This window comes from Rhodoferax sp. LS1P39 (assembly GCF_056521425.1).
Genome location: NZ_JBWMAV010000001.1, coordinates 287,461 through 402,803 on the forward strand (window position 1 = coordinate 287,461; position 115,343 = coordinate 402,803).

The window sequence follows — 115,343 nt, forward strand, 5'->3', positions numbered from 1 at the left end:
ACATTCTTGCGGCACGCAGTCCAGAAAGCCAATGCCCACGCTGACTGTGATATGGCTGGCAATAGTTGAGTCGGCGTGCGGCAGCGCCAACGCATCTATGGCATCCAAGACACGCTGCGCCACATGCTGGGCACCAGCCAGCGTGACATCCGGTAGCAAAATCGCAAACTCCTCCCCTCCGTAGCGGGCGGCCAGGTCAGGCGGGCGCTGACAGCTTTGCTCCAGAGTCCGAGCCACCGCGTGCAAGCAAGCATCGCCAGCCGGGTGGCCATAGTGGTCGTTGAACCGCTTGAAGTAATCCACATCCATCAGCAGCACGGCAATGCCATCCTTCTCGCGTGCACAGCGCAGCCATTCACGGGACAACACGTCATCAAAGCGGCGCCGATTGGCAATTTGTGTAAGCGCATCCACCGTGGACGTGTGGCGCAACTCGTCGGTGAGGCGCTTGATACGCAGCTGGCTTTTGACACGGGCCAACAGCAAAGGCTCGCTAATGGGTTTGGCAATAAAGTCCACCGCCCCCAGCTCCAACCCAGCGATATGCATCGCAGTATCGCTATGGCTCGTCACAAAGATAATGGACACATCGGCAAACTCGGGGTCCGCTTTGAGGGTTTCGCATACCTGAAATCCCCCCATACCCGGCATTTCAGCATCCAGCAAGATCAAATCGGGTGGCGATTCACGGGCCAAACGCAAGGCTGTTTGACCGTCTAAGGCAAAACGCAGCTCGGCCACGTTAGACAAAATGCGACTCATACTGCGAATGATTATCAGATCATCGTCTACCAATAGAATGCGGCTATTCTTCATTGCTCGACCTACTTAGTGGTTCTATAGCGGCTAGTATGTCGCTTCATTTTGGAGGTTTTTCAAAATTTGATCATGATTCGAATCATGAATAATCCACCGGTAGCCCTGTGAGAAAAGTCCAGCAACCAGGCCTGCGCCGACTGCGCCGGCAGCTCAGGACTACAGAAACTACGCTCACTTACGATTGAACGTTGAGGGCTCCTGGCTTTTGACAATGCAGCGCATTGCACTGCCAAAATTCATGCAGGGAATGGGAAGGGGCATGGACGACCACCTCGGGCGGCCTCCCCAAGACTGTAGATCGGTCGCGAGACACTCGTTGGCCATCCTGCCCGCGCATGGGCCCATCTGAACCCTCCCATGAAAGCGCGCCCCATAGCGCGTCTTTCTGTAGCTAATGCAATGCTGATTAAGGTCCACGGTCACCGAGGCTGAAGCGTTACATGACGATGAAACAACAGACCCTTGCGATGGCAGTCGACCAAGAAGCGGGATTCGCTCAGCACCGCAAACCGACCCGGCGCGATACGTTCCTGCAAACGATGGAGTCCATCGTGCCTTGGGCGGCTCTATGCGAAGTCATCGAACCGCACTACCCCAAGGCGGGTAATGGCCGCCCGCCCATCGGACTGGAGCGCATGCTGCGCATCCACTTCCTGCAGCACTGGTTTAACCTGGCCGACCTGTCGTGCGAAGAAGCCCTGTACGACAGCGCCAGTCTGCGCCACTTCGTCGGCATCGACCTGGGGCGCGAGCCCGTGCCCGATGCCACCACCTTGCTCAAGTTCCGCCGCCTCTTGAACGAGCACAAACTGGGCGAGGCCTTGTTTGCCAAGGTCGGACAAGAACTGCAAGCCCGGGGTTTCAAAGTGAACACCGGCACCATCGTGGATGCCACCCTCATCAGTGCGCCCAGCTCCACCAAGAATGCAGACAAGGCACGTGACCCCGAGATGCACCAGACCCGTAAGGGCCAGCAATGGTACTTTGGCATGAAGCTGCACATCGGCGTGGACAGCCAAAGCGGGCTGGCACACAGCGCGGTAGTCACCGCTGCCAACACCCATGACAAACACCCCTTACCCGATCTGCTGCACGGCCAAGAGCGGCGCGTGTATGGCGACTCGGCTTACGCCAGCCAGAAGACCTTAATCCGAGGCCGAGCCCCCAAGGCCCAGGACTTCACCAACCAACGCAGCCGCCGTGGCGGCGTGGTCGATGAGGGGATTCGCAGCAAGAACCGCAATAAATCCAAGATACGTGCGCGGGTAGAGCATGTCTTTGGCGTGGTCAAGAAGCTATGGGGCTTCACCAAAGTGCGCTATCGGGATCTACAGAAGAATGCGACGCGGGCATTCACCGCCCTGGCGCTGGCCAACATCTACCTGGGGCGACGACGGCTGATGGCGCAGGTGCGCCTGTAAGGGCCCAAAGTGGGCCGAATGGCCCGAAACCCGAGCCCCAAGGGGCTGGGAAACAGCGTGGTTTGACTGGATTCCATGGATTCTCTGAACCCGAATACCAAAGTCGCGCTTTAACTTGCCTTATTCAGCATCGCCTTAGGTTGAAAGATGGGCAGATTTTCCGAAGTCTTGTCGTGAGGCGCGGTCGAATTTGCTAAGGTCAGGCCAACAGCCCGAGTTTCTTGGCAGACTCTGGCCTCACTGGCTGGGTGCATGGTGGGGCGGCCCCTGTTGAACGAAAAGGCTGCCAGGGTTAGCCGTTGCGTTCAAGCCCGGCTGGTGCGAATGGCGAAGAATCCGTGTGTATCGGAACCCACTCGGAGCACACCATGACCCATTTCGCCATTCGCATCCCACCCAAGGTACAAGCAGAGCTTGACGCCGCCGCATTGATGGAAGCGCAGGGGCACTTCTACACCGCCTTCCAGCATCTCCAGCGGGCGCATGTCCTGGGCCAGCCCGCCACGGGCGAACACGTCCGCGTCCATTGGCGCATGTTCCGGTTCGCGGTCCGCAATCGTTTGGTCGGCGAAGCCTTCGGCCAGGCTTGGCGTCTGGTCGCTGCCAGTATCTTCACCCCCCTCGGTCTGGTACCGCGAGGCAATACGGGCGGGGCCGATGTCAACGGCTTCAGGCGGATGCCGGTGCCCCAGGACCTGCAAGAGTTCATCCAGTCTGCGCGAGCCGGTACGCGCCAAGTGAACGGCTTCCGGCGAGCCTCTGCCACCCTCGCCATCGCCGGGCTGGCGGTTCTGGTCACACTGGGCCTGGGTGGCTGCAGCAGCCCGCCCAAAGACCTGGACCTCGCGCTGCAAAAGCAGTCTGCCGCTGGCATCTACCGGGTAGCCCTGACTCCACCCGCGCAAGCACCGGCCATCAACCAGATGCACAGCTGGAAGGTGAAGCTCGCGACGCTGGACGGTACCCCCGTGCGCGGCGCGAAGTTCGGCGTGGATGGTGGCATGCCGCAGCACGGACATGGCCTTCCGACGCAGCCGCGGGTCACCCGGGAACTGGAGGAGGGAACCTACCAGCTGGATGGCATGAAGTTCAGCATGACCGGCTGGTGGGAGGTAAAGCTGGACATCCAGGGCCCGCAGGGTTCGGACAAGGTGACTTTCAACACGGTCGTTGAGACACCGAAGGGCCAACCATGAGACGCGTCGCCTGCAGAGCCAGGACTTCTTGGCGCTTCAAGGTCGCGACGGCGCTGGCGGCGAGTCTTTTGACTGCGCTTGCTGCGCAGGCGCTGGACAAGGCGCCGCTACGCGATACGTGGTCAGCCCAGGACGTTGCAACCCTTGCCTCCATGCGGCTGAAGGAGGCAGGCCCGCGGCCCTCGGAACCCTCCAACGCCTACGAGCAGCGAACAGATGCTGCGACGCTAGGCCGGGCTCTGTTTAACGACACCCGCTTGAGCAAGAACGGCCAAGTCGCGTGCGCCAGCTGCCATTCTGCCGACAAGCAGTTCCAGGACGGCAAGCCGTTCGGGCAGGGAATTGGCACGGGTCAGCGCCGCACGATGCCGGTGATGGGCGCTGCGCACGCACCGTTCCTGTTCTGGGATGGGCGCAAAGACAGTCTCTGGTCGCAGGCGCTGGGGCCGATGGAGGACGCTGCGGAGCACGGCGGCAACCGCGTGCGCTTTGTGAAGCTGGTGCAAGCCCTCTACAAGGAGCAGTACCAATCCGTCTTTGGCCCCATGCCGGCCCTGGGCAAGCTCCCGGAAGATGCCTCGCCAGGCGGGACGCAAGCCGAGCGCGCAGCCTGGGCCGCCATGCTGGAGAGCAGCCAAGAGGCGGTCAACCGCGTGTTCGCGAACATGGGCAAAGCCATCGCGGCCTTCGAACGCAACATCGCATACGGTGCGTCGCGCTTCGACCAGTACGCGCAGGCCACGGTGGTCGGCGAAGGCCGCGGGCAGGAAGTCCTTTCACAGCAGGAAGTCCGTGGCTTGCGTCTGTTTCTAACCAAGGGCCAGTGCATCACCTGCCACAACGGGCCGCTGCTGACGGACCACGCATTCCACAACACCGGCGTGCCGCCCATCGACCGCGCCAAGCCGGACCGTGGGCGTGCGGAGGGCCTGAAGAAGCTGCTGCAGGACGAGTTCAACTGCCTCGGGCGCTACAGCGATGCGAAGCCCGAGCAATGCGGAGAGCTCCAGTTCCTGGCCACCAACGACCCCGGGCAGCTCGCGGCATTCCGGACGCCCAGCTTGCGCAACGTGGCGGAAAGGGCACCTTACATGCATGCGGGCCAGTTCTCGGGCCTGGAGCAGGTCCTGCAGCACTACGCAACCTCACCCAAGGCAGTGCTCGGCCAGAGCGAGCTGGCGCAGCCCGGTGAAAAACGCGCTGACCGACAGACTATCCGCCTGTCCACGGCCGAAATCCAGGACGTGTCTGCGTTCCTCGGCACCCTCACGGGCCCCATTATTCAGGCGAAGTGATGCTGCAGTTCCCGTGCACGCGCGCTGAGCGGGCCACTCATCTGCAAGACAGAGGGTGGCAGCCCGAACATCGTCCTGGCCGTCCTGGAGAGGTGCGCGGCATCGGCGAAGCCCGCTGCGTGCGCTGCGCCCGAGAGCGTTTCGCCTTTCATCAGGAGCGTCCACACGTGCAGAAGCCTGCGCCACAGCACGTACGTTCGCAGCGGCATGCCGGTCTCCTCCACAAACAGATGCCGGAACCGCTCGGGCGAGAGGTTCACTGTCTTAGCCACCTCAGGGAGAGACACCGGCTGGTCGACTCTCTGGCGCAGGTACTCGATGGCCGCGAGCACCCGCGGGTCCGAAGGCTCTCGGGTGGCGGTTTGCGAAATCTGGTGCAGGAGCTGCATGCACACCGCTTGCACCGCGTCGTAGCTCCTCTCGACCTGCCAAGCGCGGTCCAGGTTCTTGGCGGCCACTCCGACGGTGTTTGCATCGAGCAGTTCGAGTCGGCCCTGCAGTCGGGCGGACAGTGCCTTACCCATCGCCGTTTCGGGCTCGATGAAAAGCACGACGCTCATAGCGCAGTCGGTCACGTCAATGGTGTGGGTCGCTCTGGAGGGGACCAGCGCTGCGGCACAGGGCTGCCATGCACCGTGGCGGCCAAACTGAACGCGCAGCCCGTCGGGAGCGCCGAGGGCCAGCTGTATCGCGTAGTGCGAATGCGCAGCGATGCGGGCGCCGCTGCCACCCTCGCCGATAAAGCCGCAAACGCCCGTCCACGCGACAAAGTCACCTCGATAGCGGTTAGCGGCGGCCTTATCCATGCGCAGGGTCTATTAATACTTCCACCAGTTTACGCGCGCCACTGACAAGCCGACAACGGTCGTGCCCGTAGTGGTGCTTGGCGTGGGGGCACGAGCCCTTGAGATTGGCAGAACGCTCGCCTGGCCTCCCCAATGCCAAAAATGCGACTAAGACCAAAATCGCAATCGCTACCGCAGCGCCGATTTTGTTGCTAGGCTCGTCCCGGACCTTTCGCATCACCTGACCAACGTCCCCTAAGCCGCGGTGTTCAGTCACTCTTGACCCCAAAACCATTGGCCGCTTACGAGAAGGTCAAATTTCTGGAGCGGGCCGAGGCGGTGTGAGAACACTCAAACAGTCACGGCACCATTTTGGTCAGACATCGTAAGCCCGCTTTTCATTCTCGGGATCTCACAAAGCGAGCCAAGTGGGCCCAGTTTGGCTTGCAGGGGGACCAAGAATCACGTTTCTGATGGCATGTAAAAGCCCGTAAGGGCTACTGCCCAAGCTAGCGTCATCGCCGTCCTCATCTGCTCCATGCCCAGGACGCTGATCACCCGCTTGAAGTTATAAGGGAGAACATGCAGGCTCATTTCCGTGCCCACATGCTCAATGGTCCTCGTCAGTAAATGCGTCCAGCCCATCCAGTGCTTAAGCGCACCGAAAACATGCTCCACCGTGCTCCGGCGTAGTGTCATCGCATCCGGCTTGCGGTTCAGTCGCTGCTGTACGCGATCAAGGACATCTTCATGTTCCCATCTCTCGATGCGCCGGTAGTTCGATGTCGTGCACTGCGCCTTGAGCGGGCAGGTGGGGCAAGTACTGGTACAGACGGCGCGTAAGGTCAGACCGTTCTCCACCGTGCTGAACCGGCAAATGGCATGCTGCCCGGCCAGGCATTGGTAGGTATCGCCTTTGGCCCGATAGATGAAGTCTTTCATGCCGAAGCGTCTCTCCGCTTTGGCGTTGGATGTCATGGGCTTGGGCACAAATGCGGTGATGCCGTGGTCTTCGCTGGCCTCAAGTTCCGTGCAGCGGAAGTAGCCTCGGTCGGCAAAGGCCTTGAACTGTTTCTTTCCCATGGCTTCACGGGCGGCCAGCGCATCTTGTGCAGTTGCGCCCGGTCGTTGCCAACGTTGGTGACTTCATGCGCCACGATCAGGTGGTGCTGGGCATCCAGGGCGGTCTGTACGTTGCAGCCCACCAAGCCGGAACCTTTGGCTTGCGACACCATGGAGCGGGCGTCGGGATTGGTGAGGGAGATTTGCTCGTCAGGCACATCCTTCTGCTTACGCCTCACGTCATCGAGCTACTGCATCTGCTCGCGCAAGACTTTGATCTTCTCTTGTAACCGTTCCGTCTTGGCCTCGACCTCGGCGGGCCGGGTGTCCTCATGCAGCTTCCTTGCGATTTCACGGGAGCTAAACACACCCGTGGCGTAGGCGTAGACCAGGACTTTGACCCTCATGGCCGGATGCAGGAGCTGGTTGCGTGAACCACCGGCGGCGTAACGTTCGTGGAAGGCACTTAGACCCAAGATGTCTACGGTGTCGCGGATGAAGTTGGCTAGGTGGCCCTGCGGGAGACAGTCTTGCAGGACTGGCAGTAGCCGTTGCTGTTGCTAGGGGTGGTGGGGAACTTAGCTGGTGCTCAGCAGGCTTCGTGCCAGGGTTCATCCTTGAGGCGGGTTTATGCCGCCAAGGCTCCTACACCTATTTACTTGACCCTGTCCTGCCGCTTGAGCTCAGTGGTGGCTTCGGATGACCCGTCCACCGGTGCACTGTTGCGCATCTCGCTGGCCTGCATAGCAGCAACCATGATCTTGGATTCACTGATATCAGCCAGTACTAGGTGCTGCCCTGGCGCACCGGTGACATCGTTCGCAGCGCTGGCGATAAGCTGAATCCAGCATAGGTAGCCCTCCATGTTTTCAACTTGTAGCTCGCACGTTTGCGGCGTGCCACTGTCCAGCAACTGCTTTCGCAGGCGATAGTACGTATCCTGGTGCTCTTTGGCGACAAAGCGGCTGATGCGCTTTCCCACCAGAGCAGCGCGTGTTAGGCCCAGCAGCGCCGCTACGGCCAGGTTGGCTTCTACCACTAGCCCGCTTTCGCACACCGTGCAGTAGCCCACCGGGGCTGCATCGTACAGCTCAAAGTAGCGAGACCGCGCGGCTTCTAATAACCGCTTGCTGCGCAGTAGCTCGTCGCATTGCAATTCCAGCTCGATCTGATGCACCCGCAACTCCTGTGTGGTGCGCCACATGTCCGCTGATATCATGTTTTTGGCTGATAGGGTGTGAAGCACAGCTTTGTCGCGAGCAATGGCCTCAGCTTGAAGACGCAGGGTTTGGTCAGATTTCTTCTTTTCCATGACGAGCCTCATTGGTAGCATTGGGTTAAACATCAAATAGGCAGCGGCTCTTAGTATGCCTGGCTCCACACCTGCACTTGGTTTTTCCCCGCCCGCTTGGCGCTGTACATGGCCACATCGGCGTACTGGGTCAGGGTCTCGACGGTGTGGGCGTGCAGGGGGAACAGGGCCACGCCGATGCTGCCGGAGATGTACACGGGCCCCTGCGGCAAGTCAAACACCTCGCCCAGGCTGGCGACCAGCGCCTGGGCGACACGCACAGCGGCTTCGGGATCGGTGATCTCGGGCATTACCACTGCGAACTCGTCCCCCCCCATGCGGGCCACGGTATCGCTGTCACGGACACGCGCCTTCAGCCGCAGCGCCACCTGTTGCAGCAGGGCATCGCCCGCCGCGTGGCCCAGGCGGTCGTTCACCGATTTGAAGCCGTCCAGGTCCAGCCAGAGCATGGCGACACTACTTTCGCGCCGCCGAGCCAAGCTTATAGCCTGCGCGCAACGGTCCCAGAACAGGTTGCGGTTGGGCAGGCTGGCAGGGTATCGTGGTGGGCCAGGGTCCATAGGCGCTCGTCCTGCTGGTGGCGTGCAGTGGAATCGGCCAGCACCATGATGGCACCAGCTGGGCTGCTGTCGGCATAGCGCAGGTGGATCCAATAGGCGGCACACCACAGGTTGCTGGCGTCCAGGCGGAACTCCAGCCACTGCACCTGGTGGCTGTGGCGGTGGCAGGCCCAGGCCTGCTCTACCCGGCTGCGGTCCTCAGGGTGCACGAAGACGAGAAAGTGGCGGCCCTGTGCCTGCTCCGGCGTGCACGCGGTGAGGGCACCGCCATTCACGTTGAAGTAGCAGCAGCAGTCGGCGCTGTCCAGCTCCAGTACACCCACCGGGGCCGCCGCCAGCAGCACTCGCAACCGCTGCTCCTTGAGGGCCAGTTCGCTGTTGGTGTGGCGCAAATCCACGATATTCCGGGCCACATCGGCCAACAGCTCCTGGTTGTAATTTTTCAGCAGGGCCTTGGCCCGGTAGGCGTGGGTGATGTCGGTGGCCGTACCGCGGTAGCCAGTTTGTTCTTGCCCAATATTCGTCCGCGGCCGCAACAGAGGATAAGTTCACGATATCTCAGTCATCTCCAGCACAGGAAGACGAGTCGCTAAGGAAAATTTTAGCGACCCGATATGGCCAGCCCGTTAAAACTAAAGATTCAGGCTTCGGGAGCTCCTTTACTGACCAGTACGTAAGTGATGTCGAATTCCAATGGTCTTTCGACGCAAGAATGAAGCTCAAATACAAACACCCATTTATGCCCAGTGAACCGGTTACTGTTACCTACTATTCTTCCAGTATGGTGACCAAGGTGCAGACGGACGGCGATAGGGCCAATCAGGATGATGTGAAGAAGGACGCTGCAAAAGTTGGAGCTAAGCTTTGATTCGGTTTGCAGGTCCAGCACATGAGCAATGCCTACTTATTCATCTATGAACGTTGAGTATGGTCTGAACAACCCCAGTTCAAGCGTCGTAGCGGGCAACGATATTTCACACGGCCTCTAAACTTCCAAACGGCGCCCAATTGACGGCCATGCGCTGGTTCCCAGCTTTGAGCTCATACCGCATGAAAAGCCATGGACGCTCCCCATACCGCTCGGCCTTCTGGCGCGCTTTCACGATGTCGTCTACTCCGTAGCCCGAAGGACGCTGCTGGGCAGCGGCAAGCGCATCTCGGCATTTTTGGAGTTGCGTCCCATCGGGTGCAAACCATGTGACGGCCACTTCTTTCCCTGCAGCCAAGATAACCGGCACGCCCTCCCGCTCGAAGTTTTCGGCATTCTCAGCGTGGGCCGCCATCAACTCAGGCAGTTCAAGCCACAGTGCCATGGGAAGATGGCCGGCACGGACTGGGGTGGAATACGACAAGTACGCGGTCTGGCTTTGCAAGCCGATATCAGGGTGAACGCATACCTGGGGCACAGTCTCTGCCATGGTCGCCAATTGCGGCTCGTACTCGTCCGGCAGGTACACCACGATGGCATCTCGCCCCTCCGCTTTGGGAATGCAGGGAATGTCCAAAGGATTCGCATAGACCCGCACCGCCTGGGCTGGCGGATTGAGTGCCAGGTGACGCGTGGGATATACACGGCATAGATTCTCGCGCAGCGCGATTTGGATGTAGTGCAGCGCGTGCAATGTGTTGCGTTCGTAAAAGACAGGGGAAGAAGGATTGGACATAAAAAGCTCCGTTGGTTTAGAAATTCGTAGGCGGAGATGCCTACCCAACGAATAACAACCTTGTTTATTCCTTTTGCCCTTTTCTGCCACTTTTCCCTTTTTTTTCTGTTCTGCCACTTTCTGCCGCATCTTTATATTTGTGCTCGCTGGCTCAGCAGCGATCTGATACGCGGCAGATTGCTAGATGACGCTATTGGCACCGGCGGTGGAGCCATGTGGCATCCTTTCTTTCGGGACCCGCCCATCTGTTCGCTTACCGGTGAACGCCAGACACAGGACACGACCCTGGCTGCGGGATGTTCGACGGGAGACCGACAGTGCGCTGCCGCCCTCCGCAGCCATTCAATCGAAGCCTCAGGCCATCGCCAGACGGCCACAGTCGGCCGACGGATAGGTAAACGGCTCCAGCATGTGCAAGCCAAGGCAGCGGTGGGCCAGTCCGTAATATTTGCGTCGCTTGTCCAGCCGCAGTACCTTCCCAGTGGCCGGGTCGGTCACGGTGAAATCGATACCGTCCAGCCACCAATGGAATACGTGGGTGTTAAATGCGCCCAAAACACAGTTCGCTATCGCGTTTTCTGGCAAGTCGGCAGGAACGGTAATGGCCCACACCCCCAGCACGGAACTATTCTCATGCTCCATGTATTCCAACTGCGTTAGTCCAGGAGTTCCGACCTGAAGATGCACCGTGCGGACCGTGGGGTCGAACTGGCCCGGGTGCTCTCTCACCCCCTCCCCTCCCGTCATATCCGCCGGGTCTTCCATCACGAATCCCGGCGCGCAGCCCCGGAAGCGCTTCACCATGGTGACGTCTTTACAGCGACCGGCCAGCGCGTCCCAATCTGTTCGGCGGTCCCGCTCCAGAACTTGACCGGTTTTCAGGTCCACTGCGCAGATGCGGAATCGGCAAAGCTTGCGGGGGTCGAATCGCATATGAAAACCGTCGATGGCACAGTTGACTGCGCGCTTGCCGCGGAGGTCTCCCGGTACGGTGACCGCATAGATACCAGCCAGGTCACAGTACGGCGGTTCCAGCCGCTCCGGTCCCGGCTCATAGATGCGCGTTACGTACAGATGCACGATACGGTTGGGAGGGTCGATGGGGCCGGATACCCGGGTATTTGGGAGGGTGGAGGATGTAGAGGTCATGAAGTAAGTCCTGTAAGTGTGAAACGATGGGTTGGCATGTCTGCCCCCACTACAGGTAGCCATCGTTTTTATTCCCTTTGTCTTTCTTTTGCCTCCATCGCCCCTTTCTTCAATTCGTTCTGCATCTTTAGATTGGGGGCCACCAACCCAGCAGTGGTTGCATGGGTTGCAGCTCCGTAGATCGTGGTATTTCTGCCAGCGGTGAGACCGTGTTACCTCTTCTCTTACGGGATCCATTCCCTTGTGCGCCGATGTGCAAGCACAGAACTCTGCACTTGCCGCTTGAAGTGTGACGCTAGACCTGCGCTGGCCACGCGATAGAAAACTCAGACCGGTGCGTCGGTGTCGCCGTCGGACGACGGGGATTCGAATGCCATCTCGAGCTGCTCCGGCATGGCCGGTGCGTTGCCGTCAAAGTCGGCCGACGGACATACAAATGGCTCCAGCATGTACAGCCCAAGACAGCGGTGGGCCAGTTCGTAAAATTCAAGCCGCTCGTCCAGCAGCAGTACATTCCCAGTGGCAGGGTCGTACACAGTGAAATCGACATCCTGTAGCCACCGCAGAGATATATGGGAGTTAAATGCGCCCACAGCGCAGTTCGCTATCGCGTCCTCTGGCAAGTCAGCAGGAACCGTGATAGCCCAGACCCCCAGGACGGAACCGTCTTCATACTCCATGCATTCCGACTGTGTTAGCCCAGGAGCCTCGACCCGAAGATGCACCGTGCGGACCGCGGGGTCGAACGGGTGCGGGTGCTCTCCCGCACCCTCTCCGCCTGAGCCATCGGTTATCCCTACCAGGTCTTCCATCATGAATCCGGGCGCGCATTTCCGGAAATGCCTCAACTTCGTGATGTCTTTGCAGCTTTCGGCCAGCTCGCGTCGAGGCGTCATGTCGCCGAACTCAAGTTTTAGACCAGTTTTCGGGTCCCCCATGGAGACGACGTGTCCGAGAAAGCATCCCGAGCCGAATCGCGCATCGAATCCTTGCACCACACAATAGCAAAGGTGTGCGTCGCAAACATCTGCTGAGATGGTTACTGCGTAGATGCCATCCAGTGGGCGGTTCTGCGGCATGAGCTGCTCAAGTTCCGGGTCATACATGCGCATGGCATAGACATGCACGATACGGTCAGGTGCGCAGGCGGCACTGGGTGCCTCGACTGCGTGGGAGGATGGTTCACCGGTTTGGAGAACGAGAGAAGTTTCAGTCATAGATAGCCTTCGGTTGTTGACGTTGCGTGGCGTTGTCTGCCCACCTATCCAATAGCCATGGTTTTTAAATTCCCCACGCATTTCTTGGACTTCGACCGGCCTTCTCCAACCAGATCCATCGCGACGGCAATCAGCACATCCATCCGCCCACGCAAAAAGAAAGGCCCACCGTGGAGGTGGGCCTTCAAATCATTGCAAAGTACAACTGCCGGGTGCAACACGCGCTCGGCTAAAAGCGATATTCCCGGCACTAAAAAACGCCTTCAAAAAGGTCGGCACACCTGGAAATGTACTGTCCAGTGGAATCACCACCAAGCTCTCACCGTCCCTGATACCTACCAAAGGGGACACCAAGCCGACATGTACCCTGGCATCGTCCATGCTCTCGGCTTCCACAATCAAGACCAGCCGCATGGACTCGGGGTCACAAGCTCCATACATTGCCTGTTCACAAAGAAACGGTTGGCTTGGCGGCCCACCCTCTACGCGCACAGGTCCTCCGTTGTCTGCATCACCTCTTCCACTGCGTCCGCGACGGCATCTGGAATCAGCATCGACACGCTGACGTGGTGTACCGCCCGGCCAGCGGTGAGGCTGGGAATGGTTGCCGGCTTCCCCATCTCCAGCATGACGAGGGGGATTTCTTCCAACAGGGCCTCGGACGCGTTGTCGACTGGCTCGGCCGCCATCGCCAGCAGCGGCAGGTACATATGCGGTTTGAGCGGGCTGCCGGCCAACACCGCCTGCTCGGTTCCATCATTCCCAAGCAGGAAAACCACCGATGTCTCCGCCATCGCCTCGAGGAACTGGCGCACGCGGGGGTCGGACAGGTGCAGCACGATGCGGCTTTGGAAGTGCGCAATCTGGTGGGTCAGCACACCGTAGGTCATACCGCTCGAGCTCCGGAATCCGGTCAACCGCACGGGGAAATGGGTCAACTCCGAGGTTCCCAGCAGCGCAAACATCTCGGGACACACATCACCGCTGAGAGTCCAGTTCCCCCGGGTCGCGTCACGCACCTGCGGAGGTTGATTCACTGTAGCGGATGCCACCTCGTCCGGACACATCAAACGCGAGAAATAGAACGCACGAGACTCGGCAGGCAAAGGGATATCACTGTATTCCGGCAGGAATGAAGACTTATTCATAAAAGGTTCCTAGGGCACGACGGACTGTCGTACTACGTATAGCAACCACGATTTCGCGCGGAGGGGCCTGCCTTTGGCAAGGTATCCGCACCAGGGCGCCACGCCAGGCGGAAAGCTTTGATCTCCGTAGATCCAGGTTTCAACACCGGCCGCACGGACACCCTTGGAAGCCGAAGAAACCCACGCCATTGCTCGGCCCAGTTTCTAGAAACGCCCGGCCTGATGGCACCGAACATTCGCCCCTGGGTGCACTAGCCGACCTACCTGAGGCATCCCGCCGAATGCCACGGAGGCACAGCTGCTGCGTACCTGGGGTACGGTTACCCCCGAAGGCACAGCTAAGCGAGTCCAGTTGCTCGCGTAAATGGGGGCGGCAAGGCGGTGCAAAACCGCCGCCGTCTGTGCGCATGCCGCCATCGATGAAAGGAGTGCCGCGCCCGCGGCCACTCAGCCAGTGGCCCGGGGTCCCCGGTTTTTGCGACGAACACCTGCTACGCAAAAAGAGGGGTAGGACACGAAGAACGGCATGCCGAAAGAACAGCTGGGCAAGTCGTCCAGAAAACACATTCCCCCTAGAGAGAAGGTCTTCCGGGACGGCGGCGGTTTTGCACCGGCGCAGCCGGCCGGAGATACAGCCGCATTGGGGGACTTCGCGACGCAAACCGGACTGACGCACGGACCCCTCCGTGCGAGGCTACAGCAGGGGATAAAACACTTGCCCCCTGCCCTGCTGCAGCCGTGCTGGCCATCTTCGGGAGAACCTCGGTGGCCTTGTGGGCACGTGGTGTGCTGGCTTTTTAGCCTTGGTGGTATGGGTTTTCTGCGCTCGCTATACGGTTCAATGCGCCCCATTCGACCCTTGAAAGACACCGAACGGGGCGCGGCCCGACCACCCCTACTGAGAAGCGAATGGACATGCCCACACACACGAGAGAACCCACTCCCCTGCCACAGGAGACAGAAACATGGCCCACAGGGACACCCATAGCCGTCCCCGGTGGCACGCCACCCCATGCCACGCAACCAGATACGTCAGTCCACTCGGGCGGCCACCCTGATGTGAGTGCATCCAAACCGACAACGTCCACCGCCTCACCGCTAAAACCCAGCACCACCCGACGCAAAGTCAGCCGTGGCCTGGCTGCGCAAATTTCAACGTTGAAACTGAAACAGGGAATTTGCCTGCGAACACTACTGACAGCCCATAGATTCCGGGTGATCCGCACCATCGACGTGGCGGTGTGCTGCTTTGCGGAACGTCCCTACAAAGCCGCACTGACAGCGGCACAGCGGGCCATGCGGGGCATGGTGAAAGCGGAATTGCTGCGGCGCTACCGCACCGACCGCTTCCAAACCGTGTACGGCCTGACGCAAAAAGGGGTGGATTGGCTAGAAGACGCGGGCTACGAGGCTTCGTCGTCGGTGCGACGCGTCAGCGATATGACGAATCCCGAACACCGGCTGTGGGCCCAATTTTGGACACTTGCCTGCGAAGCGCGTGGGCTGTCCGCGATGACAGAGCAAGAACTTCTGCAGAGCCTGAACAAGGAAACACAGCTTGGCCAGCCCCTGGTGCAAGGTCTTGTCACCGTCACGACGATGCGGGGCCAGAAGACGAACACCGTGCAGTTGCGACCGGATGCGGTCGCAACCGAGCCAGATGGCACGACCTGGCTGGAAGTCGACCGGAGCAAACGTGGCTCGGACCGTGAAGCCTCCTTGGGCGCGCTCTGCCTTTCTGTAGGTCGACCTTTAAAAGACGGCAGCACGTTACGCAGGGTTGTCATCCTCTGCAAGTCAGAACGCATCTACAAGCGCGCGATTGCCGTCGTGACCGAATTGGCGAAGGCACACAACGGTGAACTCCTGGTATCTGGCCGACGACACTTCCGGCCGGTGGAACCCGGGACCTACGCTGTGTGGACGGGGCTGGAATCCCAACTGAAAGATGGCCGCACCAGGCCAGTCGACACCTTGGTGGGCCATGTCCTGGTGCAGATGCTGCCGATTTGGCTGCCGAAGGTACGCATTGACACAAGCAACACGCATAGCTTGGCGGGCTGGTTTGATGAGAACTACCTGCCCTATCGCAGACCGGACACAATGTCAGCCTGGGGCACCGTAGCGTCGCCCCTCTTGTCCATGCGCGCTACCGGCAGCCTGTTGGACACCTAGCGGGCGTTCCAAAGCGGCGGAGAAAGGCGTGGTCCCGGTATTTAGACCACGGGCTCGGCGGCTGGCACGACTTTCAGATCGTCTGGAGTCTTTCCAGCTTCTATAGCCGCCTTGTACCAGCCAGGTCGCTTTCCGTGTCCGCTCCAGCTATTGCCAGCACCGTCCTGGAATTTGATGACGGGTGCGGTGCGTTCCTTCTTCTTAGCCGGAACCTTGACTGCCTTCACAGGAACCGCTTTCGCTTTTCCTTTGGATTTAGCTTGGGGAGCGGCCGCAGCCTTGGATTCAAACAGGTCCGCAACGGTCAAACCATAAAATGCAATGGCGGTCTTGATACGCTCGATAACACCCGGCATATCCTTTTGCTTGAGGACTTCTGCCTCCTTTTGCAACTTCGCAATTTGCTGCTGTATGACCGCGAGACTTCTTGCCATTCGATTTCCTTGAAATAATTCACGATTGTTAAAGTCCAAAGGACTTGTCTGTGCATACGCGCCCTAGAGAGCGGATGTCTGAGAAGTTTACCGCGCACGCTTAGCCTCTAGATTCTGTCAGTGTATTTAAGCGCAACAGCATGGGACGGACAATGCATCCACCCAGATGGGAGTAACAAATACCGGCGCTAGATCAGACGCGTGCTGAAGCCCCGTGCCGAGTTCGCCACACCACCTCTGGACTTGTTGAGAGAGGTTTTCCGAATGTGCGCAAGTGATGGTGTTGGCAGAAGAGCACAGTTAGGGGATGGACTCGCTAGGGCATCCGCATCAGTAAGCACGGGCTCTCGGAAGCAACAACCCGCCAAACCGCTTGTATGCGCCCTCTTCCGTATGGGCTACGCGCCAGACCACCTCGCCAAACATCTTTTGCGTCTGCGAGTTCCCCTTGGGTAACAACGGAACCGTCGCCAAATACAAATCGTCCATCGTTTCCAACTGAAAGTAAACAACGGCTACTTTTCCAGGATAGGCCGCAACGCGGCCGTATTGCTCCAGTATGCGCAAGGCGGCATCTCTGTCCATCGACGGGAGGGTGACCACCTGCATTTGGCTGATGACGTAGTCCTGCTCTTTTTGGCGGATTTTGGCGCGAACCAAGGCAACCGAGGCATCTATCGTTTGTTGTGCACCGTTTTCGCAATGGAACAAATTGGAGATAGTGTCACCTCGCTTCCCGGTGATGAAGTGAATCGATATCTTGTGACCGTTGCCGGCTATGTATTCAGCAGACGTCAGAAAACGCGCCACCGCTTCGCGGTACTGCTCAGGAAGGGTAGCTACTGCATACCTTACCGCGTTGAGCCGGTCCTCCTCTGCGAGCGCTTTCAGATAGTCTGTTTTACGAAATTGCATCTTTGCCATAGTCTGACCGTCTTGTCTAAAAATTGGATAACCCGTAGGACGCATTCCGTACGGGTGAAGTAATGGCATCCCACCGGCCGCCGCGATCAGCAACGACTCGCACGGCTCTCTGAATTCAGAGGCTCGTGGAAAGCCGGACAATCGAATACGCCCTTGGGTCCGTCGCGGCCACGCGGTGCGTACCGCCTCTCCAACGCAGTGCCCGGTTTACCGCTGCAGCGCCAGACGATGGTTCAGTGGGGCCAGCTTCTTTTGAATCGTGCGACGCAGACGATTGGCATCTTTCGCAGGAAGGAAGGCGAGCATTGCCTGCATAGCTTCCAGCCTGTATACACATTCGCGGCCAAACACAGCATCTTCGAAACCTGCCGGAAGTGCTGCCGGTGCACCCGCATCGATTTTTTGGAGATGGTGCGCGCCGATGCCGAGGTCGAACATCGGAATGTTTGCGTCACGCTCAAGAAAGCCCTTGGTCTGGGCATCGTAGACATAGACATTCATCGTATCCAAATGCTTAATCCGGGTGTACGCGTAAAAGGTGTCCAGTGCACAGTTCGCTCCGTGCACAGCACTGAGCGATGCAGGTACCGACATGGTGTAGTTCCCAGTCACCAGAAGGTCTTGGCTATCAGCGTCGTCGATAGCGTGGATATGCATGCGCACCGCGATGTACAGCGTGCGCATCGGTGCTGCGGTGGCAGAAGTGGAACTCAGAATTTCGGTGCCAGTGGTGGTCATACAGTGCCTTTAAATGCACAGAAGACAGCGGTTCCGTCAGCGTTTTGCAACTCTGCAAAACTGAAAAGCTTACGGCGGCTTGTTCTCCTGTACTTCAAGTAAAGAGCCCTTGTTTAGCCTTTTTGGCAGAAATATGTACTTACTGAACATTTTTTATTGGAGATCGTTTTCTTCTGGGGTGAACCTGTACCAGCAGAGGTCACTGGCCTGCCAGACCTTTTGCCGCATTCCCACCTTCTATTGAATAGCCAGCCACCTCCCCTGGCCATCGCGTCCTGTGCATAGGTGGGGATGGCTTGGCCAGCTTGGGAGATCTACTGGTAGTCCCGGCCATGGCTAAAAAGCGGTGCTGTACGGAATGGCACTTTCGCCATTTCGGTTTACTAGCGAGCTACACCATGGACCACCCTCCTATTCGATATCCCCTCCATCTTCAGACGGCACAACCTCTTGTTCTGTCACGTGCAGCGATAGCGCTGGCGCACCCTGCCATTGAGAAAATATATGAAAGCACTTTTGAATTTGTGAATTTTGACCCCGCATTGCCGCATCCCTCCGTCATGGCGCTCACACCGACTTCGGAATTCAAGCATCTGTTTGAACCGCATTGGAAGTCCCTGGGTCTGGGGGCCGAAGACGTCGGGACAGAGTGCCTGGTGCTCAACCTGTCCGCCGGCCTTGGCGGAGCCGAAGCTGCTTTTGCAGGTCAACAGCCTACCGTATTCAATCAACGGGACTTGGATTTAATCTGCAATGAAACCTACATGGGCTGGAGCGCATGCTTACCCGGCGAAACGGAATTGACAACGATTCAAGTGCAGCTAGCTTTGAAGCTGTGGGATGTTCTTTTGGATTGGGACCAAAGGGAGCCTCAGCGATGGGGGTGGATGCCGATGCTGGTTGTCAGCCGCGACACTGTCGCGGTGGGTGGGTTTGCCGTCGGTGAGGACTGGATGTTTTGGGCAGGAAAAACGCAAATGAACGCCAGCCACCAGGCTTTCGACCTCTTCTGCGATGCTGAACTGGAGGCGGCCGCCGCGTCTGCGGAAACCCATGGCGACCAGCCTTGGCTATACCGGCGCTGGCGCGATGGCAGCCAGTGGCTCGTGGAGGCGCCACTGCTCGTGCCCCGGATTTCCCGCAAAAAGTAACAACCGAGGGGCCGCGAGGCCCCTTTTTGACGTTCTGCCTGCGGTGATGAGGGGGAATGGACAAACTTACCGGGGTAGAAACCGCTTCGAGCCGCCGGAGGGCCACTACCTCGGATATGACAGATCAGGTTGCGGGTACGTCATGATGACTTCACATAGCCTTGCCAGCATTGCAGAGGCACCCCACACGGAGGGGGGAAGCCACAGCTTGGCTACGCAAATTTCCACGTTGAAATTAACACAGTCGATTTGATCGCGAACACTACTGACAGCTACTAGATCCCAGGTGATCCGCACTACCGGCGTAGCGATTGGCAGACAAACACCTGGCTTCATCCCCCTTGCGGTAAGTGGCACCTACCCGCAGTCGGACCACCTGGTGTCGGGGAACCACAATTGAACCGGGGCCGCCAGGCCCCGAGTCTGCATGCCCAACCACCGAGGTGTTAAGGGATGGCCTCGCTAGGGCATCCGTATCATGAAGCGCGGGCTCTCGGAAGCAACAACCCGCCAAACCGCTTGTACGCTCCCTCCTCCGTGTGGGCAACGCGCCAAACTACATCTCCCAACATCGTTTGCATCGCTGAGTTAGGCTTCGGTACTAGTCGAACGGTCGCCAGGTACAAATCATCTTTAGTTTCCAACTGGAAATAGACCACCGTTACTTTTCCAGGATACGCAGAAATGCTGCCGTATTGGTCCAGTATCTGCAGCACGCTTTCTCTATCCGTCACAGGTAGCGTGACGACCTGCATTTGGCTGATGACGTAGCCCAGTCGGAACTTACGTACATGGGCTCGAACCTGCGCAACGGCCACATCTATCGATTGTTGGACTCCATTTTTGCAACCGTGAATATGGTCGGTGTCGTCATTCTGCTTACTGGCGAGGAAGGCAATCGGTATCTTGCCACCACCGTTCACATGCTCTTCCGCATTCAACAAGAATCGAGCCACAGGTATTTGGTATTGTTCAGGGATTGCATCACCTGCATATTTTGACACTATGCACCGTCCCCATTCAGCCATAACTTTCACATCGTCAAATTGCATATTTTCCATAGATTAATTACCTTGTTTTTATAAATCAATAATTCATACTTCTAATTCCGTATAGAAATGATCCCAACTGACCTGTCGTCGCGATAAGCGTTCACACACAATCCTAATTCATATTTCCGAAGAAAATAGAACGGTAAAATACGCTATCAGACCTATCACTAACATCTAAAATTTTCCATTGAACATCGCCAATACCCGGTCGCATCCAAGTAGGGAGTACCTCAGAAATCCTTACAACTGCCACATAGGTCGAATCTCGTGTTTCCAATTTAAAGTGAAGTATTTTCAAATTTCTAGAGAACTGATTTAGAGCATGAAGTTTAGAATTTTTGCCACTGTCTCGAATTCCTTCTATCGATAAAGCTTCAGGCGCCTGCATAGCGGAAAATACAAAATCTGCATAACTCGTGTAGGCAACACATCTCGCATGGGTATAGATACTCTCGAGAGATTTATCACCCTCATCCACTGCACAAAAGCTATCAAGACTAACAACCCCGTCCTTGATGGGCCCCACAAAATCTCCGACATGGTAAGTAAGTGGTATTTTTTTGCTGATATTAGATGCATAAAATGCACGTTCCACTAGGTTTTCCACTATTTCACGGTAAATTTTAGGAATAATAGAATTACCATTATTCGTTAGATTTATATTATTAAGAATTTCAGACACAGAGGAAACTAAAGCAACGGGTTGATTCTTGTTCATATATTTATCTTTCAATTTTTTAATTTGGCTGGCAGGCCAATATGGTAGGCGGCATATCTGCAAAAGTCAGGGTGCATGCACCCATCTGCGTATAAACAGTGGACTGGTATCGAAAGGACATTTTTTATATTCCCTGACACTCAATGATGACAAAAGCCACCTTTGTCTCAAATAGTTATCCGATGCATTCTCTAAATGTCACTTTAAACTCCAGTCCGTTCATGCCTCTCAAGATTAGTGGAAGATGGGGCGTTCCAGAATTCCTGATGCGCCAAACGGGCTTGCCCCAATGTCGTCCAAAGTAGTTTGGTACCAAATGACTTCGGCCAGTTTTTTTCTAATTTTTGACAGAGTGCGATTTAGCACAGTCACATTACCCACATACAGAACGCCACTAATCTCCAATTGCAGATATAGCAAATCTATACTCTGAGGACACTTTGCAATGCTTCCATATTTGGCTATCAGCGCCTCCTCTTTTGCGTGGCCCAAGTTAGGAAGTCTTTTGCACGGCATAACACTGAGAACCAAATCACTGGACATCTCTAACGCCCGATTGCGGGCATACGCAACCGAACTTTCCAATGTCTCTAGACTTTGCATATCGCATCCAATCATGCGAAAGTTATTACCTTTTCCATGAAATATAAGTGGTATTGGCTTCCAGCCGTCATTTAGAATTTTATTGATTCCTTGGAGTAGTACGCCAACAGTTTCTCGGCACGAATCGGGCAGGACAACTCTTGAGCCAATGCTCCCTAAGTTGAGGTTGAATATCTTTCGAAGAATTTCCTTCGGCAATGCCGATGGGGTAGCTTGAGTATCATTCATAGATTATTCTTTCCAGTTTTTAAATTTGGCAGGTTCGCCAGAATGGTGGATGGTATTTCTGTCAATTTAAGCAGAACATGTGTTTACTTTCACTTTTCAGCGTTGTATTTTTATATAGATATTTATACCGTGTATGAAACCAAGAGTGCAATTCGTAAAATTTCAACTCATCCTTGAATAGTTATCAGCTGTTACGAAAAATAATCATTGATATTCTCCCGATTGAAGAATTCCCATATTTTCAAGGGGAGTTTCTCCTATATTAAAAAAATTGGTCTGATACCAAGCAATTTTTTTAAATTCCCTCTTTTTATTACGACTATCCTTAGGCAAGACGACAATTTTTGAGACGTATAGCGCACTTTTTGTTTCTACCTGGAGATAAAGTACATCGACATTTCCAGGACATGCCGAACAGCTCCCATATTTAGCCAACATACCTTTCGCAGATAAACCCTCCTTATTTAATAATAGCTTTCCCTTAAGTAGGCTGACAGAGAAATCACTGCATTCTTTCTGCGCTTCATCGCGCACTTGGGCGACATAATCTTTTAGCGGACCTACGGATGGCTTATGGAAGCCAAAAAACGTCGATTCATTGTTTTTAGCCAAAATAATGAAAGGGGGTAACATCTCATCCTGGTCCAAAATAATATGGACTACCTCAAGAACGACATCGACCGTGTTTTGGCATTCCTTTGGAAGGCATATTTCCGCCCCCATCGTGGTGGTATCCATATCGAAAGCCTGTCGCTGGACGACGGTGGGAAATTTCGGCGGGGAGGCTTGCTTGTTAGTCATTCATTTCACTTTCTAAGTTTTGATCTAGCAAGGTGCCAGAAATTCGCGATATTGCAGACAGGACCGCAACTAGGCCCACCTCTGCGGTGGGTGACAGCGGCAAGATTCTTTCCGCCCTTATAATGTCCACGTTAAAACTCTATGTCACTATGTTTTGGCAAAAAAAGAGGCATTCATGCCTCCCATTTCACTTAATGAAAAAATTTCGCTAAATCATTTGATTCCCTCTGTTCATTTCGTTGTTGCTATTGTATCTATACTGACACCATGTGCGTATCTATAATTTTCAAATGCATCGAAAAACCGAGAAATTAATGAACATTGAAGAAAACAATCCCTTATACCGTTGTTTTTTAGGGATTTATGGGCTAAAGAATGGTTTTTTCTACGTCTTAATGAATTCTTTTAAATCCATTGAAAACAACACCGAGCGCATTGTTAGCCTAGCTTTGGTGGGTTGAGTTAGCTTTCACGATTGTGTAGATTTGCTTAACGTGTGCACCTATAATTCCCCCCATGCCTCCCGATTTTGGATCTTTGGCACCGTTTGTAAGAGGATGATTGAGATGACACGAGTTGCTGGCCCGGATGGAGCCAAGACTGCCCCATTGAGTGTGCGAGTCACCCCAAAGATGAAATTTGGCTTAGAGATCATGTCCAGGTTGCACCATTACACGATCCCAGAAATCGTGACCCGCGCTATCCAGGATGTGTTCGATTCAGAGAATGAAGGGCTATCGGACTTGAACGGAAAGTCCGGTGCACGCCGCTACCTGCTCGAGACGCTGTGGAGTAACAGTCCTTCAGAAGTTCTGGCGAATTTGGCGTTTCGCGCAGGTAACCTCATGTCGGCTCCCGAAAAGCGGATGTGGAAGCTGGTCGTGGGAGAACCCAAGTACTGGTCGGATCCCTCGGAACGAACCGAACCCTACTTGCGCACGGACGTACTGGCACAAGATTGGGAAGGGATTGAGGCCGCAGGTAAAGGTATGGCGACAAAATAAGTCCCGTCGTGGTGTGGTTGCTCTGCAACTGCGGCACGTAGGTCTGAGGCTTGTCAGGCCAGTCTTTTGCATGGCTGTGGACACCTATCTGGGATAACGAGCTCACCGTCTTCCGACAAGAGAAAGATCTTTGCAGAAGGCTCGTCAGGGATAAAACCCGTTGCTGTAGGAAGTGGCACTTTCGCCATTCCACACCTGCAAGTGAGTCACACCATGGATTTCCCTCCTGTTTTATACCCCCTTCACCTCGAGACGGCCCCACCGCTGGTTTTGCCACGGACAGAGGCCAAGCGCGTGCACCCCGGGCTCGAACACATTTACGCAAAGACGTTCGCGCATGTAAATTTCGCCCCTGCGGAGCAGCACCTTTGCGCGATGGTCCTCACGCCGGCCAAGGGATTCCAGGGGCTGTTGGAACAGCATAGGCGCTCCATCGGCCTGGATGCCGTACAGGTGCATTCAGAATGTCTGGTTCTAAGTCTGTCCAGCAGCTTAAACGGAACTGCAGCGGCATTGGCAGGGCAATGGCCGGACGTATTCAATGCCCCGCACTTGAACCTGCTTAACTGAACGACCTTCGTGGCCTGGAGCGCCCGGTTGCCAGGTGAATCCGCCTTCACAACTATCCAGGTCCCGGTTCATATGAAATTGAACGACGTTTTTAGCGGCGTGTCCGGCCCAGAAGCAGCCGAATGGAAATGGATGCCAGTGGTGGCTATCGATGGTGACACTGTCGCTATAGGTGGCTTCGCGATTGATATCTATCTACAAACGGCGGTGGGAACGGGGCTCATGGCCAGAGACCACCTTCCCATCCAGGTTTACGGTGAAGCTGCACTTGCGGCCGCCGCCAGGGAGGCTGAAATTCACGGCCCGCAGCCTTGGCTGCACCACCGCTGGTGGGATGGCAAAAAGTGGATTGTGGAGGCACCGTTGTTTGGCTTCAATTTCCCCACCGAGATGGGTGCATAGGGGGCCAAGGAGCCTTCATTGCCATTGGTCGGTCACGTCGTAGAGATGTGAAATGGACGACCTTACCGGGGTCGTGACTGCCTTCGCACGGCCGGATGGCCAATACCCCACATTTGTCAGATCAGGTTGCTATACGTGTAGATGGCTTGGCATAGCCGTCCATGATTTCAACCTGAGGACACAAATATGCAAGTTTTTGGAAATGTGGCGATTCAACCGACACGCAAGGAAAGCAAGATAACTGGCAAAGGCTATTACGAGTTTCGACTGGGAGAGAGCCAGCGCGGGATGGATACCAGCCCGACTTGGTACACCGTTCGGCTGATGCAAGACAAGCATCCGATGCTGGAGCTGGGTGACTTTGTGAAAGTGACTGGCAAGCTGAAGACGGACTTTTACTTTGCTAAAGATGGAAAGCCGAGTGGCACGCTGCTCATCCTGGCATTTGAAGCTGCAAAGATAGGCAAGCATGCAGCAGATGAGGGGGAGGCGATACCTGTAGCCGTTGCGGTGAAGGAAAAGGTGCCGGCTGCTCGGCCGCCAGCAGCGCCATCCCGTCCAGCAGACCGGGTACCGGAGGCCTTGGTACTGCCAACAGTTCCGGCCACACCACAGGAGGAACCGGACTGGACGATGTTTTATACATGACCCGCTCAATGTGCTCAGTCCGCCCAATCCGCTCAATACGTTGATTTAACTGGCCACCACTTACAGTGGTGGCCTTTTTTACGCCCTGCCCGCACGACGCCATTTGCCAACAGTCAACGGGACGTGGATAGCTGAGATCGCAAAGTCGACCGTCTCGGATGGATTCCAGCCGGTATCCATCTGTCGGCACGTTGGGACTGGGTCCTGCCGCGAAGCTGTATTTGCAGACCAATTGCTTGTACATCCAAACACTGATCTAAATGCCCGTGGGATTCTTTACGACTCCATGCACCAAAGAACATGTTCTAAGGCGCTGTCCAAATAAATTTGAAATAAGTGCAAGAAATTTAAACCATGGATCTACACGGCTGAGCTGGACGGCACTTCGCTGTCCGCATTTATCTACTCAGGAACAGCCGATGCCAACAGCCGCAATTGCAACCACGTCCATTTCGTCCCATGCCACACCGGTTGTGCCGGTGGCTACCTCAAAACGCGGAAAGATTCCGCCCCGCAATGCACTGCTGAAGCTTGCTGCGGATGCAGGTGGTTTTGAATACAAGTCTTCGGCGCGCCATGCGCTCCAGCGTGCGGGCTTTGTTGGTACACCCGCCGTTGTGGACGAGCTGATGGCGGCGGCACTGTACATCGTCGCCAACCGACGGACCCGCGAAGCCCGCGTCATGCACGCACGTTTAGGCCATCGACCCAAGCATGTGCAGAGCGGCAATCGTTGCGCTCCCGTCTTGCTGCCGGAAGGTAATCCCGTTGCCCGATTGCTGGTAGCCCGAACCCGCGCCGTCACGACCATGGCCAATTCGGTGCTGCGCTGTGGTGCTTCGGGCGGACATAGCATGCGTGTGGTGTTCACGCCGGACGCATCCAAGGTCCATTACACAGTGGCGATGACGCAAAACAACAGCACTTACGCAGGTGCGTACAAGGGCTGGTCTGCGAATGAAGACAACCACACCATTACAGTTCCTACGGATTGGCGGCTACGCGTCGAGCGGAAGGGGTTGGCAGACCTGGGCGGGATGATGACTTTGGACGCGCATGCGCTGGTGCCGGACGGAGATGTCCGTTTGTACGCAGCGACCTGGGTGAGTCAGGGTCGTGGGTACAGTGTCAAAGTCGACCGGGGGTTTATCGCGGTAATGGGGGAGGAGCATTTCCACGCTAGTACCGCGCAGGCGGCAAGTTCGGGTGTACGTCGCAAGGCCAAGTCCGCTGCCCGCCTCCCAGCTTATGGGCTGAGTGTCGAAGCCTTTATTGCGCGCCACATGGGGCGAGATTTGATGGTGTCCGTGCAGGACGCGGAGGATAGCGGCTCATGCGACTACGGTATCCGGTCGTGGTGTGCCCATGTCGGCTTGAATTACAACCTAGGTGAGGCACCACTCGAGCAGATTCTTGTTGGTTTCCGGATGCGGCCTCAGGACGAGGTTCGCCAGGCAGTTCTGCATGCCGTTCGTCGCGAACGGTCTGCGCAGGGTGCCTTGCGGCACATGGCCGCGTGATGGTGCCTCGAGGGCCACTTGGTATCGCTGGATATTGAGCAGCTCTACCATTGGGCTGTTGCACCCTAGGGCAAGTTGGCATCGACGACCACGACCCACGACGCAGGTCGCAGGTCGCAGGTCGGCACGGGCCTAGACATATTCGGGGTTCAGAAAATCGATTCCGATGCCCTTGCACTTGATCCATGGACCGGATGGATGCCCTCGACCATCCCATGCCAGAAGTGCAGCTTGCGCGTCCGCTTGATGCTCGTAGCAGTATCTGCGTTGATAGGCCATGCCATGAACTCCAACAACGATCGCAGTTGTGTACTGGGAGTGCTTTATACCGCACACATCCTCCTAGAGGGTGCGCAGATCGGTGTACCCGCTGGCTGCAAGCGTTTCCAAGGACGCAGATGCCGCCGTTAGGCTTCTGCTTAGGTGTGCACAACACCAGTTCCGAGAGCTCGCTTGGAGAGAAGAATCGACGGCATATTGATATTGTGACTCGTCTGTCTAGCTAAATATGCGCCGCGAGTGCGGGCGATCAAGCACGCCAAAATTGACTCAGCCCTTTGCGCAGAGCGTGCGCGACACACTGGGAAACACATTAGAGTACAAATCTCAAAACGTAGTAAGTGGTACACCTTCAAGTCCACGCCAAAGCGCGGATAGTGAAATGCCGCTTCGTATGGCTGGAGAAGAACCACCGGCTTTGGACGAACTGCGAGCATGGGCTCAATACAAGCTTGCCGTTCATCCGTCTGGCGTTCCTGGCTCTACCACTTTGACCACGCTATAAAAGCGTAAAAAAAGAGGCTCAATTTTTTGTATCAGGATTAAAAAAGAATTGTCAGCCACCAAGTCGCTTGAGCTTTTCTGCTTGACGCGCATTCTGTCGCACCACTGCAGATGAATCACCCAAATCACCAGATTTTTTACCCAGTCTTGGCTGCTGCACCCGAACAATCGGTGGTTGTGGTGATACGACGACCGCATCGTCAGAAGGTGGCATAAAGACCTTCTCTATATGACCCAGGAACACAGTGGGGTGCCAATACTCTCTAGACCCAAAAGAAACTGGATGGGGTAACAGCCCCTCCTTGATGTAGTTGTCGATGGTCTTGGTGCAGACGCTGAACACTTGGGCGGCTTCAGCTTTGGTCACCATTTTGAACTGACCAAGTTCGTGGGATACGTTCATGAAAGGACATCCGGTAATTTCGATGTACCGTATAGATCCAACTTTTATTCCGACTCGATTCACCCGACATGAACTTCCAGTTCTCTACGTGCGTTCGAAAAACTGTGCCAAAACTGTGCCAAATCAGTTTGGATGAAAGTAGATGAAAGCGACGGAAAACGAAAGAAAATTTCTAAGCCATTGTGCTAAGCTATTGATTTTATTAGGAGTGGAGACTTTCTCCCTAAGCTTCTGTAGCGTAAATTTTCCGTTCGGGACGTAGAGACCGGAGGTTCGAATCCTCTCACCCCGACCAAAAATCCAAAATTTGGTCAACTGCTTAAATATTAAGCAAAAAACGCACCCCTGCCCCCAGACCGGCTCAGCGCCCCCCTCCTGCCCGCCGCCCTCGCCCCGCCTGCTTGGCCTGGTAGAGCATCGCGTCGGCACGCGCTAGCAGGTCGGCCACGTCTATCGAAGCATTGGCACTGAAAGCCACGCCGACGCTGGCACCGAGGCGCAACGGCAAGTTCCCTACCTCAAACGGCTCCAGCGCCGCAGCAACCACTTTGTCTGCGACCATGCCCGCGTTGGCCTCGTCGCGGATGCCCGACAGCACAATCGCGAACTCGTCGCCCCCCAGCCTGGCCACCGCATCGCTGGGCCTTACCACGACCCGCAGGCGTTGCGAGAATATCTGCAGCACCAGGTCGCCTACGGGGTGTCCGTGCTGGTCGTTCACGGGTTTGAAATGGTCCAGATCGATGTACAGCAAGGCCAGCGATGTCTGGGTGCCAGAGTGGGCCTGGTGCGCCATGTAGCCCTCAAAACCGGCACGGTTCAACAGTCCGGTCAGGGGGTCCCGCTGGCTGAGTTGCAACAGGCGTTCTTCCTCGTTGCGGTGCTGGGTGATGTCCTGCGCGATCTGGACAAAACCGTCCACGGTGCCATCGTCCAGCCACAGCGGCACATAGCTGATGGCCAGATGGGAATAGCTGCTGCGCCCGGGGTATTTGTTTTCGAAACTCACGGTTTCTCCGGCCCGTACGCGCGCGATCCAAGATCGGCTGCGCTCGTACTCAGCCTGGCCCAGGACCTCGGCCATGGAGCGCCCGACGATCTGCTCCCGGGACGCACCGCTCCATCGCTCAAACCCATGGTTGGCAAAGCGGTAGAGGCCGTCCGCACCGACCACGCCCACAATCATGGGGATGGCTTCGGTGACCGACTTCAGGGTGGCGGTCTGCCGGAGCAACTGCTGCCGGGCATCCATCTCCGCAGAAATATCCCGCATGACCGCGGAGTACCGATCGATGCGCCCATCCTGGTCCCGGTGTGCAATCACCATATGGTTGACGGGCAACTCCCGCCCTCCTTCGACCAAAACCGTGGTGTCGCCCATCCAGCTGCCGCGGGCTTTGACGGCAGGAAGAATGGTGTCAATGAAGCGTTGGTTGGTGATGGGGGTGTTGAACTCCGTGAAACTTCGGCCGCCCAGACGGGTGTCGGGCGCGATGCCCACTGCGCGGCGCACGGCCGGATTCATGTACACCACTTCACCACGGTAATTCGACTGGACCACAAAGTCTGGCGTGGTGTCCAGAATGGCGATCAACTCGTGCAGTGCACGCTCGGCCTCCTTGCGCACGGTGATGTCGATACCCGTCGAATAGAAGCCGCGGACCGACCCATCCTCCGCAACATCGGGAATCATCCGACTCTCGATGCGCCGCCATTGGCCGTTCACCATGTCGTCGTACTCGAAATGCTGGGCATGGCCCGCCAGAGCAGCTTTGAGCCTGGGCTCGATGACCTCGTCCAAGGATATCTTTTTCAGTTCGTCGCGCGTGCGGCCAATGATCTGCTCGCGTGGCACGCCAAGCCGCTGGCAGTGGGCTTCGTTGACGAACTGGAAACGGCGCTGCGCATCCACGTAGGCGATGCGGATGGGCAAGCCGTCCGAAACTTGCCGAACGAAGCGCTCGCTTTCGGTCAAGCGCCGCTCCAGGCCCTTGCGTTCGGAGATGTCTTGAAATGCACCCACCAACCGAGCGGCCTGCGCATTTTCAAACTCCACTTCGCCGGAGGTGCGAACCCAGATCAACCGCCCCCGCGCGGTGACCATCTGCAGCTCCAGGTCCCAGGGCAGTCCTTCACGTATGCCGCGCTGCACCGCATCCTCAATGGTCTGGCGCGCCTCGGGCACGTAGAACCCGATGGCGGTCTCCAGTTTCGGAACGTAAGCCTGGTCTACCTCATGGATGCGCCGGGTTTCGTCCGACCAGGTGATGGTGCCCGTCGCCAGGTCCACTTCCCATCCGCCCACACCCGCGACGCGGCCTGTCCGGTACAAAAATCCCTGGCTGGCGCGCAGCGCGTCTTCCGCGCGCTTGCGGTCGGTAAAGTCCCGCCCAACCGAATGCAGCAACAGCTCGCCGTCCGTGCCCCGCTGCAAGCTGTTGGTCCAGGCGACCCAGCGCATGTGGCCATCGGGTCCGCGCATGCCGTTTTCGCTGGTGCGAACACCCCCGGTGGCAAACACCTCGGCAATCAGCCGTTTGACGGTGTCCTGGGATGCGGCATCCACCTCTTCAAAGAGGTTGCTGCCCACCATCGCTTTAGGGTCGCGCTGGAACTGGCGTGCATAGGCCGGATTGACGTACACCAGTTCTCCATCGCGCCGGGCCAGAGAGACCAGTTCCGCCTGGTCCTCGATCAGCGCGCGGTGGCGGGCCTCGCTGTGGGACAAGGCCTGCTCGTAGTCTGTGCGGACGGACAAAGCCTTGCGGATGAGATCTCGGCGCATCTCCAGCCCCTGTGTGGCCAACTTGGCCAGAGACTGCAACATCTGTATTTGGGGTTCGGTCAGCTCGCGGGGCGTGCGATCGATGACACACAGGGTACCCACCCGGTCGCCGCTGGCCAGCGCCAGCGGCGCGCCTGCATAGAAGCGGATGTGGGGATTGCCGGTGACCAGCGGGTTGTCCGCGAACCTGTCGTCGCGTGACGCGTCCGCCACGCTGAGCAAGGCATCACTCTGGATCGCGTGGGCACAAAAGGCCACATCGCGCGGCGTTTCGTTGACCCCCGGCAGCCCGACGTTGGCCTTGAACCACTGGCGCTCGTCGTCGATAAGGCTGATCAGCGCAATCGGCACGCCACAAATGTCCGCCGCAAGCCGGGCCAAGCCGTCAAACAAGGGTTCGGGCGCGCTGTCCAACACCACCAACTCCCGCAAACGCGCCATGCGGGACGATTCGACGGACACATCCAAAGGATTCACGGGCCTCTCCGGAAACTATTGCTTACAGTTTTGCAACCAGTCTATCGCAGGCGGCGACCGATTCCCTCAGCCCCACCAGCCAAACAGCAGCGGCATCAGTAGCGATGACAGTACCGCCTGCATGCCCAGCGCGATGCCGGCGTAGGCACCGGCATCGGGGTGCACCTGTAGCGCTCTGGCGGCCCCAATGCCATGGGCAGCCGTGCCCAAGGCAAAGCCGCGTACCGCCCAGGCATCGATTTTCAGAAAATTGAACAAATACTTGCCCGACAAGGCCCCCACCAGCCCGGTCAACACCGCAAACACCGCCGACAACGCGGGCACGCCGCCAATGCGCTCGGCGATGCCCATGGCCACGGCTGCAGTCACGGACTTGGGGGCCAGCGAACGCACCACGTCCCCCGGCATGTCCAGCGCCCAGGCGATGGCCACCGCGCTGCCCGCTGCGGCCGTGCCCCCGGCCAGGGCGGCCAGCGTCAGGGCCACACCGCGCCTGCGCAGCTCGGCACGGCGCAACCACAGCGGCCAGGCCAGCGCCACCACGGCCGGGCCCAGCAGCACATGCACAAACTGCGCGCCCGCAAAGTACGACGGATATGGCGTGCGCGTGGCCACCAGCACGCCGCCCAGCAGCACCACCGACCACAGCACCGGATTGGCCCAGGGCGCGCGTTCGAACCGGTCGTACACGGCCTGCGCGGCGGCGTAGGTCAATAGCGTAGCGGTCAGGCCAAACAGCGGCGTGGCCGACAAAAACACCCAGAGTTGGACAAAATCAGCCATGCGCGTCCTGGCTGACCGGGTCGGCCCGCAGCAAGGCCCGCAGCACCAGCGCCGTGACCGCCAGGCCGATCCAGGTGGACAGCACAATCACCACCAGCAACTGCACGCCGTACTGCGACACCAGCGCCATGTGGGTGATGACCCCCACGCCCACCGGGATGAACAGCAGCGACAAATGCGCCAGCAGCAGCTCTGCCGCAGCCGCCACCGGCTCGCGCACCCACCCCAGGCCCAGGGTGAGTAGCAACAGCACCAGCCCCACCACCGGCCCCGGAAACGGCAACTGAAAGAAGTGCGCCAGCCCTTCCCCGGCAGCCTGCAACAGCAGCAGATAGGCCAGCCCTCGCAGGGCCATCATGGCGCGAGGACCCAAGGCGTTGCGTGGGTTTGGGCCTTCACGCTGAAATCCTGTGTTGTTCGCATAGTTGACGCTGTAAGTTGATTGAAAACTGCGCACTGTCTGCCGGATGATGGTCTTCGCAATACAAGGATACACAGCATGGCAGATTTATTCGACAACCCGATGGGCCTGATGGGCTTTGAATTTGTGGAGTTCGCGTCGCCCACCCCCGGCGTGCTGGAGCCCGTATTCGAGCGCATGGGCTTTACCCTGGTGGCCAGGCACCGCTCTAAAGACGTGGTGCTGTACCGCCAGGGCGGCATCAACTTCATCGTCAACCGCGAACCCAAGAGCGTGGCCGGTTTCTTTGCCGCCGAGCACGGCCCCAGCGCCTGCGGCATGGCGTTCCGCGTCAAGGACTCGCACCACGCCTACCGCCGCGCGCTGGAGCTGGGGGCCCAGCCCATAGAGCTGCATCCTGGCCCCATGGAGCTGAACCTGCCCGCCATCAAGGGCATAGGCGGCGCGCCGCTGTATCTGATCGACCGGTTTGAAGACGGCAAATCCATCTACGACATCGACTTTGACTTCATCGAAGGTGTGGACCGCCACCCCGTAGGCCACGGCCTGCAACTCATCGACCATCTGACGCACAACGTCTACCGGGGCCGTATGGCGTTCTGGGCCGATTTTTATGAACGCCTGTTCAACTTCCGCGAGATCCGCTTTTTCGACATCCAGGGCGAATACACCGGCCTGACCTCCAAGGCGCTGACCGCCCCCGACGGCAAAATCCGCATCCCCTTGAACGAAGAAGCCCGCCAGGGCGGCGGGCAGATCGAAGAATTCCTGATGAAGTTCAGCGGCGAAGGCATCCAGCACATCGCCCTGATTTGCGATGACCTGCTGGCCACGGTAGACCGCCTGGCCCTGGCCGGTATGCCGCTGATGACCGCGCCCAGCGACAGCTACTACGAGATGCTCGATGGCCGCCTGCCTAGCCACGGCCAGCCTGTGAGCGAGCTGCAAACGCGCGGCATTTTGATGGATGGATCGACCGACGGTGGCGTACCCCGCCTGCTACTGCAGATCTTTTCGCAAACCCAGCTCGGCCCGGTGTTCTTTGAGTTCATCCAGCGCAAGGGCGATGAGGGCTTTGGCGAGGGCAATTTCAAGGCACTGTTCGAGTCGCTGGAACGCGACCAGTTGCAGCGCGGCGTGCTACAAAAATAGGACCGATTGTTCTAAGAAAAAAGTGCCTCCAGCGCTTATTCAATAGGCGCAACCAGCTATTTAAACAATAGCGAATCCCAAGCGCCGCGAGATGTCTGCGACAGCCTCGCGGACCGCCACCGCCATCGCGGAATCCCACGCTGCATCGAAATGGTCTTCATGGCCCAGGGCAGTGATCACCAGGGCCGCGCGGCCCTCATGGTCGAAGGCGGCAGCACTGAAGGCGTTGACGCTGGGGATAGGCCGCCCCAACGCACGGGTCACGCCGTGGGCCTTCACCTCTTGCTTGGCGGAGAGCAGCTCGGCATCCAGGTTCTGCGCACCCACCCGGTCCATGGCACTGAAACGCCCCATGGGTCCGGCCAGGGCTTCCTCCAGAATCTTGCGCGGCAGCGCGGCGGCAAACGCGCGCCCCGTGGCCGTGCCCAGCACCGACATCACCGTGCCCGCCCGCATGTTCACGTGCAGCGGTTGGCGCGCCTCGATCATGCGCACCACGGTCGGCCCCAGATTGCCCCACAGCGCAATGATCACGCTTTGGTCGGTGCGGGCGGCCAGCCCCTCGGCCACCGGTACGGCCACCTTCATCGGGTCTAGCTGGTGCAGGCAGCTCAGGCCCAACTGCAGCGCGGCAGGACCCAGGGCATACAGCCCGTCCACCTGCTGCTCGATCAAGCCCAGTTTTGAGAAGCTGACCAAGTAGGGGTGCGCCCGCGACGCGGGCAGATCTGCCTGAGCCGCCAGGTCCTTGAGCGTCATCGGCCCCGGCTGGTGAGACAGTGCCAAAAGCAAACGCCCACCCACCTCGATCGACTGCACCGCGCGCTGTTCTCGGGGTTCTGGCATGGCCATCCTTATTCTTTAGTTTGCTGATAACAAAGTATTTTGACATACGCTAATTTTTCGCTATGATTCAACAAACTGATTTGCAATTAACAAATTTACCGCCCACCCCACCACCACCATGAACACCAAAAAATTTGCCTCCCACGCCGACCTGGAAGAAAAAAACGTCACCTTCAGCCAGATTTCCGAACACGCTTGGGCTTACACCGCCGAGGGCGACCCCAACACCGGCATCATCATTGGCGACAACGCTGTGCTGGTGGCCGACACCCAGGCTACCCCAGCCATGGCAGCCGACGTGGTCCGCCGTATCCGCGAAGTGACCGACAAGCCCATCCAGTACGTGGTGATGACGCACTACCACGCGGTCCGCGTGCTGGGTGCCAGTGCCTACAACGCACAGCAAATCCTGGCCAGCCAGGACACCTATGACCTGATCGTGGAGCGCGGCCAGTTCGACAAAGACAGCGAGATTGGCCGCTTTCCGCGCCTGTTCCAGAACGTAGAAACCGTGCCGCCCGGCCTGACCTGGCCCACCATGACCTTCACCGGCAAGATGACCCTGTGGCTGGGCAAGCTGGAAGTGCAGTTGCTGCAACTGGGCCGGGGCCACACCAAGGGCGACACCGTGGTGTGGTTGCCGCAAGAGCGCACCCTGCTCAGCGGCGACCTGGTCGAGTTCGATGCCACCCCCTACGCGGGCGATGCCTACTTCAAGGACTGGCCGCAAACCCTGGACAACCTGGCCGCGCTGCAACCCGCTGCCCTGGTGCCCGGCCGTGGCCCGGCCCTGGTCACGCCTGAGCAGGTAAGTGCGGGGCTGCGCGGTACCCGCGACTTCATCGCCGACGTGCGCACCAGCGTGGAGGCCGGGGTGGCCGCAGGCAAAGACCTGCACGCCGTCTACCAAAGCACCATGGAGGCGCTGCGCCCCAAGTACGGCCACTGGGTCATCTTCGACCACTGCATGCCGTTCGACGTGACCCGCTGCTTTGACGAAGTCACCCAGTACCCCCACCCCCGCATCTGGACGGCAGAGCGCGATGTAGAGATGTGGAAGACCCTGGAAGCCTAAGTTTCAAAGACAAGAACAAGGAGACAAGACATGGCGACGATCGATTACCAAAAACTAGAATTCGCTGCTACCCACCACCCCGACCAGGACGCGGCCACCCCGGTGCGCCGCCCGGTGGTGGTGGTGGGCGCAGGCCCCGTGGGCCTGGCGCTGGCGGTAGACCTGGCCCAGCAGGGCCAGCCCGTGGTGCTGCTGGACAACGACAACACCTTGTCCAGTGGCTCGCGCGCCATCTGCTTTGCCAAGCGCACCCTGGAGATTTTTGACCGCCTGGGCTGCGGCGACCGCATGGTGGACAAAGGCGTGTCCTGGAGTGTCGGCAAGGTATTTTTCAAAAGCGAAGAGGTCTACCGCTTCGACCTTTTGCCCGAACCCGGCCATGAGCGCCCGGCCTTCATCAACCTGCAGCAGTACTACGTAGAGGGCTTTCTGGCCGAGCGTGCCGCCCAGTTGCCGCTGATCGACATCCGCTGGAACCACGCCGTCACCGGGCTGGACCAGCAGGTCGACTTTGCCCGCCTCACCATCCAAACCCCCGACGGCCCCTACCAGCTGGATGCCGACTACGTGGCCGCCTGCGACGGCGCGGGCTCGGCCCTGCGCAAACTGGCCGGGCTGGAGAGCAAGGGCCGCAGCTTTCGCGACCGCTTCCTGATCGCCGACATCAAGCTCAAAGAGGAACACAGCGGGCTGGAACTGAAGGCCGAACGCTGGTTCTGGTTCGACCCCGACTTTCACCGCAACCAGAGCGTGCTGCTGCACATGCAGCCCGACGGCGTGTGGCGCATCGACTTCCAGCTAGGCTGGGATGCCGACCCCGCAGAGGAGAAAAAGCCCGAGAACATCATCCCCCGCGTCAAAGCGCTGCTGGGCGAGGATGCGCAGTTTGAACTGGAATGGGCCAGTGTCTACACCTTCTCCTGTCTGCGCATGGCCAGCTTTCGCCATGGCCGGGTGCTGTTTGCGGGAGACTCGGCGCACGGTGTGTCGCCATTTGGCGCGCGCGGTGCCAACTCGGGCGTGCAGGATGCCGAAAACCTGGCCTGGAAACTGGCCGCCGTGCTGCAAGGCCGGGCCTCGGATGCGCTGCTGGACAGCTATGGTGCCGAGCGCGAGTACGCCGCCGACGAGAACATCCGCAACTCCACCCGCGCCACCGACTTCATCACCCCCAAGAGCGAGATCAGCCGCCTTTTCCGCGATGCCACGCTGGCCCTGAGCAAGCACCACTCCTTTGCCAGGGTGCTGGTCAACAGCGGTCGCCTGTCGGTGCCCGCCACCCTGCACGGCTCGCCGCTGAACACCGCAGACATCGACCACTTCAGCAGCCAGATGGTGCCCGGTGCCGCCGCCGTCGATGCGCCTCTGGCCGACGGCGGCTGGCTGCTGCGCGCCTGCAGCCGCACTGGCTTTACCGCCCTGGTGTTTGGCGACGATACCGCCGCCCGGTCTATCGCCCAGACAGATCTGCACGTGGTACAGGTGCCGCTCACCAACGCCCTGGCCGTACAGCGCTACGACGCCCAAACCGGCACGGTCTACCTGCTGCGCCCGGACCAGCACGTGTGCGCCCGCTGGCGTGCCCCCAGTAACACCGCCATCCGCAATGCCTGCCAACGCGCTCTGGCCGCTTAAAGGAAACGAAAAATGCAAGCCACGCTCAACACCTCCCCCCACCTGGACGCGCCCGACGATTTTTACGAGGCGCTGATCGAAGCCCACCAAGGCCTCAGCGCTGAAGAAAGCCATGCCTTCAACGCCCGACTGGTACTGGTACTGGCCAACCACATCGGCGCATTGCCCGTGCTGCGCCAAGCCTTCGCCGCCGCTGCCTGAACCCCACAACGACAAAGAGACATTTCCCATGACCACCAGACGCATCCTCCTCTCCCTGGCACTCTCCACCATGGCATGGACCGCTGCTGCCCAGGACAGCAAACCGATTGAATGGGTGGTGGGCTACGCCGCTGGCGGCGGCTCCGACGCGGTGGCCCGCGCCACCGCGGAGGCCATGGCCAAAGGCCTGGGCAGCCCCATCATCATCATCATCAACAACAAGCCGGGCGCGGCCACCAACATCGCCGCCGAATACACCGCCCGTGCCAAAGACTATGGCCATGTGATGATGACGGCCGACTTTGCCACCTTGGCGGCCAACCCGGCGTTGTTTTCCAAGCTGGGCTACAACGCCGAAAAAGACCTGGCTCCGGTTGGCTTGCTGGCGCGATTTCCGCTGCTGCTGGTGGTGGGGCCGCAGGTACCGGCCAAGAACTACAAGGAGTTTCTGGCCTGGGTGAAGGCCCAGCCCAATGGCGTGAACTACGCGTCGGCGGGCGTGGGCAGCCCCCACCACCTGGCCACCGAGTTGCTGCGCGAAAAAATGGGTGCGCCCATGACCCATGTGGCCTACCGGGGTGCATCGCCCGCCATGGCCGACGTGCTGGGTGGCCAGGTGCCGTTCATGCTGGTGGACACGGCCAGCGGCAACCAGTTTGTGCTGGCAGGCAAGGTTCGGGCCATTGGCGTGGCCAGTGCCAAGCGCATCGCCACCCTGCCCGACGTGCCCACGCTGGCCGAACAGGGTCTGCCCGACTTCGAGGCTTACGCCTGGCAGGGCCTGGCCGTGCCCGCTGGCACCCCGGCCGACACCGTGGCCAAACTCAACAAGGCCCTGGTCGAGGCACTGAACTCCACCGTCGTCAAAGCCCGCTTCCAGGCGCTGGGCGTGGAAGGATTGCCCGGCACACCTGCTCAAATGGCCAGCTACGCCAAAAGCGAACGTGAGCGCTGGGGCCGCCTGATTCGGGACAACAACATCAAAGTCGATTGATTTTTAACAAAATAGACCTCTAGCGCTTATTCCACCAGCACTAGCAGCTACACAATTTATAGTAAATCATGACCACTGCATCTTCTGTACAGCGCCACTACCAAAGCGGCTTTGGCAACGAATACGCTAGCGAGGCCGTGCCCGGCAGCCTGCCGCAGGGCCGCAACAGCCCGCAACAGGCCCCGCATGGCCTGTATGCCGAACTGGTGTCGGGCACGGCATTCACCGCGCCCCGTGCCGAAAACCGTCGCAGCTGGCTATACCGCCGCCAGCCGTCGGTGGTCAGTGGAGGCTACCAGCCCTATGTGCAGGCGTTATGGTCCAGCGGCGCCGCCGGTGGCGTAGTCACCCCGCCCGACCCGCTGCGCTGGAACCCCTTTCCCCTACCCGCAGACGGCAGCCGCGTGGACTTTGTCGATGGCCTGGCCACGCTGGTGGCCAATGGCGATGCCGACGCGCAAGTGGGCATGGCGGCAATGGTGTATGCCGCCAACACCTCCATGCAGCAGCGCGCACTGGTCAATGCCGATGGCGAGATGCTGCTGATCCCCGAGCAAGGCCGCCTGGTCATCACTACCGAGCTGGGCGTGCTGGACGTAGCACCAGGTGAAATCGTGCTTATCCCACGCGGAATCGCCTTCAAGGTGGGGCTGCCCGATGGGGTGTCCCGTGGCTACGTTTGCGAAAACTACGGTGCGCCGTTTCGTCTGCCCGAGCTGGGGCCGATCGGCTCCAATGGCCTGGCCAACGCCCGCGACTTTTTGGCCCCGGTGGCGGCGTTTGAAGGGGATGTCGGCGGCTACGAAATCGTCAAGAAATACGGCAGTCGGCTCTGGCACAACCAGCAGCCTGGCACCCCGTTCAACGTGGTCGCCTGGCACGGCAACCTAGCACCGGTGAAGTACGACACAGCGCACTTCATGGCCATCGGCTCCATCAGCTTCGATCACCCCGATCCCAGCATCTTCACCGTGCTGACCAGCCCCAGCGACACGCCCGGCACGGCCAACTGCGACTTCGTGATCTTTCCGCCGCGCTGGATGGTGGCCGAAGACACCTTCCGCCCGCCCTGGTACCACCGCAACCTGATGAGCGAATTTATGGGGCTGGTGTACGGCCAGTACGATGCCAAGCCCGAGGGCTTCAAGCCCGGTGGTGCCAGCCTGCACAACTGCATGGTGCCGCACGGCCCCGACGCAGCCGCCTTTGACCAGGCCAGCCACGCCGTACTGCAGCCGCACAAGCTGGACAACACCCTGGCCTTCATGCTGGAGAGCCGCTACCGCTTTGTACCTACCGCCTTTGCCATGCAAGGCGGCATGCTGGACACCGCCTACGCCGACTGCTGGAGCAGCCTGCCGGACAACCACGTCAACCCATTTACGAAAGCCACCGCATGACCTCCCCACTCGACACAAGCCACGATGCAAGCCTGCAAAGCTGGGTTGCATCCGCCAACCACCCGGCCAGCGACTTCCCGATCCAGAACCTGCCGTTTGGCCGCTTCCGGCAACAAGGCGACTGGCGCATCGGCGTGGCGATTGGCGACCAGGTACTGGACCTGCGCGCCGCCGGGCTGATCGACCACAACGACATGCAGCGGCTGATGGCGCAACCCCACGCCGCCCGCCGCAGCCTGCGCCAGGCCCTGGTGGCCGGTCTGCAAATCGGCAGCCCCCAGCAAGCCCCGTTCCAGGCTGCTCTGCACGCCCAGGCAGACGTAGAGCTGGGCCTGCCCTGCGAGATCGGCGACTACACCGACTTCTACACCAGCATCCACCACGCCACCACCATCGGCAAGCAGTTGCGGCCCGACAATCCGCTACTACCCAACTACAAATGGGTGCCGATTGGCTACCACGGTCGGGCCTCCAGCATCGTGCCCAGTGGCAGCAGTTTCAAACGGCCCAATGGCCAGACCAAGACCCCAGACCAGGACACGCCCAGCTTCGGCCCGTGCCGCCGCCTGGACTACGAGCTGGAGCTGGGCCTCGTCATTGGCCAGCCCAATCCGATGGGTGCCCCGATTGCGATGGCCCAGGCCGAAGAGCATGTGTTTGGCGTGGCCCTGTTCAACGACTGGAGCGCGCGCGACGTACAGGGCTGGGAATACCAGCCGCTGGGCCCGTTCCTGTCGAAAAACTTTGCCAGCGCACTGTCGCCCTGGGTGGTGACGCTGGATGCGCTGGCCCCGTTCCGCGAAGCCTTCCAGCGCCCAGCCAGTGACCCCGCACCGTTAAATTACCTCTCCTCGCCCACCAATACTACGCAAGGCGCTATCAATATTGAACTCGAAGTGTGGATACAGACAGCGCAGATGCGGGCCGCTGGCCACGCGGGCGACCGCCTGTCGCAGTCCAACTACCGCGATGCCTACTGGACCGTGGCCCAGCTGGTGGCACACCACACAGTCAACGGCTGCAACCTGCGCGCGGGCGATCTGTTTGGCACCGGCACGCTGTCGGGCCCCTTGCCCGCGCAGGGCGGCTCGCTGATGGAGTTGAGCGCGGGCGGCAAGCAGCCTATTGCCCTGTCCAACGGCGAAACCCGCACCTGGCTAGAAGACGGGGACACCATCATCTTGCGCGGCTACTGCGTGCGCGAAGGCTTTAGGCGCATCGGCTTTGGCGAATGCCGGGGCACGGTGCTGCCTGCAGTGGCGGTATAGAGATGCTGGCCCTGCACACCTACTTTCGCAGCTCCGCCGCCTACCGGGTGCGGATTGCGCTGGGCCTGAAAGGGCTTGCCTACGAATCAGTCCCGGTGCATCTGCTGAAAAACGGCGGCGAGCAGCGCAGCGATGCCTATCTGGCCATCAACCCGGCCGGTCTGGTGCCCACGCTGGTGCACGACGGGCAGGCGCTCACCCAGTCGCTGGCCATCATCGAATATCTGGAAGAGCGCTGGCCGCAGCCCGCATTGCTGGGCGCGAATGCGCTGGAGCGGACCCACATCCGCGCCCTGGCGCTCGACATTGCCTGCGAAATCCACCCGCTCAATAACCTGCGGGTGCTGAACTACCTGGGCGCAGAAATGGGCCTGGACAGCGCGCAAAGGAACCGCTGGTACCGGCACTGGACCGAAACCGGCCTGGCCGCCGTAGAGGCACGGTTGCGCCAGACATCGGGGCTCTTCAGCGTGGGCGATAGCCCCACCCTGGCCGACTGCTGCCTGGTGCCCCAGGTGTTCAACGCCCAACGCTTTCACTGCAGCCTGGAGCACGTGCCCACCTTGATGGCGGTGCACGCACGGTGCGCCAGTCTGCCCGCGTTTCAGCAGGCAGCCCCACAGCAGCAGCCGGACGCAGAGTAAGCCCGACTGGTGCAGAACTTGCGTTGGGTTTAAGGTTTCCTCCTTTACTGCTACCGCCGCCATGCAAGCCCAACCCTCCCCCCACGGCTCCGCCCTTTCGTTCGAGAACTGGCTCGGCCACATCAACACGGCATGCGGTGCCTTTCAGGCCCGCGTCCAGGGGGAGGCCTTTCGCGGCAGCTTTGATGCTGTGGAAAGTGGGGTCGTGCGCCTCAGCGTGGTGGAAGGTATGCACACTCGCCTGTACCGCAGCCAAATCGACGTGGGGCGAGGTGATGACCAAAAGTTTTTTGCCGTGCTGCAATTGCAGGGGCAGTGCGGGATGGAACAGGGCACGCAGCAGGCCGCACTCAGTCAGGGCGACATCGTCCTGCTAGATGCCGCCCGGCCCTGCAGCATTGTGCTGGGCGCACAGTCCCGGCAGGTATCGCTGCTCCTGCCGCGGCAGACGGTACTGCGCCAATTGCCTACGGGTCGTGTCGCGTGCGCGCAGCGCATTCCAGCGCATTCGGCGGTGGCCATCGTGGCGGGTGCCTTGATGCACGCCACCTTATCGCAATCCCAGGCGGGACTGGCCGTGCAGGAAGGGGAAGCCGTGCTGGACGCGCTGGTCACGCTGCTCAAGCCCGCCATCGGCCTGGCAGGGGCCACACAGCGCGATGCCGAAGATGTGCACCAGCGCATGTTTCGCAAAGCCTGCGATGCCATCGACGCGCACCTGGTCGACGAAAACCTGTCTCCGCAATGGATTGCCCAGCGTATCGGGGTTTCGGTGCGCAGCCTGTACCGGATGTTTTCTGGCCAGGGCCTGGTGGTGGCGCAGTACATCAAAAACCGCCGCCTGGACCAGTGCGCACAGGCATTGCAGCAGTCCGCGTGCCATGAAAAGCTGTCCACCCTGGGCTACAGCTGGGGCTTTGCCGACTCCAGCCACTTTTCATCGGCGTTCAAAACGCGTTTTGGCGTGCCTCCGGGCGAATACCGCCGACGCTGCCACGGCTGACCCTAACCGCCTGCTTTGGCAGGCAGGCACAGCCAATTGGCAGGCGCAACAAAGTCCGGCCAGGCCAAGCTGCCTAAGCTGTGGGTCATCGCAGTGGAGCCTTGCAACAACGGCTACCGCGCGTATTTTTGACCCACCCACGATGCTGAAAGAAGCCGCTATGTTCAAACCCCATCACCCCCCCGGCGGGCACACTGTCCGTGCTCTTAGCCTGGCTCTCGGCCTGGCTCTGGGTACAACCGCCCTGTGGGCCCCCTCCGCCCAAGCCCACGGCAGTGCAGCCACCATGGTGCCGATGCAAAAGACCCTGGAGGCCTTTGGTGCCACGGTGCGCTGGGACAACTTTGCCAACCTGTACACCATCACCCGCAACAGCACCACGGTGCGCGTCAAGCCCGGCTCCAAAACGGCCCTGGTGAACGGCAAGCCGCTGACGCTGGAGGTGCCCCTGGTGTTGCGCAAGGGCCAGGCCTACGTAGCGCAAGGCTTCATCAACCAGGTGTTCCAGTCGGGCCTGGACACCACCTTTGTGGTGGAGCGCACACCCAGCCCGCTGAACCCGCTCACCGCCGCTGAAATCCAGGCCACGGTAGACATCCTGAAGGCCTCGGGTCGCTACCAGGCGGGCTACCGTTTTACAGAGATCAGCGTCAAAACCCCGCCAAAAGACCAGGTCTGGAACTTTGCCCTGACCGGGCAAGCCGTAAAGGCACCGCGCCAGGCGGCATTTGTCATCCTGGACGGAAAAAAGGTGATCGAGGGCTCGGTGGATCTGGCAGCGCGCAGTGTGGTTGGATGGACAGAAGTGGAAGGCGCGCACGGCATGGTGCTGCTGGACGACTTTGCCACCGTGCAGGCGGCCATTGAAGCCAGCCCTGAGTTCGCCCAGGCCCTGGCCAAGCGCGGCATCACCGACGTGAAGAAGGTCGTCGGCACGCCACTGACCGTAGGCTATTTCGACGGCAAGGATCTTCTGCAACAGGAAGACCGCTTGCTCAAGGTGGTCAGCTACCTGGAGGTGGGTGATGGCAACTACTGGTCCCACCCGATCGAGAACCTGGTGGCCGTAGTCGATCTGGTGCAGAAAAAAGTGGTCAAGATTGAAGACCAGGGTGTCATTCCGGTGCCCATGAAGGCCACGCCATTTGATGGCCGCGACCGCAAGGCCACCACCGCGCCCAAGCCACTGGAGATCACCGAGCCCGAGGGCAAGAACTACACCATCACCGGCAACACGCTGCACTGGCGCAACTGGGACTTTCACCTGCGGCTGGACTCGCGCGTCGGACTGGTGCTGTCTACCGTAACCTATAACGACAAGGGCACCAAGCGCAAGGTGATGTACGAGGGCTCACTGGGCGGCATGATCGTGCCCTACGGCGACCCGGATGCAGGCTGGTACTTCAAGGCCTACCTGGACTCGGGCGAGTACGGCATGGGCACGCTGACATCCCCTATCCAGCGCGGCAAGGATGCCCCTGAAAACGCCGTACTGCTGGAGGCAACGCTGGCCGACTACACCGGCAAAGCCGCCACCGTACCCAACGCCATCGCCGTGTTCGAGCGCTATGCAGGCCCCGAATTCAAGCACCAGGAAATGGGCCAGCCCAACATCAGCGCCGAGCGCCGCGAACTGGTGGTGCGCTGGATCAGCACGGTGGGCAACTACGACTACATTTTTGACTGGGTGTTTGCCGAAAACGGCACCATCGGCATCAATGCCGGAGCCACCGGCATCGAGGCAGTCAAGGGTGTGAAGTCCCGCACCATGGCCGATGCCACCGCCGCCGAAGACACCCGCTACGGCACGCTGCTGGACCACAACATCGTAGGCACCACGCACCAGCACATCTACAACTTCCGCCTCGACCTGGATGTGGACGGCGAGACCAACACCCTCACCGAAGTGGACCCCGTGGTGCTGCCCAACACACGGGGCGGCCCCCGCACCAGCACCATGCAAACCACCACCCGCACCGTGGCCACCGAGCAAGAAGCGGCACAAAAATTCGACCCGGCCACCATCCGTCTGTTGAGCAACACGGCCAAGACCAACAAGGTCGGCAACCCGGTGTCCTACCAGCTCATCCCCTATGCCGGTGGTACCCACCCCATCGCCAAGGGAGCCAACTTTGGCAAGGACGAGTGGATCTACCACCGCCTGAGCTTCATGGACAAACAGCTATGGGTCACCCGCTACAACCCCGACGAAATGTTTCCCGAGGGCAAGTTCCCCAACCGCTCCAAGACCGACACCGGCCTGGGCCAGTTCACCGCCAACAACCAGTCCATTACCAACACCGACGACGTAGTCTGGCTGACCACCGGCACCACCCACGTCGCCCGTGCCGAAGAGTGGCCCATCATGCCCACCGAATGGGTGCATGCCCTGCTCAAACCCTGGAATTTCTTTGACGAAACGCCCACGCTAGGGCTGAACCAGCCTGCCAAGTAAAGGCCCAGCCCCCCCGTCGCCAACACCCGGCGCTGGGGACTGCAAAAAAATAGATCTACAAGAAACAAGAAACCCACCATGTACGCTGCCCACATGACCATCGGCGGTCACGCCGTTTCCGCCACCTCGGCATTCGATGTGCACAACCCGTCCACCGGCAGCATTGTCGGCACGGCCCCCAACGCCAGCCTGGCCGACCTGGATGCCGCCGTGGCAGCGGCGCAGGCAGCCTTTCCTGCCTGGTCTCGCAAGCCGGACGACGAACTGCAGCAGGCGTGCCGAGCCGTGGTGGCAAAGCTCGCGGCCCACGCCGAGGAGCTGGCGCAACTGGTCACGCTGGAGCAAGGCAAACCACTCAACGGCATGGGTTCTCGCTGGGAGCTGGGCGGCGCGCAGGCCTGGGCTGGCTACACCAGCGGGTTGGCGCTGCCCATGCAGGTATTGCAAGACGATGCCCAAGGCCGGGTGGAACTGCACCGCAAGCCCCTGGGGGTGGTGGGCTCCATCACGCCATGGAATTTTCCGCTGATGATCGCCATCTGGCACGCCATGCCCGCGCTGCGCACAGGCAACACGGTGGTCATCAAACCCTCGCCCAACACCCCCCTGGCGACCCTGCGCATGGTGGAGCTACTCAACGAGGTGCTGCCTGCAGGTGTGCTCAATTGCGTTACCGGGGACGACCGGGAGGGCAGCATCGGTGCAGCCATGGCGGCCCACGCGGGCATACGCAAGATAGTCTTCACCGGCTCCTGCGCGACCGGTCAAAAGGTGATGCAGTCTGCGGCCCGGACCATGAAGCGCCTGACATTGGAGCTGGGCGGCAACGACGCAGGCATTGTTCTGCCCGATTGCGACCCCAAGGCCATCGCCGAGGGACTGTTCTGGGGCAGTTTCCTCAATAGCGGGCAAACCTGTGCAGCCATGAAGCGCCTGTATGTGCACGACAGCATCCACGACGCAGTGTGCGAACACCTGGTGGCTTACGCCAAAACCGTCCCAATGGGCGATGGCATGACCGAACACAACTTGCTGGGCCCGGTGCAGAATCGCATGCAGTTCGACAAAGTGGCGGCACTGGTGGCCGATGCCCGCAAGAGGGGCGACTTGCTGTTGGGTGGCACACCGGGCGACGGCCTGTTCTTCCCGGCCACCATCATCGCCGGGCTGAAAAACGGCGATGCCCTGGTGGACGAAGAACAGTTTGGCCCGGCCTTGCCGGTGGTCCGCTACACAGATATCAACGAGGCCATACGCGCTGCGAACGACAGCCCCAACGGCCTGGGCGGATCGGTATGGTCCAACGACATAGCGCATGCGAAGCAGGTGGCCCGCCAGATGGAGTGCGGCTCGGTGTGGATCAACAAGCACGGCGCCATCCAGCCCAACGCCCCATTCGGTGGCACCAAGTCCTCCGGGATGGGCGTTGAATTTGGCGAAGACGGCATGCTGGAGTACACCGACCCGCAAGTGGTTTTCTGCTGACCCTCAAACGCACACAGACGGTACTCAGATCGCGACCAAGACGCTACCTGACTTCGCAGTCGCGCAGCAGCCCCAGCGCCGCTTCAAAGTCAAAGCCCTGCACCGCATCGCGCAGGGCGGTAAAGCTGCCCGGAAACGCCGCCTGCAGCAGGCCTGCATGGGTGTCCAGCAGATCGACGGCATCGCCTTCATCGTTCTCCAGCAGGGCCACCAGTTGGTCGCACACGGTGCGCAGTTGCTCGGGGTCTACTTCCACCGGTGGCGACACCACCGCAGCGGGCAGGCGGCGCTGCAATTGGGTCAACAGCGCATGCAGCGGCTGTACCACGGCCAGCGCCAGCATTTGCACCATGTCCATCGGCACGCGTTTGCGCAAGGCATCTTCGAGCTGGCCCGCATGGATTTGCAGGTCGGCGGCACCCAGGCTGCCCGACACGCCTTTGCAGGTATGGGCCAGGCGCTCGGCCTGGGCGTAGTCGCCTGCGTTCAGCGCGGCTTGCAATTGGGTTTCCAGGTCTTTCTGGTTGCGTACAAAGAGGCGCAGCATCTCCAGGTACACCTTGGGTTTGCCGTTGGCGCGGCGCAGGCCCAGGGCCGTGTCCAGCCCGTCGATGGCGCCCATGCCGTCCAGCACGGCCTGCTCTGGCGATGCCACAGGCACTTGCGGGGCCGGACTGCTGGGCACAGGCACAGGTCGGATCCGCTGGTGCGGCGGCACCCAGCGCAGCATGGCCGACCACAGCGCTTCGGGGGCGATGGGCTTGGTCACCACGTCCCACATGCCGGCAGCCAGGCAGGCATCCTTGTCCTGCTGCATGGCGTTGGCGGTCATGGCGATGATGGGCAACTGGGCATGGGCGGACAGCTGGCGGATGGCGCGGGTGGCGGTCACGCCGTCCATCACCGGCATCTGCATGTCCATCAGCACCACATCAAAGGCTTTGGCTTGCACCTTGTCGAGCGCGATCTGGCCGTTTTCAGCCACGTCCACCACAAAGCCCGCCGATTCCAGCAGTTCGCGGGCCACATACTGGTTGAACTCGTTGTCGTCCACCAGCAGCACATGGGCTCCGGTGATCGTGGCCAGCCGGTCGGTCAACGGGCCTGCCAGGTCCTGGCGCTGCGCGGGCGGGTGGGCTTCGCCCTCCAGCGCCGCACGCAACACCGCGTGCAGCGACGCGGTGTAGATCGGCTTGACCAGCACGCCATCCACCTCGCCCGCCTGCATCTGCTGGCCCAGCTCGTCGCGGCCAAAGGCGGTGGCCATGACCAGCCGGGGCCGGGGCGAAAGCTGCAAGCCATGGATACGGCGGGCGGTTTCCAGCCCGTCCATACCCGGCATCTTCCAATCCAGAAAAACCAGATCTATCGCCCGTCCATTCAGCGTAGCAAGCTCTATTTTTTGTAGCGCCTCCACACCCGATGCCGCGCTCTCCACCTGCAGCGGCAAGCCCGCCAGCATCTCGCACAGCAGGCCGCGGGCATGGGGATGGTCGTCCACCACCAGCACCCGGCGGCCTTGCAGCTCGGCAGGATCCCAGGCGCTGCTGTCGGACACGGCCTGGGCGGCATCCACCATGCCCAGATCGGCGGTAAACCAGAAGCTGCTGCCCTGCCCCGGGGTGCTGGTCACGCCCACCTGGCCGCCCATCAGCTCGGCCAGTTTTTTGGAGATCGACAGGCCCAGCCCGGTGCCGCCGTACTTGCGGGTGGTGGACGCATCGGCCTGGTGGAAGCTTTGGAACAGGCCGTCGATCTGGGCCGGGGTCAGGCCGATGCCGGTGTCCTTGACGGCAATATGCAACTGGATGCGGCCATTCTGGGGCGGTGTCTGGACCCGTACCACCACGCTGATGTCGCCTGCATCGGTGAATTTGACGGCGTTGTTGGCAAAGTTGATGATGATCTGCCCCAGCCGCAACGGGTCGCCCAGCAACTGGCGGGGTACGTTGGGTGCCACATCGAACAAAAACTCCAGCCCCTTGTCGATGGCCTTGCCCGACACCAGGTTGGACACATTGGCCAGCAGCCCGTCGAACACAAACGGCACCTGCTCCACCTCCAGCTTGTCGGCTTCGATCTTTGAGAAGTCCAGAATGTCGTTGATGATCCCGAGCAAATGCTGGGCCGAAATGGCTACCCGCTCGATGTACTGGTATTGGCGCGGGTTCAGGTCGGTCTGCAGCGCCAGTTGCGACAGGCCGATGATGGTGTTCATCGGGGTACGGATCTCGTGGCTCATGTTGGCCAGGAAGGACGACTTGGCCTTGGAGCCCTCTTCGGCCAGCAGCTTGCTCTGCTCGACCTGGGCCATCATCTCCTTTTGCCGCTCGTAGGCAGCACGCAACTCGGCCTCTGAGCGCTCGCCGCGCGCCAGGTCGTCGGCCAGGCGGTTGGCGATCAGCGCAAAGCTCTTGCCCACCTCGCCAAATTCGTCCTTGCGGTCGATGGGCAAAGCCATTTGGGTATTGGTGTCGTGGTGGCCCGCCGCCCGGGTCAGGGCCTGCTTCAGCGCATCGATGGGGCGCAGCACCAGCACCTGCATGCCATAGGACAGCGCCCACACCAGCAGCATCACCAGCAGCACCATTTCCAGTACCCGGTCCCACACCAGCTTGCGCAGCGCTGTCTCGATTTCTTCGTGGGTGGTCACCACGGTCACGATGCCCAGCGCCTGCACTGCGCCATCGCGGTCAATGGACAAGGGGAATTCCAGCACGTCTTCCAGGGCCGGCTGCTTGCCCGCCTGGCCGGACGCGGCACTGGCAAAAGGCGCGGCACCCTTTTCTTCACGGACCACGATGCTCAGCACCGGGGGGTGGATCTCGGCGGCCAGGTTGCGGTCCAGCGTCTCTTTGTCCAGCCGCCACATGGGCGAGGCCAGATTGATCTCCAGGCGCTGCTGCAGCGCGCTGCGGCTGGCCTCATAGCGCTCCAGCAACTGGGCGCGGCTGTCGGTATAGGACAGCACCCCAAACACCCCCAGCAGGCCCGACACCAACAGGGCGAACAGCAAGTTAAGCCGAAATCGGATGCTGTGTCGATTCACGTCGTTGCTGCCCCTGTGTCCCTCGTCTGGAGGGAGATTTGATAGATCGCCTTCTCGTTAGCGCGGCACTCCCATGCGTTGCCTGAAGTCGGATTGCATCTTCGCATACTGGCCACTGGCTTTGAACTCCAGCAAACCGGCCTCAAAGAGATCGGCCATGCGCTTGCCGTCCGGGTGTACCTTGGAAAAGTTGAGCCAAAACCCGTCTTTGCTGATCAGGCCCACCTGCTTGATCTTGCCCTTCATGCTGGCATCTTTCTGGATGCGCAGCATGCCCGGCATGGTGTTCAGAATGACGAACTGCACCCGTTTGGCCACCAGCATCTTGAGCAGATGGTCGTCAGAGTTGGCTTCAAACCTCTTGATTTTCTTGTTCTGCATGAAGTCGGTCGGGTAGGTATAGCCGGTGGTGATGCCCACCGTGCTGCCCTCCAGCCCCGGCGTGGTCAGGCCCGACTGGGTAGATTCCGACAACGCAAAAATCGCCAGATCTTCTTCAAAGATCGGGGTTTTGTGCCAGTGAAACTCGTCTTTGTTTTCCTCCGTGATGGTGGTATCGAAGCAGGCCACGGCCTTACCGGTCTTGGCCATCTGCAGGCAGCGCACAAACGGCACCGCCTCAAATTTCACATCCACCCCTTTGAGTTTGAACACCGCCCGCACCAGATCGGGCGAAAACCCCTCGGGCCCCGACTTGTCGGCCTTCATGGACGAGTACGGTGCCCAGTCGTCCTCGGCGGCAATGGTGATGGTGGGGTTCTGGGCAAAGGCAGCAGATGCAAGGCCTAAAGCACACAGGCCAAGCTGCAGGCGCTGGAAGAAAGACATGGCGGGCTCCTTGACACAGCATGACAACGCCATCAGGCACCGCTACTGTGGCCCTAGGCACCATGCTGCTGTCAGCCATTCTGTAACAATTTGAGACTAAATGGCAGTGTTTTTACGCGAAAATATCCACCCGTCTCGGGTTTATACGGATGCCAAAACCGTGCGCCGCACTTTCCGGACATTGAACGCGCTGGCAATCAGCACGCCCTGCACCACCGCCAGGCCCATGAACACGGCGGAATACTGCTGGTGGTCCATCAACACCCCAAACACCAGCGGCGAAATCGCCTGGCCGATGTCCAGCCCCGAATACACCACGCCGTACACCCGCCCGGTGGCGTTGGCCGGTGCGGCGCGCTTGACGATCAGGTCGCGCGACGGCCCGCCCGTGCCCGCAGCAAAGCCCATCAGCCCGAACAGCACTGGCACGCTCCAGGCCGGCACGTCGGCAAAGCCCAGCGCCAGCGCAATCGACGCGGCAAAGCCAAAACCCACGCCAATCACCCGCTCGCAGCGCGCCGGGTCGGCCGCCAGAAAGCCGCCCAGCACCATGCCGCCCGCGCTGCACAGCATGTAGACCGACAGGCACAGGGCCACCAGGTCCAGCGGCACGTTGTGCAACTGGCGCGCCGCCTCGGGGGCAAAGGCCTGCACCACGCTCAGGGCCATGGCGAAGCAAAAGAAGAAGCCAAAACACATCCACACCGCCGGAATGCGCAGAAAGCCCATGCTGCCACCCTCCAACTGCGCGGTACTCGCCTTGGTCGGCGCCAGCACCGGCAACTCCAGCTTGTCGCGGTAGACCCATAGCACCAGCAGCACCGCAAAGGCCAGCGCCCCCGCGCAGACTAGCGCGGTGCGCCAGCCAAACGCCAGCGTTAGCGGCACCAGCATGGCCGGAGCCAATGCCCAGCCCAGGCTGCCGGTAATGCCGTGCACGCTATAGGCGTGGCCCAGGCGCGGCGCACTGATCTTGCGGTTCAGCAAGGTGTAGTCCACCGGGTGGAACACGCCGTTGCCAATGCCCGCCAGCACCGAGAAAGCCGCCAGCATGGCGTAGCTGGTGCTGATGGAAAAGCCAAACGCCGCCAGCCCCAGCAGCGCCAACCCGGCAAACAAAATGGGCCGCGGGCCAAACTTGTCCACCACAAAGCCCGAGGCCATCTGCACCGCGCACGACACCACAAAAAAGATGCTCATCAGCAGCCCCAGCTCAGCATAGCTGGCGTGGAAATCGTCTTTCAGCCACGGAAACAGCGGAGCCAACAGCAACTGGCTGAAATGGCTGATCATGTGCGCCCCGCCCACCAGGCCGATCACACCGGCCTCCTGGCGCAGGCTGGGGGATGGCGGTAAGGAGGTACTGGCAGTGGTCATGCAGCGATCGTAGTGGGGGCGGTAATTTTCTGGAATACTGCATAAAGACAGCTTTCAGCGAATACCAGACAAAAAGCGTATGCCCCGCAAATCCGCCACCTCACCGGTCAACCTGGACGATGCCAACAGCTTCGCCCCCTCACCGCAACGCCCGCTGCGCAGCCGCGCCCGCACCCTGCCGGTAGACGCGCATTTCGAGCCGCACCAGCACGCCTGGGCGCAACTGGCCTACTGCGACAGCGGGCTGATGCAGGTCACGGCCAGCGACGCGGGCCAGCACAACAGCTTCATCGTGCCGCCGTCGCGGGCGGTGTGGATTCCCGCCAACATGCCGCACGCCGTCACCGTACTGGAGCGCGCCCACCTGCGCACCGTGTACATGGACATCTCGGCCACGCCGCCGGGCTGGGCCGGGTGCCGCATGCTGGTCATCTCCACCTTGCTGCGCGAACTGATCCATGCGCTGGAAGACACCGTCCCCAGCCCCCGCGAGGACGCGCTGATGCTGCTGATCCTGGAAGAAATTCGCCTGGCCCACACCCACACCCTGCGCGTCAGCCTGCCGCAGGACAAGCGCCTGCGCGCCCTGTGCGATGCGGTGTTGCGCGACCCAGCCCGCCAGGCCACGCTGGCCACCTGGGCCGCCGACTTTGGTGCCAGCGAACGCACCGTGGCCCGGCTGTTCCGCGAGCAACTGGGCACCACCTACCTGCAGTGGCGGCAGCAGGCGGTACTGGCCCATGCCCTGCCTCTGCTGGCGCGCGGGGTGTCGGTAGGCCAGGTGGCAACCGCCTGCGGCTACGCCAGCGACAGCGCGTTTGCCGCCATGTTCAAAGCCGCCATGGGCCAGTCGCCCAGCCAGTTCCAGGGCAGCACGCAGGCTGTGTAGGCACCGTCCTAGCTTCTGCGCCTACGCACCGCAGCCATCCCCGCCAGACCCAGGCCCAGCAGCGCCAGCGTGCCGGGTTCGGGCACGGCGTTGGGCACGTCCAGCACCAGGTTGTCCATCAGCATGCCGTAGGACGCATAGCCCGTGAACTCCAGGCTCTCCAGGTTGGTAAAACCGGTCAGCGCCTCGGTGGTCCACGCGTCCCCGGTTGCCAGCGAGGCGGTGACTGTGCCGCCGCCCAGTAGATAGCCCACCAGATCGACGCGTCCGTCCACATCACCCAGCAGGCTATTGGTCAGGTCCAGGCGGTACAGCGAAAAAGGCGACTCGCCCGCCAGGGTGATGGCGGTGCCCGGGGCGCAAAACGGGCTGTCCATGCTGCAAAAAGCGTAGCCCGCGGTGCCGTTGGAGTGTGCGGTCGTGTCCTTCCCGTACACCACCGCGCTGTAGCTCCCCGCCGTGCTGGAGAACGTGAAACCCTGGGTGCTGAAAGGCGAGCCCGGAAGGGCATTCAGGTCGCTCACCACGCCCTCGAAATCGAGGGTCACGGGGCCCGCCACCGCACTGGCGCAGTGCAGGCCCAGTACGCTTACGAGCATGGCAGCAAGAGAAAGATTTTTGAGAAAAAGCATGTATTTTCAACGTTCCAGGGAAATAAAGAAGGATTCATGTGCGCGCCGAGCTGGACGCGCCGGTATTTTGCATGTAGGGCATAACGGAAAAAGCACCAATACAGGGTCTCAACCGCAGACAAAATGCAACTTGCGCGAATGCCACGCCGCCAGCGCGCATGGGCTGGACCAATCCTTAAAACCTGTTCCTAGACGCGCCTACCGCACCCCCGCCCCGCGCACTTCCAGCCGCACGCTGTCGAGCACCGTGCCCTGGGCATTGCGGATCTGCACCACGTGGCGGCCTGGCCAGGGCAGCCACTGGACGCTGGGGCCCTGGGCGAACGGTTTGCCGTCGATCCACCAGCGCAGGCCCGCACCGATGGCCTGCAGGTCCACCCGCTGGCGGTGGGGGGGGATGTCGGGGTCCAGCGCGAAGATGGTGCCGGTGGCGGGGCTGGTGATGCGGGCGGGGCTAGTTTTTAAGTCTTTTAAGCCTCTAGCGCTTATTCCATTAGCGCTAGCAGCTACGGAATGCATAGCAAACTGATTTTGCTGTGTGCCCTGCACAAACCACTCATCTCGGGCCGCCTCGGTGCCGCCAAAGGCCACCGACTGCTGCACCACGCCGGGCGGTGCAGCGGGCGCGCGGCTGGGCTGGCGGGCGTGCAAAAAGTGCATCGCGGCGGCCCAGATGGGTGCGGCGCCCGTCGTGCCGCTCACGTCCCACATCGGCGCGCCGCTGGCGTTGCCCACCCACACGCCCACGGTGTAGGCCTGCGAGTAGCCCACGGCCCAGTTGTCGCGCATGTCCTTGCTGGTGCCGGTTTTCACCGCCGTCCAGAAGCGCGTGGCCAGCACGCTGTCGCTGCCAAAGGTGCGGGCGCGGGCCAGGGGGTCGGCCAGGATGTCGGTTGTGATGAAGGCGGCGCGCGGGTCGAGTGCAGGACGGAATTGGGGTTTGGGATTGACGGTGAACGTGGTCGCACTGGCCCGCCCGCCATTGGCCAGGGCGCGGTAGGCGTTCGTCAAATTGAGCAACGACACCTCGGCACTGCCCAGCGCCAGGCTGTAACCGTAGAAGCCGCCCGATTCCTTCAGCGGCAGGCCCAGCGCCACCAGCTGGTCGTGGAAAGCATCGGGCGACACCATCACCAGCGTGCGCACTGCCGGCACGTTGAGCGACGCACCCAGCGCCGTGCGGGCCGACACCCAGCCCTTGAACTGGTGGTCGTAGTTTTGCGGGATGTACAGGCCGCCCGCGGTGGGGATGTGGGTGCTGGCATCTTCGATCAGCGACGCGGCGGTGATGCGGCGCTCGGCAATCGCTTGCGCGTAGAGAAACGGCTTGAGCGTGGAGCCGGGCTGGCGCAGCGCGGTCACGCCGTCCACCTCGGCGGCTGCGCTCAGCGTACCGCTGGAGCCCACCCAGGCCAGCACCTCGCCGCTGGCGTTGTCCAGCACCACGATGGCCCCGTCTTCCACGTGCCGCCCTTGCAGTTCGCGCAGTTGCTGCTGCAAGTTTTGTATGGCGAATCTCTGCAGCGGAGCGCGCAGGCTGGTGGTGACTGTCGGACCCTTTGCGACCAGCCTGGCCAGGTGGGGCGCAATGCCCTCGTTGCTGTCAAACGCCTTGCGCTGCACGGCGGCGGCGGTGAACAGGTCCAGGCCCGTGCAATCCGCCTTCGCCTCCACCGCCTGCAGCACGCCGCAAGCCCGCTGGGTGAGCTGGGCCAGTTTGGCATTCGGTGCGCGCACCAGGGCCACGGCAACCGCCGCCTCGCGTGCGTCCAGCCCATGGGCGGCCTTGCCGAACAGGGTGCGGCTGAGTGCGTCTATGCCCACCAGCTCGCCCCGGAAAGGCACCAGGTTCAGGTAGGCCTCCAGAATCTGGTCCTTGCGCCAGCCGCCTTCCAGCGCGTTGGCCGACACGGTCTGGCCGATCTTTTGCACCACGCTGCGCCCGCCCGCGCTGGGCTTCAAGTCGGTATCCAGCAGCCCGGCCAGTTGCATGGTGATGGTGGACGCGCCCCGGGTTTTGCGGTTCCACAGGTTGGCCCAGGCGGCGGCAGACACAGCCTGCCAGTCCACCCCGCTGTGTGCATAAAAGCGCTTGTCTTCGCTCAGCACCAGCGCCGTACGCAAGGCGGGCGACACGTCGGCCAGCCCCACCCACTGGCCGCGCCGCACGCTGGTGTCGGTGCGCAGGCGTTGCAGCAGCTCGCCATGGCGGTCCAGCACCAAAGTGTCAGACGGGCGGTAGTTGCTTTTTATAGTGTAAAAAGTGGGCGTAGCGCTTATTCCATCGGCGCAAGCAGCTACTAAAAACGCAGCAAATACCCGGTGGATGCGCATTGCCTGAGGGAGAAGCGCTTCAGTCTGCCGCGTGCAGCTCTTGCACCACGGCGGCCACCGAGGCGGTGTCGGGCAGGTGCGACAAGGCCCCCACCAGCTCGTCGCGCACCTGGGCGATGTGGGCCTCGAAACGGGTCGCGTCCACGCCCAGCGCGCTTGCGATGGCCTGCACGTGGCTGCGCTCGGCGGCACTCAGGCTGCCGTCGGCATAGGCGGTCATCAGGCACATCAGCACCACGGTGTCGGCAAATTCGGCATCGCTTGGCAGCAGGCTGCGGGCATCGAAGGCGCTGGAATCCATGGCCAGGGCGGTGGCCGTAGTCGGCATGTCGGCGCTGCGCGAACTCTCGTAGAACTGGCCGATCAGGGCCGCCTCTGCGGGGTGGATGCCGTCTACCAGCGCCACCGAGAGCATGGCCTGGGTAAGCTGGGCGACTTGGGCGGGGCTGAGGTTTTGGTCGAGCATGGGGGTCTCCTGAGGGGTTGTATTAGCGGGCCAAGGCGCGCCGTTTGGCGGCCAGCAAGTTGCTTTGGATGTCGGCCACGGCCATGTCGCGGTAGCGTTTGGGCAGCATGCTGCGGCGCGAGGTTTCGGACACGGCCAGCAGCTCCATGAATTCGATCATGTCGCGCTCTTGCGGCGGCATGAAGTCCAGCGCGGCGGCAGCGAGCACGGCGGCATCCAGGGGGCTGGCCTGGTTGCGGGCCAGCTCCACGGCCAGCAGGGCCAGGGCTTCCAGGTCGGCATTGGAGTAGCCGCCCAGGGTGTCGCACAGCACCAGCAATTCCTCGGTGCTGGCGGTGCAGGGTTCCCCGTAGCGGCCCAGCACGGCCTGCAGTACCTGGGCGCGTTCTGCCGCCGAGTCGCAGTAGAAGAACGGGATTTTGCGGTCGAGTCGGCCCGGGCGTTTGATGTCGCTGTCGAGCTTGTCGGGGCGGTTGGTCAGCATCACAAACAAGACCTGGCCGCGGTTTTCGGTTTCGGCCATGAACTCTTTGAGCCGGGCGATGACGCGCGAGCTGGTGCCATCGTCCCCCCCCTCCCCGCCACCGGAGCCAAAGCTGCGGTCGCCTTCGTCGATGATCACCGCGATGGGCCCCATGGCCTTGACGGTGGCCAGCACGCGCTCCAGGTTGGCCTCGGTGGAACCCACCCACTTGGAGCGGAAGTTCTTCAGCGCCACGGCGGACAGCCCGGCTTCTTTCAAAAACGCCTTGATGACAAAGGTCTTGCCCGAGCCCATGGGGCCCACGGCCAGCAGGCCCATGGGGGTGAGCGTGGTTTCGCCCGCCTTGAGGTTTTTGGCAATGGCCAGCAACTCGTGCTTGATGTTCTCGTGCCCGCCCACTGCCGCCAGGCCGTGCTTGGGCTCGATGAACTCGATCAGGCCCGCGCATTCTTTCTCGATCATTTCGCGCTTGCGGGCGTGGATGACCTTGAGCACTTGCTCGTTGGCATCGCCCACCGGCAAGGCTTTTTCAGGCTCTATGAGTTTGGTGATCTCGGCCGGGGTCATGCCCGCGGTGATGGTGGCCAGCGTGGTGGCGCGGGCTTGCGCATCGGCCGTGCCCTGCAGCAGTTGCAGGATCAGCGTGCGCCGCTCGGGCTCGCTCAGGCCGTGGCCTTCGGAGCTGGCCATGATGCTGGCCAGTTGCACGGTACGCAGGCCGCCGGTGCGCTCTGAAAACAGCGTGACTTGCTGCGCGCTGAGCTTGGGCGCCAGGTGGGCGATGACCTTGTGGCGCAGGGCCAGGTCGGGCATGGGGATTTCGATGGCCGCCACCTTGGGGTTGGACAGCAGGCCGGGGTTGATGGCGTTGAGCGACTCGGTCACCAGGATGGTGATGTTGTCGCCGGTGGTGAGGCTTTTGTCCAGCGACCAGCGGTGGAAGGCCAGGTAGATCTGCCGGTCTTGCGGGGCCATGAAGCTGGGGTCGCCAGCAGGCAGCAGCGCGTCGGCATAGGGCACGATAACGGCGGTGGACTGCTCGGTGCGCATCTGGTTTTCCAGCGCGTGCAGGGCGGGCAGCAGCTCCAACGCATCTTCAGGCGGGCGGGTGGAAGAGCCACTGAGGGTGCGGATGCCGCGCTCCAGGCTCACCTCTACCACGTGCTTCTTGGTGTCTTTGAACAGCTCGGCCAACAGGAAGGACTGCAGGGTGTGCAAGGTCTCGCCGACCAGAAAGTTGTCGAACACATTGCGGTACAGCACGAAGGTGGAGGCCTCCCCGGCCAGGTACTTCTGGCGCAGGGTTTCCGCCCAGCGGGGCAAGGTATTGCGTGGCGCGCCGGACATCGCTTAAAGCGTTTTGGTGGGTGCGGCCTGGGCGGCGGCGCGGGCCTGCTTCAGGGCATCGAGCTGGGCCTTGGCGGTGACGCTGGCGCTGCTTTGGCGCAACTTGTTCAGGCGCACATCCAGATCAGAGTTGTGCAGCTCCGAGCCCAGGCTGGCCTGGGCCACCTGGCTCTTGATGTGGTCGCGCACGGCACCCAGGGCCTGCACCTCGGCATCCACCGACAGGCCGTCGAGCTGGCCCTGGATCTTGATGCGCGCCTGGGCGCTGTGCATCTGGGCCAGCATGCGGTCTTTTTCGGCCTTGAGTTTGTCGATCTCGGTTTTGACCTGCATCAGCGAGTCTTTGGCGTTGTCGGAATCGGCGGTGGCCTGGGCAGCATCGGCGCGCAGCTCGGTCAGAGCGGTGTCGACAGCGTTTTTCTTCTGGATCAGCACCACGGCCAGGTCGTCCTGGTTGGTGGCCAGCGCGGTTTCCAGGTCGGCGCTGACGCTGGCGAGCTCGCGCTCTGCGGCCTCCAGCCGCGAGGTGATGTCCTGGCGGCGGGCGATGATGGCGCCGGTGGCCGCCTTGAGCTGGGTGTACTTCTGGATCATCGACGCGATGGCGTTCTGGTAGGCGATCTCGGGGTGCTCTTTCTCGATGTCGGACACCCACAGGGAGATGAATCCGGTCCACAGATTGCTCAGACGGGCGAAGATTGCGTTGTTGGCCATGGAATGCTCCGGTTGGATTGCTAAGACAAAAAAGACAAGGTGCAGGTCAAACTTTGAGGCCACGGGCGGCTTGCCGGGCGGCGGCACCCGTTACGGGCTGGGCCTTGCGCGGCGGCTCCAGCTCCCAGGGCTCGGGCGTGTCGAACTCGGCCGCCACTTCCTCGGCAATGCGCAGGCGCGCCAAGGAATCTTCGAGCTTGCTGCCCATCTCGGACGAGTACGGCGAGGTGACCACCAGCTGGTAGACCTCTTCCATCTTGTCGGGCAGGGACAGCAGCGTGGCCTCCAGCGCGCTGCGGCGGCCCGCCAGGCGGCGCGCGCGCTGCAAGGATTCGGTGTACTGCGCCAGCGCGCTGCGCAGTTGGCGCGCCTCGTCTTCGGGCAGCTGGGGGGATTGCAGTTGGCCTTGCAAGTGGGCAATGCGCTGGGTGAGCAGGTCTTCGCCAGGGCCATCCTTGCGCTGCCTGAGCGACAGGTGGGCCACGCACAGGCCCAGGTAGTCCACGGTGAGGTCTTCCAGCTTGTCCACGTCTTGCCGGGTCAGCGTGGTGCGCGCGTCGCCCGCAGTTTGGTACAGGGCCTGCACGCGGCCGCACATGTGGCGGTAGGTGGCCAGCGCGTTTTTGTCGCCCAACTGGTTCAGCTCGGCCAGTAGCCGGGTTTGCCGCTGGCTGCGGGCCTGCTGGTGTTCCTGGCGGTCCACCCAGGCCTTGAACGACGGCAGGCTGGGGATAGCCAGGGCGGCCAGCGCCTCGGTGCCCAGGGCCACCGCGCCCACCAGCCCCAGGCCCGCCCAGCCCATGGGCAGGGAGGCAAAGATGGCCGCGCAACCCGCAGCCAGCAAGGCCGTGAGGTTGCTGGGGTGCTTCAAAAAAGCACCGAGGTAGTTGGGCTTGTCGTTCACGGGCGGAGAGTTACTTGGAGAATTTGGCCCAGATGCGCGCAATCTCCTGCTGGTCGGATTCCGACAGGATGGGGATGGGCATCGACCGGCTCAACGAGGTGGTGGTGGGCACCACGGCGGGGTTGGACTTGACGCTGTCGGCCATGAACTCGCCCGCCTTGGCATTCGCATTGGCATAGCCCACGGTGTTGGAGATTTTGGCAATCACCTGGGGCCGCATCAGGTAGTCGATGAACAGGTGCGCCTCGCGCTTGTTCTTGGCGTTGGCGGGGATGGCCATGGCATCGATGGCCAGCAAGCCGCCGTCGGTGGGCACGCGGTATTCCACCGCGCCACGGGCCTTGGCCTGGGCCTGCACCGCGTCGCCCGAGAAGCCAATGGCCACGCAGATCTTGCCGGTGGCCAGGGCATCGATGTACTGGTCGGTAGGAATCACCTTGACGATGCCCGCCAGGCGGTCGAGCACCTGCGCGGCGGCGGCAGTGCCGCTTCTGCCATCCCATTTGCGCAGGCCTGCTGACATGGCCGCCAGGGGCACCACGTCGCTGGCCGAGTCCACCACGCCCACACCACACGACTGGAAGCGCCGGGCCACCTCGGGGTCAAACACATTGGTCAGCGCGTCCATCTCGCGCCCCGGGTAAGCCTTGGCGGTGAGCTTGGGGTTCCAGGCGATGCCCACCGTGTACCACATGTAGGGCAGGCTGTAGGCACCGTCCTTGTCCCAGGTGCGCAGCGTGGCATCGACACGCGGGTCGATGTTGGCGATGTTTTTCAGGCTGGCTTTGTCCAGCTTGCCGAGCAGGCCCTTGGCGGCCATGGCGGGCACGGCGTTGGCGGTAGGAAACACCACGTCGTAGGGCGTACCGCCGCCACGGAGCTTGGCCTGCAGGTCGTCGTTGCTGGCAAAAATATCGTAGACCACGCGGACCTTGAACTCTTTCTCGAAGTCTTGCAGCACGCTGGGCTCAATGTAGTCGGGCCAGTTGAGCACGCGCACCGTGTCTTTGGCGCCGCTGCCCACGCCATTGGCGGCGCGGCGCAAATTCATCAGCACGGTGGCGGTGATCAGGCCATCGACCGACACAGCCTGCGACTCCTGGAAGGCCTCGGTGGCCACCTGGGTTTGCGGGCCGAAGGTGCCGTCCAGCGGGCCGGCGTTGAAGCCCAGCTTGCCCAGCAGAATCTGCGCCTCGCGCAGGCCTGCGGCATCCACAATTTTTTCGCGGCCCTTGTAGTTGCCGCCAGACCAGTTCTGGGTTTGCCAAATGGTCTTTCGGATGGCGTTGAGCAGGGCATCCGTCACCTGGTTGGTGGGGGCTAGCCCGTGCTGCGCCGAGAAGGCGCGGATGGCCTCCAGCGTGGCGGGCGTGAGGTTGCCGCTGGGCGTTTCACGGAACAAGCCCATGCGCGCCAGCAGCCGCTGGGCCGATTCGACCTTGGCGTTGCGGCCTGCGCTGTTGGTGGCGGGCGCATTGGCTGGGGTCGGTGCGTCGGCCTTGGGTTCCGAGGTGCCAAACACAAAGCCTTGCGCCAAGGCGGCACTGCCCATCCAGCCGCTGGCGGCGAAAGCTGCGACCAAGGCAACGGTACGAATTTTCATGGGTCTATCCTGGTAAACGGGTGCCTAGTTCGAAGCGAAGCAGATATTGCCGCGCGACTGGGCCAGTTGAAAAAGACTGGCGGCCTTGTCCTGGCTGGCGGTGATGCCGCCCTGGCCTTTGAGCGTCATCTCGCCCAGCAGGCAAGCCGAACCGCCATCGCCGCCTTGTACGGCCTGCTCCAGGTGGCTGCGCGCCTGGGCGTAATCGCCACTGGCCAGCAGCTTGCGGCCCAGCTCGGCGTGGTTGACCGAGGTGGAGGCGGGTGCTGGGGTGGTGGGTGCTGGGATAGTGGGTGCCGGGGTGTCGGCCACAGAGGGCGGAGCAGGCACTGCGACAGCGGCAGGAGCCTGTGGCTCGGGCACGACTTGGGTGGATTCGGTGGCGGTGGGCGCATTGCGGGCCGCCAGCCATTCCTTCAAGCCCAGATGCCACACGGCAGAAGCCATGGCGCCCACGATGGCCACGGCAATCAAGCCCTTGGAGAGCGGTGTCAAACTGGCCATGGTCTATTCCTGTGGGCGGGTAGAAGGCGCGCCAAATTGGGCAGAAATGCTGCGCAGCCGCTGGCTGAGCTGGGCAATGTCGGCCAGTTCGCGCCGGGTGTGTTCGGTGGCAGTGCTGAGCGCGGCGGTGTGGCCCGCGCTTTCCTGGGCGGCCCGCGACAGTTCGCGCGCCACCAGGGCCTCCAGCTCGCTGATCTGCTTGCGGATATCACCCACCACCTGCTCCTGGCGGCTGGCCACTGCGGCCAGTTGGGCCTGGGTTTCGCCTTCCAGGGCCTGCAGATTGGCCTGCAGTTGCTGCGCATGCGCGGCCAGGGCCTGGGTCTTGGCGGTGGCATCGGCCAGCGGGTCGGCCATGGTCCAGGACTCGTCGGCTGCGTCCATGGCCTGGATGGCCATCAGCCGCGTGGCCTGGTCCATGGCGCTCAGGCCATCCACCAGGCGCAGCAGGCGCTCGGCGGGGTAGACGGACGGCGGCACCCCGGCCTGGGCATATACGGCCTCGGCATCCAGCACGCCCGAACCCACGGGGGTGGAGGCGGCAGGCGCTAGCGGCGGCGGTTCGGTCGCCACCTCGGCTTCCAACGGACGCGTTTCGGCGGGCGGGTCGTTCCGCACCAGCCCGGCTTTTTCCAGAAAATTCAACATGCCCTTCATTGCGTGCTCTCCATCCTGTATTGGCAGTCCCAACGGCAAAGGGAAGCGATGGCCTCCCGGCACCACACTCTGAATGCGGATGCCCGTACCAGTTTAATGCCAATAAATGGTGTCGCACGCGGGGTGTCAACACCCTGTGCCTGGGGGATGGAGGGTTTTGGCATCCCGATGGAAGCGGGAATATTTATCGAATAAAAAGTGGGCCCTGTGCATATGAATAGAGCGCAAGCAGCTATCAAAAGTGCAGCAATTGAAAGGCAACAACCCCCGGTAACCCTGACAGACCGTCCCTAATTCTCGATCTCCAGCTTGTAGACCTTCTCGGTCCCCACCTTTTCCGACTTGGTGGCGTAGTAGGCATCGCCGCTCTTGATGATGTAGCGGCACCATTCCTCGGTGTCGGCGCTCTTCCATTCAAACAAAACACAATACCGGCCATCGTCAGACAAATGCCATTTGCCCGGCGCGGTGGAGTTGCGGGACTGGGTGGCCCGGTTGTCCGACGAAACAATGAAGCTGCCACCGGGCTCGTTACGCCAAAAGTGGATGTTGCCTTTTTGGCTGACGCGGCTCATTTTGGCGTTGGGCATAAGCTTTTGCAGCTCCTCGGCCGTCAGCGTGACCCGGCCCTGCGCATCCAGGTCGCGCAGCACGGTGGCGGTTTGGGCTTGGGCGGCGGATGCGAGCAGGAGACAGGTGTAGAGGGCGGTGCGGGGGAGTGATGGCATGGCGATCTCCGGTGGGTTGATGACCGGCATCCACCATAGCCAGCCACGCCCCGCTGCGCATCCTCCAAACGGAGGGTGCGTCCTGCTTTTGGGGGACATTTTCGGTGCTTGCCGCCCTGCCCTTCGCTCCTATTTTTTATATCAAAAATAGGAGCGCCTCGCGCTCATGGAATCAGCACGGAATGCCAATCCAATGCTGAAAGAAGAGGTTTAAAAACCTAGTTTTGCCGCATCCAGCCATTCCACGCCATCCAAGCGCCCCGCTTTTTTGTCAAGCGTCAGCATGGTGCGGCATCCTGTCAGGCAGCCAGCGCCTCAATGACCGCGCCGGGGTTGTGCTGTATCACGTTCAACAAGACCAGCGAGGGGCCGTGGGGCGCTCTGTCGCCCCTCTCCCAGTGACGCAGGGTGGCCGTAGAAAACCCAAAGCGGGCCGCGAATTGCTCTTGCGTCATACCCACCTTGGAGCGCAGCGCCCGCACGTCCACCGGGCGGGGCTGGTGTATGCGGGTCTGGGGTGCGCGGCCCTCGGCGTGCTCTATCGCCTCCAGTAACCCGCGCTTGATGCTGTCGAATGCCTTGCTCATATCATTAACTCCTCTTCCAAATTGAAACCAACAACCGGACAAGCCCGTTTAACTCGTTGCATTCCGCGTCGGATAGGTTGGCTTTGTCACCCTTGGTAAACAGGGTCAGCAGGTACAGAGGCATCCGTTCACTGTGAAAGTAGTAGACAACGCGAACGCCGCCACTCTTGCCCTTGCCTCCACGACCCCAGCGCAGCTTACGCACACCGCCCGTACCTTCCATCAGGTCGCCCGCTTTGGGGTGATCTGCCAGATACGAAATAATGTCCTGCCGCTCATTCGCTGATAAAAGCTTGTCTGCGGCACGGATAAATTCGGGCAATTCGGCTACTGTCTGCATGATCTAGTGTAATCCACTGGGACGGTTTGTCACAGGGCCCAAAGTGCAGTAAACCTCACTTCACCCCCACCACCCCCATCTTCACATTGACCCGCGCATTCGGCCATTCGCCAAACATCTCTGGCGCGTACATCGCTTCCACGCGGCTGGGCGGCAGGGCGAAGTCGCCTACGTTGTTCAGCCGGATGGTGTATTCCATCTTGACCACGCCCTTGGGCAAGTACTCGTAGTAGCTGCGGAAGGACTCGAAGCTGCGTTCCTCAAAAGCGGGCCAGCCGCTGCCGCTGCGCTTCTCGCCCTGGGTGGCCATTTCGGAGTCGCGGCCCAGGCCGCTGCCGAGGATGGTGGCGCCGCCGGGCACGGGGTCGGTGATGGCGACCCAGGTCATGTCGGCGCTGGCGTTGACTTCCAGGGTGATGCGCAGCACGTCGCCGCGGGTGTACTGCCCTTTGACTGACTGCTCCACCGGTTGAATAGTCTTCTTGATCTGGTAGCCCGCGTTGAACGGGGCTTTCAGGTCGATAGCGGCTACCGACTGCAGGGTGAGCCAGGGTTTTCCAGTGCCTTGCTGGGTGACGTTCAAAGTGTCCTTGCTCCAGGGCAGGAACATGCGGTTGTTGCGCAGGTTGCCCGGGGCCGCCGGGGCACCGAAGGCGGTGGTCTGGTGCGGGGTGTCTGCCGCGGGCACGCGGTCTACCTTACTCCAGTCCACGCTGGCCGTGGCGGCACCCAGGGCGGCTTTGGTGACACCGGCCACAGGGGTGGCTTCAAACTGGGCGCTGAATTTCTCCAGTGCCATGCCGCCCCAGAGGTTGGCGGTGGTGGTGCTCCAGGCGCCGTGCTGCTGGCGGCTGATGAAGCCATTGGCCAGACGGCCCATGTCTGGTTTCCAGGCCGGGTCGGTCAGCACGGCCAAGATCAGGCGGGCGGTGTTGTCGTCGCCGTTGTGCATCAGCCACCACCAGTAATCGTCTTGCTCTGTGCTGAAGACCATCTTGGTGCCCTGGAAGCTCAGGCGGGTGCGCAGGATTTGCTGGGCCTCGGCCAGGCGCTCGTCGCGTTTAGGCACGTCGGTGACGCGCTTGAGGATGTTGAGCCAGTCGATCACCGCGTGGGTGGGCCACTGGTTGGGGGCGATGGTGATGCTGCCCAGCATGCGGGCCTGGGCTTTGCCGTAGCGCGACAGGGCTTCGATAGCGGCGAGTTTGCGCACGTCCAGGTCTTTGCGCGGGCTCCAGAACTCGCGCTGGATGCGGCCTTCGACAAACGCGATCAAGCCGCGCTCCATGGGCGCACGCACTTCGTCGCCCAGGGCAAAGGCGGGGTTGATACCGCCCGCCTCGTCCGAGGCGGCCAGCAGGTAGGCGGTAAGCGTGTCGCTGCCCCGGTTGGCCTCGCCGTCGCGCGGCGGGAAGTAGCTGGCCAGGCCGTCGCTGTCGAGGTAGCTGGGGATCTGGGCGACCACGGTGTTCCACAGCTTGGCATCGCGCAGGCCGATGGCCTTGCTGGTCTTTTGCTCCAGGCAGGCAAACGGGTAGTTGGCGAACCAGTCCCGTACTCCGGGTAGACCCTCCGCCAAAGTGGGCTGCAAGGCCAGGCGTAAACCGCCCCGGCCCGGCAAGGCATCGGCGGGCGGCGCAACCGGCAGCGTGAAGCTACCGTCCACCTGCACCATCGTGGCCTGCTGCACCGTCAAGGGCACGGCGGGGATGATGCGTTGGCGGATCTTCAGGGCATCGCGGGCACCGCCCAGGGTGTCTTTGGCTTCGATCTCCCACAGGATGGCTTCGGCGCGGGTTTGCGCAAGCTGCGCCGGGGCGGTTACGGTCCATGCGACCTCTTTGGCCTCTCCTGCTGGTATATCAATGGTTTGTTGCTCTAGATTTAGTAGCGTAGCGCGCGGAGCGACCAGCACCTTCATGGCCTTTTGCGTGGTGTTGCGCAGGGTGATCTGTGCGCGGAACTGGTCATCCTCGCGCACCAGGGGCGGCAGGCCGCTGATGATTTGCAGGTCTTGCGTGGCGCGGATGCTGGTGGAGCCGGTGCCAAACAGGCCGGTGGAGGCATCGGCCACGGCGACGATCTTGAAGGTGGTGAGTGCGTCGTTCAGCGGCACGGCAACAACAGCCTGGCCGTTGGCATCCAACTGCACTTTGGGGTTCCACAGCAATAGCGTTTCCAGTAGCTCGCGGGTGCCGCTGTGGCCCCCGCCGCCGCCTGCGGCCACGGCTTTGCGGCCATAGTGGCGGCGACCGATGATTTCCATCTGGGCCGTCGAGGTTTCCACGCCCCAGGCGCGGCGCTGCAGCATGGCATCGAGCAGGTTCCAGCTGCTGTTGGGCATGAGCTCCAGCAGCGCCTGGTCGACGGCGGCCAGCGCCACTTCGGCGTGGGCGGCGGGCTGGCCGTTGGGCAGCTTGACGTTGATGGTCACCTTGGCCCGCCCGCGCACGGGGTAGCTTTCCTTGTCGGCCTTGACGCTCACGGCCAGCTGGTGGGCCTGGGTGCCCACCCGGATCTCGGCCACGCCCAGGCGGAAGGCGGGTTTGCTCAGGTCCACCAGCGCGGTGGGGGCCACGTATTCACGGCCCTCGTACCAGAAGCTGGTCCACCACTCGCGCGGGGCCTTGTAGCCCCAGGTGAAGAAGCTGTACCAGGGCACCTCGCGCAGGCGGCCGCGCAGAGCCAGCACACTCACGTACACATTGGGGCCCCAGCCTTCCTTGATCTGCACACGCACGGTTGGGTCTTGTCCGTTGAGCTGTACCACCTGGGTCTGGATGATGCCTTCGCGCTCCACCGCCACCAGGGCGGTGGCAAAACGGAACGGCATGCGCACCTGGAACTGGGCGGTCTCGCCGGGCTGGTAGCTCTTTTTCTCGGGAAGCAGGTCCATGCGGTCGTGGTTCTCGCCGCCAAACCAGAGCTCGCCCTGCTTGGTGACATACACCGACGCGGCAGCCTGGATGCGGTTGCCCGACGCGTCTTTGGCAGTAACGACCAGCTCCACTTCGCCCGCTTCGTTCAGCGCGGCTTCGCACAGCAACAGGCCGCGGCTGTCGCTCTTGCCGCTGCACACCGCCCCCAGGTCCTTGGTGCTGGTTTTGTTGTCGTAGGTGTAGAAGCCGCCCACCATGCGCTTGCGGCTGGTGGTGACGATGCGGGCGGTGGCGCGCACTTCCAGGGCCACGTCGGCCTGCGGTTTGCCGGTCAGGTCCAGCGCCAGGGCCTGGAATTTCAGCTTCTGGCTGGTGGACACCCAGCCTTCGGTCTTGATACCCGCAATCACGGCGGCGGGCCACAGGGTCTGGGTGCTGCGGATGGTTTGCACCTCGCCGTTGGGGTCGGAGTAGCTGGCTTCGAGCAGCAGATCCTGCGGCTGCGGGCTGGGCGTGAGTTTGTCGATAGTGGTTTTACCCGCGCCGTTTTTGTCCAGCGTGAGCGGCAACTTGTCGGCCACCACCCGGCTGTCTTCGCTGGCGGTGGCTTCCTCTTCATCACCCTCCCCAGCAGCCTCGCGCTTGCCGCGGGGGGCGGCGAAGCTGAAAGCCTCGAAGTCGCTGTAGCTCAGATATTTGCCGCGCACCAGGGCCGACACCCGCACCGGCAGGTTGGCCGCGCCCCCCCCGGCCACGTAGTTGATTTGCACATCCACCGGCACGCTGGTGGCGTGGACCAGCGGCTTTTTGTCGCTAGGCGTGACGTGGCCCTCCAACACCGGCAGGCGGAATTCTTCGACGCGGAACTGGCCGGTGCTGAAAGCTTTGTCGTCGCCCGGGCCTTTGAGTTCTACGCTGTACACGCCCAGCTTGGCGGCGGGCGGAATGCTCCAGCTGCTCTCGGCGCTCTGCCCGCCAGTGGCGGTTTTGCGCCAGACCAGGGGCTGGCTGGTCTGCTGGCCGCTGCCCACGTGGGTGATGACCAGGGTGTCAGGCTGCGTGTCGGCCAGGCCAAAGCCTTTGCGGGTCTCGGTGCGCAGCAGGTGCTTCATGGACACGGTTTCGCCTGCGCGCAGCAGCATGCGGTCGAACACGCTGTGGGCGCGCTCATCCGGCTCTGCGCTGCGGCTGGTGGGCAGGTTGAAGCGCCAGGGCTCGATGCCGCGGTTCCAGTCGCTCCAGGTGAAGGCCATGTCTTCTGCCCCCGCCTGCGTGCTACGGGCACTGACGAAATAGGCCTGGCTGTAATGGCCCTCATCCTGGCAACTGGGGGCCTCGGGGGGGATGTCAGGCACATAGGCGATGCCCTGGGCGTTGGTCGTGGCGTGGCCCAAAGCATTGCCCCGGCAGTCGGATACCTGCACCAGGGCGTTGGCCACGGGCAGGCCCTTGTCCAGCGTGGTGACCCAGGCCAGCGCGTTCTCGCGGCCCAGCTTGAAGTGCACGCCCAGGTTGGTCACCAGGGCCGAGGTGCGGACGAACATGGTGCGTTTGCCGCCATGGCGTTCGTCCAGCAGCGAAGCGCCCAGCTTTTGCGAAGCGATTTCCACCACGTGGAAGCCGGGTGTCAGCGGGATGCCCACCACCTCGAACGGGCGCGGGTCGCCTGAGGCAGGCTGGGGCAGGTCCAGCGTCTTCACGCCCGGCTGGCCTTGCAGCAAGGACAGCATGCGGCTTTGCACATACTGCTTGCCTTCATCGGGCAGCACCTTGGGCAACGGGCCTTTGGTGTGGGCGGCGGCCAGCTTGCGGCTGACGTTGTAGTCGTCGAACTGCTGCACCTTGGCGTACCAGGCGATGATGTCCGCGTCGCTGCGCGGCTGCAGGGTGCTGACTTTGCCTGCGGCGTTCAATCCTTGGATCTTGAGCTTCGCCTCCACATTGCGCAGCGTCACCGGCAGCAGCGCCACGCCATTGGGCTCGGCAAAACGCTCCACGATGCCAAACGGCGACGCGGCAAACTTGGCCAGCGGCGGCATGGCCCCGGTGCCGACCTGCATAGGGAAGCTGTTGGCATTGGCCAGGCTGCGGCCCGACGCGTCTTTGAAGCCTGCAGGCAGCGCCAAGGTGTACTGGGCCTGCTCGGCAAACGGGCTTTGGAAGGTGATGCTGCTGACCACGGCCTCGCTGTCGCTGTCTTCCTCGTCAAACGTGGGGGTGATCGTGTCCTTGCCCGCGCTGAGCCTGATGCCTTCCAGCAGCTTGCGGGCCACGGGCGCGTTGAAGGCCAGGCGCATGGGGCGGATCGGCAGGCAGGCGCTTTGGGCGTTTTCGCGCTCGCAGCTGAAGCTGGCGGCAAACGGCGCCCGCACGGTGAAGTCGAAGCGCTTTTCCACCGTGTTGGGCACGCCGCTGGGGGTGGCTACGCCTTTGCCGTACACCAGCTGCACAGCGGCAGAGGGTGGCAGGCGGCGGTTGCAGGCCAGGGTGAGGTAACGCAACGGCTCTTTGGCGGCACGCTGCTCCAGCCCCTGGGCCTTGAGCAGGTCGGCCCGGTCCTTGCCGTCCAGCAGCCGCACGGCCACGCGCTCGCCCAGGCCGTCTACTGCGCACCACATATTCGCCTGCACGCTGGCCAGCGTGGCCGCACCATTGAGCGTGAGGGTGAAGAACTGCTCTTCGTCGATCTGGTCGCCGCCGTTGTAGGGGCGGATGTTTTGCACAAAAGGGCCGCCACTATTGAATTTATAGCTGCTCCCGCCCTTGGAATAAGCGCTGGGTGCCGATTTGATCCCTAAGACGGGTTGCACCGTGCAACGCACGCCGGGCGGCAGGTCGCTGGCAAATTCAAACGCCCATTCGCGGTCACTGGTCCAGCGGCCCGTGCCCTGGCTGGCCTGCGCATCGTTGCACTGCAGGGTGGCGGGTGCCGGGGCCTTGGGGTCGCCGAAGTTGACGGCGCTGCCATCGAACTGCACCACCACCTGGCGGATGCGGGCCACCTCGCCCTGGGGGGAGATGCGGGTGATCTGGGCGGCTTGCGCGAAGGCAGTGGTTGCCAGCAGGCAGCAGGCGATGAAGAGGGTATGGATACGCACACGGGCTCCGGTTGGGGAGCCGCAAGGGTAGCCGATGCCCGCAGGCTGTCGCCACCTCCAGACGCAAAAAGGGCCGGCAAACGCCAGCCCTTTTGGGGTGCACATCGGATTTCACCTTCCAGAAACACCACAGAACTGGCTTTGCCAGGCTGCTGGTGTTGCCCCCTGCGTGTCGTATTGGCTTTTCAAGCCAATACGAGGGGGGTTGGCGAAAGAAGCGAAGCTCTGCAGCCTGGGGGTGTGCAGTTAAACAGCCGGTGCGCGCAGACGGATGTGCAATTCGCGCAGTTGCTTCTCGTCCACCGTGCTGGGCGCTTGCGTCAGCAAGTCCTGGGCGCGCTGGGTTTTGGGGAAGGCGATCACGTCGCGGATGGACTCAGCACCGGTCATCAGCGTGACCACACGGTCCAGGCCAAAGGCCAGGCCGCCATGCGGGGGCGCGCCGTACTGCAGGGCATCCAGCAGGAAGCCGAACTTGTCTTGGGCTTCTTCGGGCGTGATCTTCAGGGCATCGAACACCTTTTGCTGTACGTCGGCGCGGTGGATACGGACCGAGCCGCCCCCCATTTCCCAGCCGTTGAGCACCATGTCATAGCCCTTGGAGATGCACTTCTCGGGCGCGGTGACCATCCAGTCTTCGTGGCCGTCTTTGGGCGCGGTGAAGGGGTGGTGCGTGGCGGTGTAGCGCTGCGCGTCTTCGTCGAATTCGAACATCGGGAAGTCCACCACCCACAGGGGTTTCCAGCCTTTTTCGAACAGGCCGTTCTTCTTGCCAAACTCGCTCTGGCCGATCTTGAGGCGCAGGGCACCGATGGCATCGTTGACGATCTTGGACTTGTCGGCACCAAAGAAGATCAGGTCGCCGTTTTGCGCGCCGGTGCGGGCCAGCACTTCTGCCAGGGCCTTGTCGTGGATGTTCTTGACAATGGGGCTTTGCAGGCCGTCGCGGCCCTTGGACAGATCGTTGACGCGGATGTAGGCCAGGCCCTTGGCACCGTAGATCTTGACGAACTCGGTGTAGGCATCGATTTCGCTGCGGCTGATGCCACCGCCCTCGACCGAACCGCCGGGCACGCGCAGACCGACCACGCGGCCATTCTTCATGGTGGCCGCACCCGAGAACACCTTGAAATCCACGTCGGCCATCACGTCGGTGAGTTCGGTGAATTCGAGCTTGACGCGCAGGTCGGGCTTGTCGGAGCCAAAGCGGTGGGCGGCTTCCTGGAAGGTCATCACCGGGAACTCGCCCAGGTCCACGCCCAGGGTGTTCTTGAACACGGTGAGGATCATGCCCTGGAACATGTCGCGGATTTCCTGTTCGGTGAGGAACGAGGTTTCGATATCGATCTGGGTGAATTCGGGCTGCCGATCGGCGCGCAGATCTTCGTCGCGGAAGCACTTGGTGATCTGGTAGTAACGGTCATAGCCCGCCACCATCAGCAACTGCTTGAACAGCTGCGGACTTTGCGGCAGCGCGAAGAACATGCCTTCGTGCACGCGGCTGGGCACCAGGTAGTCGCGCGCGCCTTCGGGGGTGGACTTGCCCAGCATCGGGGTTTCGATGTCGATAAAGCCGTGCGCGTCGAGGAACTTGCGCACTTCCATGGACACGCGGTAGCGCAGCATCAGGTTGTTTTGCATGTACGGACGGCGCAGGTCCAGCACGCGGTGCGTGAGGCGCGTGGTCTCGCTCAAGTTCTCGTCGTCGATCTGGAACGGCGGGGTGACCGATGGGTTCAGCACCACCAACTCATGGCACAGGATCTCGATCTTGCCGCTTTTCAGGTTCTCGTTGACCGTGCCTTCGGGACGCGCACGCACCAGACCCTTGATCTGCACGCAGAACTCGTTGCGCAGCGACTCGGAGACGGCAAACATCTCGGCGCGGTCGGGGTCGCAGACGATTTGCACATAGCCTTCGCGGTCGCGCAGATCGACAAAAATCACGCCACCGTGGTCACGGCGGCGGTTCACCCAACCGCACAGGGTGACGGTTTGGCCCAGCAGGGCTTCGGTCACAAGACCGCAGTAAGTGGTGCGCATTTGAGATTGCATGGCTATTTTTTCTCGCGCCTCTTGGGGCGCATGGGTTGTAGATAAGGCGCAGGGCCGCAGCGGCCTGCGGTACTAACTGGATTTGATGGGTTTGGGTGGGGACGGGGCCACGCCGTGGGGCACCACCACGCCCATGGAGACGATGTACTTCAGCGCCTCGTCCACGCTCATTTTCAGCTCGATGCAGTCGCTGGCCTTGAGCATGATGAAGTAGCCACCGGTGGGGTTAGGCGTGGTGGGCACGTAGATGCTGAGGTACTCGCCTTGCAGGTAGTTGGCGGCATCGCCGCCGGGCACGCCGGTCACGAAGGCAATCGTCCAGGCCCCTTCACGCGGCCACTGGATCAGCACGGCCTTGCGAAATGCGTTGCCACTCTCGGAAAACAGCGTATCCGAGACCTGTTTCACACCCGAGTAGATCGAGCGCACGATAGGAATGCGGTGCAACAGGTTGTCCCACCAGCCGACAAGTTTGCGGCCCACGAAGTTGCTGGCCACCGCGCCCACCACCAGCAGCGAACCCAGCGCCAGCAGCACGCCAAAGCCGGGAATGTGAAAGCCCAGCAGTTTGTCGGGCTGCCAACTGTCGGGCAGGATCAGCAGGGTCTGGTCCAGAAAGCCCAGCACCCACTGCAGCACCAGCAGGGTGATGGTCAGCGGCACGATGACCAGCAGGCCCGACAGCAGCCATTTGCGGATAGAAGCCATCATGGATGTCAGGCCGCCGGGGTACTGCCGCTGGACGGCGCAGGGGCCGGAGCCGGGGCGGATGCGGGCGCAGCGGCGGGAGCTGCAGCAGCCGTTTCAGCGGGCTTGGCCGCCGGGGCATCCACAGCAGGCTTGCCGTCTTCGGCCTTGGGGGGCGGCACTGCAGCCGCGCCACCGCTGCCATTGCGGAAATCGGTAACGTACCAGCCCGAGCCCTTGAGCTGGAAGCCGGCCGCGGTGACCTGTTTTTGCAAAGCGGCGGCGTGGCAGCTAGGGCAATCGGTCAGCACCGCGTCGGACATTTTTTGCAGTACGTCGAATGCGTGCCCGCAGGACTCGCATTTGTAAGCGTAGATAGGCATGGCGTAGAAAGCTCGGGTTGAAGTCGCAAAACCTATGATTATAAGATGGCAGGGTGAAAACCCTGAGCGCTCTAGAAGAGGTAGGGGGACACCAGCAGCACGCGCATGGCCAGCAGGCCCAGGCCGAAACCGATGGCGCCGTAAATCAGGCCGTGCAGCAGGCGGTTGGTGCGTTTGTGCTCGGCCAGCAGCTCTTCCATCAGGCGACGCTGGTCGGTGTCCCGGTCGGTTGCACCTTTTTTCAGAAAATCCACCAGCAGGCGCGGCAACTCGGGCAGCAGCTTGGCGTAGCGCGGGGCTTCGTTTTTCAGCTGCTCGATGAAGGCCTTGGGGCCGATCTGCTCCAGCATCCACTTTTCCAGGAAGGGCTTGGCGGTGTTCCACAGGTCCAGCTCGGGGTCGAGGTCGCGGCCCAGGCCTTCGATGTTAAGCAGGGTTTTCTGCAACAGCACCAGTTGCGGCTGGATTTCGACCTGGAAGCGGCGCGAGGTCTGGAACAGGCGCATCAGCACCATGCCCAGCGAGATTTCCTTCAGGGGCCGATCGAAATACGGCTCGCACACCGCGCGGATGGCGGCCTCCAGCTCGTCCACCCGGGTGGTGGCGGGCACCCAGCCGGATTCAATGTGCAGCTCGGCCACGCGCTTGTAGTCGCGGCGGAAGAAGGCGGTGAAGTTCTGCGCCAGGTACTCTTTGTCGTACTCGGTGAGCGTGCCGACAATGCCGAAATCCAGCGAAATGTAACGGCCAAAAGTAGCGGGCTCCACCGACACCTGGATGTTGCCCGGGTGCATGTCGGCGTGGAAGAAGCCGTCGCGGAACACCTGGGTGAAGAAAATCGTCACGCCGTCGCGGGCCAGCTTTTGAAAGTCCACCCCCGCCGCGCGCAGCCGCTCGGTGTGGCTGATGGGAATGCCGGTCATGCGCTCCATCACGATGGCTTCGGTGGCGCACAGGTCCCAGAACATCTCGGGGATCAGCACCAGGTCCAGGCCTTCCATGTTGCGGCGCAACTGGGCGGCACTGGAGGCCTCGCGCACCAGGTCCAGCTCGTCGTGCAGGTATTTGTCGAACTCGGCCACCACTTCCAGCGGTTTCAGGCGCTTGCCGTCTTCCGAGAAGCCATTCACCCAGCCCGCCATCATGCGCATCAGGCCCAGGTCTTTTTCGATCGCGGGCAGCATGTTGGGGCGCAAGACCTTGACCGCTACGTCGCGCAGCTTGCCGTTGCGGTCTTTGAGCACCGCAAAGTGCACCTGGGCGATGGACGCGCTGGCCACCGGTTCGTGGTCAAAGCTTTCAAAAATGCTGCCCAGCGGCTTGCGGAACGCCCGCTCGATGGTCGCCACTGCGATCTCCGAGGCAAACGGCGGCACCCGGTCTTGCAGGCGGGCCAGCTCGTCCGAAATGTCGGGCGGCAGCAGATCGCGCCGGGTGGACAGCACCTGGCCGAACTTGACGAAGATGGGGCCGAGTCGCTCCAGCGCCTCGCGCAGACGCACGCCGCGTGGGGCATCCAGGTTGCGGCCCACGGACAAAATCCGCGACACCACCGCCAGCCAGGGCTTGTTGAAGCTGGTCAGGACCAGCTCGTCCAGACCGTAGCGCAGGACGATCCAGACGATGTACGCGCCCCGAAACATCCGGCTCACGCAGCGGCCTTGTTGGCACCAGGGCGCTTAGCTATGAAGCCACGCAAAGCCGCCACCGCACTGCGCACCACGTTGCCCACGGTATGGGCGGTGGTGTCACCCACCACCCGCGAAAGGTCTTCTTCCAGATCCCAGCGCACATGGTCCACCAGCCAGTTGACCTCGGCGGCCAGTTGCACGTCGCCCTCGATGCGCACGCCGGGCTTGCCCGCGCTCAGCGCCTGCTGGGCCAGGGCGAAGGGCGAGGTCTCGGTGATGGTCAGCGTCAGGTCGGCGCGCATGCCGGGCGTGGCGCGGTCCAGCAAGCCCGCAGGCGTGGCCACCAGGGCCATGTGGAAGCTGCGCCATTGCATCAGCACCACGCGGCCCTTTTGCCGGGCCAGGCGGGCGGTGGCTTCGGGCTCTTGCTGCAGCACGTGGTTGAGCAGCAAAACAATGCGGTTTTGCACCTCGTCTACCACCCACGGGGGTGGCTGCAGCGTGGCGCTGGCGCGGGTGAAGAGGTTTTCGAGCAAAGAAAAAGGGGACTGTGTTGCCATAGTCCCCCATTATCCGGGATAGTTACTTGACTCCAGGACGCAAGCGTCCTTGACCAATCGCTATTGCAGGGCTTGTACGCCCGCCACCAGCCAGCCGCTGGCACCGCTCTTGGGTTTGGTCATGTTCCACACTTCGCGGAACGGGCTGGGGCCGGCCGATGGGTCTTCGCGGATCATGCCGGAGAACTCGACACTGGCCATGTAGTCGTTGCCCAGATCTTCGATGCCCAAGAGTTGGGCATCGAGCATCACCACATCGGTATGGTTGGTGTTGCCCCCAGTATGGGTCTCGCGCTCGGTCAGCTGGGACTGGATTTCGCCCAGCATGGTGTCGGTCATCATGGCGCGCAGGGACGCGATGTCCGAGCGGTCCCAGGCCGATTGCAAGGTGATGAAGTTGTTCTTGGCGGCGCGCAAGAAGCCGTCGGCATCAAAGCCTGCGGGGATGCCCCAGCCTTGCGGGCCGGACAACCCCGAGCCGATCATGGAGCCGCCGGACTCCAGCGGTGCCAGGTGGCTGCTGCGCTCGAAGGGCCGGGCCGAAGCGTCGTTGCCCACGTTCTCCATCCGGTAGGCCGGTGTGGCCGTGGCCGCCGCCGGGCCTGCGCCCTGGAAGGCAAACGGGCTTTTGTGGGCAGCGGATGCCGATGCGCTGGCGTTTTTACGCGAACGCATGAACCAGCCAAACAGTGCCATTGCCACCATTACCGCCAGGGCGATCAGCATGAATTGCCCCATGGCCTCGCCCAGGCCCAGCGAGCTGGCCAGCCAGGCCAGGCCCAGGCCAGCGGCCAACCCGCCCAGCATGGCCCCCCAGGGGCGCTTGGGTGCCGCCGCTGCAGGCGCTGCCGCCGGTTTGGCTGCCGTGGCGTTGTTGGCATTGGTCGTGTTTTGTGCAGGCGCAGCGGGTGTCGCCTGGCGCTGTGTGACGTTGCCAGACTGCTGCCCGATCGACTTGCCGCCGCCCATGCGGCGTGCGGCATCGGCATCAAAGCCCGCGCTGATGGCCAGGGTGGCGGCCAAAACCAATGCCCAAATTTTCATGGTGTCTCTCCGTGGATAGTGGTGTTATTAGATGTGAAACGGCTCAACACTTGATTCCCACATGCAAGGCCACCATGCCCCCGGTAAGGTTGTGGTAGTCCACATGGCCAAAACCTGCAGCCTGCATCATGGTTTTCAGCTCTTTCTGGCCGGGGTGCATGCGGATGGATTCGGCCAGGTAGCGGTAGCTGGCATCGTCGCCCGCCACCAGCTTGCCCAGTTGCGGCAGCACCTTGAAGGAATACCAATCGTAGACCTTCTCCAGCGGCTGGGCCACCTTGGAAAACTCCAGTACCAGCAGCTTGCCGCCGGGCTTGAGCACGCGGCACATCTCGGCCAGGGCCACGTCCTTGTGGGTCATGTTGCGCAGGCCAAAGGCCACGCTGACGCGGTCGAAGCTGGCATCGGGGAACGGCAGTTTTTCGGCATCGCAGACCATGGTGGGCAGCACCACGCCCGCGTCCAGCAGGCGGTCGCGGCCGGTGCGCAGCATGGCTTCGTTGATGTCGGTATGCACCACCCGGCCCGTTGCGCCGACCTTTTTGGCAAACGCCATGGCCAGGTCGCCGGTGCCGCCTGCGATGTCCAGCACCTGGTGGCCTTCGCGGATGTCGGCCACCAGCACGGTGTAGGCCTTCCAGGTGCGGTGCAAACCTGCCGACATCAGGTCGTTCATCAGGTCGTATTTGGAGGCCACGGAATCGAACACGCCACGCACATGGCGGGCCTTGTCGCTCTCGTCAACCGACTGGAAACCGAAGTGGGTAGTGCTCATGTTTGTATACTAAATCAGAATGGCGGCACAAGACAGCGACAACCCTGTACCGCACAGGGAATTTAAAGAAAATCGGCTTCTAGCGCCCATTCAATGGGCGTGACAAGCTATATTTTCCGTAGCAAACCAATTTTAGTGGCTGCCGCAGCCCTTGGCCGCTTTGCCGGGCATGGGCGTATCGCGGCTGGCACCGGCTGCCACCAGGCGGGCTTCGTAGTCGGCCCACAGCGTGTCTTGCTCCCTACCCAGAAAGTACAGGTACTCCCAGGTGAAGATGCCGGTGCTGTGGCCGTCGGAGAACGCGGGCTGCACGCCGTAGTTGCCCACCGGCTCCAGACCGACCAGGGTGACTTCGCGCTTGCCGGTTTGCAGGGTTTCCTGGCCCGGGCCGTGGCCTTGCACCTCGGCCGACGGCGAATACACGCGCATCAGCTCAAACGGGATGCGGAACACCGCGCCGTCGGAGAACGTGACTTCTAACGCCCGCGACAGGCCGTGGACGGTGATGTCTGTGGGAGTAGGCGCACCCGCCTTCAAGCCCGCCATTACACGAGCACCCGCTCAATGCCGCCGTGGTTGACTTGCGCCACGTAGGTGGGCAGCCAATCTTTGCCCAGGATCTGGTTGGCCATTTCGACCACGATGTAGTCGGCTTCCAACAGGCCGTTTTGCAGGTCGTTGCCGTAGCGGCTCAGGCCCTGCAGGCAGCTGGGGCAGCTGGTGAGGATTTTCACGTTGTCCTTTACGTCATTTCCGGCCAGGTTGCCCATGGCGCGTAGCTTGGTCTCGTCTTTGCGCAGCTCTTCTTCCTTGCGAAAGCGGATCTGCGTGGAAATATCGGGCCGGGTCACGCCCAGCGTGCCGGACTCGCCGCAGCAGCGTTTGGATTCCAGCACCTGGTCGCCCAGCAGCGCCTTCACCGTCTTCATCGGCTCCTGCAGCTTCATGGGCGTGTGGCAGGGGTCGTGGTACAGGTAGCTGCCGCCGCTATTGAGCGTAATGCCTTTTTCCAGCAGGTATTCGTGGATGTCGATGATGCGGCAGCCGGGGAAGATCTTGTCGAACTGGTAGCCCTGCAGCTGGTCATAACAGGTGCCGCAGCTCACCACCACGGTCTTGATGTCCAGGTAGTTCAGCGTGTTGGCCACGCGGTGGAACAGCACCCGGTTGTCGGTGATGATCTTGTCGGCCTTATCGAACTGGCCGCTGCCCTTTTGCGGGTAGCCGCAGCACAGGTAGCCGGGTGGCAGTACGGTTTGCACGCCTGCATGCCACAGCATGGCCTGGGTGGCCAGGCCGACCTGGCTGAACAGGCGCTCGGAGCCGCAGCCGGGGAAGTAAAACACCGCCTCGGACTCGCTGGTGGTGGCCACCGGGTTGCGGATGATGGGCACGTAATCGCTGTCTTCGATGTCCAGAAGCGCGCGGGCGGTCTTTTTGGGCAGGCCGCCGGGCATCTTCTTGTTGATGAAGTGGATCACCTGCTCCTTGATGGGCGCGGTGCCCACCGTGGCGCGGGGCGCGGCGGTTTGCTTCTTGGCAAAGCTGCGCAGCAGGTCGTTGGCCAGGCGCTGGGCCTTGAAGCCCACACCGACCATCGCCGCCCGGGCCAGCTTGATGGTCTCGGGATTGGTGGCGTTCAGAAAGAACATGGCGGCGGCATTGCCGGGGCGGAAGCTCTTCTGGCCCATCTTGCGCAGCAGGTTGCGCATGTTCATGGTCACGTCGCCAAAGTCGATCTTCACTGGGCAAGGCGTCAGGCACTTGTGGCACACGGTGCAGTGGTCGGCTACGTCCTCGAACTGCTCCCAGTGCTTGATGCTCACGCCGCGGCGGGTCTGCTCTTCGTACAAGAAGGCTTCTACCAGCAAAGAGGTGGCCAGGATCTTGTTGCGCGGGCTGTACAGCAGGTTGGCGCGCGGCACGTGGGTGGCGCATACCGGTTTGCATTTGCCGCAACGCAGGCAGTCCTTCATGCTGTCGGCAATCGCGCCGATATCGCTTTGCTGCATGATCAGCGACTCGTGGCCCATCAGCCCGAAGCTGGGGGTATAGGCATTGGTCAAATCGGCATCTAGCGCTTGTCCATTAAGCACAGGCAGCTCTGATTTTCGTAGCAACTTGCCTTTGTTGAAGCGGCCTTCGGGGTCAATGCGCTGCTTGTAGTCGGTGAACGGCTGCATCTCGGCATCGCTCAAAAATTCCAGCTTGGTGATGCCGATGCCGTGCTCGCCCGAGATCACGCCGTCCAGGCTGCGGGCCAGCGCCATGATGCGTTTGACGGCACCGTGCGCGGTTTGCAGCATCTCGTAGTTGTCGCTGTTGACCGGCAGGTTGGTGTGCACATTGCCGTCCCCGGCGTGCATGTGCAGGGCCACCCAGACCCGGCCCTTGAGAACAGTCTTATGGATGGCGGTGCACTCGTCCAGGATGCCCTTGAAGGCCGCGCCGGTAAAGATGTTTTGCAGGCCCGCACGGATCTGCGTCTTCCAGCTGGCACGCAGCGTGTGGTCTTGCAACTGCGGAAACAGGGTTTCCACCCCGTCCAGCCAGCCCTGCCACAGGGCGCGTGTCTCGGCCACCAGGGCCAGGGCCTGCGTAACCCGCTCTTCCAGCAGCTCGGGCGACGGCACATCGCCGTCTTCGTCACCCTTGCCCAGGGGCAAATTGCCTTTGCTGAAGAAGTCTTGCAGCGCATCGCACAGCTCCAGCTTGTTCTTCAGGCTGAGCTCGATGTTGATGCGCTCGATGCCGTCGGTGTACTCGGCCATGCGCGGCAGCGGGATCACCACGTCTTCGTTGATCTTGAAGGCGTTGGTGTGGCGGCTGATGGCGGCGGTTTTCTTGCGGTCCAGCCAGAATTTCTTGCGCGCCTCGGGGCTGATGGCGATGAAGCCTTCGCCGCTGCGCGAATTGGCGATGCGCACCACTTCACTGGTGGCGCGGGCCACATCGTCGGCGTTGTCGCCCGCGATGTCGCCAAACAAGGCCATCTTGGGCAGGCCACCGCGCTTGGACTTGGTGGTGTAGCCCACGGCTTTCAGGTAGCGGTCGTCCAGGTGCTCCAGCCCGGCCAGCAGCACGCCGGTGCGCTTTTGTTCGGCAAACATGAAGTCCTTGATCTCGACGATGCTGGGCACGGCGTTCTTGGCATCGCCAAAGAACTCCAGGCACACAGTACGGGTGTGCGCGGGCATGCGGTGCACCACCCAGCGGCCGCTGGTGATCAGGCCGTCGCAGCCCTCTTTCTGGATGCCGGGCAGGCCGCTGAGGAACTTGTCGGTCACGTCCTTGCCCAGGCCTTCCTTACGGAAGGTGCGGCCCGGAATGTCCAGGCGCTCGGTGCGGATCTTGGTTTTGCCGTCGGCCTCGAAATACTGCAGCTCGAAGCTGGCCATTTCCACGTCGTGGATCTTTCCCAGGTTGTGGTTCAGGCGGGTGACTTCCAGCCACTGCGCGTCGGGCGTGACCATGCGCCACGAGGCCAGGTTGTCCAGCGCCGTGCCCCAGAGCACGGCCTTTTTGCCACCGGCATTCATGGCGATGTTGCCGCCGATGCACGAGGCCTCGGCCGACGTGGGATCGACCGCAAACACATAACCGCCGCGCTCGGCCGCGTCGGCCACGCGCTGGGTCACCACACCGGCTTCGCTGAAGATGGTGGCCACGGGGTGGTCCACACCGGGCAGCATGCGCATCTCCACCTCGGTCATGGCCTCCAGTTTCTCGGTGTTGATGACCGCACTGTTCCAGGTGAGCGGGATCGCGCCGCCGGTGTAGCCGGTGCCGCCGCCGCGCGGAATGATGGTCAGGCCGAGTTCGATGCAGCCCTTGACCAGCCCTGCCATCTCGGCCTCGGTGTCGGGGGTGAGCACCACAAACGGGTATTCGACGCGCCAGTCGGTGGCATCAGTGACGTGGCTCACGCGGCTCAGGCCGTCGAACTTGATGTTGTCCTTGGCAGTCAGCTTGCCCAGCACGCGCGCTGTCTTGCGGCGCAGGTCGGCCACCTGGACGAAAGTCTTGCCAAATTGGTCCACCGCCGCCGTGGCCGCCACCAGCAGCTCGCCCACCAGGGCATCGCGCTCGCCGTTGGCATCCGGGTTGCGGCGCTTGCCGACTTCGTCGAGGCGGTGGTGCAGGGCATCGACCAGCTGCTTGCGGCGCTTGGGGTTGTCCAGCAGGTCGTCTTGCAGGTAGGGGTTGCGTTGCACCACCCAGATATCACCCAGCACCTCGTACAGCATGCGGGCAGATCTGCCAGTACGGCGCTCCTGGCGCAGGCCGTTCAGGACATCCCAGGCGCGTGTGCCCAGCAGGCGGATGACGATTTCGCGGTCGGAAAACGAGGTGTAGTTGTACGGGATTTCGCGCAGGCGAACGGCTTCAGGGGCCTGCGCCAGCAGGGTGGACAACGCGGTGGGAGCATTCATTGGGGGAAAACCTGGGGTGGGCACAGCGCCCATGGGCCTGGGATGACAGTCGGGTAGCGATTTTAGGGCAGCGGACTTTCACCCTGCCGACAGCGGGTTGTCGGGAAACGACAGTGAAATCAGAACAGCACGCGGCTGCGGATGGTGCCCGGCACGTCCGCCAGCTTTTCCAGGGCCAAATCGCTGGATTCCGCATCGATATCGATCACCACATAGCCAATCTTCTCGTTGGTTTGCAGAAACTGCGCGGCGATGTTGATGCGGTTGTCACTGAACACCTGGTTGACCGCCGACAGCACGCCGGGCACGTTGTGGTGGATGTGCAGCAGACGGTGCTTGCCGGAATGGCTGCTGAGAGCCACCTCGGGGAAGTTGACCGACGATGTAGAGGTGCCGTTGTCGCTGTACTTGACCAGCTTCTCCGCCACTTCCAGGCCGATATTGGCCTGGGCCTCGATGGTGGAGCCGCCCACGTGCGGGGTCAGGATCACATTGTCCAGGCCGCGCAGAGGCGACTGGAACTCGTCCTTGTTGCTGCGCGGTTCTTCGGGGAACACGTCGATGGCGGCACCCAGCAGCTTTTTGGCCTGCAGGGCGGCGGCCAGCGCATCGATATCCACCACGGTGCCGCGTGCGGCGTTGATCAAAATGCCGCCCTGCTTCATGGCAGCGATCTCTTTGGCCCCAATCATCCACTGGGTGGCCGCGGTTTCGGGCACGTGCAGGGTGACGATGTCGCTCTGGCCCAGCAATTCGTGCAAGTTGCCCACCTGGCGCGCATTGCCCAGCGGCAGCTTGGTCACCACATCGTAAAAACAAACCTGCATGCCCATGGCTTCGGCCAACACCGACAACTGCGTGCCGATCGAGCCATAGCCCACGATACCCAGGGTTTTGCCGCGGATCTCGTAAGAATTTTCGGCCGACTTGAGCCAGCCACCGCGGTGCGCCACCGCGCTTTTCTCAGGGATGCCGCGCAACAGCAAAATCGCCTCGGCCAGCACCAGCTCGGCCACCGACCGGGTGTTGGAAAACGGCGCGTTGAACACGGCGATGCCGCGCTCGCGGGCGGCCTCCAGGTCCACTTGGTTGGTGCCTATGCAAAAGCAGCCCACGGCGACCAGCTTGTGTGCCTGGGCAAACACTTCTTGGGTGAGCTGGGTGCGCGAGCGGATGCCGATGAAATGCGCGTCGGCGATCTTTTCTTTCAGCTGGTCCTCGGGCAAAGCGCCGGGCAAGCTCTCGATCTGGGTGTAGCCCGCGTTGCGCAGCACCTCCAGCGCCGAAGGGTGCACGCCTTCCAGTAAGAGAAACTTGATCTTGCTTTTGTCCAGAGAAGTCTTGCGCATGCGGTGCCCGGCTGTCAGAGGTGGAGGGGAGGACGATGCTAGCATGCTGCGCCGCAACAAATAGGGCCCCCGCCCAGGCGACACTGTCCGTAGCAGGGGCTATTTGAAATCCCGGCTGGTGGTAGCCAGGCTGCCGAGCAAGGGGGTCAGGTCCACTAGCTTCTGGGCGATCAGGTTCATCACATCACCTTCGCGCTGCCAGCGGCCCCGCACCGCCAGCAGCCGGGACTGCAGCAGTGCGGCGCGCTGCGTCTCCCGCACGGCTTTCCAGCAGATCACTTGCACCACGCCGGTTTCGTCCTCCAGGGTGAGGAAAGTCGTGCCCTTGGCGGTGGGCGGCTGCTGGCGCAGCGTGACGATGCCGCAGTGGCGCACCATGCGGCCATCGGGCACGCCCAGCAGGTCTTGTGCCGACATCAGCCTGCGCCGGGCCAGTTGGGGCCGCAGCAGCGCCAGCGGGTGGCTGCGCAGGGTCAGGCCCAGGGACGCGTAGTCCCACTCCACCTCCTCCCCTTCCAGCGCGGGGGGCAATTCCAGCAGGTCCTCGTCCACCGGCGCGTCCCGCAGCAGCCGTGGCGTGGAGCGCAGGGCCGAGGCATCCCAGACCTGTTGCCGCCGGTGGCCGGACAGGCCCATCAGCGCATCGGCGGCGGCCAGGGTCTGCATCTCGTGCTGCTCCAGGTGGGCACGCCGGGCCAGGTCTTCGGCGCTGTCGAAAGGTGCTTCGGCACGGGCCTGCACGATGCGCTGGGCGGACTTTTTCTGCAGCTTGTCGATGAGGCGCAGGCCTAGCCGCACGGCCGGGGGGTGCGGCAGGTCTTCCAGGGTGCAGTCCACGTGGCTGAGCATCACATCCGGGGGCCGTACCTCGACACCGTGGCGCTGGGCATCCTGTACCAGCTGCGAGGCCGAGTAAAAGCCCAGCGGCTGGCTGTTGAGCAGGGCGGCCAGAAACTCGGCCGGGTGGTGCCGCTTGATCCAGCAACTGGTATAGACCAGCAAGGCAAACGATGCCGCGTGGCTTTCCGGAAAGCCGTACTCGCCAAAGCCCTTGATCTGCTCGAAGATATTCTGGGCAAACGCCTCGTCGTAGCCGCGCGCGGTCATGCCGCCAACGATCTTGTCGTAGTACTTTTCCAGCCCACCCTTGCGCTTCCAGGCGGCCATGGCCCGCCGCAGCCCGTCTGCCTCGCCCGGGGTGAACCCGGCGGCCAAAATGGAAATCTGCATCACCTGCTCCTGGAATATCGGAACCCCCAGGGTGCGGCCCAAAGCCTCTTCCAGCGCAGCGCTGGGAAAAGTGACGGGCTCGATGCCCTGGCGGCGGTTCAGGTAGGGGTGCACCATGCCGCCCTGGATAGGCCCGGGGCGCACGATGGCCACCTCGACCACCAGGTCGTAGAAGCAGCGGGGGCGCAACCGGGGTAGCATGCCCATCTGCGCCCGGCTCTCGATCTGGAACACACCCACGGTGTCGGCCTGGCAAATCATGTCGTAGGTGGCCACACACTTGGGCGGAATGTCCTGCATCGCCATGGTCTGGCCGGTGCGCTGGCCGATGAAATCCAGCGACTTGCGCAGGGCGGTGAGCATGCCCAGCGCCAGGCAGTCCACCTTGAGCAGGCCCACGGCATCCAGATCGTCCTTGTCCCATTCGATCACGGTGCGGTTGGGCATGGCGGCGTTCTCAATCGGCACCATGCGCGCCAGCGGGCCCTGGGTGAGCACGAAGCCCCCGGTGTGCTGGGACAGATGGCGCGGAAAATCCAGCAAGGCCGCGGTCAGCTCCAGCAGTTGCTGCACCGCCAGATCGTCCAGGCGCAGGCCTGCTTCCTGCAGCCGATCGGGGGCGATGGCCTGGCCGTCCCACCAGTGGTGGCCCTTGGCCAGCAGCTCCAGGGTTTCCAGCGGGAACCCCAGGGCCTTGCCCACGTCCCGGATGGCCGACTTGGGCCGGTAGCAGATGACCACGCCGGTCAGTGCCGCGCGGTCCCGGCCATATTTGGCGTACAGGTACTGCAGCACCTCTTCACGCCGCTCGTGCTCGAAGTCGATATCGATGTCGGGCGGCTCGTTGCGCTCGCGGCTGATGAAGCGCTCGAACAACATGTTCATGCGGGCCGGGTCCACCTCGGTCACACCCAGGCAGTAGCAGACCACGGAGTTGGCCGCCGACCCCCGGCCCTGGCAGAGGATGTGCTGGCTGCGGGCGAAACGCACGATGTCGTAGACAGTCAAAAAGTAATGCTCGAAGCGCAGGTCGCCAATGAGTGTGAGCTCGTGCTCGATCTGCTCTTGCTCCTTGGCTGCCATCCCCTGCGGCCAGCGCCGCCCTGCCCCCTCGTAGGTGATGCGGCGCAGATAGCCCATGGGCGTTTCGCCCGGCGGCACCACTTCGTCCGGGTACCGGTAGCGCAACTCGTCCAGAGAGAACTTGCAGCGTGCCGCCACCTGCAGGGTCTCGTCCAGCAGGTCAGGGGGGTAGGTCTGGGCCAGGCGCAGCCGGGTGCGCAAGTGCCGCTCCGCATTCGGCTGCAGGGCCAGGCCGCAGGCGGTCAGGGGCTGGCCGATCCGGGTGGCAGTAAGCACATCCTGCAGCGGCTTGCGGGAGCGCACATGCATGTGCACATCCCCGGCGGCCACCAATCCAATGGCGGTGAGCGCGCTGACCTGGCGCAACTGGTACAGCCACATCTCGTCGCCCAGCACGCGCAGCAACTGCACCGCCAGCCAGCAGCGACCGGTAAAGGCACCCAGCAGCCAGCGGGCCACGGATTCCAGTTGCGCGCCGGTGGAGCGCCGGTCCGGTGCGGCCAGCACCACGCAGTCGGCCAGGGCCTGCGGGTCTATGGCCTCGCGGGTGAGGTGGTAGGTGCCCTTGTGCGCCGACCGGCGCAGCCCGGTGATGAACTCGCACAGATTGCCGTAGCCGTTGAGATTGCAGGCCAGCACGATGAAGGTGAAGGGTGCTTCACCATCCACCTGGAACTGGCTGCCCACCAGCAGCGGCAGGCCTTGCTCTTTGGCGGCCACGTGGGCGCGCACGATCCCGGCCATGGAACACTCGTCGGTGACCGCCAGGGCGGCGTAGCCCAGCTTTTTGGCCCGTTCCACCAACTCGGCGGGTTGGCTGGCACCGCGCAGAAAAGAGAAATTGCTGAGACACCACAGCTCGGCATAGGGCTGAACAGAAAGCATGGCTTCAGGCGAATATGCCGTGCAGGAACCAGGCGGTGTCCTCATCGGCCAGCCGGGTCTGGTAAATCCACAGCACACCGGCGTGCGCGCTCAGGGCTACCCAGTAGTCGCGCACCACCGTCTGGGCGTGGGTGCCGGTATCGTCGCTGAGCCGGTGCCACCAGCCGCCTTCGATACGGTGCGGGCCCGACAGCAGATGCAGCATGCCCTGGTACAGCGGCCGGTCTGCCTGCACAGCCAAGGGCAAGGGCTGTGGCAGTACAAAGCTGGGCTGGGGCAGTGCGTACGGCACAAAGGGGGCACCCGCACTCTTGCGCGGCAGGGGCAAGGGTGCAGCTTGCCAATGCACCGCCCACTCCAGGCGGTGGTCTTCCTGCTGCACCGGGCGCAAAACCCGCTGCGGCCCCAGCCGGGCGGCAATGCGCTCCAGCACCAGGGCCAGCGACTCGCCGTCTTGCTGGCTGTCAGGCAGCAAGGACATGGTGGGGGCCTCGAACGCCCGCACCTCCACGGCCAGCAGCTCCAGGTCTCCCACCGGGGCCCGCAATTGCACTTTGGCCAGGTTTTCTGCGAGCAGACGGGCCAGGTGTTCGACGCTGCGGGTAGGCTCTGCGGTGCGGATGGCCAGCTCGCCACCGTCTCCGGCGGTTTTGGAGCGCATGGCATCGTGGCACCAGCGCAGGGTGAAGGCCGTGACACCACAGCGCCGGGCGGCCAGCCAGCCGCAGAGCTGGAGCAGCAGGCGGCGCGCACCGAACAGAATGGCCGGGGCATGCTCCACCCGCGACATCAGTTCCAGCCTGGCGTGAAACTGCTCGGGCAATGCCACCCAGGCATGGGCACTGGGGCGCAAACCATAGGCCTGGTCCAGGGCCAGCAGCAACTCCTTGTCGAAGCGGCGGCTGAGTCCACCGCGTGGCAGCGCCCGAACCTGGCCCAGGGTGGTGCAGCCCAGGCGCGCCAGCATGGGCGCGTGGGCCGCCACCGCCGCCAAAGATGCCAGCGGCAAGGCATCCAGCAGCACCGCCAGCGGTTGGGCAAAGCCGTTGCGCACGCCGCAACGCGCCAGGGCCAATGCCGCCAGACTGGTGGGAGCCCAGGCCAAAAAAGCCGCGCCCAGCGCCGCGGATTCCGTACGCACCTGCGCCGCCAGCGCGCGCCTGCCGCCAAACAGGCGCTCGCTGTCTTCCACCTCCATCAGCACGGCGGCTTCCACCATGGCCACGCGGGGGGTGAATTGCAGGCACCACACCGCCAGACCCTGGAGCGCCTCAGTGCGGGACGGATTGGGGGATGGGGGTGCTTCGGGGAGCAAGGCGGCCCACAGCATGGGAACTTTCGCGGGGAAGAAAAAACTGGCTGGGGCGCAACAGGCGCGGTGTCAGCACCGATGCCAGCCCACCGGGTACCGAAGGCAGCGTGACCGGCCCCGTGTGCACCGGGCCACGGCGCTTGAACACCTGCACGCGCAGCTCCCAGTCCAGGCCCAGGCTGGCATGCACCCGCAGCGGAGCCGCCGAAGCCTCATGCTGCGCGGCCTCGGGACGGCACAGAAACACCAAGCCCGCACAGCTTTGCGCACACACCTGCAGGCGGCGTATCTGTTCCTGCCGCGCCTGCGGCACCCAGGCCACCAGGGCACCGGCCGATCCGGATTTGATGAGCTGCTCGGTCACCCACAGCCGCTCTGCGGGGGTATCTGCCTGGATCCACACCAGTTGGCGCGGGTCCAGCCCTGCGTGCACCAGGCCCGGCAGATGCGGCTGCCTGGGCGGGCCCACCACCACCACCTGCCCCCCCTGGGCCACCACCTGGCGCAGTGCCGGCCCCAGCAGCCGCCATTCCAATACCGCCGGCTGCGGGCTCAGCACTTCGGCCAGCGCATGGCAGGGCCAGCCGCCGCCGGGCAGTTCCTGGTCCAGCAGCGCCCAGCCGGAAGCCACCACCGAAGCCACGGGCGTACCCAGCTCGGAGCCGCGCCAGACGGCCGCCGCCACTGCGGGGGGCAGTTGGCCAGGCACCCGTAGGGAGCGTAAGGACGGAATGGGCGCTGCGGGAAGCGCTTCGTGCCATGTGGGTTGGGCTTGCATGTGGGTTAATATACTGTTTATAAATACAGTATACGCACATAGCCGCCACCCTGCTAGCTTGTAGAGCGTGCTCCGGGCAGTTGCATCACCTTACCCACCAGGATGGGCACAGGCAGCGAATAATGTGCCGCCGCGATGTCCTGCACCCGGGCCAGCACGTCGGCGGGAAAAGCCGCCGACCGGGGGCCGCGCATGTCCACATGCAGCAGCATCTGCTCGCACACCGCCACCGGCTCTGCACGGCCCGGCAACACCAGTTCCAGAAAAATATGCAGCCGCTTGGCATCATGGCCCAGCAACTGGAGCTGCACCTGCACCTCGGCCCCCAGCTTCACCTCGTGCAGGTAGTGGATGTGGCTTTCCAGCGTGAACAGGCTGCCGTGGGTGCGGGCGCGGCCTGCGGCATCCAGGCCGATCTGGTCCATCAACGCGTCGGTGGCGTAGCTGCAAATCAGCCCGTAGTAGGCATCGCGCAAGTGGCCGTTGTAGTCCACCCAGTCGGGCTGCACTTTGGTGGTGTACAGGGGGTCAGATGCCATGGCGGGCTTTGGCGGCTTCCACGGCGGCCATCACGCTCTGGATGGCATCGTCGCGGTAGCGCTCCAGTTGCTTGATGCTGTGGGTGCCGAGCTGGGCGGTGGTGCCATCCACCACGCTGTCGATCAGCGCATCCGTCAACTTGGGGGCCACCAGCTTGGTCCAGGGCAGCTCCAAGGCCGGGCCAAACTGCGCCATGAAGTGCCGCATGCCCGCATCGCCCCCGGCCAGGGTGTAGGTCAAAAACGTGCCCATGAAGGACCAGCGGATGCCCGCGCCGTAGCGGATGGCATCATCGATCTCGCCGGTGGTGGCCACGCCGTCGTTGACCAGGTGCAGCGCCTCGCGCCACACGGCTTCCAGCAGGCGGTCGGCGATGAATCCGGGAATTTCCTTGCGTACGTGCAGGGGCCGCATACCGAGTGCGCTATAGATTTTGATAGCGGCGGCAATGGCTTCGGCCGAGGTTTTCTCGCCGCCCACCACTTCCACCAGGGGCAGCAGGTACACCGGGTTGAACGGGTGGCCGACCACGCAGCGCTCGGGGTGGGTGGCGCTGGCGTAAAAGTCGGTGGGCAGCAAGCCCGAGGTGGACGAGGCGATGATGGCATCGGGCCGGGCGGCCGCGCTGATCTGAGCGTGCAGCGACAGCTTGAGGTCTTGCCGCTCGGGGGCGCTTTCCTGGATGAAGTCGGCGTACTGCACGCATTCCGCGATGGTGGCCACAAAACGCAGGCGCTCCATGGAGGCCCCTGCGGCCAGGCCTTGCCGCTCCAACGCGGGCCAGGCATTGGCCACGTTGGCGCGCAGTTGCTGTTCGGCCCCGGCAGCCGGGTCCCAGGCGACGACATCCAGCCCGTGGGCCAGTGCGCGCGCAACCCAGCCGCTGCCGATAACGCCTACGCCCAGGGCGGCGAAGGTTTTGATAGTGGTAGTGATGGTCATGGTGAAAATTCAAGAAATTGTTGGATTGGAAAACCACCAGGCGGGCCAGGCCAGCACCTGGTCGGCCACCAGTTGGTAGCCCGCAGCCCCCGGATGGCAGCCGTCGCTGGCGGCTACATCGGCCCGCCAGAGTGCGCTGTCGGTCAAATAACGGGCCACAGGCAGGTACGGCACGCCCAGCGTCTGGGCGCGTTCGGCGTACAGAGGGCACAGGTCCAGAATGCGGGCATCCTGCGCCGCCTCGCCCACCGGGAACGGGCCCAGCACCACGGTGGGGTGCAGCGCCTGGGCCTCGGAGACGGTGCGGGTAAAGCACTCCACGCTCTGCGCCACCGCCACCCGCAGCCCGTCGCCCAGCGGGGTCATGTCGTTGGCACCGAATGAAAACACCAGGTACTTGCGGCACTCCGCCTGCAGGCGCACTGCCGACTCGGCCTGCCAGCGCTTTGCGATGCCCTGGCTGGTATCGCCGCGGATGCCCAGGTTGTGGGCGGTCACCGCATAGCCAGCGGCCCAGGCCGCCGCGCTGACACGGCCCGGCCAGCCCAGGCAGGTGGGGTCGCTGGTGCCCTGCGTCATCGAGTCGCCGATGAAGCAGATGCGGTGGTCGTTGACCAGATCAGCCACGCTTCTTCAGGCCCAGCTTCTGGCGGCCTTCTTCGGGGGTGAGCGTGCGTGCGCCCATCATGCTGATGATGCTGCGGGCCCGCTCCACCAGCGAGCCGTTGCTGGCGGGCACGCCCTTGTCCAGCCAGAGGTTGTCTTCCAGGCCCACGCGCACATTGCCGCCCAACAGCACCGCCTGCGCCACCATGGGCATCTGCATGCGGCCAATGCCAAACCCGGCCCAGGTGGCACCGGGTGGCATGTTGTCGGCCATGGCTTTCATGGTGGTGGTGTCGGCGGGCGCCCCCCAGGGGATGCCCAGGCAGACCTGGAACAGCGGCGCGTCACCCAGCAGGCCTTCTTTCAGCATCTGCTTGGCAAACCACAGATGGCCGGTGTCGAACACCTCCAGCTCGGCTTTCACGCCCAGCTCCAGAATGCGCTTGGCACCGGCGCGCAACTGGGCGGGGGTGGAGACATAGATGTAGTCGCCATCGCCAAAATTCAGCGTGCCGCAGTCCAGCGTGCAAATTTCGGGCAGTAGCTCTTCCACGTGGATCAGCCGGGCCAGCCCACCGACCAGGTCGGTGCCCGGGCCAAACTGCATGGGGTTTTCGCCCGCGCCGATCTCCAGGTCGCCGCCCATGCCCGCCGTCAGGTTCAGCACCATATCCACGCCACTGGAGCGGATGCGGTCCACCAGTTCGCGGTACAGGGCCGGGTCGCGACTGCCTTTGCCGGTGGCCGGGTCGCGCACATGGCAGTGCACTACGGTGGCCCCGGCTTTGGCGGCCTCGACCGCAGCTTCGGCAATTTGCTTGGGGGTGACGGGAATGGCCGGGTGGCGGCCAACGGTGTCGCCCGCGCCAGTCACGGCGCAGGTCAGGATGACATCATGGTTCATGCTTGGCTTTCTTTACAGACCGAGGGACGTGCGCACGGCGGGCAGGCCGTCTTTGCCGTCATAGGTTTTGACACCCGCCAGCCACTTGGTCAGCAGCTCGGGGTTTTGCTTCAGGAAATCTTTGGCAGCGGTGGCGGGCAGCACCTTGGCCATGATGGGCACCATCAGGCGGTTTTCCACGTCGGTGCTGAACACCAGGTTGCTCACCAGCTTACCTGCGTTCGGGCAGCGCTCCTGGAAGTCGGTAGCTACCAGGGTCTTGACCGAGGCCTCACCAAAGTTGGGGCCAAAGTAGGCATCCCCGCCGGTCAGGTAGCTCAGCTTCATCTGGATGTTCATGGGGTGCGGCTCCCAGCCCAGAAACACCACCATCTTCTTCTGCCGAATGGCGCGCTGCACCTCGGCCAGCATGCCCGCCTCGCTGGACTGCACCAGCTTGAAACCGCCCAGGCCCAGCGCGTTTTTGTCGATCATCTCCTGCACCTTGGCATTGGCGCTGCTGCCTGCTTCGATACCGAAAATCTTGCCGTCCAGCTCTTTCTGGAACTTGGCAATGTCGGCAAAGCTCTTCAACCCTGCTTCGGCCACATAGGCGGGCACGGCCAGGGTGGCCTTGGCACCGCTGAGGTTGGGGGTAGGCAACACCACCAGGTTTTTGGCCTTGACCAGCGGATCCACCATACCGTCTTGCATGGGGCTCCAGTAGCCCAGCGACACATCGATCTGCTTGCTCTTCAAACCCGCAAAAGAGATGGGCACCGAGGCGATGGTGGTGCTGGGGGTGTAGCCCAGGCCTTCAAACACCGTGGTCGCCAGCGCAGTGGTGGCGGTGATGTCGCTCCAGCCGATGTCCACAAAGCGCACCTTCTTGCAGCTTTCGGCCTCTTGGGCCATCGCAGGTACCAAGCACATCGCTGCCACCGCCAAACCTACACCCTGGAGCAATTTTTTCATCATGTTTCCTTTTGGATAATCACCGCACATTGCGACCACCGCCTTGCGATGGAATGGAATTTACCGGGGGGTAGTCTTAAAAAACGACGCATTGCGACCAGTCATTGACCAGCAGCGACCACGCGGGTTTGCCCCAGTCTGCTAAAAACCGGCATGCCCACCGAAGACCTGTACTTTTTGCTGCTGCCCGCGTTTTCGATGCTGGGCTTTGTGTCGGCGGTCGAGCCGCTGCGGGTGGCGAACCGTTTCCGCAAAGACCTGTACCGCTGGCACATCCTCAGCGTGGACGGCGGCCCGGTGACGGCCAGCAACGGCATGTCGCTGAATGCCGAAGGCTCGCTGGACACGGTAGACCGCGCCCCCACCCTGTTCATCGTGGGTGGCTTCAACCCGCTGGAGCACTACACACCGGCGCTGGGCAACTGGCTGCGGCGGCTGGACCGGGCGGGCACGGTGCTGGGAGCCATCGACACCGGCAGCTTTGTGCTGGCCGAGGCCGGGCTGCTGCAGCGCCAGAAGCTGACCCTGCATTGGGAGGCGATATCGGCGTTTGTGGAGCGCTACCCGGCGCTGGCTGCCATGGTGACGCAGGAGCTGTTTGAAATCGACGGCCAGCGCATCACCAGCGCGGGCGGCACCGCCTCTATCGACATGCTGCTGGCGCTGATTGCGCGCAAGCATGGCCACGCGCTGGCCACCGCGGTATCAGAACAGTTTGTGCTGGGCCGCATCCGCAACCCGTCGGACCACCAGCGCATGCAAATTGCCGCGCGGTATGGCATCCACAACAAGAAAACCATCCAGGTGGTGAGCGAAATGGAGCGCCATATGGAAGACCCGCTGTCGCCCGACGCGCTGGCCGACAGCATTGGCGTGACCCGGCGGCAACTGGAGCGGCTGTTTGCCACCTACCTGAAAGACACACCCTCGCACTTCTACCTGGGCCTGCGGCTGGACCGGGCGCGCCAACTGCTGCAGCAAACCGAGATGCGCATCATCGAGGTCAGCGTGGCCTGCGGCTTTGAGTCACCTTCGTACTTTTCGCGGGCCTACCGCAGCCGGTTCCACAGCCCGCCCAAGCAAGACCGCCTGGCAAGTTAGAACCCAGAAATGAAAAAACCACCCGAAGGTGGTTATTCATTTTTTTGCTGGCAGCGCACCCTACAAAACGGCGGGCTGACAATCAGCCCGGGCGGTTTGCTTAAAAGATTTAAGCGGCGACAGGTGCGGCAGCCAGTGCCTTCACCTTGGTGCTCAGGCGGCTCTTATCGCGAGCTGCCTTGTTCTTGTGGAAGATGCCCTTGTCGGCAACCGTGTCCACCACCGCTTGCATCTTGGCAAACAGTTCGGTGGCTTTGGCTTTGTCGCCGGTCAGAACGGCTTTTTCGACGTTCTTGACAGCGGTACGGTATTTGGAACGCAGCGAGGTGTTGGCAGCGTTGATTTTTACGTCTTGGCGGACGCGCTTGCGGCCGGATGCGAGACGGGGGTTCTTTTTCTTGGGCTTGGTTGCCATGATGTTTTCCTAGTGAGATTGTTAGAGGATGATGCCAGCAAAGCCCGCGAGTATAGCATTCGGGCAGCCCAGCACCCCAGGCGGGCTACACTGGGTGGGTGAGTCTCTTCAAATCTGCATCCACCATCTCCCTGCTGACCCTGGCTTCCCGTGTGGCGGGTCTGGTCCGTGACCAGTTGTTTGCCGCCACCTTTGGCGCCAATGCCATGACCGACGCGTTCTACGTGGCGTTCCGCATTCCCAACCTGTTTCGCCGCCTGTTTGGCGAAGGCGCATTCAGCCAGGCCTTTGTGCCGGTGCTGGCCGCCAGCAAGGCCAAAAACGGTCCCGAAGCCACCAAACTGCTGATCGACAGCGTGGCCACGGTACTCACCTGGGTGCTGGTGCTGACCTGCGTGCTGGGTGTGCTGGGCGCGCCGCTGCTGGTGTGGGCCATGGCCGGGGGGTTGCAGCAGGAGCCGCAGGCCTACGGTGCGGCCATCACCATGACGCGCTGGATGTTCCCTTACATCCTGTTCATCTCGCTGGTGTCCATGGCCTCGGGCATCCTGAACACCTGGCGCATATTTGCCGTGCCTGCCGCCACCCCGGTGCTGCTGAATGTGGCCATGATCGGCGCTACGGTGTTCTGTACGCCGTGGTTCCGCCAGATGGGCATCGAGCCCATGTACGCCCAGGTGGTCGGCGTAATGCTGGGCGGCGTGCTGCAGCTCGGCGTGCAAATTCCGGCGCTGAGACGCTTGGGCCTGCTGCCGAAAATTGGAGCCAGTTGGGCTGTGGTGCACGCTGCTTGGGCGGATGCAGCTACCAGAAACGTAGCAAAACTGATGGTTCCCGCGCTGCTGGGCGTGGGCGTGGCGCAAATCTCGCTGTTCATCAACACCCAGATCGCCTCGCGCCTGGCCCCCGGCAGCGTGAGCTGGCTCAGCGGGGCCGACCGGCTGATGGAATTCCCCACCGCCATGCTGGGCGTGGCCCTGGGCGTGGTGCTGATGCCGCAACTGGCAGGGGCCAAGGCCGCCAACGACCCGCTGCGCTACTCCGCCATGCTCGACTGGGGCCTGCGCCTGGTGGTGGTGCTGGCCGTACCCTGCTCGGTGGCGCTGCTCACTTTTGCCACGCCGCTGGTGGCGGTGATCTTCCATTACGGCGCGTTCACCGCCCGCGATGTCAACCAGACCGCGCTGGCCCTGATGGGCTGGGGCGTGGGCCTGCTGGGCGTGGTGGCCATCAAGGTGCTGGCCCCCGGCTTTTTTGCCAGCCAGAACATGAAAACCCCGGCGCGTATCGCCATCGCCGTGCTCATCATCACCCAGTTGCTGAACCTGGCGCTGGTGCCCCTGTTCCAGCACGCGGCGCTCACGCTGTCGGTGGGCCTGGGCGCACTGATCAACGCCACCTGGCTGCTGATCGGCCTGCGGCGGCGCGGCAGCTACGTGCCGGTGCCCGGCTGGTGGAAGTTCAGCCTGCAAGTGGTGGCGGCCAGCGCTTTGCTGGCGGTGTTTTTGGTCTGGGCCGCCAGCGCCCTGCCCTGGACCCGCTTTGAGGGCGCAAAATTGGAACGCATTGGCTACCTTGCGCTGGTGCTGCTTGGATCAGCAGCTATATATTTCGCAGCACTGTGGGCGACCGGCATGAAGTTACGTAAATTGCTGCACCCGAGCGTGAAATCCGCTTGACGCTGGGCTGCGACACGCTAGAAACTAGACCATGCACATTCCCTACCAAGCCCCCACCCCGCTGGAGTATTTTGCGGCGCTGGTGCAAAGCGATGAACACTTTCCGCTGCTGGAGGCGGTGGCCAGCCTGGCGCAAGACGAATACCCCGAGCTGGACATCGAACAGGTGCTGGGCGATGTAGACCAGCTGCTGGCCCGCCTCAAGCGCCGCCTGCCGCGCGACGCGGTGCCGCTGCAGCGCCTGCGTTCGCTCAACCAATTCTTCTACCGCGACCTGAACTTTGGCGGCAACGTCAACGACTACTACGACCCCGACAACAGCTACCTCAACGCCGTGCTGCGCACCCGCCGGGGCATCCCGATATCGCTGGCCGTGCTGTGGATGGAGCTGGCCCAGGGCATAGGCCTGGTGGTGCGCGGCGTGGCGTTTCCGGGGCATTTCATGGTCAAGATCAACCTGCCCAAGGGCCAGGTGGTGATGGACCCGTTCACCGGCCAGTCGCTGAGCCGCGAAGAGCTGTCGGAACGGCTGGAGCCCTACACCCGGCGCAACGCGCTGTCTGATGATTTTGAGGTGCCACTGGGCCTGTACCTGCAGGCCAGCCCGCCGCGCGACATCCTGGCCCGCATGCTGCGCAACCTGAAAGACATCCACACCGCGCAAAGCGACTGGCAGCGCCTGCTGCCGGTGCTGAACCGCCTGCTGGTGCTGCTGCCCGATGCCTGGAGCGAGTACCGCGACCGGGGCCTGGCCCACGCCGCCCTGGGCCACACCCGGCCCGCCGTGATCGACCTGGAAAAGTACCTGCTGTGCTCGCAGGACGCGCTGGACCTGGACAGCATCTCCGAGCGCCTGAGCAGCCTGCGCAGAGCCAAAAACTAAGGCTTCGGCTCGGCCAGAAACAGCGCCTGCAAATCACTCAAGAAGTCAAAACCGCGCACCGTGGGCCGCACGCGCACACCGTCGCGCTCTAGCAAACCCTTGCGCTCGCCCTCGGCCAGGCCCTTCTGGATGCTGGTCAGCGGCAGGCCGGTGCGCTCGGTGAACTTGGGCAGCTCAAAGCCGTCGCGCAGACGCAGGGCGTTGAGCATGTACTCGAAGGGCAGCTCGGCACGCGCAACGTCGTCGTCCTGCGCCAACGCCTTGCCCGCCAGGGCGTTGGCCATGTACAGATTGGGCTCGCGAAACCGTACCTGCCGGATGATGCGGTGGGCAAAGCTGAGCTTGCTGTGCGCGCCCGCGCCAATGCCCAGATAGTCGCCAAACTGCCAGTAGTTCTGGTTGTGCACACAGGCGTGGCCGGGCAGCGCGTAGGCCGAGACTTCGTAACGGTCCATGCCCGCCGCACCGGTCATCTCGGTGATCTTGTCCAGCATGTCGTAGCCCAGGTCTTCCTCGGGCACCTGGGGCGGGAACTTGGCGAAGTAGGTGTTGGGCTCGATGGTCAGTTGGTAAATACTGATGTGTTTGGGCCCTAGCGCTAGTGCCGTCTGCATATCCAGCTCTAGATTTTGTAGCGTCTGGCCAGGCAGCGCGTACATGATGTCGAGGTTAAAAGTGTCAAACGACTGGGCCGCTTCTTCCACCGCCGCAATGGCCTGGGCGCTGTCGTGCACCCGGCCCAGGGCTTTCAAATGCGTGTCGTTGAAGCTCTGCACGCCCACCGACAGGCGCGTCACCCCGGCGCTGCGGTAGGCGCGAAAGCGGTTCTTCTCGAAGGTGCCGGGGTTGGCTTCCAGGGTGATTTCGCAATCCGGCTCCAACTTCAGGCGGGCGCGGATGTCGCCGATCAGCCGGTCAATCGCCTGCGGCGAAAACAGGCTGGGCGTGCCGCCGCCGATGAAGATGCTGTGCACCGTGCGGCCCCAGACCAACGGCAGCGCGGCCTCCAGGTCGGCCATCAGCGCGTCGATGTAGCGCTGCTCGGGCACTTCGCTGGTCGGCGTGGGCGCTGACAGATTGGCGGCAGGATGCAGGGTCTGCGCGCCATCGCTGCGCAGCTCATGCGAGTTGAAATCGCAGTACGGGCATTTCTTCAGGCACCAGGGCAGGTGCACGTACAGCGACAGCGGCGGCAGTGCGGCCAGTTGCAGCAGGCCGGGGCGCATGTGGTGTTGCAGGTCTTTCATGGCAGCCAGCGCTCGCGCATCAGGGCCAGCATGGCACGCGACGACTGGCCGCGGTGGCTGTTCGCATTCTTCACCTCGGGTGTCAGCTCGGCAAAGGTCTTACCGAACTGCGGCAAGAACATCACCGGGTCAAAGCCAAAGCCGTGCTCGCCCTGCGGCGCACGGGTGATCTCGCCCACCGCCCGGCCCACGGCGATCAGCGGCTCGGGGTCATGGGGCGAGCGCACGGCCACCAGGGTGCTGACCAGGGCGGCGCGGCGGTTGTCGACGTGCGCCATCTGCTCCAGCAGCGCGCGCACGTTGTTGTCGTCACTCTTGGGGTAGCCGAACTGGGTGGCGTAGTACGCGGTTTGCACGCCCGGCAAGCCGCCGAAGGCATCGACGCACAGGCCTGCGTCGTCGGCCACGGCGGGCAGGCCGCTGTGGGCGCTGGCGTGCCGGGCCTTGGCCAGGGCGTTTTCGACGAAGGTGTGGAAGGGCTCCTCGGCCTCCGGGATGCCCAAGCTGCCCTGCGCCACCAGTTCCAGGCCCAGCGGGGCGAACAGGGCTTGCAGCTCGAACAGCTTTCCTGCGTTGTTGGATGCTAAAACGATTTTCATGTCAAATGTACCTCTAGCGCTTACTCCTTGAGCGTGAGCAGCTCTTATTTCGATAGTGCGACCTGCTGCAGGTCCATCAACTCGGCGATGCCCGCCTCGGCCAGCGCCAGCAGTGCGTCCATCTCGGAGCGGGCAAAGGCCACGCCCTCGGCCGTGCCCTGCACTTCCACAAAATGGCCTGCGCCGGTCATCACCACGTTCATGTCGGTGTCGCAGGCGGCATCTTCGGTGTATTCCAGGTCCAGCAGCGGCGTGCCGTGCACGATGCCCACCGAGATGGCGGCCACGGGCTGGAGGATGGGCGTGACGCTGAGCTTGCCAGACTGCAGCAGCACGTTGACAGCATCCTGCGCCGCCACAAACGCGCCGGTGATGGCCGCCGTGCGGGTACCGCCGTCGGCCTGCAGCACGTCGCAGTCCAGGTGGATGGTGCGCTCGCCCAGCAGCTTCAGGTCAAACACGGCGCGTAGCGAGCGGCCGATCAGGCGCTGGATTTCCTGCGTGCGCCCGCTTTGCTTGCCGCGCACGGCCTCGCGGTCGCTACGGGTGTGGGTGGCGCGCGGCAGCATGCCGTATTCGGCGGTGACCCAGCCCTCGCCACTGCCCTTTTTGTGGCCAGGCACTTTTTCTTCGACAGACGCGGTGCACAGCACTTTGGTATTGCCAAACTCGATCAGCACCGAGCCTTCGGCGTGCATGGTGTAGCCGCGGGTGATGCGCACCGGGCGCAGTTGCTGGGTGGCACGGCCACCGCTACGGATGAATTCGGTCATGGTGTGGGTTTCAAAAACATACAAACACCCCGCTGTTTCGGCGTGGGGGAACTCAGGCTCGCTTCGCAGCGGCTTTGCGGATGGCTTCGTTGATCTCGGCGATGGACCGCTCGATGGCGGCATCGTCCAGGTCGTCGATCAGGCTTTCGGGCCCGTGCGGCTGGATGGACGAGGCAAACACACCCGGCTGGATCGTGTCGGTGGAGATGCCCCGGGTGGACTCGAACATGTCCGGGGTTTCCCATTCGATGGCCAGCACGGTGACATTGTCGCTGCGGGCACCGCCCTTGCGCAGCGCCTGCTCCACCAGGTCGGGCACGGCCTGCGACACCGGGGCGCTGGCCAGGCCGCGCACGATGGTGGCATCGTCCAGGTTGTCCCACAGGCCGTCGGAGCACAGCATGATTTTGTCGCCCTGGTGCAGCGCCACCGGGCCGGTGATGTCGAACTGGGGTTTGACCGGCGATCCCAGGCAGGTGTAGAGCACGTTGCGGTTCACCAGATGGGGCAACTGCGGCCCGCCCTCGGCACGGTGCTGCTCGGCATAGGAATGGTCGCGCGTGCGGGTCAGCAGCGCGCCGTCGCGCACCACGTACAGACGCGAATCGCCGCAGTGCACCCAGGTGGCGCTGTTGCCCTGCACCACCGCAGCCACCAGGGTGGTGCGGGGGGTGTCGAGCATGCCGTGTTTGGCGGCGTAGCGCAGGATCTGGTCGTGGGCCGACAGCAGTGCAGCGCTCAAGAATTCGGCCGCATGGGGCAGCAGCGGGCGGGCCTGCTTCTGGTACAGGGCCGACAGGCTTTGCAGCGCCATCTGGGCCGCCACCTCGCCTTCGGGGTGGCCACCCATGCCGTCGGCCAGCAGGAACAGGCCCGAGCCACTGGTATAGCAATAGCCCATACGGTCTTCGTTTTTTTCGCGGCCGCCCTTGCGGCTGACCTGGAATACCGAAAACTTCACTTGGGCGTGGACCCGATGCCGGTGGCTTCGCGCACGTTCTTCTTGGTGTCAGACACCAGGGTGTCAAACTGCAGGCGCAGCTTCTCGGCCACGGTCAGCTTGGTGTAGCGGCGCTCGCCTTCGCGGCTGAGCTCTTTTTGCAGCGCAAACACCGACTGCGGGCGCGACAGCGGGTCGATCGACATGCACCACTCGACCACCTCGATCAGGTTGTCTGAATAGATGCCGCGCAGCCGCGACAAGGCCAGGCCGATGCGGTCTTTTTCCAGCCGCTGGGGTGCTTCGTTGGGCGGAAAGCCCTGCATGCAGGCGTAGATGCAGGCGCCGATGGCGTAGATGTCGGTCCACGGCCCCATGGAGGCATCGCGCCGGTACATCTCGGGGGCGGCAAAGCCGGGGGTGTACATGGGGCGGATGAAGTTGCCTTCTTTGTTCAGCACCTCGCGGGCCGCGCCGAAGTCGATCAGCACCGCCTTGTTGTCGTCGGTGATGAAGATATTGGCGGGCTTGATGTCCAAATGCAGCATCTTGTGCTGGTGCACGATGCGCAAGCCGCGCAATATCTCGTCAAACAGGCTGCGGATAGTGGATTCGCGAAACACCTTCTGCTTGCGCTGGTCGCGCGAGGTAATGATGAAGTCCTGCAGGGTCGCGCCCTCCAGGTAGTTCATCACCATGTAGACGGTTTCGTTCTCGCGGAAAAAATTGAGCACGCTGACCACCGACGGGTGCGAGATCTGCGCCAGCGAGCGCCCTTCTTCAAAAAAGCTCTTCAGCCCCAGCCGGTAGAGCGACAATTTTTCGGGCTGCACCTGCGGCAGCAGCTCGCCGACTTCGCGGGTGGCCAGAGAGCTGGGCAGGTATTCCTTGACCGCCACCTGGCCGCCATCGGCCCCTACCGCCAGGTACACCACGCCAAACCCACCGGACGAGAGCCGCCGCACGATGTGGTAGCCCCCGATAGCGGTGCCGGGCGGAAGCGTGGCCGGTTTGTTTTTGGACATAAATGGGCAGGGGCAGCAGGGGGCGGGGAAGCGGCAAAAAGGCGGTTTGGAGACCTGCCACCAATACGGTGCAAAAGCCCTGGGTTTTTACATCGGATGGGAGGCAAGTCGTCGGTTATTCTCAGGCCATTGCAACGATATGTACCTTCTCAATGCCAGTTTACAGCATGACCGGCTACGCCAGTGCCCAGCACAGCAGCGCCACCGCCACCCCGGATTCCGACGCTAAAACCGATTCCAAAAGCACGTCGGCACGCCGTTTGGGGATCGAAATCCGCTCCGTCAATAGCCGCTTTCTGGACCTGAGTTTTCGCCTGCCCGACGAGTTGCGCAGCCATGAACCCGCGTTGCGCGAACGCGTCATGGCCCAGCTCAAGCGTGGCAAGGTGGAAGTGCGCGCCGCGATTGAAAGCAGCGCCTCCGGCAGCCTGGCCGCGCCCTCCCCACACCTGCTGCAGCGCGTCAACTCGCTGCAGGATTCGGTCAAGGCCTGGCTGCCCCAGGCCGCATCGCTGAGCGTGGCCGACATCCTGCGCATGGCCTCCAACGAGCAAGCCCCCGCCAACGACTGGGCCGACGATGTGCTGCCGCTGGCCGACACAGTGCTGCAGTCCCTGGTGGCCGCCCGCCAGCGCGAAGGCGAACGCCTGACCACCATGCTGATCGGCCACCTGAAACAACTGCGCGCCCTGGCCGAAAAAGCCCTGCCCCTGGTGCCCCAGCTGGTGGAACAGCAGCGCCAGCGCTTCATCGAGCGCTGGAAGGAAGCCATGGCCCTGGCCGAGGGCGCCACCCTGCCCGAAGCGGCCCAGGACCGCGCCCTAACCGAGGCCACCGCCTTCGCCATCCGTATCGACGTGGCCGAAGAGCTGACCCGCCTGCATTCGCACCTGGACGAGATGGAGCGCATCCTCAAAAAAGGCGGCGAAGTCGGCAAGCGCCTGGACTTCCTGATCCAGGAACTGCACCGCGAAGCCAACACCATGGGCAGCAAATCCGCGGCGCTGGAGCTAACCCGCATCTCGGTAGACATGAAGGTGCTGATCGAGCAGATGCGCGAGCAAGTGCAGAACGTGGAGTGATCGCTCGGATTTATAAGAAATCAGCCTCCAGCGCTTATTCCATAAGCGCAAGAAGCTATAAAAGGTAGAGCAGCGGTAGTTTTGTGCCTACCGCAAGCCCAGCAGCAGCACCACCGCCAAAGCCAACACCACGGCCACCCCTTGCCAAAAAACCACCGGGTTGCGCTCCACCAGCGGCGGGGCGCGCTGCCGCAAGAATTGGGGGCCGGGAGCGTGCAGGTCGTGCACAAACTCCGACAGCGCCTCCTGGCGCTTGGCCGGTTGCGGGTGCAGGGCTTTTTGCAGCACGCCGTCCAGCCAGTCGGGGAGTTCGGGGCGCAAGTGGCGTACCGGTACATAGCGCAGCCGCTTCAGGTCGGCGGGCGACTGCAGCTGCGTGACCTGCAGGCCGTACGGCAGCTGTGCGGTCAGCATCTGGTAGGCCAGCACGGCCAGCGAGAACAATTCAGACCGCGCACTGCCGCTACCACCCGTGAAGTATTCGGGCGCGGTGTACTGCAGCGTGCCGACAATGGCATCGGCCCTTGCGCGCGGCGTGCCTTCGGTCAGGCCCGCCACGTGGGTAGAGGCGAAGTCGATGATCTTCACCGTGCCGGTGCGGTCAACCATCAGGTTCTCGGGCCGCAGGTCCTGGTGCAGCATTTCCTTGCCATGGAAGGCCTGCAGCCCCTTGGCCACCTGGGCGATGATGCTGCGCACGGTGTCCAGGTCGGGGCGGGGGTGGTCGGTCATCCACTGGCTGAGGGTTTGGCCGTCGACAAACTCCATCGCCACGAAGACGTGGTGGCGCGGTCGGTCGGTGGCAAAGGCTTTGAGCACGTGCGGGCTGTGCAGGCGGCGCGCCACCCATTCCTCCAGCAAAAAGCCGTCCAGGTAGGCCGGGTCTTCGCGCATATCGACCGACGGGGTCTTCAGCACCACCTGCTGGCCGGTGGCATCGTCCAACGCCAAAAACACATGGCTGCGGGCACTGGCATGCAGGCCACGCACCACGGTGTAGCCCTCAAACTGCATGCGCGGCGACAGCGCTGGCGGCACAGCCAATCCCGCACGCTGGGCCTGCAGGGGTAGCGGGTCGGCGGCGGGCAGCGCGTCGATGCGCAGCAGCTGCACCGTCATGTCGTCGTCGGCCCCGCGCGCCTGGGCGGTGCTCACCAGCGCGCTGGCGGCCGCGTCGAAGTCATCCGGGCACAGCGCCAGGGCGGCATGCACGGCGGCGGCATCGAAGTGCAGGTACGCGCCGTCGGTGGCCAGCAGGTAGATCTCGCCCACTTCGGCGCTGAGGCAGCGGTAGTCGATCTCCACATTTGGGCCCACGCCCAACGCACGGCCCAGATAGGACTCGGCGCTGGAGAGGTGGACGCGGTGGTCCTCGGTCAGTTGTTCCAGCGACTGCGGGTGCAGCCGGTAGATGCGCGAGTCGCCCACATGCAGCAGGTGCACCTCGCGCCCCTTCAGCACCAGGGCGCTGAAGGTGCAGACGTAGCCACTGTCTTTGTCAAACCGTGCATGGCTGCGCATGGTTTGCGCGTGCAGCCAGGCGTTGGTAGCGCCCAGCACCCGCTGGGCAGAGCGGCGCACCGACCAGGCATCGGACGTGGCGTAGTAGTCGTCCAGAAAACCGCGCACCGCCGCCGCGCTGGCCTCCTGGCTCACCGCGCTGGAGCCAATGCCGTCGGCCTGTGCTACCACAATGCCCTTGCTGCTGCGCAAGGGCTCCAGGGGCAGCATGGCACCATGGAAGTCCTGGTTGATGCGAACGGCGCACTCTGCGCCTTCAACCCTTTTACGCCCGGCCCGCGAGTGCTGGCCGAGCGTCACACGCAAGGCGTGGGTCATGCCGATTTCAGCCGATGGCGCGCTTGGGGGCCGTCTTGTAATGCGTCGAATACAGGGTCAGGCCGACGAAAGTCAAACCGCCCACCAGATTGCCCAGCACGGTGGGAATTTCGTTCCAAATGATGTAGTCCATCATGGTGAACTTGCCGCCCAGCATCAGACCGGTGGGGAACAAAAACATGTTGACGATGCTGTGCTCAAAACCCATGTAGAAAAACACCATGATGGGCATCCACATGCCGATGGCCTTGCCCGAAACGCTGGTAGACATCATGGCCGCCACCACGCCGGTGGACACCATCCAGTTGCACATCACGGCACGCACAAACAAGGTCAGCATGCCGCCAGCGCCGTGCGCCGAGTAGCCCAGGGTGCGGCCTTCGCCGATATGGCCGAGCTTTTCGCCAATGGCATTGGGTGCCTCGGTGAAACCGAAGGTGAAGATGATGGCCATGAACACGGCCACCGTCAGCGCGCCGGCAAAGTTGCCCACAAACACCAGCCCCCAGTTGCGCCACACACCGGCCCAGGTAGCACCGGGGCGCTTGTCGAGCACGGCCAACGGCGCGAGAGTGAACACGCCGGTCAGCAGGTCAAAACCCATCAGATACAGCATGATGAAACCCACGGGGAACAGCATGGCACCGATCAGCGGGTTGCCGGTGTTGACGGTCACGGTGACGGCAAACGCTGCCGCCAGGGCCAGAATGGCACCGGCCATGTAGGAGCGGATCAGCGTGTCGCGGGTGGACATCAGCAGCTTGGATTCACCGGCATCGACCATCTTGGTCACGAATTCGGCAGGGGCGAGGTAGGCCATATAACTTCCTTGAAAACGGAAAACTGAAGAGCGCCCACAGACAGATTGCCTGGGGTGGCGCACAAAAGGAAACGGCATCCGCGGCAGCACCCGGTGTAAGGGTGAAGCCAGGGACGCCGTTATCCTTGGATGCACGAATCGACTGCTTGCGAAAGAACCGCAAACACCATGCTCTAGAGCCGTCTTTAGCCCAACAACGCAGTAGCTATGCAAGTTTCGTACCGCTGGATTCCCACGGATTCCAGCCATTTGCGCCTTAATCCGTACCAATAGGCCTCGACCCGGTGCACGTTGCGCACCAGCCTGGTTCAGCCTGGGGGCGCTGGCTGGGCAAACACCAGATCCGGCAGCGACAGCGTGGCCTCGGCCACTTCCAGCAGGCGGCGGTTTTGGTCCATCGAGGTTTTCTGCAGCACCCGAAAGGCGGCCTCTTCGTTCATACCCATGCGGGCCATCAGCACGCCCTTGGCGCGTTCGATCACCTTGCGCTCGTGCAGGGCGCGGCGGGCGGCATCCAGCTCCAGCTCCATACCGGCCATGCGGGCAGATTGCGTTTGCAGCAGCTCGAACAGCGCGGGCGACGCGCTGCCAGGGTGGGCCAGCGCCTCTGGTGCGGTGGTGCTGGCCGAGTCAAAAAACCGGTCTACCGCATGCGTGCGCTGCGGCGGGTTGTCGCGCAGGCGGCGCAGCAGGCCTTTGGAGTCCTGCAGGTCCTGCTGGGCCTCCAGAATGCGGGCCGCGCAATCTTCACGCAGGCGTTTGACCAATTCCACCTGTAACTGCCACAGGGCATTGATGCGCTCGGTGCACACGTCGAACCAGGGCTCGCTGAGCTTGCTGTCCAGCGCCGCGCCGGGTTTGGCGATGCACAGCGTGCGGCGCAAACGTTCCAGTTGGGCCACCCCCGGGGCCAGCTGCTCCTGCTCCCAGCGGGTACGCAGAGCCGGTTCGGCGAACTCGGCAAACACCTGCAGGCTGCGCTCCTGCGCGTCGATCAGGTGCACCACGCGCTGTTGCTGGGCCTCGTTGCCTTGGCCCGAGGCATACATCAGCGCGCCCACGGCCCGCTCCTGGCCCGCCTCTTCCTGGGCCTGCACCAGGTGCAGCAAGGCCACCAGCAGGCGCGAGACACTGGGCAGCCCGGCCCCATCGGCTACGTGGAACACCAACTCGATCAGCCCGGCGATCAGATGGCTGAAAGCCGCCACCGCATCGTGGGCCCCCATGGCCTGGCTCTCGATCTGGCTGCGCAGCGCCGCCAGCGCGTCCAGGCCCAGCAGGGCCCAAGCCATTAAAGACAGTGCTTTGGCAGTCGCCCCCTGGGCAGGTTCCAGATGCTCGGCAAACACCGCGCGCAACTGGGCTTCCAGCGGCTCCACCTCGGCCACAATTTTGCGGCGCATGTCGGCAAAGCGCTGCGCCTTGGACGCGAGGTAAATGCTGGAAGCACCCCGCTCGCGCTGCAGGCCCTGGATCAACTGGCCAATGGCATCCACCAGCTCGGCCCGGCTGGCCAGCTGGCGCACCGCGTCGATCTCCAGCTGCTTGGCACGCAGCACGAGGTTCGAGACCGACAGGGCTGCGGGCATACCGCTAGGCTAAAGCTACGCTGACGCGCCCCGCATCGACACGCACACCGTGGGCCCGCACCGACTGCTCGGGCGTTTCGACGCATTCGCCGGTGCGCAGGTCGAAGTGGTTTTTGTACAGCGGCGAGGCCACGACGATGCGCTCGCCCAGGTTGCCCATCAGGCCGCGCGACAACACGCTGGCCCCGGATTTGGGGTCCACGTTGTCGATGGCGAAGAACTGGTCAGTTCCGAGGCGGAACACCGCCACGTGCCGGTTGTCCACCAGGGCGCACACGCCGGTGCTGGGCAGGATGTCGTCAACCGCGCAGATGTCGGTCCAGTTTTGCGTTGTGGTCATGGTCATGTCCTTATGCGGTTTCAACAGCCTGGGCGCGCTCTTCGGCGCGGGCCGGGCGGATCTGGCCGCGCTCTTCCACGAAGATCACGTGCTCGTCCTTTTTGTCGCTGTTGACGAAGCTGCGGAAACGCTTACGGGTTTCGGGGTCGGTCACCGCGGTCTTCCACTCGCACTGGTAGGTGTCCACCACGTGCTGCATCTGTGCTTCCAGCTCGGCGCACAGGCCCAGGCTGTCTTTGATGAGCACGTCTTTCAGGTAGTCCAGGCCCCCTTCGAGGTTTTCGCGCCAGGTGCTGGTGCGCTGCAGGCGGTCGGCGGTGCGCACGTAGAACATCAGCACGCGGTCGATCATGCGGACCATGTCTTCTTTGGACATGTCGGAGCCAAACAGCTCGGCGTGGCGTGGCTTCATGCCGCCGTTGCCGCAGATGTAGAGGTTCCAGCCCTTCTCGGTGGCAATGATGCCGATGTCCTTGCCCTGGGCTTCGGCGCATTCGCGGGTGCAGCCCGATACGCCAAACTTGATCTTGTGCGGGCTGCGCAGGCCCTTGTAGCGGTGCTCCAGCTCCACGGCCAGGCCCACGCTGTCGCCCACGCCGTAGCGGCACCAGGTGGAGCCCACGCAGCTCTTCACCGTGCGCAGCGACTTGCCGTAGGCATGGCCCGACTCGAAGCCCGCGTCGATCAGCTCTTCCCAGATGGGTGGCAATTGCTCGACGCGCGCGCCGAACAAATCGACCCGCTGGCCGCCGGTGATCTTGGTGTACAGGTTGTACTTCTTGGCCACCTGGCCCACGGCAATCAGGCCATCCGGCGTGACCTCGCCACCGGGCATGCGTGGCACCACCGAGTAGGTGCCATCTTTCTGGATGTTGCCCAGGTAGTAGTCGTTGCTGTCTTGCAGACCGGCCAGGTCTTTCTTCAGCACAAACTCGTTCCAGCAGGAGGCCAGCACGCTGGCCGCCACCGGCTTGCAGATGTCGCAGCCCAGGCCCTTGCCGTGCTTGGCCATGAGTTCGTCAAAGCTCTTGATGTTGCCCACGCGCACCAGGTGGTAGATCTCTTGGCGGGAGTACGCAAAGTGTTCGCAAATGTGGTTGTTGACGGCCATGCCCAGGCGGCCCATCTCGAACTTCATCACCTGGGTGACCAGGGGCACGCAGCCGCCACAGGTGGCACCGGCCTTGGTGCAGGCCTTCATCTCGGCGATGGTGCAGGCACCCTCGCCCACGGCGGCGCAGATGGCCCCCTTGCTGACGTTATTGCAGGAGCAGATTTGCGCCGTGTCGGGCAGTGCCTCCACCCCCAGGCCCGGCTTGGCCTTGCCGTCGCTGGACGGAAAGATCAAAAATTCGGGGTCAGCGGGCAACGTAATGCCGTTCAGCGCCATTTGCAGCAGCGTGCCGTACTCGGTGGCATCGCCAATCAGCACCGCGCCCAGCAGTTGCTTGCCGTCTTCGCTGATGACAATCTTTTTGTAGATCTGGCGCAGCTCGTCCACGTACTGGCAGCTGCGGCTCTTGGGCGTGCGGCCATGGGCATCGCCGATGCTGGCCACGTCCACGCCCATCAGCTTGAGCTTGGTGCTCATGTCGGCACCGACGAAAGCCGCATCTGCATCGCCAGCAATATGGCGGGCCGCCACGCGGGCCATCTCATAGCCGGGGGCCACCAGGCCAAACACCTGCTCGTTCCAGGATGCGCATTCGCCTATGGCGTAGACGTTGTGGTCGCTGGTACGGCAGGCGCTGTCGATCACCACGCCACCACGCGGGCCGATGGCCAGCACGCACTGGCGGGCCAGGTCGTCGCGTGGGCGGATACCGGCCGAGAACACGATCATGTCGGTTTCCAGGTGCGTGCCGTCGGCAAACACCATGCGGTGGCGGCCACGGGCTCCGTCGGTAATCTCCAGCGTGTTGCGGCCAGTGTGCACGGTCAGGCCCAGCTCTTCCACCTTGGCGCGCAGCACGCGGCCACCGCCTTCGTCCACCTGCACGGTCATCAGGCGGGGGGCAAATTCCACCACGTGGGCTTCCAGCCCCATGTCGCGCAGGGCCTTGGCGCATTCCAGGCCCAGCAGGCCGCCGCCCACCACCACGCCGGTCTTCGACTTGGCGCCAGATGCCTGCATGGCCTCCAGGTCTTCGATGGTGCGGTAGACGTGGATGTGTTCGCGGTCGCGCCCCGGCACCGGGGGCACAAAGGGGTTGGAGCCGGTGGCCAGCACCAGCTTGTCGTAAGGCAACACTTCGCCGTCCAGGGTGGTGACGGTGTGGGCGATACGGTCTACCGAGGCAGCGCGGGCGGCCAGGCGCAGCGTGAAACCGGTGCGCTCGAAAAAGCCGGGCTCGACCAGGGACAGGTCGTCTGCGGTTTTGCCGCTGAAGAATTCGGAGAGGTGGACGCGGTCGTACGCGGGGCGGGGCTCCTCGCAGAGCACCGTGACCTGGACATCTTTGAGACCGGTCTCGGTCAGGCTTTCGAGGAACTTGTGGCCCACCATACCGTGGCCGACCAAAACTATTTTCATCATGTTGCTTATCCTGCAATGACCCGGGGCAAGCCGCAGGAAACAGGTACGCCACACCGTGCACGGGCTGGGCCGTGGACATACGATGCAACGCACCCTCCGCGAAACCACGGGTGTGGGTTGGAACTACCTGGCGATGGGCCGCAAGAACAGGTTCTAGGGCCAAAGCTCGCTGGGGGTTCCGCCTTCGTTAGCGGAGGGATCTATCACTCCGCAGGCAGCTTTACCTGCGGACACGGTGGATTAAGCAGTATCCATGCCAGGCATTTGGGCCTGGAAACAGGTGGTTTGCGCGTGAATCCATGGCAGGGCCGCCTCATCACGGTGCAACGCATCCCCAACTTGGGGCGGAGAGTGGAAACGGCCTACGCTATATAAAATATAGCTGCTTGTGCTTATGGGGTAAGCGTAGAGTGCCTAAATGCCTTCGCACCATGTCACAGCGCGTCCTGTTTGTGCTTCCAAAGGCCAGCCACTTGGCTATGTCCTTCGTCTCCCCGGTGGAGATATGACGAAACGATGTCGGGACGCAGCCAGGCTAATGAAACGACGAGTGCAGAAATACCGACTCGGTGAACACCAGGTCCGTGGGCCGGCCGATGTTGACGGCCCACTCGCCCATCACCCGCGCGGCCATGGGTTTGGCGAACAAAAAGCCCTGCAGCTCGTCGCAGCCCAGGCCGATGAGTACATCGCGCTGGGCCACGGTCTCGACCCCCTCGGCCACCACGTCCAGGCCCAGCGCATGGGCCAGCTGGACAACGGCTTCGACGATGGCGCGGGCATCGGCGCTGTGCTCCAGGTCCTGCACAAACGACTGGTCTATCTTCAACTGGCTAACCTGCAGGCGCCGCAGGTACGCCAGGCTGGAGTAACCGGTGCCGAAGTCGTCGATGGCCAGCTTCACGCCCATCTGTCCCAGTTGCCCAAAGGTCTGCAAAGTACTCTCGGCATCCTCCATGGCCACCGACTCGGTGATCTCGAAAATCAGCAGGTCGGGGTCCAGCTGGTACTGCTGCAGGGCGCGCTGGATGCGAGGTGCCAGGTCTTCCTGGCGCAGCTGGTAGGCCGACAGGTTAATGGCCACCCGAAAGCGCAAACCCATGCCCAGCCATTCGCGCATCTGCCGACAGGCTTCCTCGATCACCCAGTTGCCCACGGCATTGATCACGCCAAAGCGCTCGGCCACCGGAATGAAGACTTCCGGGCCCAGCATGCCGCGCAGTGGATGCTGCCAGCGCACCAGGGCCTCCACCCCGGTGACCACCCCCCGGCTGGCGCTGATCTTGGGCTGGTAGTACAGGCACAGCCCCTTGCGCTCGACGGCCTGGCGCAGGTCGCACTGCAGTTGGATTTGCTCGCGCACCCCGGCATGCATGTGCGGCGCAAAGAAGACGTAACAGCCGCCGCCCGCACGCTTGGCGGCATGCATGGCCGCGTCGGCATGGCCCATCAGCTGGTCCCGCGGGCCGTCGGACGGGTACATGGCGATGCCCAACGAGCAAGACAGGCGCACCTCGTGCTCGCCCTCCGTGAAGGGCAGACCCAGGGCATCAATGACCCGCTGGGCCATCTGCGCCGTGCTGGTGGTGTCGGGGTTGTCCTCCAGCAACATGAGAAATTCGTCCCCACCCACCCGGGCCACGGTGTCCAGGGGGCCGGCCTGGCGGGCCAGCCGCTCGGCCATGGTGCGCAGCACCCGGTCGCCGAAGCGGTGGCCAAACGAGTCGTTGATGGGTTTGAAACCGTCCAAGTCGACCACCAGCACGGCCAGGGTCGATGCATCGCGGGCGCAACGCTCCACGGCCACACCCACGCGGTCGTCAAACAGCAAGCGGTTGGGCAGGCCGGTCAGCGCGTCGCGAAAGGCGAATTGCTGCAACTCGGTGTGGGCCGTTTGCAGCGACGCGGACAGCACCGCCGCCTTGCTCTGCATGCGGGCATCGATCAAGGAGGAAAACATGGTCAGGCACAGCACCACAATGGTCACCGCCGATACCAGCAGGCCCAGGCTGTCGCCGCGCAATTGGTCCACACTCAGGCACACCGAGCCCAGCGTCAACCGGGCCGCCCCCATACCGGTGTAGTGCATGCCGCTGATTCCCGCGCCCATCACCAGCGCAGCCACCAGTTGCCACCAGCGCGCCGTGCGGCCATCCAGACTCCGCATCCAGAAGAAGAGCCGCAAGGCGACCGCCGATGCCGCCACCGCAATGCCCACCGATGCCAGCACCCACGCCGGAGCCCATTGGATGCCCGGCGCCATCGCCATCGCGGCCATGCCGGTGTAGTGCATGGTGCAGATACCCGCCGCCATGGCCAGCGCACCCAGCGCCAGCCACGGCAGGGTCAAACGGGTGCGGCTGGCGATATACAGCGCCATCGCCGATGCTGCCACCGCTGCCACCCACGAGAGCGCCGTCAAGCCATAACCGTAGCCCACGGCCATCGGCAGGCTGACCGCCAACATACCCACAAAGTGCATCGACCAGATGCCGGTGCCCATGGCTACCGAACCGCCAGCCCACCAGCCGATGGCCATCACCCGGTCCACGGTACGCACGCGCTTGGCCAGGTCCAGCGCCACATAGGACGCAAAGCTGGCAATGAAGTACGACAACACGACGATCCCGGGCGCGTAACGCAGCGCAATGAACGACGATTCCATGCAGCAAGCCCTCACCGCTTTTTGCCAGCCCCTCTGGCACAGACTTCCCAGGGCCGATCGCGCCGCCTGCCGGGTCAACCCGTTACCTGGCGGCGCGCGGCTTTAAAAGACAGCGAAGCATCATACGGTTCCAAGGGATTTCTGTACATTTATGTCGCCTGAAACACGAAACAACACAACTGCAGACCTGGGCAGACCCGCCGCGCTTGCGGTTTCAAGCGCCGGGTGGCAGATCCACCACCGCCTCCAGCCCCGGCTGCGCAGGCCGCAGCGTGAGGCTTCCGCCGTGGGCCTGGGCCACCAGCCGGCACAGAGTCAGCCCCAGCCCCACTCCACCGGTACCGCGCTGGCGGGCCGCATCGGCACGGTAGAACGGTTCGGCCAGTTGCGCCCACTGGCCATCGGCCACGCCCGGGCCATGGTCGCGCACGCGCAGTTGCAGGCCGCCGTCCACGCGGGCCAGGTGCACGTCAATGCGGCCCTGGCCGTGCTGGCGGGCGTTCTCCAGCAGGTTGCGCAGCAGCAGGCGGATGCGCACGCGGTCCAGCGGCCAGGTGGGCAGGTTGGGCTCGATATGGAGTTGGATGCCGGGGGCCGTGGCCATCTCAGCGACCAGCGCCGCCAGATCGGTGGGCTCCAGGTGCAGGGCGGCGTGCGGGCTGGCCAGGCGCTCGCTCTCCAGCAGGTCGCTGATGAGGTCGCGCATGAGCTGCAGGTCGCGCAGCAGCGGGTCGCGCAGAGGCTGCAACTCGGCAGTTTCGGGCAGCAGCTCGGTGTTGAGCCGGGCGCGGGTCAAGGGTGAGCGCAGCTCGTGGCTGATGGCCAGCAGCAGGCCGCGCTTGGCTTCGAGCATGGCGTGGATATCGTGCGCCATGGTGTTGATGTGCTGGGCCAGATCGCCCAGTTCGTCGCGGCTTTTCTGCGGGATGGGCTGGCTGAAGTCGCCCGCGCCAAAGCGCTGCGTGCCGCGGCGGATGTCTTCCAGCGGACGCAGCAGGCGGCGCACCACGGCATACGCCACGCCGGTCAACAGCAGCAAAATGCCCAGGGTGGCCCAGAGAATGGTGCGGCGCGGCTGCTCCCAGTCTTTCAGGCTCCAGTCCAGGCCCAGGCCCAGCACCACACGGCTGCCATCGGGCGTGGTGCGGGTGAGCCAGCCCTGGCTGGCCGCGGGGTCGCGCATCCAGCCGCGGCTGGGGTGCTCGGCACGGGTGTCGGGGTGCGAATTCCACTGCAGTTGCGGCCCGTCGATGCGCACCGACAGCGGCAGGCGCTGCACCAGGGCCTGGGCCCGCTCCACCGTGGGCGGGCTACCCAAGTCCGCCACCAGGCGGTCCACATAGTCGGCCACCAGCGGGCGGAACATCTCGCGCCAACCGGTGGAAAAGGCTTTTTGCATACCGCCCACAAACACCACCGACATGGCCAGGGCCAGCCCCATGAATAGCATCACCAGCCGCCAACGCAGCGAGTGGCGGATGGCGCGCAGCGCACGATTGGGCTTTTTAAACATGGATGCCATTACGGGAACTCACAACCGGACTGAACGTGCCCTTCCAGAGATAGCTGGCCCCGGCTTTGCCGGGCCACTGGTATCGCCCCCTGCGTGTCGTATTGGCTTTTCAAGCCAATACGAGGGGGGTTGGCGGAAAGTGCGCAGCACTGTAGCCTGGGGGTGAGCCACATTACGCACGGCCTACGGCCAGTGAATACCCGGCGTTGCGCCAGGTCTTGATGCAGTCCAGCGGCTCCAGCTTCTTGCGCAGGCGGCTGACCAGCAGGTCCACGGCGCGGGTCTGTAGGTCCACCTCGTGGCCGCGCAGGCGGTTCAGGATGTCGTCGCGGCTGAACACCTTGCCGGGCTCACGGGCCAGCAGGCTAAGTAGCTCAAACTCAGTGCTGGTCAAATCCAGCTCGGTGTCCTGGCGCAGCACGCTGCGTTTGTCCAGATCGAGCACCAGGCCCTCAAACTGCAGCAGGTGCGCATCCTCTGGCACCCGCTGGCGGCGCAACACGGTCAGCAGCCGGGCCACCAGCTCGCGCGGCTCAAAGGGTTTGGGCAGGTAGTCGTCGGCCCCCAGCTCCAGGCCGACCACCCGGTCCATCACCTCGCCGCGGGCGGTGAGCATGACGACCGGGATGTCGCTGTCTTTGCGGATGGCGCGGCACAGCGCAAAGCCATCCATCTCGGGCAGCATCACGTCCAGAATCGCCGCGTCAAAACCGCCCTGGCGCAACTTGGCCAGCCCGGCGCTGGGGGTCAGCGCGCAGTCCAGCGCCAGGCCAAAGCGCGCAAAGTACACGCCCAGCGGCCCACCGAGTTCAGCGTCGTCGTCGATCAGCAGGATTTTGGGCATGGGCTATTGTCATATCAGCCGCGATGCCACCAGCCACCCCGGCGCTGCATGAAGTCGCGCACCTGTTGCTGCTGGGTGGGATTTAGCGCGTCATAGAAGTTGGCGGCGGCGGTGATGACCTGGGGGCTCTGGCTTTGCAGGGCTTTGGTTTTTTCTTCCACCAGGGCCTGGGCTTTGGCGCGGTCAAACTGGGCGCCCGCCACCAGGGCCTGGATGTCGGCGCGCGGATTGGTGCTGCTGCCCACCAGGGCTTTGCGCTGGGCTTGCAGCGTGTCGCTCAGGGTGCCCAGCAACTGCTTTTGTGCGTCGTTCAGGTCGAGCTTCTTGCCGACTTTCTCCACCATCTTGACGCGGAACTCGGCGGAGCGTTGCTCGTTGGCCGGGCCGCCCCAGGCGTGGTCGCCGCGGCCCGCGCAGGCACTGAGGGTGCCGACCAGCAGGCTGGCACCGAAGATGCCGAGCAAGGTTCTTTTGAGGGTTCTTTTAAAGGCGAATGGCATGGTGTGGCTCCTGGGGAATACAAGGGTTGAATAGGGGTTATTGAGGGTTCCCATGGTGCCGGGGCCGGTGCGGCGCGTCCTCTCGGCGCGGTATCGGTTTGTGTCGTTTTATGTCTGGAGGGTGGTTCGAACCCTTCAACACTATGCTTTACATAGCGTTACATGCTTGGCGGATAATCGTCTGCCGCAGATTTCAAGGTTTACCGCTGGTCGCAGCGGTTCCACCGCTTTCGGGGATGCACCAAACGCATGCGTGCAAGTAGAAGAATGTTGGATAAGTTACACAAAGTTACAAGCAGTGTGATAAAATCAAAGCCAACCCAATCTGAGTGCCTTCCTGATTCCATGCCCAAGACCCGAGAAGTTGCCCCTGCGTGGCTGACGTTGAACACCGCCACCCGCCTGTTTTTGCCCATGCTGTTGCTGATCGTGGTGGTGGCTACCGTGCGCTACCGGTTGCTGGTGCGGGTGGAGACCCGTGCGGCCGATGCCCACTTCGCGCAGCAGGTCCAGCTGGTCCACAAGTACTTGCTGCCTTCACTGGCCCTGGCCCTGGAGTCCCCCCAGCGCCTGCCCATGGCCACCTGGCTGCGCACCGAGCTGCAGTCTTACCCCGATATCGCCCTGCTGCAGTGGCGCGCGGGCGGGCAGCTCACCGAAACCCGCAACCCGGCACCCACCCTGGCGCAATACCCGGACTGGTTCGCCAGCTGGCTGGACATCGCCCCCCATACCGCCCAGCTCGATGCTGCAGGCCAGGCAGGCACGCTGACCGTGCAGATCAGCCCGGTGTTTGCGTTCAACAGCGCCTGGAGCCGGGTGCAGACCCAGCTCTGGGTTGCCGCTGGCAGCGTGTTGACCATCCTGGGCCTGCTGTTCTGGGTGTTGCGCACCAACCGGCACATGCTGCAGCGGCTGGCCTTGGCCACCCAGCAGTTCCAGCGCGGCGACCTGTCCATCCGCATGCCCGTCACCG

At 62.5% G+C, this 115,343-nt stretch carries 98 protein-coding genes and 1 pseudogene (2 of these 99 only partly in view); 27 read left to right on the top strand and 72 right to left on the bottom strand.

The window, feature by feature from the left end; all coding sequences use genetic code 11:
* Positions 1-816: the 5' portion of a diguanylate cyclase domain-containing protein gene (locus AC097O_RS01220; RefSeq protein WP_479591027.1), read on the bottom strand. It extends 162 nt beyond the left edge of the window; 816 of the gene's 978 nt are visible here — the first part of the coding sequence; it begins with the start codon at positions 814-816; its stop codon lies off the left edge, out of view.
* Positions 817-1,265: 449 nt separating this feature from the next.
* Here AC097O_RS01220 and AC097O_RS01225 point away from each other — a divergent pair, with 449 nt between their 5' ends.
* The 3 genes from AC097O_RS01225 (at position 1,266) to AC097O_RS01235 (ending at position 4,731) form a co-directional block, all read left to right on the top strand.
* Entirely contained in the window at positions 1,266-2,240 is a 975-nt protein-coding gene (locus AC097O_RS01225; RefSeq protein ID WP_479591462.1) for an IS5 family transposase, read from the top strand.
* Positions 2,241-2,608: 368 nt separating this feature from the next.
* A complete protein-coding gene (locus AC097O_RS01230; RefSeq protein ID WP_479591029.1) occupies positions 2,609-3,436 on the top strand; it encodes a DUF3703 domain-containing protein in 828 nt (275 codons plus the stop codon).
* The gene (locus AC097O_RS01235; RefSeq protein WP_479591031.1) at positions 3,433-4,731 is read left to right on the top strand and encodes a cytochrome-c peroxidase; all 1,299 of its coding nucleotides are present in this window, start codon (positions 3,433-3,435) and stop codon (positions 4,729-4,731) included. Before AC097O_RS01230 ends, AC097O_RS01235 begins: the two co-directional genes overlap by 4 nt.
* Here the strand turns inward: AC097O_RS01235 and AC097O_RS01240 are convergent.
* The 10 genes and pseudogenes from AC097O_RS01240 to AC097O_RS01285 form a co-directional block, all read right to left on the bottom strand.
* Positions 4,719-5,537, bottom strand: a complete 819-nt coding sequence (locus tag AC097O_RS01240) for a helix-turn-helix domain-containing protein (RefSeq protein ID WP_479591033.1) — start codon at positions 5,535-5,537, stop codon at positions 4,719-4,721. The two genes, AC097O_RS01235 and AC097O_RS01240, sit on opposite strands and share 13 nt — an antisense overlap.
* A 441-nt stretch (positions 5,538-5,978) precedes the next feature.
* Complete coding sequence (locus AC097O_RS01245; RefSeq protein ID WP_479591035.1) at positions 5,979-6,599, bottom strand: transposase; 621 nt, start codon at positions 6,597-6,599, stop codon at positions 5,979-5,981.
* 305 nt (positions 6,600-6,904) lie between these two features.
* Positions 6,905-7,123 (bottom strand): annotated as a pseudogene (locus AC097O_RS01250) (transposase); the annotation flags it as partial.
* Between the two features lie 110 nt (positions 7,124-7,233).
* Entirely contained in the window at positions 7,234-7,890 is a 657-nt protein-coding gene (locus AC097O_RS01255; RefSeq protein ID WP_479591037.1) for a PAS domain S-box protein, read from the bottom strand.
* Between the two features lie 50 nt (positions 7,891-7,940).
* Entirely contained in the window at positions 7,941-8,450 is a 510-nt protein-coding gene (locus AC097O_RS01260; RefSeq protein ID WP_479591039.1) for a diguanylate cyclase domain-containing protein, read from the bottom strand.
* Positions 8,372-8,986 carry a PAS domain-containing protein gene (locus tag AC097O_RS01265; protein ID WP_479591041.1) on the bottom strand — a complete coding sequence of 205 codons (615 nt, stop codon included), beginning with the start codon at positions 8,984-8,986 and terminating at the stop codon, positions 8,372-8,374. The genes AC097O_RS01260 and AC097O_RS01265 overlap by 79 nt, the downstream gene beginning before the upstream one ends.
* A gap of 438 nt (positions 8,987-9,424) precedes the next feature.
* Positions 9,425-10,114 carry a hypothetical protein gene (locus AC097O_RS01270; protein ID WP_479591043.1) on the bottom strand — a complete coding sequence of 230 codons (690 nt, stop codon included), beginning with the start codon at positions 10,112-10,114 and terminating at the stop codon, positions 9,425-9,427.
* Between the two features lie 354 nt (positions 10,115-10,468).
* On the bottom strand, positions 10,469-11,263 hold the full coding sequence (locus AC097O_RS01275) for a hypothetical protein (protein WP_479591046.1): 795 nt from the start codon (positions 11,261-11,263) through the stop codon (positions 10,469-10,471).
* Positions 11,264-11,589: 326 nt separating this feature from the next.
* Positions 11,590-12,480, bottom strand: a complete 891-nt coding sequence (locus AC097O_RS01280; RefSeq protein WP_479591049.1) for a hypothetical protein — start codon at positions 12,478-12,480, stop codon at positions 11,590-11,592.
* A gap of 482 nt (positions 12,481-12,962) precedes the next feature.
* Complete coding sequence (locus tag AC097O_RS01285) at positions 12,963-13,628, bottom strand: hypothetical protein (protein WP_479591051.1); 666 nt, start codon at positions 13,626-13,628, stop codon at positions 12,963-12,965.
* A gap of 1,215 nt (positions 13,629-14,843) precedes the next feature.
* Between AC097O_RS01285 and AC097O_RS01290 the strand changes: the two genes are divergently transcribed.
* Positions 14,844-15,803 (top strand): DNA-binding protein, encoded by a 960-nt coding sequence (locus tag AC097O_RS01290; protein WP_479591053.1) that lies wholly within the window; start codon positions 14,844-14,846, stop codon positions 15,801-15,803.
* A 41-nt stretch (positions 15,804-15,844) separates the two neighbouring features.
* Here AC097O_RS01290 and AC097O_RS01295 read toward each other — a convergent pair whose 3' ends face one another.
* The 3 genes from AC097O_RS01295 to AC097O_RS01305 all read right to left on the bottom strand — a co-directional run bounded on the left by AC097O_RS01295 (position 15,845) and on the right by AC097O_RS01305 (position 17,899).
* Complete coding sequence (locus tag AC097O_RS01295) at positions 15,845-16,237, bottom strand: H-NS histone family protein (RefSeq protein WP_479591056.1); 393 nt, start codon at positions 16,235-16,237, stop codon at positions 15,845-15,847.
* Between the two features lie 330 nt (positions 16,238-16,567).
* Positions 16,568-17,161, bottom strand: a complete 594-nt coding sequence (locus AC097O_RS01300; protein ID WP_479591060.1) for a hypothetical protein — start codon at positions 17,159-17,161, stop codon at positions 16,568-16,570.
* 207 nt (positions 17,162-17,368) lie between these two features.
* Positions 17,369-17,899 carry a hypothetical protein gene (locus AC097O_RS01305; RefSeq protein ID WP_479591063.1) on the bottom strand — a complete coding sequence of 177 codons (531 nt, stop codon included), beginning with the start codon at positions 17,897-17,899 and terminating at the stop codon, positions 17,369-17,371.
* 398 nt (positions 17,900-18,297) lie between these two features.
* Between AC097O_RS01305 and AC097O_RS01310 the strand changes: the two genes are divergently transcribed.
* On the top strand, positions 18,298-19,050 hold the full coding sequence (locus tag AC097O_RS01310) for a hypothetical protein (RefSeq protein WP_479591065.1): 753 nt from the start codon (positions 18,298-18,300) through the stop codon (positions 19,048-19,050).
* A gap of 476 nt (positions 19,051-19,526) precedes the next feature.
* Here the strand turns inward: AC097O_RS01310 and AC097O_RS01315 are convergent, their stop codons facing one another.
* From AC097O_RS01315 to AC097O_RS01330, 4 genes are all read right to left on the bottom strand, one after another.
* Positions 19,527-20,111, bottom strand: coding sequence for a hypothetical protein (locus AC097O_RS01315; protein WP_479591068.1), 585 nt, complete (start codon positions 20,109-20,111; stop codon positions 19,527-19,529).
* Between the two features lie 103 nt (positions 20,112-20,214).
* On the bottom strand, positions 20,215-20,820 hold the full coding sequence (locus tag AC097O_RS01320) for a hypothetical protein (RefSeq protein WP_479591070.1): 606 nt from the start codon (positions 20,818-20,820) through the stop codon (positions 20,215-20,217).
* A gap of 234 nt (positions 20,821-21,054) precedes the next feature.
* On the bottom strand, positions 21,055-21,651 hold the full coding sequence (locus AC097O_RS01325; protein ID WP_479591074.1) for a hypothetical protein: 597 nt from the start codon (positions 21,649-21,651) through the stop codon (positions 21,055-21,057).
* A gap of 204 nt (positions 21,652-21,855) precedes the next feature.
* A complete protein-coding gene (locus tag AC097O_RS01330) occupies positions 21,856-22,452 on the bottom strand; it encodes a hypothetical protein (RefSeq protein ID WP_479591077.1) in 597 nt (198 codons plus the stop codon).
* A 566-nt stretch (positions 22,453-23,018) separates the two neighbouring features.
* Here AC097O_RS01330 and AC097O_RS01335 point away from each other — a divergent pair.
* The 5 genes from AC097O_RS01335 to AC097O_RS01355 all read left to right on the top strand — a co-directional run bounded on the left by AC097O_RS01335 (position 23,019) and on the right by AC097O_RS01355 (position 26,596).
* Entirely contained in the window at positions 23,019-23,456 is a 438-nt protein-coding gene (locus AC097O_RS01335) for a hypothetical protein (RefSeq protein WP_479591080.1), read from the top strand.
* Positions 23,457-23,669: 213 nt separating this feature from the next.
* Positions 23,670-24,026, top strand: a complete 357-nt coding sequence (locus tag AC097O_RS01340) for a hypothetical protein (RefSeq protein ID WP_479591082.1) — start codon at positions 23,670-23,672, stop codon at positions 24,024-24,026.
* Between the two features lie 72 nt (positions 24,027-24,098).
* On the top strand, positions 24,099-24,428 hold the full coding sequence (locus AC097O_RS01345; RefSeq protein WP_479591084.1) for a hypothetical protein: 330 nt from the start codon (positions 24,099-24,101) through the stop codon (positions 24,426-24,428).
* 186 nt (positions 24,429-24,614) lie between these two features.
* Positions 24,615-25,076: a hypothetical protein gene (locus AC097O_RS01350; protein ID WP_479591086.1), complete on the top strand. Its 462-nt coding sequence runs from the start codon at positions 24,615-24,617 to the stop codon at positions 25,074-25,076.
* Positions 25,077-25,495: 419 nt separating this feature from the next.
* Complete coding sequence (locus AC097O_RS01355; RefSeq protein ID WP_479591089.1) at positions 25,496-26,596, top strand: hypothetical protein; 1,101 nt, start codon at positions 25,496-25,498, stop codon at positions 26,594-26,596.
* A gap of 835 nt (positions 26,597-27,431) precedes the next feature.
* Here the strand turns inward: AC097O_RS01355 and AC097O_RS01360 are convergent.
* From AC097O_RS01360 to AC097O_RS01375, 4 genes are all read right to left on the bottom strand, one after another.
* On the bottom strand, positions 27,432-27,782 hold the full coding sequence (locus AC097O_RS01360; protein WP_479591090.1) for a helix-turn-helix transcriptional regulator: 351 nt from the start codon (positions 27,780-27,782) through the stop codon (positions 27,432-27,434).
* Positions 27,783-28,143: 361 nt separating this feature from the next.
* On the bottom strand, positions 28,144-31,044 hold the full coding sequence (locus tag AC097O_RS01365; protein WP_479591091.1) for a sensor domain-containing diguanylate cyclase: 2,901 nt from the start codon (positions 31,042-31,044) through the stop codon (positions 28,144-28,146).
* 66 nt (positions 31,045-31,110) lie between these two features.
* On the bottom strand, positions 31,111-31,827 hold the full coding sequence (locus AC097O_RS01370) for an LrgB family protein (protein WP_479591092.1): 717 nt from the start codon (positions 31,825-31,827) through the stop codon (positions 31,111-31,113).
* The gene (locus AC097O_RS01375; protein WP_479591093.1) at positions 31,820-32,185 is read right to left on the bottom strand and encodes a CidA/LrgA family protein; all 366 of its coding nucleotides are present in this window, start codon (positions 32,183-32,185) and stop codon (positions 31,820-31,822) included. The genes AC097O_RS01370 and AC097O_RS01375 overlap by 8 nt, the downstream gene beginning before the upstream one ends.
* Before the next feature lie 141 nt (positions 32,186-32,326).
* On the opposite strand from AC097O_RS01375, the gene hppD reads away from it, so the two are divergent.
* Positions 32,327-33,400 (top strand): 4-hydroxyphenylpyruvate dioxygenase, encoded by a 1,074-nt coding sequence (gene hppD / locus AC097O_RS01380; RefSeq protein WP_479591094.1) that lies wholly within the window; start codon positions 32,327-32,329, stop codon positions 33,398-33,400.
* Positions 33,401-33,460: 60 nt separating this feature from the next.
* Here the strand turns inward: hppD and AC097O_RS01385 are convergent, their stop codons facing one another.
* A complete protein-coding gene (locus AC097O_RS01385) occupies positions 33,461-34,246 on the bottom strand; it encodes an IclR family transcriptional regulator (protein ID WP_479591095.1) in 786 nt (261 codons plus the stop codon).
* 118 nt (positions 34,247-34,364) lie between these two features.
* Between AC097O_RS01385 and AC097O_RS01390 the strand changes: the two genes are divergently transcribed.
* From AC097O_RS01390 to AC097O_RS01435, 10 genes are all read left to right on the top strand, one after another.
* Positions 34,365-35,321, top strand: coding sequence for an MBL fold metallo-hydrolase (locus AC097O_RS01390; RefSeq protein WP_479591096.1), 957 nt, complete (start codon positions 34,365-34,367; stop codon positions 35,319-35,321).
* Positions 35,322-35,351: 30 nt separating this feature from the next.
* The gene (locus tag AC097O_RS01395) at positions 35,352-36,956 is read left to right on the top strand and encodes an FAD-dependent oxidoreductase (protein WP_479591097.1); all 1,605 of its coding nucleotides are present in this window, start codon (positions 35,352-35,354) and stop codon (positions 36,954-36,956) included.
* 12 nt (positions 36,957-36,968) lie between these two features.
* Positions 36,969-37,157 carry a DUF2783 domain-containing protein gene (locus tag AC097O_RS01400; protein ID WP_479591098.1) on the top strand — a complete coding sequence of 63 codons (189 nt, stop codon included), beginning with the start codon at positions 36,969-36,971 and terminating at the stop codon, positions 37,155-37,157.
* A gap of 28 nt (positions 37,158-37,185) precedes the next feature.
* Positions 37,186-38,151 carry a Bug family tripartite tricarboxylate transporter substrate binding protein gene (locus AC097O_RS01405; RefSeq protein WP_479591099.1) on the top strand — a complete coding sequence of 322 codons (966 nt, stop codon included), beginning with the start codon at positions 37,186-37,188 and terminating at the stop codon, positions 38,149-38,151.
* A gap of 68 nt (positions 38,152-38,219) precedes the next feature.
* Complete coding sequence (gene hmgA / locus AC097O_RS01410) at positions 38,220-39,551, top strand: homogentisate 1,2-dioxygenase (RefSeq protein ID WP_479591100.1); 1,332 nt, start codon at positions 38,220-38,222, stop codon at positions 39,549-39,551.
* The gene (gene fahA / locus AC097O_RS01415; protein WP_479591101.1) at positions 39,548-40,819 is read left to right on the top strand and encodes a fumarylacetoacetase; all 1,272 of its coding nucleotides are present in this window, start codon (positions 39,548-39,550) and stop codon (positions 40,817-40,819) included. The genes hmgA and fahA overlap by 4 nt, the downstream gene beginning before the upstream one ends.
* A 2-nt stretch (positions 40,820-40,821) precedes the next feature.
* The gene (gene maiA / locus AC097O_RS01420) at positions 40,822-41,463 is read left to right on the top strand and encodes a maleylacetoacetate isomerase (RefSeq protein ID WP_479591102.1); all 642 of its coding nucleotides are present in this window, start codon (positions 40,822-40,824) and stop codon (positions 41,461-41,463) included.
* Between the two features lie 61 nt (positions 41,464-41,524).
* Complete coding sequence (gene feaR / locus AC097O_RS01425) at positions 41,525-42,466, top strand: transcriptional regulator FeaR (RefSeq protein ID WP_479591103.1); 942 nt, start codon at positions 41,525-41,527, stop codon at positions 42,464-42,466.
* A gap of 160 nt (positions 42,467-42,626) precedes the next feature.
* On the top strand, positions 42,627-44,921 hold the full coding sequence (tynA, locus tag AC097O_RS01430; protein WP_479591104.1) for a primary-amine oxidase: 2,295 nt from the start codon (positions 42,627-42,629) through the stop codon (positions 44,919-44,921).
* A gap of 78 nt (positions 44,922-44,999) precedes the next feature.
* Positions 45,000-46,406: an aldehyde dehydrogenase family protein gene (locus tag AC097O_RS01435; protein ID WP_479591105.1), complete on the top strand. Its 1,407-nt coding sequence runs from the start codon at positions 45,000-45,002 to the stop codon at positions 46,404-46,406.
* Between the two features lie 43 nt (positions 46,407-46,449).
* Here the strand turns inward: AC097O_RS01435 and AC097O_RS01440 are convergent, their stop codons facing one another.
* From AC097O_RS01440 to AC097O_RS01450, 3 genes are all read right to left on the bottom strand, one after another.
* Positions 46,450-49,422, bottom strand: coding sequence for a hybrid sensor histidine kinase/response regulator (locus AC097O_RS01440; protein ID WP_479591106.1), 2,973 nt, complete (start codon positions 49,420-49,422; stop codon positions 46,450-46,452).
* A gap of 90 nt (positions 49,423-49,512) precedes the next feature.
* Positions 49,513-50,283 carry a substrate-binding periplasmic protein gene (locus tag AC097O_RS01445; protein ID WP_479591107.1) on the bottom strand — a complete coding sequence of 257 codons (771 nt, stop codon included), beginning with the start codon at positions 50,281-50,283 and terminating at the stop codon, positions 49,513-49,515.
* A gap of 141 nt (positions 50,284-50,424) precedes the next feature.
* Positions 50,425-51,660: an MFS transporter gene (locus tag AC097O_RS01450; protein ID WP_479591108.1), complete on the bottom strand. Its 1,236-nt coding sequence runs from the start codon at positions 51,658-51,660 to the stop codon at positions 50,425-50,427.
* 79 nt (positions 51,661-51,739) lie between these two features.
* Here AC097O_RS01450 and AC097O_RS01455 point away from each other — a divergent pair, with 79 nt between their 5' ends.
* A complete protein-coding gene (locus tag AC097O_RS01455) occupies positions 51,740-52,549 on the top strand; it encodes an AraC family transcriptional regulator (protein ID WP_479591109.1) in 810 nt (269 codons plus the stop codon).
* Between the two features lie 8 nt (positions 52,550-52,557).
* Here AC097O_RS01455 and AC097O_RS01460 read toward each other — a convergent pair whose 3' ends face one another.
* The 31 genes from AC097O_RS01460 to choX all read right to left on the bottom strand — a co-directional run bounded on the left by AC097O_RS01460 (position 52,558) and on the right by choX (position 91,980).
* Positions 52,558-53,148, bottom strand: a complete 591-nt coding sequence (locus tag AC097O_RS01460) for a PEP-CTERM sorting domain-containing protein (RefSeq protein ID WP_479591110.1) — start codon at positions 53,146-53,148, stop codon at positions 52,558-52,560.
* Positions 53,149-53,379: 231 nt separating this feature from the next.
* The gene (gene pbpC / locus AC097O_RS01465; RefSeq protein ID WP_479591111.1) at positions 53,380-55,515 is read right to left on the bottom strand and encodes a penicillin-binding protein 1C; all 2,136 of its coding nucleotides are present in this window, start codon (positions 55,513-55,515) and stop codon (positions 53,380-53,382) included.
* A gap of 19 nt (positions 55,516-55,534) precedes the next feature.
* Entirely contained in the window at positions 55,535-55,981 is a 447-nt protein-coding gene (locus AC097O_RS01470) for a TerB family tellurite resistance protein (protein WP_479591112.1), read from the bottom strand.
* Positions 55,982-56,003: 22 nt separating this feature from the next.
* On the bottom strand, positions 56,004-57,812 hold the full coding sequence (locus AC097O_RS01475) for an AAA family ATPase (protein ID WP_479591113.1): 1,809 nt from the start codon (positions 57,810-57,812) through the stop codon (positions 56,004-56,006).
* Positions 57,813-57,815: 3 nt separating this feature from the next.
* On the bottom strand, positions 57,816-58,526 hold the full coding sequence (locus tag AC097O_RS01480) for a PspA/IM30 family protein (protein WP_479591114.1): 711 nt from the start codon (positions 58,524-58,526) through the stop codon (positions 57,816-57,818).
* Positions 58,527-58,572: 46 nt separating this feature from the next.
* Entirely contained in the window at positions 58,573-59,430 is an 858-nt protein-coding gene (locus tag AC097O_RS01485) for a hypothetical protein (protein WP_479591115.1), read from the bottom strand.
* A 10-nt stretch (positions 59,431-59,440) separates the two neighbouring features.
* Entirely contained in the window at positions 59,441-61,033 is a 1,593-nt protein-coding gene (locus AC097O_RS01490; RefSeq protein ID WP_479591116.1) for an extracellular solute-binding protein, read from the bottom strand.
* A gap of 24 nt (positions 61,034-61,057) precedes the next feature.
* Positions 61,058-61,537 (bottom strand): hypothetical protein, encoded by a 480-nt coding sequence (locus AC097O_RS01495; protein ID WP_479591117.1) that lies wholly within the window; start codon positions 61,535-61,537, stop codon positions 61,058-61,060.
* Between the two features lie 3 nt (positions 61,538-61,540).
* A complete protein-coding gene (locus AC097O_RS01500; protein ID WP_479591118.1) occupies positions 61,541-62,194 on the bottom strand; it encodes a methyl-accepting chemotaxis protein in 654 nt (217 codons plus the stop codon).
* 290 nt (positions 62,195-62,484) lie between these two features.
* Positions 62,485-62,922 carry a DUF995 domain-containing protein gene (locus tag AC097O_RS01505; protein WP_479591119.1) on the bottom strand — a complete coding sequence of 146 codons (438 nt, stop codon included), beginning with the start codon at positions 62,920-62,922 and terminating at the stop codon, positions 62,485-62,487.
* A 299-nt stretch (positions 62,923-63,221) separates the two neighbouring features.
* Entirely contained in the window at positions 63,222-63,509 is a 288-nt protein-coding gene (locus AC097O_RS01510; protein ID WP_479591120.1) for a helix-turn-helix domain-containing protein, read from the bottom strand.
* 4 nt (positions 63,510-63,513) lie between these two features.
* Positions 63,514-63,849 carry a type II toxin-antitoxin system RelE/ParE family toxin gene (locus tag AC097O_RS01515; RefSeq protein WP_479591121.1) on the bottom strand — a complete coding sequence of 112 codons (336 nt, stop codon included), beginning with the start codon at positions 63,847-63,849 and terminating at the stop codon, positions 63,514-63,516.
* 55 nt (positions 63,850-63,904) lie between these two features.
* Positions 63,905-69,826, bottom strand: coding sequence for an alpha-2-macroglobulin family protein (locus tag AC097O_RS01520; RefSeq protein ID WP_479591122.1), 5,922 nt, complete (start codon positions 69,824-69,826; stop codon positions 63,905-63,907).
* Positions 69,827-70,072: 246 nt separating this feature from the next.
* The gene (gene aspS, locus AC097O_RS01525) at positions 70,073-71,869 is read right to left on the bottom strand and encodes an aspartate--tRNA ligase (RefSeq protein WP_479591123.1); all 1,797 of its coding nucleotides are present in this window, start codon (positions 71,867-71,869) and stop codon (positions 70,073-70,075) included.
* Positions 71,870-71,953: 84 nt separating this feature from the next.
* Positions 71,954-72,589: a DUF502 domain-containing protein gene (locus AC097O_RS01530; RefSeq protein WP_315245147.1), complete on the bottom strand. Its 636-nt coding sequence runs from the start codon at positions 72,587-72,589 to the stop codon at positions 71,954-71,956.
* 8 nt (positions 72,590-72,597) lie between these two features.
* Entirely contained in the window at positions 72,598-72,951 is a 354-nt protein-coding gene (locus tag AC097O_RS01535; RefSeq protein WP_479591124.1) for an FmdB family zinc ribbon protein, read from the bottom strand.
* A 71-nt stretch (positions 72,952-73,022) separates the two neighbouring features.
* Positions 73,023-74,603, bottom strand: coding sequence for a ubiquinone biosynthesis regulatory protein kinase UbiB (ubiB, locus tag AC097O_RS01540; protein WP_479591125.1), 1,581 nt, complete (start codon positions 74,601-74,603; stop codon positions 73,023-73,025).
* Complete coding sequence (locus AC097O_RS01545; protein WP_479591126.1) at positions 74,600-75,142, bottom strand: hypothetical protein; 543 nt, start codon at positions 75,140-75,142, stop codon at positions 74,600-74,602. Before AC097O_RS01545 ends, ubiB begins: the two co-directional genes overlap by 4 nt.
* A gap of 60 nt (positions 75,143-75,202) precedes the next feature.
* The gene (locus tag AC097O_RS01550; RefSeq protein ID WP_479591127.1) at positions 75,203-76,186 is read right to left on the bottom strand and encodes a Tim44 domain-containing protein; all 984 of its coding nucleotides are present in this window, start codon (positions 76,184-76,186) and stop codon (positions 75,203-75,205) included.
* A 43-nt stretch (positions 76,187-76,229) separates the two neighbouring features.
* Positions 76,230-76,961: a bifunctional demethylmenaquinone methyltransferase/2-methoxy-6-polyprenyl-1,4-benzoquinol methylase UbiE gene (ubiE, locus tag AC097O_RS01555; protein WP_315244918.1), complete on the bottom strand. Its 732-nt coding sequence runs from the start codon at positions 76,959-76,961 to the stop codon at positions 76,230-76,232.
* 132 nt (positions 76,962-77,093) lie between these two features.
* A complete protein-coding gene (locus tag AC097O_RS01560) occupies positions 77,094-77,507 on the bottom strand; it encodes a gamma-butyrobetaine hydroxylase family protein (protein WP_479591128.1) in 414 nt (137 codons plus the stop codon).
* On the bottom strand, positions 77,507-81,394 hold the full coding sequence (locus tag AC097O_RS01565; protein ID WP_479591129.1) for a DUF3683 domain-containing protein: 3,888 nt from the start codon (positions 81,392-81,394) through the stop codon (positions 77,507-77,509). The genes AC097O_RS01560 and AC097O_RS01565 overlap by 1 nt, the downstream gene beginning before the upstream one ends.
* Positions 81,395-81,513: 119 nt before the next feature.
* Positions 81,514-82,743, bottom strand: a complete 1,230-nt coding sequence (gene serA, locus AC097O_RS01570; RefSeq protein ID WP_479591130.1) for a phosphoglycerate dehydrogenase — start codon at positions 82,741-82,743, stop codon at positions 81,514-81,516.
* 99 nt (positions 82,744-82,842) lie between these two features.
* On the bottom strand, positions 82,843-85,941 hold the full coding sequence (locus AC097O_RS01575; protein ID WP_479591131.1) for an error-prone DNA polymerase: 3,099 nt from the start codon (positions 85,939-85,941) through the stop codon (positions 82,843-82,845).
* Between the two features lie 4 nt (positions 85,942-85,945).
* Positions 85,946-87,271, bottom strand: coding sequence for a Y-family DNA polymerase (locus AC097O_RS01580; protein ID WP_479591132.1), 1,326 nt, complete (start codon positions 87,269-87,271; stop codon positions 85,946-85,948).
* On the bottom strand, positions 87,213-88,031 hold the full coding sequence (gene imuA, locus AC097O_RS01585) for a translesion DNA synthesis-associated protein ImuA (protein WP_479591133.1): 819 nt from the start codon (positions 88,029-88,031) through the stop codon (positions 87,213-87,215). Before imuA ends, AC097O_RS01580 begins: the two co-directional genes overlap by 59 nt.
* Before the next feature lie 53 nt (positions 88,032-88,084).
* The gene (locus AC097O_RS01590; RefSeq protein WP_479591134.1) at positions 88,085-88,570 is read right to left on the bottom strand and encodes a thioesterase family protein; all 486 of its coding nucleotides are present in this window, start codon (positions 88,568-88,570) and stop codon (positions 88,085-88,087) included.
* Positions 88,560-89,513: an L-carnitine dehydrogenase gene (locus tag AC097O_RS01595; protein ID WP_479591135.1), complete on the bottom strand. Its 954-nt coding sequence runs from the start codon at positions 89,511-89,513 to the stop codon at positions 88,560-88,562. Before AC097O_RS01595 ends, AC097O_RS01590 begins: the two co-directional genes overlap by 11 nt.
* Before the next feature lie 9 nt (positions 89,514-89,522).
* Positions 89,523-90,140 carry a GDSL-type esterase/lipase family protein gene (locus tag AC097O_RS01600; RefSeq protein ID WP_479591136.1) on the bottom strand — a complete coding sequence of 206 codons (618 nt, stop codon included), beginning with the start codon at positions 90,138-90,140 and terminating at the stop codon, positions 89,523-89,525.
* Positions 90,133-91,023 carry a 3-dehydrocarnitine:acetyl-CoA trimethylamine transferase CdhC gene (cdhC, locus tag AC097O_RS01605; RefSeq protein ID WP_479591137.1) on the bottom strand — a complete coding sequence of 297 codons (891 nt, stop codon included), beginning with the start codon at positions 91,021-91,023 and terminating at the stop codon, positions 90,133-90,135. Before cdhC ends, AC097O_RS01600 begins: the two co-directional genes overlap by 8 nt.
* 12 nt (positions 91,024-91,035) lie before the next feature.
* A complete protein-coding gene (choX, locus tag AC097O_RS01610; RefSeq protein WP_479591138.1) occupies positions 91,036-91,980 on the bottom strand; it encodes a choline ABC transporter substrate-binding protein in 945 nt (314 codons plus the stop codon).
* A 150-nt stretch (positions 91,981-92,130) separates the two neighbouring features.
* On the opposite strand from choX, the gene AC097O_RS01615 reads away from it, so the two are divergent.
* On the top strand, positions 92,131-93,078 hold the full coding sequence (locus tag AC097O_RS01615; RefSeq protein ID WP_479591139.1) for a GlxA family transcriptional regulator: 948 nt from the start codon (positions 92,131-92,133) through the stop codon (positions 93,076-93,078).
* A gap of 109 nt (positions 93,079-93,187) precedes the next feature.
* Here the strand turns inward: AC097O_RS01615 and rpsT are convergent, their stop codons facing one another.
* A complete protein-coding gene (gene rpsT, locus AC097O_RS01620; protein ID WP_479591140.1) occupies positions 93,188-93,493 on the bottom strand; it encodes a 30S ribosomal protein S20 in 306 nt (101 codons plus the stop codon).
* Between the two features lie 98 nt (positions 93,494-93,591).
* On the opposite strand from rpsT, the gene murJ reads away from it, so the two are divergent.
* Together murJ and AC097O_RS01630 are read left to right on the top strand one after the other, a co-directional pair.
* Positions 93,592-95,172, top strand: a complete 1,581-nt coding sequence (gene murJ, locus AC097O_RS01625) for a murein biosynthesis integral membrane protein MurJ (protein ID WP_479591141.1) — start codon at positions 93,592-93,594, stop codon at positions 95,170-95,172.
* 31 nt (positions 95,173-95,203) lie between these two features.
* On the top strand, positions 95,204-96,055 hold the full coding sequence (locus tag AC097O_RS01630) for a SirB1 family protein (RefSeq protein ID WP_479591142.1): 852 nt from the start codon (positions 95,204-95,206) through the stop codon (positions 96,053-96,055).
* Here AC097O_RS01630 and hemW read toward each other — a convergent pair.
* From hemW to AC097O_RS01655, 5 genes are read right to left on the bottom strand one after another with little or no spacing between them, the layout of a single operon-like run.
* Positions 96,052-97,302, bottom strand: a complete 1,251-nt coding sequence (hemW, locus tag AC097O_RS01635; protein ID WP_479591143.1) for a radical SAM family heme chaperone HemW — start codon at positions 97,300-97,302, stop codon at positions 96,052-96,054. The two genes, AC097O_RS01630 and hemW, sit on opposite strands and share 4 nt — an antisense overlap.
* Positions 97,299-97,901 (bottom strand): RdgB/HAM1 family non-canonical purine NTP pyrophosphatase, encoded by a 603-nt coding sequence (rdgB, locus tag AC097O_RS01640; protein ID WP_479591144.1) that lies wholly within the window; start codon positions 97,899-97,901, stop codon positions 97,299-97,301. Before rdgB ends, hemW begins: the two co-directional genes overlap by 4 nt.
* A gap of 44 nt (positions 97,902-97,945) precedes the next feature.
* Complete coding sequence (rph, locus tag AC097O_RS01645; protein ID WP_479591145.1) at positions 97,946-98,674, bottom strand: ribonuclease PH; 729 nt, start codon at positions 98,672-98,674, stop codon at positions 97,946-97,948.
* Positions 98,675-98,726: 52 nt separating this feature from the next.
* Positions 98,727-99,635: a PP2C family protein-serine/threonine phosphatase gene (locus AC097O_RS01650; protein ID WP_479591146.1), complete on the bottom strand. Its 909-nt coding sequence runs from the start codon at positions 99,633-99,635 to the stop codon at positions 98,727-98,729.
* Entirely contained in the window at positions 99,632-100,639 is a 1,008-nt protein-coding gene (locus AC097O_RS01655; RefSeq protein WP_479591147.1) for a serine/threonine protein kinase, read from the bottom strand. Before AC097O_RS01655 ends, AC097O_RS01650 begins: the two co-directional genes overlap by 4 nt.
* 152 nt (positions 100,640-100,791) lie before the next feature.
* Here AC097O_RS01655 and AC097O_RS01660 point away from each other — a divergent pair, with 152 nt between their 5' ends.
* On the top strand, positions 100,792-101,721 hold the full coding sequence (locus AC097O_RS01660; protein ID WP_479591148.1) for a YicC/YloC family endoribonuclease: 930 nt from the start codon (positions 100,792-100,794) through the stop codon (positions 101,719-101,721).
* 87 nt (positions 101,722-101,808) lie between these two features.
* Here the strand turns inward: AC097O_RS01660 and AC097O_RS01665 are convergent, their stop codons facing one another.
* The 9 genes from AC097O_RS01665 to AC097O_RS01705 form a co-directional block, all read right to left on the bottom strand.
* Positions 101,809-103,560 (bottom strand): bifunctional protein-serine/threonine kinase/phosphatase, encoded by a 1,752-nt coding sequence (locus tag AC097O_RS01665; protein WP_479591149.1) that lies wholly within the window; start codon positions 103,558-103,560, stop codon positions 101,809-101,811.
* Positions 103,561-103,567: 7 nt separating this feature from the next.
* Positions 103,568-104,380 carry a formate/nitrite transporter family protein gene (locus tag AC097O_RS01670; RefSeq protein ID WP_479591150.1) on the bottom strand — a complete coding sequence of 271 codons (813 nt, stop codon included), beginning with the start codon at positions 104,378-104,380 and terminating at the stop codon, positions 103,568-103,570.
* A gap of 308 nt (positions 104,381-104,688) precedes the next feature.
* Positions 104,689-105,969: a nitrate- and nitrite sensing domain-containing protein gene (locus AC097O_RS01675; RefSeq protein WP_479591151.1), complete on the bottom strand. Its 1,281-nt coding sequence runs from the start codon at positions 105,967-105,969 to the stop codon at positions 104,689-104,691.
* Between the two features lie 4 nt (positions 105,970-105,973).
* The gene (gene nirD, locus AC097O_RS01680) at positions 105,974-106,315 is read right to left on the bottom strand and encodes a nitrite reductase small subunit NirD (RefSeq protein WP_479591152.1); all 342 of its coding nucleotides are present in this window, start codon (positions 106,313-106,315) and stop codon (positions 105,974-105,976) included.
* 4 nt (positions 106,316-106,319) lie between these two features.
* Positions 106,320-108,842: a nitrite reductase large subunit NirB gene (nirB, locus tag AC097O_RS01685; protein WP_479591463.1), complete on the bottom strand. Its 2,523-nt coding sequence runs from the start codon at positions 108,840-108,842 to the stop codon at positions 106,320-106,322.
* Between the two features lie 538 nt (positions 108,843-109,380).
* On the bottom strand, positions 109,381-111,510 hold the full coding sequence (locus AC097O_RS01690; protein ID WP_479591153.1) for a putative bifunctional diguanylate cyclase/phosphodiesterase: 2,130 nt from the start codon (positions 111,508-111,510) through the stop codon (positions 109,381-109,383).
* A gap of 214 nt (positions 111,511-111,724) precedes the next feature.
* The gene (locus AC097O_RS01695) at positions 111,725-113,023 is read right to left on the bottom strand and encodes an ATP-binding protein (RefSeq protein WP_479591154.1); all 1,299 of its coding nucleotides are present in this window, start codon (positions 113,021-113,023) and stop codon (positions 111,725-111,727) included.
* Between the two features lie 172 nt (positions 113,024-113,195).
* Positions 113,196-113,867 (bottom strand): response regulator transcription factor, encoded by a 672-nt coding sequence (locus AC097O_RS01700; protein ID WP_479591155.1) that lies wholly within the window; start codon positions 113,865-113,867, stop codon positions 113,196-113,198.
* A gap of 14 nt (positions 113,868-113,881) precedes the next feature.
* Positions 113,882-114,367 carry a Spy/CpxP family protein refolding chaperone gene (locus AC097O_RS01705; protein WP_479591156.1) on the bottom strand — a complete coding sequence of 162 codons (486 nt, stop codon included), beginning with the start codon at positions 114,365-114,367 and terminating at the stop codon, positions 113,882-113,884.
* Positions 114,368-114,712: 345 nt separating this feature from the next.
* On the opposite strand from AC097O_RS01705, the gene AC097O_RS01710 reads away from it, so the two are divergent.
* Positions 114,713-115,343 carry the beginning of an EAL domain-containing protein gene (locus tag AC097O_RS01710; protein WP_479591157.1) on the top strand. The gene runs 2,195 nt beyond the window's last position, so the window shows 631 of its 2,826 coding nt (coding positions 1-631); its start codon is at positions 114,713-114,715; its stop codon lies off the right edge, out of view.

Coding starts and splice junctions, on each gene's coding strand:
- AC097O_RS01225 (WP_479591462.1), top strand. CDS start 1,266: ATGAAACAACAGACCCTTGCGATGGCAGTCGACCAAGAAGCGGGATTC.
- AC097O_RS01230 (WP_479591029.1), top strand. CDS start 2,609: ATGACCCATTTCGCCATTCGCATCCCACCCAAGGTACAAGCAGAGCTT.
- AC097O_RS01235 (WP_479591031.1), top strand. CDS start 3,433: ATGAGACGCGTCGCCTGCAGAGCCAGGACTTCTTGGCGCTTCAAGGTC.
- AC097O_RS01240 (WP_479591033.1), bottom strand. CDS start 5,537: ATGGATAAGGCCGCCGCTAACCGCTATCGAGGTGACTTTGTCGCGTGG.
- AC097O_RS01245 (WP_479591035.1), bottom strand. CDS start 6,599: ATGGGAAAGAAACAGTTCAAGGCCTTTGCCGACCGAGGCTACTTCCGC.
- AC097O_RS01255 (WP_479591037.1), bottom strand. CDS start 7,890: ATGGAAAAGAAGAAATCTGACCAAACCCTGCGTCTTCAAGCTGAGGCC.
- AC097O_RS01260 (WP_479591039.1), bottom strand. CDS start 8,450: ATGGACCCTGGCCCACCACGATACCCTGCCAGCCTGCCCAACCGCAAC.
- AC097O_RS01270 (WP_479591043.1), bottom strand. CDS start 10,114: ATGTCCAATCCTTCTTCCCCTGTCTTTTACGAACGCAACACATTGCAC.
- AC097O_RS01275 (WP_479591046.1), bottom strand. CDS start 11,263: ATGACCTCTACATCCTCCACCCTCCCAAATACCCGGGTATCCGGCCCC.
- AC097O_RS01280 (WP_479591049.1), bottom strand. CDS start 12,480: ATGACTGAAACTTCTCTCGTTCTCCAAACCGGTGAACCATCCTCCCAC.
- AC097O_RS01285 (WP_479591051.1), bottom strand. CDS start 13,628: ATGAATAAGTCTTCATTCCTGCCGGAATACAGTGATATCCCTTTGCCT.
- AC097O_RS01295 (WP_479591056.1), bottom strand. CDS start 16,237: ATGGCAAGAAGTCTCGCGGTCATACAGCAGCAAATTGCGAAGTTGCAA.
- AC097O_RS01300 (WP_479591060.1), bottom strand. CDS start 17,161: ATGGCAAAGATGCAATTTCGTAAAACAGACTATCTGAAAGCGCTCGCA.
- AC097O_RS01305 (WP_479591063.1), bottom strand. CDS start 17,899: ATGACCACCACTGGCACCGAAATTCTGAGTTCCACTTCTGCCACCGCA.
- AC097O_RS01310 (WP_479591065.1), top strand. CDS start 18,298: ATGGACCACCCTCCTATTCGATATCCCCTCCATCTTCAGACGGCACAA.
- AC097O_RS01315 (WP_479591068.1), bottom strand. CDS start 20,111: ATGGAAAATATGCAATTTGACGATGTGAAAGTTATGGCTGAATGGGGA.
- AC097O_RS01320 (WP_479591070.1), bottom strand. CDS start 20,820: ATGAACAAGAATCAACCCGTTGCTTTAGTTTCCTCTGTGTCTGAAATT.
- AC097O_RS01325 (WP_479591074.1), bottom strand. CDS start 21,651: ATGAATGATACTCAAGCTACCCCATCGGCATTGCCGAAGGAAATTCTT.
- AC097O_RS01330 (WP_479591077.1), bottom strand. CDS start 22,452: ATGACTAACAAGCAAGCCTCCCCGCCGAAATTTCCCACCGTCGTCCAG.
- AC097O_RS01335 (WP_479591080.1), top strand. CDS start 23,019: ATGACACGAGTTGCTGGCCCGGATGGAGCCAAGACTGCCCCATTGAGT.
- AC097O_RS01340 (WP_479591082.1), top strand. CDS start 23,670: ATGGATTTCCCTCCTGTTTTATACCCCCTTCACCTCGAGACGGCCCCA.
- AC097O_RS01345 (WP_479591084.1), top strand. CDS start 24,099: ATGAAATTGAACGACGTTTTTAGCGGCGTGTCCGGCCCAGAAGCAGCC.
- AC097O_RS01350 (WP_479591086.1), top strand. CDS start 24,615: ATGCAAGTTTTTGGAAATGTGGCGATTCAACCGACACGCAAGGAAAGC.
- AC097O_RS01355 (WP_479591089.1), top strand. CDS start 25,496: ATGCCAACAGCCGCAATTGCAACCACGTCCATTTCGTCCCATGCCACA.
- AC097O_RS01360 (WP_479591090.1), bottom strand. CDS start 27,782: ATGAACGTATCCCACGAACTTGGTCAGTTCAAAATGGTGACCAAAGCT.
- AC097O_RS01370 (WP_479591092.1), bottom strand. CDS start 31,827: ATGGCTGATTTTGTCCAACTCTGGGTGTTTTTGTCGGCCACGCCGCTG.
- AC097O_RS01375 (WP_479591093.1), bottom strand. CDS start 32,185: ATGATGGCCCTGCGAGGGCTGGCCTATCTGCTGCTGTTGCAGGCTGCC.
- hppD (WP_479591094.1), top strand. CDS start 32,327: ATGGCAGATTTATTCGACAACCCGATGGGCCTGATGGGCTTTGAATTT.
- AC097O_RS01385 (WP_479591095.1), bottom strand. CDS start 34,246: ATGCCAGAACCCCGAGAACAGCGCGCGGTGCAGTCGATCGAGGTGGGT.
- AC097O_RS01390 (WP_479591096.1), top strand. CDS start 34,365: ATGAACACCAAAAAATTTGCCTCCCACGCCGACCTGGAAGAAAAAAAC.
- AC097O_RS01395 (WP_479591097.1), top strand. CDS start 35,352: ATGGCGACGATCGATTACCAAAAACTAGAATTCGCTGCTACCCACCAC.
- AC097O_RS01400 (WP_479591098.1), top strand. CDS start 36,969: ATGCAAGCCACGCTCAACACCTCCCCCCACCTGGACGCGCCCGACGAT.
- AC097O_RS01405 (WP_479591099.1), top strand. CDS start 37,186: ATGACCACCAGACGCATCCTCCTCTCCCTGGCACTCTCCACCATGGCA.
- hmgA (WP_479591100.1), top strand. CDS start 38,220: ATGACCACTGCATCTTCTGTACAGCGCCACTACCAAAGCGGCTTTGGC.
- fahA (WP_479591101.1), top strand. CDS start 39,548: ATGACCTCCCCACTCGACACAAGCCACGATGCAAGCCTGCAAAGCTGG.
- maiA (WP_479591102.1), top strand. CDS start 40,822: ATGCTGGCCCTGCACACCTACTTTCGCAGCTCCGCCGCCTACCGGGTG.
- feaR (WP_479591103.1), top strand. CDS start 41,525: ATGCAAGCCCAACCCTCCCCCCACGGCTCCGCCCTTTCGTTCGAGAAC.
- tynA (WP_479591104.1), top strand. CDS start 42,627: ATGTTCAAACCCCATCACCCCCCCGGCGGGCACACTGTCCGTGCTCTT.
- AC097O_RS01435 (WP_479591105.1), top strand. CDS start 45,000: ATGTACGCTGCCCACATGACCATCGGCGGTCACGCCGTTTCCGCCACC.
- AC097O_RS01445 (WP_479591107.1), bottom strand. CDS start 50,283: ATGTCTTTCTTCCAGCGCCTGCAGCTTGGCCTGTGTGCTTTAGGCCTT.
- AC097O_RS01450 (WP_479591108.1), bottom strand. CDS start 51,660: ATGACCACTGCCAGTACCTCCTTACCGCCATCCCCCAGCCTGCGCCAG.
- AC097O_RS01455 (WP_479591109.1), top strand. CDS start 51,740: ATGCCCCGCAAATCCGCCACCTCACCGGTCAACCTGGACGATGCCAAC.
- AC097O_RS01460 (WP_479591110.1), bottom strand. CDS start 53,148: ATGCTCGTAAGCGTACTGGGCCTGCACTGCGCCAGTGCGGTGGCGGGC.
- pbpC (WP_479591111.1), bottom strand. CDS start 55,515: ATGCGCATCCACCGGGTATTTGCTGCGTTTTTAGTAGCTGCTTGCGCC.
- AC097O_RS01470 (WP_479591112.1), bottom strand. CDS start 55,981: ATGCTCGACCAAAACCTCAGCCCCGCCCAAGTCGCCCAGCTTACCCAG.
- AC097O_RS01475 (WP_479591113.1), bottom strand. CDS start 57,812: ATGTCCGGCGCGCCACGCAATACCTTGCCCCGCTGGGCGGAAACCCTG.
- AC097O_RS01480 (WP_479591114.1), bottom strand. CDS start 58,526: ATGGCCAACAACGCAATCTTCGCCCGTCTGAGCAATCTGTGGACCGGA.
- AC097O_RS01490 (WP_479591116.1), bottom strand. CDS start 61,033: ATGAAAATTCGTACCGTTGCCTTGGTCGCAGCTTTCGCCGCCAGCGGC.
- AC097O_RS01495 (WP_479591117.1), bottom strand. CDS start 61,537: ATGGCCAGTTTGACACCGCTCTCCAAGGGCTTGATTGCCGTGGCCATC.
- AC097O_RS01500 (WP_479591118.1), bottom strand. CDS start 62,194: ATGAAGGGCATGTTGAATTTTCTGGAAAAAGCCGGGCTGGTGCGGAAC.
- AC097O_RS01505 (WP_479591119.1), bottom strand. CDS start 62,922: ATGCCATCACTCCCCCGCACCGCCCTCTACACCTGTCTCCTGCTCGCA.
- AC097O_RS01510 (WP_479591120.1), bottom strand. CDS start 63,509: ATGAGCAAGGCATTCGACAGCATCAAGCGCGGGTTACTGGAGGCGATA.
- AC097O_RS01515 (WP_479591121.1), bottom strand. CDS start 63,849: ATGCAGACAGTAGCCGAATTGCCCGAATTTATCCGTGCCGCAGACAAG.
- aspS (WP_479591123.1), bottom strand. CDS start 71,869: ATGCGCACCACTTACTGCGGTCTTGTGACCGAAGCCCTGCTGGGCCAA.
- AC097O_RS01530 (WP_315245147.1), bottom strand. CDS start 72,589: ATGGCTTCTATCCGCAAATGGCTGCTGTCGGGCCTGCTGGTCATCGTG.
- AC097O_RS01535 (WP_479591124.1), bottom strand. CDS start 72,951: ATGCCTATCTACGCTTACAAATGCGAGTCCTGCGGGCACGCATTCGAC.
- AC097O_RS01545 (WP_479591126.1), bottom strand. CDS start 75,142: ATGGCAACACAGTCCCCTTTTTCTTTGCTCGAAAACCTCTTCACCCGC.
- AC097O_RS01550 (WP_479591127.1), bottom strand. CDS start 76,186: ATGAAAATTTGGGCATTGGTTTTGGCCGCCACCCTGGCCATCAGCGCG.
- ubiE (WP_315244918.1), bottom strand. CDS start 76,961: ATGAGCACTACCCACTTCGGTTTCCAGTCGGTTGACGAGAGCGACAAG.
- AC097O_RS01560 (WP_479591128.1), bottom strand. CDS start 77,507: ATGGCGGGCTTGAAGGCGGGTGCGCCTACTCCCACAGACATCACCGTC.
- AC097O_RS01565 (WP_479591129.1), bottom strand. CDS start 81,394: ATGAATGCTCCCACCGCGTTGTCCACCCTGCTGGCGCAGGCCCCTGAA.
- serA (WP_479591130.1), bottom strand. CDS start 82,743: ATGCGCAAGACTTCTCTGGACAAAAGCAAGATCAAGTTTCTCTTACTG.
- AC097O_RS01575 (WP_479591131.1), bottom strand. CDS start 85,941: ATGCTTTCTGTTCAGCCCTATGCCGAGCTGTGGTGTCTCAGCAATTTC.
- AC097O_RS01580 (WP_479591132.1), bottom strand. CDS start 87,271: ATGCTGTGGGCCGCCTTGCTCCCCGAAGCACCCCCATCCCCCAATCCG.
- imuA (WP_479591133.1), bottom strand. CDS start 88,031: ATGCAAGCCCAACCCACATGGCACGAAGCGCTTCCCGCAGCGCCCATT.
- AC097O_RS01590 (WP_479591134.1), bottom strand. CDS start 88,570: ATGGCATCTGACCCCCTGTACACCACCAAAGTGCAGCCCGACTGGGTG.
- AC097O_RS01595 (WP_479591135.1), bottom strand. CDS start 89,513: ATGACCATCACTACCACTATCAAAACCTTCGCCGCCCTGGGCGTAGGC.
- cdhC (WP_479591137.1), bottom strand. CDS start 91,023: ATGAACCATGATGTCATCCTGACCTGCGCCGTGACTGGCGCGGGCGAC.
- choX (WP_479591138.1), bottom strand. CDS start 91,980: ATGATGAAAAAATTGCTCCAGGGTGTAGGTTTGGCGGTGGCAGCGATG.
- AC097O_RS01615 (WP_479591139.1), top strand. CDS start 92,131: ATGCCCACCGAAGACCTGTACTTTTTGCTGCTGCCCGCGTTTTCGATG.
- rpsT (WP_479591140.1), bottom strand. CDS start 93,493: ATGGCAACCAAGCCCAAGAAAAAGAACCCCCGTCTCGCATCCGGCCGC.
- AC097O_RS01630 (WP_479591142.1), top strand. CDS start 95,204: ATGCACATTCCCTACCAAGCCCCCACCCCGCTGGAGTATTTTGCGGCG.
- hemW (WP_479591143.1), bottom strand. CDS start 97,302: ATGAAAGACCTGCAACACCACATGCGCCCCGGCCTGCTGCAACTGGCC.
- rdgB (WP_479591144.1), bottom strand. CDS start 97,901: ATGAAAATCGTTTTAGCATCCAACAACGCAGGAAAGCTGTTCGAGCTG.
- rph (WP_479591145.1), bottom strand. CDS start 98,674: ATGACCGAATTCATCCGTAGCGGTGGCCGTGCCACCCAGCAACTGCGC.
- AC097O_RS01655 (WP_479591147.1), bottom strand. CDS start 100,639: ATGTCCAAAAACAAACCGGCCACGCTTCCGCCCGGCACCGCTATCGGG.
- AC097O_RS01660 (WP_479591148.1), top strand. CDS start 100,792: ATGCCAGTTTACAGCATGACCGGCTACGCCAGTGCCCAGCACAGCAGC.
- AC097O_RS01665 (WP_479591149.1), bottom strand. CDS start 103,560: ATGACCCACGCCTTGCGTGTGACGCTCGGCCAGCACTCGCGGGCCGGG.
- AC097O_RS01670 (WP_479591150.1), bottom strand. CDS start 104,380: ATGGCCTACCTCGCCCCTGCCGAATTCGTGACCAAGATGGTCGATGCC.
- AC097O_RS01675 (WP_479591151.1), bottom strand. CDS start 105,969: ATGCCCGCAGCCCTGTCGGTCTCGAACCTCGTGCTGCGTGCCAAGCAG.
- nirD (WP_479591152.1), bottom strand. CDS start 106,315: ATGACCATGACCACAACGCAAAACTGGACCGACATCTGCGCGGTTGAC.
- nirB (WP_479591463.1), bottom strand. CDS start 108,842: ATGAAAATAGTTTTGGTCGGCCACGGTATGGTGGGCCACAAGTTCCTC.
- AC097O_RS01690 (WP_479591153.1), bottom strand. CDS start 111,510: ATGGAATCGTCGTTCATTGCGCTGCGTTACGCGCCCGGGATCGTCGTG.
- AC097O_RS01695 (WP_479591154.1), bottom strand. CDS start 113,023: ATGTTTAAAAAGCCCAATCGTGCGCTGCGCGCCATCCGCCACTCGCTG.
- AC097O_RS01700 (WP_479591155.1), bottom strand. CDS start 113,867: ATGCCCAAAATCCTGCTGATCGACGACGACGCTGAACTCGGTGGGCCG.
- AC097O_RS01705 (WP_479591156.1), bottom strand. CDS start 114,367: ATGCCATTCGCCTTTAAAAGAACCCTCAAAAGAACCTTGCTCGGCATC.